The 111,833-nt window shown below is 60.2% G+C and carries 110 protein-coding genes, 1 tRNA gene and 2 pseudogenes (2 of these 113 cut by a window edge); 64 read left to right on the top strand and 49 right to left on the bottom strand.

Annotated features, from left to right (window positions below; genetic code table 11):
- On the bottom strand, positions 1-431 hold the 5' end (the start) of the coding sequence (locus JQR87_RS14745) for a YgfZ/GcvT domain-containing protein (protein ID WP_407295807.1). 517 nt of this gene lie to the left of the window's left edge; 431 of the gene's 948 nt are visible here — the first part of the coding sequence; it begins with the start codon at positions 429-431; its stop codon lies off the left edge, out of view.
- A gap of 153 nt (positions 432-584) precedes the next feature.
- On the opposite strand from JQR87_RS14745, the gene JQR87_RS14740 reads away from it, so the two are divergent.
- Together JQR87_RS14740 and JQR87_RS14735 are read left to right on the top strand one after the other, a co-directional pair.
- Complete coding sequence (locus JQR87_RS14740) at positions 585-839, top strand: succinate dehydrogenase assembly factor 2 (protein WP_407295810.1); 255 nt, start codon at positions 585-587, stop codon at positions 837-839.
- A complete protein-coding gene (locus JQR87_RS14735) occupies positions 823-1,278 on the top strand; it encodes a protein YgfX (protein ID WP_407295813.1) in 456 nt (151 codons plus the stop codon). The genes JQR87_RS14740 and JQR87_RS14735 overlap by 17 nt, the downstream gene beginning before the upstream one ends.
- On the opposite strand, the gene nadB is transcribed toward JQR87_RS14735, so the two are convergent.
- Positions 1,235-2,860 (bottom strand): L-aspartate oxidase, encoded by a 1,626-nt coding sequence (nadB, locus tag JQR87_RS14730; RefSeq protein WP_407295816.1) that lies wholly within the window; start codon positions 2,858-2,860, stop codon positions 1,235-1,237. The genes JQR87_RS14735 and nadB overlap by 44 nt on opposite strands.
- A 353-nt stretch (positions 2,861-3,213) precedes the next feature.
- On the opposite strand from nadB, the gene rpoE reads away from it, so the two are divergent.
- The 11 genes from rpoE to pdxJ all read left to right on the top strand — a co-directional run bounded on the left by rpoE (position 3,214) and on the right by pdxJ (position 12,487).
- The gene (rpoE, locus tag JQR87_RS14725) at positions 3,214-3,795 is read left to right on the top strand and encodes an RNA polymerase sigma factor RpoE (protein ID WP_222909169.1); all 582 of its coding nucleotides are present in this window, start codon (positions 3,214-3,216) and stop codon (positions 3,793-3,795) included.
- Positions 3,796-3,826: 31 nt separating this feature from the next.
- Complete coding sequence (locus JQR87_RS14720) at positions 3,827-4,426, top strand: sigma-E factor negative regulatory protein (RefSeq protein WP_407295820.1); 600 nt, start codon at positions 3,827-3,829, stop codon at positions 4,424-4,426.
- Positions 4,427-4,434: 8 nt separating this feature from the next.
- The gene (locus JQR87_RS14715; RefSeq protein ID WP_407295823.1) at positions 4,435-5,379 is read left to right on the top strand and encodes a MucB/RseB C-terminal domain-containing protein; all 945 of its coding nucleotides are present in this window, start codon (positions 4,435-4,437) and stop codon (positions 5,377-5,379) included.
- Positions 5,376-5,843 (top strand): SoxR reducing system RseC family protein, encoded by a 468-nt coding sequence (locus JQR87_RS14710; protein WP_407295826.1) that lies wholly within the window; start codon positions 5,376-5,378, stop codon positions 5,841-5,843. The genes JQR87_RS14715 and JQR87_RS14710 overlap by 4 nt, the downstream gene beginning before the upstream one ends.
- Positions 5,844-6,250: 407 nt before the next feature.
- Complete coding sequence (gene lepA, locus JQR87_RS14705; RefSeq protein WP_407295829.1) at positions 6,251-8,050, top strand: translation elongation factor 4; 1,800 nt, start codon at positions 6,251-6,253, stop codon at positions 8,048-8,050.
- A 1-nt stretch (position 8,051) separates the two neighbouring features.
- A complete protein-coding gene (gene lepB, locus JQR87_RS14700) occupies positions 8,052-8,906 on the top strand; it encodes a signal peptidase I (protein ID WP_407295832.1) in 855 nt (284 codons plus the stop codon).
- Between the two features lie 89 nt (positions 8,907-8,995).
- Positions 8,996-9,373, top strand: a complete 378-nt coding sequence (locus JQR87_RS14695) for a DUF4845 domain-containing protein (RefSeq protein WP_407295834.1) — start codon at positions 8,996-8,998, stop codon at positions 9,371-9,373.
- Positions 9,370-10,059, top strand: coding sequence for a ribonuclease III (rnc, locus tag JQR87_RS14690; protein WP_407295837.1), 690 nt, complete (start codon positions 9,370-9,372; stop codon positions 10,057-10,059). Before JQR87_RS14695 ends, rnc begins: the two co-directional genes overlap by 4 nt.
- Positions 10,052-10,963: a GTPase Era gene (gene era / locus JQR87_RS14685; protein ID WP_407295839.1), complete on the top strand. Its 912-nt coding sequence runs from the start codon at positions 10,052-10,054 to the stop codon at positions 10,961-10,963. The genes rnc and era overlap by 8 nt, the downstream gene beginning before the upstream one ends.
- A 92-nt stretch (positions 10,964-11,055) precedes the next feature.
- Positions 11,056-11,748, top strand: coding sequence for a DNA repair protein RecO (recO, locus tag JQR87_RS14680; protein ID WP_407295840.1), 693 nt, complete (start codon positions 11,056-11,058; stop codon positions 11,746-11,748).
- Positions 11,741-12,487 (top strand): pyridoxine 5'-phosphate synthase, encoded by a 747-nt coding sequence (gene pdxJ / locus JQR87_RS14675; RefSeq protein ID WP_407295843.1) that lies wholly within the window; start codon positions 11,741-11,743, stop codon positions 12,485-12,487. The genes recO and pdxJ overlap by 8 nt, the downstream gene beginning before the upstream one ends.
- Before the next feature lie 40 nt (positions 12,488-12,527).
- On the opposite strand, the gene JQR87_RS14670 is transcribed toward pdxJ, so the two are convergent.
- The 5 genes from JQR87_RS14670 to lon all read right to left on the bottom strand — a co-directional run bounded on the left by JQR87_RS14670 (position 12,528) and on the right by lon (position 17,487).
- A complete protein-coding gene (locus JQR87_RS14670) occupies positions 12,528-12,728 on the bottom strand; it encodes a DUF2905 domain-containing protein (RefSeq protein ID WP_407295845.1) in 201 nt (66 codons plus the stop codon).
- A 45-nt stretch (positions 12,729-12,773) separates the two neighbouring features.
- On the bottom strand, positions 12,774-13,736 hold the full coding sequence (gene cmoB / locus JQR87_RS14665; protein ID WP_407295847.1) for a tRNA 5-methoxyuridine(34)/uridine 5-oxyacetic acid(34) synthase CmoB: 963 nt from the start codon (positions 13,734-13,736) through the stop codon (positions 12,774-12,776).
- Positions 13,733-14,476 carry a carboxy-S-adenosyl-L-methionine synthase CmoA gene (cmoA, locus tag JQR87_RS14660; RefSeq protein WP_407295849.1) on the bottom strand — a complete coding sequence of 248 codons (744 nt, stop codon included), beginning with the start codon at positions 14,474-14,476 and terminating at the stop codon, positions 13,733-13,735. The genes cmoB and cmoA overlap by 4 nt, the downstream gene beginning before the upstream one ends.
- 94 nt (positions 14,477-14,570) lie before the next feature.
- Positions 14,571-14,963, bottom strand: coding sequence for a protease inhibitor I42 family protein (locus tag JQR87_RS14655; protein WP_407295851.1), 393 nt, complete (start codon positions 14,961-14,963; stop codon positions 14,571-14,573).
- A gap of 142 nt (positions 14,964-15,105) precedes the next feature.
- Complete coding sequence (gene lon / locus JQR87_RS14650) at positions 15,106-17,487, bottom strand: endopeptidase La (protein ID WP_407295853.1); 2,382 nt, start codon at positions 17,485-17,487, stop codon at positions 15,106-15,108.
- Positions 17,488-17,628: 141 nt separating this feature from the next.
- Between lon and JQR87_RS14645 the strand changes: the two genes are divergently transcribed.
- From JQR87_RS14645 to putP (JQR87_RS14635), 3 genes are all read left to right on the top strand, one after another.
- A complete protein-coding gene (locus JQR87_RS14645; RefSeq protein ID WP_407295855.1) occupies positions 17,629-18,384 on the top strand; it encodes a helix-turn-helix transcriptional regulator in 756 nt (251 codons plus the stop codon).
- 263 nt (positions 18,385-18,647) lie between these two features.
- The gene (putA, locus tag JQR87_RS14640; protein WP_407295857.1) at positions 18,648-21,809 is read left to right on the top strand and encodes a bifunctional proline dehydrogenase/L-glutamate gamma-semialdehyde dehydrogenase PutA; all 3,162 of its coding nucleotides are present in this window, start codon (positions 18,648-18,650) and stop codon (positions 21,807-21,809) included.
- Positions 21,810-22,067: 258 nt separating this feature from the next.
- Entirely contained in the window at positions 22,068-23,552 is a 1,485-nt protein-coding gene (putP, locus tag JQR87_RS14635) for a sodium/proline symporter PutP (protein ID WP_407295859.1), read from the top strand.
- Between the two features lie 105 nt (positions 23,553-23,657).
- Here the strand turns inward: putP (JQR87_RS14635) and JQR87_RS14630 are convergent, their stop codons facing one another.
- Positions 23,658-23,882: a DUF3203 family protein gene (locus tag JQR87_RS14630; RefSeq protein ID WP_407295861.1), complete on the bottom strand. Its 225-nt coding sequence runs from the start codon at positions 23,880-23,882 to the stop codon at positions 23,658-23,660.
- 240 nt (positions 23,883-24,122) lie between these two features.
- On the opposite strand from JQR87_RS14630, the gene JQR87_RS14625 reads away from it, so the two are divergent.
- The 6 genes from JQR87_RS14625 to JQR87_RS14600 all read left to right on the top strand — a co-directional run bounded on the left by JQR87_RS14625 (position 24,123) and on the right by JQR87_RS14600 (position 31,845).
- A complete protein-coding gene (locus JQR87_RS14625; protein ID WP_407295862.1) occupies positions 24,123-24,794 on the top strand; it encodes a methylamine utilization protein in 672 nt (223 codons plus the stop codon).
- Positions 24,778-27,135, top strand: a complete 2,358-nt coding sequence (locus JQR87_RS14620) for a putative bifunctional diguanylate cyclase/phosphodiesterase (protein ID WP_407295865.1) — start codon at positions 24,778-24,780, stop codon at positions 27,133-27,135. Before JQR87_RS14625 ends, JQR87_RS14620 begins: the two co-directional genes overlap by 17 nt.
- On the top strand, positions 27,132-27,989 hold the full coding sequence (locus JQR87_RS14615) for a DUF3034 family protein (RefSeq protein ID WP_407295866.1): 858 nt from the start codon (positions 27,132-27,134) through the stop codon (positions 27,987-27,989). Before JQR87_RS14620 ends, JQR87_RS14615 begins: the two co-directional genes overlap by 4 nt.
- Positions 27,989-28,408, top strand: coding sequence for a group I truncated hemoglobin (locus JQR87_RS14610; RefSeq protein WP_407295869.1), 420 nt, complete (start codon positions 27,989-27,991; stop codon positions 28,406-28,408). Before JQR87_RS14615 ends, JQR87_RS14610 begins: the two co-directional genes overlap by 1 nt.
- Positions 28,409-28,638: 230 nt before the next feature.
- Positions 28,639-30,123 carry a sodium/proline symporter PutP gene (gene putP, locus JQR87_RS14605; protein WP_407295870.1) on the top strand — a complete coding sequence of 495 codons (1,485 nt, stop codon included), beginning with the start codon at positions 28,639-28,641 and terminating at the stop codon, positions 30,121-30,123.
- Positions 30,124-30,438: 315 nt separating this feature from the next.
- On the top strand, positions 30,439-31,845 hold the full coding sequence (locus JQR87_RS14600) for an alpha/beta hydrolase family protein (protein ID WP_407295871.1): 1,407 nt from the start codon (positions 30,439-30,441) through the stop codon (positions 31,843-31,845).
- A gap of 63 nt (positions 31,846-31,908) precedes the next feature.
- Here JQR87_RS14600 and JQR87_RS14595 read toward each other — a convergent pair whose 3' ends face one another.
- Complete coding sequence (locus JQR87_RS14595; RefSeq protein ID WP_407295872.1) at positions 31,909-32,376, bottom strand: nuclear transport factor 2 family protein; 468 nt, start codon at positions 32,374-32,376, stop codon at positions 31,909-31,911.
- A 208-nt stretch (positions 32,377-32,584) separates the two neighbouring features.
- Here JQR87_RS14595 and JQR87_RS14590 point away from each other — a divergent pair, with 208 nt between their 5' ends.
- The 5 genes from JQR87_RS14590 to JQR87_RS14570 all read left to right on the top strand — a co-directional run bounded on the left by JQR87_RS14590 (position 32,585) and on the right by JQR87_RS14570 (position 36,521).
- A complete protein-coding gene (locus tag JQR87_RS14590; protein ID WP_407295874.1) occupies positions 32,585-33,016 on the top strand; it encodes a LexA family protein in 432 nt (143 codons plus the stop codon).
- Positions 33,003-34,283 carry a Y-family DNA polymerase gene (locus JQR87_RS14585; RefSeq protein WP_407295876.1) on the top strand — a complete coding sequence of 427 codons (1,281 nt, stop codon included), beginning with the start codon at positions 33,003-33,005 and terminating at the stop codon, positions 34,281-34,283. Before JQR87_RS14590 ends, JQR87_RS14585 begins: the two co-directional genes overlap by 14 nt.
- Before the next feature lie 203 nt (positions 34,284-34,486).
- A complete protein-coding gene (locus tag JQR87_RS14580; protein ID WP_407295878.1) occupies positions 34,487-35,425 on the top strand; it encodes an ABC transporter substrate-binding protein in 939 nt (312 codons plus the stop codon).
- Between the two features lie 186 nt (positions 35,426-35,611).
- Positions 35,612-36,151 carry a YcxB family protein gene (locus tag JQR87_RS14575; RefSeq protein ID WP_434157919.1) on the top strand — a complete coding sequence of 180 codons (540 nt, stop codon included), beginning with the start codon at positions 35,612-35,614 and terminating at the stop codon, positions 36,149-36,151.
- 181 nt (positions 36,152-36,332) lie between these two features.
- A complete protein-coding gene (locus tag JQR87_RS14570; RefSeq protein WP_407295881.1) occupies positions 36,333-36,521 on the top strand; it encodes a hypothetical protein in 189 nt (62 codons plus the stop codon).
- 590 nt (positions 36,522-37,111) lie between these two features.
- Here JQR87_RS14570 and JQR87_RS14565 read toward each other — a convergent pair.
- The 4 genes from JQR87_RS14565 to JQR87_RS14550 form a co-directional block, all read right to left on the bottom strand.
- Positions 37,112-38,152: a hypothetical protein gene (locus JQR87_RS14565; RefSeq protein WP_407295883.1), complete on the bottom strand. Its 1,041-nt coding sequence runs from the start codon at positions 38,150-38,152 to the stop codon at positions 37,112-37,114.
- A 173-nt stretch (positions 38,153-38,325) separates the two neighbouring features.
- A complete protein-coding gene (locus tag JQR87_RS14560) occupies positions 38,326-39,039 on the bottom strand; it encodes a hypothetical protein (protein WP_407295885.1) in 714 nt (237 codons plus the stop codon).
- Positions 39,040-39,136: 97 nt separating this feature from the next.
- Positions 39,137-40,177, bottom strand: a complete 1,041-nt coding sequence (locus JQR87_RS14555) for a hypothetical protein (protein WP_407295887.1) — start codon at positions 40,175-40,177, stop codon at positions 39,137-39,139.
- 75 nt (positions 40,178-40,252) lie between these two features.
- Entirely contained in the window at positions 40,253-40,558 is a 306-nt protein-coding gene (locus JQR87_RS14550) for a helix-turn-helix domain-containing protein (protein WP_407295888.1), read from the bottom strand.
- Positions 40,559-40,650: 92 nt separating this feature from the next.
- On the opposite strand from JQR87_RS14550, the gene JQR87_RS14545 reads away from it, so the two are divergent.
- The 12 genes from JQR87_RS14545 (at position 40,651) to JQR87_RS14490 (ending at position 48,291) form a co-directional block, all read left to right on the top strand.
- The gene (locus JQR87_RS14545; protein ID WP_102847489.1) at positions 40,651-40,866 is read left to right on the top strand and encodes a DNA-binding protein; all 216 of its coding nucleotides are present in this window, start codon (positions 40,651-40,653) and stop codon (positions 40,864-40,866) included.
- A 39-nt stretch (positions 40,867-40,905) separates the two neighbouring features.
- Positions 40,906-41,241 (top strand): lysogeny maintenance protein PflM, encoded by a 336-nt coding sequence (pflM, locus tag JQR87_RS14540; protein WP_407295889.1) that lies wholly within the window; start codon positions 40,906-40,908, stop codon positions 41,239-41,241.
- 3 nt (positions 41,242-41,244) lie between these two features.
- On the top strand, positions 41,245-41,631 hold the full coding sequence (locus JQR87_RS14535; protein WP_407295891.1) for a hypothetical protein: 387 nt from the start codon (positions 41,245-41,247) through the stop codon (positions 41,629-41,631).
- A gap of 250 nt (positions 41,632-41,881) precedes the next feature.
- On the top strand, positions 41,882-42,244 hold the full coding sequence (locus JQR87_RS14530) for a hypothetical protein (protein WP_407295892.1): 363 nt from the start codon (positions 41,882-41,884) through the stop codon (positions 42,242-42,244).
- Between the two features lie 15 nt (positions 42,245-42,259).
- The gene (locus tag JQR87_RS14525) at positions 42,260-42,439 is read left to right on the top strand and encodes a hypothetical protein (RefSeq protein WP_046162625.1); all 180 of its coding nucleotides are present in this window, start codon (positions 42,260-42,262) and stop codon (positions 42,437-42,439) included.
- Positions 42,436-42,651 carry a hypothetical protein gene (locus JQR87_RS14520; protein ID WP_046162624.1) on the top strand — a complete coding sequence of 72 codons (216 nt, stop codon included), beginning with the start codon at positions 42,436-42,438 and terminating at the stop codon, positions 42,649-42,651. The genes JQR87_RS14525 and JQR87_RS14520 overlap by 4 nt, the downstream gene beginning before the upstream one ends.
- A 10-nt stretch (positions 42,652-42,661) precedes the next feature.
- Positions 42,662-42,871 (top strand): major capsid protein, encoded by a 210-nt coding sequence (locus JQR87_RS14515; protein WP_046162623.1) that lies wholly within the window; start codon positions 42,662-42,664, stop codon positions 42,869-42,871.
- Between the two features lie 573 nt (positions 42,872-43,444).
- The gene (locus JQR87_RS14510; RefSeq protein ID WP_407295893.1) at positions 43,445-44,359 is read left to right on the top strand and encodes a virulence factor TspB C-terminal domain-related protein; all 915 of its coding nucleotides are present in this window, start codon (positions 43,445-43,447) and stop codon (positions 44,357-44,359) included.
- Complete coding sequence (locus tag JQR87_RS14505) at positions 44,359-44,685, top strand: DUF2523 domain-containing protein (RefSeq protein ID WP_407295894.1); 327 nt, start codon at positions 44,359-44,361, stop codon at positions 44,683-44,685. The genes JQR87_RS14510 and JQR87_RS14505 overlap by 1 nt, the downstream gene beginning before the upstream one ends.
- 11 nt (positions 44,686-44,696) lie before the next feature.
- The gene (locus tag JQR87_RS14500; protein WP_407295896.1) at positions 44,697-45,875 is read left to right on the top strand and encodes a zonular occludens toxin domain-containing protein; all 1,179 of its coding nucleotides are present in this window, start codon (positions 44,697-44,699) and stop codon (positions 45,873-45,875) included.
- 131 nt (positions 45,876-46,006) lie between these two features.
- Positions 46,007-47,284, top strand: a complete 1,278-nt coding sequence (locus tag JQR87_RS14495) for a hypothetical protein (protein WP_407295897.1) — start codon at positions 46,007-46,009, stop codon at positions 47,282-47,284.
- Positions 47,284-48,291, top strand: a complete 1,008-nt coding sequence (locus JQR87_RS14490) for a phage integrase (protein ID WP_407295898.1) — start codon at positions 47,284-47,286, stop codon at positions 48,289-48,291. Before JQR87_RS14495 ends, JQR87_RS14490 begins: the two co-directional genes overlap by 1 nt.
- A 582-nt stretch (positions 48,292-48,873) precedes the next feature.
- Here the strand turns inward: JQR87_RS14490 and JQR87_RS14485 are convergent.
- The 4 genes from JQR87_RS14485 to metG form a co-directional block, all read right to left on the bottom strand.
- Positions 48,874-48,947 (bottom strand) — tRNA-Gly (locus JQR87_RS14485).
- Positions 48,948-49,018: 71 nt separating this feature from the next.
- Complete coding sequence (locus JQR87_RS14480; protein ID WP_407295899.1) at positions 49,019-49,711, bottom strand: pseudouridine synthase; 693 nt, start codon at positions 49,709-49,711, stop codon at positions 49,019-49,021.
- Positions 49,711-49,920, bottom strand: coding sequence for a cysteine-rich CWC family protein (locus tag JQR87_RS14475; RefSeq protein WP_407295900.1), 210 nt, complete (start codon positions 49,918-49,920; stop codon positions 49,711-49,713). Before JQR87_RS14475 ends, JQR87_RS14480 begins: the two co-directional genes overlap by 1 nt.
- A gap of 100 nt (positions 49,921-50,020) precedes the next feature.
- On the bottom strand, positions 50,021-52,063 hold the full coding sequence (metG, locus tag JQR87_RS14470) for a methionine--tRNA ligase (protein WP_407295902.1): 2,043 nt from the start codon (positions 52,061-52,063) through the stop codon (positions 50,021-50,023).
- A gap of 192 nt (positions 52,064-52,255) precedes the next feature.
- Between metG and apbC the strand changes: the two genes are divergently transcribed.
- On the top strand, positions 52,256-53,350 hold the full coding sequence (gene apbC / locus JQR87_RS14465) for an iron-sulfur cluster carrier protein ApbC (RefSeq protein WP_407295904.1): 1,095 nt from the start codon (positions 52,256-52,258) through the stop codon (positions 53,348-53,350).
- A gap of 263 nt (positions 53,351-53,613) precedes the next feature.
- Here apbC and JQR87_RS14460 read toward each other — a convergent pair whose 3' ends face one another.
- Positions 53,614-53,823 (bottom strand): cold-shock protein, encoded by a 210-nt coding sequence (locus tag JQR87_RS14460; protein WP_003282211.1) that lies wholly within the window; start codon positions 53,821-53,823, stop codon positions 53,614-53,616.
- Between the two features lie 318 nt (positions 53,824-54,141).
- Here JQR87_RS14460 and dcd point away from each other — a divergent pair, with 318 nt between their 5' ends.
- Complete coding sequence (gene dcd / locus JQR87_RS14455; RefSeq protein WP_102835792.1) at positions 54,142-54,708, top strand: dCTP deaminase; 567 nt, start codon at positions 54,142-54,144, stop codon at positions 54,706-54,708.
- Positions 54,709-54,848: 140 nt separating this feature from the next.
- Here dcd and JQR87_RS14450 read toward each other — a convergent pair whose 3' ends face one another.
- Entirely contained in the window at positions 54,849-55,430 is a 582-nt protein-coding gene (locus JQR87_RS14450; RefSeq protein ID WP_407295907.1) for a superoxide dismutase, read from the bottom strand.
- A gap of 361 nt (positions 55,431-55,791) precedes the next feature.
- Positions 55,792-56,394 (bottom strand): LysE/ArgO family amino acid transporter, encoded by a 603-nt coding sequence (locus tag JQR87_RS14445; protein ID WP_407295909.1) that lies wholly within the window; start codon positions 56,392-56,394, stop codon positions 55,792-55,794.
- A 95-nt stretch (positions 56,395-56,489) separates the two neighbouring features.
- Here JQR87_RS14445 and JQR87_RS14440 point away from each other — a divergent pair, with 95 nt between their 5' ends.
- The gene (locus JQR87_RS14440) at positions 56,490-57,377 is read left to right on the top strand and encodes a LysR family transcriptional regulator ArgP (RefSeq protein ID WP_407295911.1); all 888 of its coding nucleotides are present in this window, start codon (positions 56,490-56,492) and stop codon (positions 57,375-57,377) included.
- A 5-nt stretch (positions 57,378-57,382) separates the two neighbouring features.
- Here JQR87_RS14440 and JQR87_RS14435 read toward each other — a convergent pair whose 3' ends face one another.
- Positions 57,383-57,649: a hypothetical protein gene (locus tag JQR87_RS14435; protein ID WP_407295913.1), complete on the bottom strand. Its 267-nt coding sequence runs from the start codon at positions 57,647-57,649 to the stop codon at positions 57,383-57,385.
- Positions 57,650-58,005: 356 nt separating this feature from the next.
- Here JQR87_RS14435 and JQR87_RS14430 point away from each other — a divergent pair, with 356 nt between their 5' ends.
- Together JQR87_RS14430 and JQR87_RS14425 are read left to right on the top strand one after the other, a co-directional pair.
- Positions 58,006-58,908, top strand: a complete 903-nt coding sequence (locus tag JQR87_RS14430) for an ATPase (RefSeq protein ID WP_407295915.1) — start codon at positions 58,006-58,008, stop codon at positions 58,906-58,908.
- Between the two features lie 461 nt (positions 58,909-59,369).
- Positions 59,370-60,560 carry a GGDEF domain-containing protein gene (locus tag JQR87_RS14425; protein WP_407295917.1) on the top strand — a complete coding sequence of 397 codons (1,191 nt, stop codon included), beginning with the start codon at positions 59,370-59,372 and terminating at the stop codon, positions 60,558-60,560.
- 6 nt (positions 60,561-60,566) lie between these two features.
- Here the strand turns inward: JQR87_RS14425 and pncB are convergent, their stop codons facing one another.
- Both pncB and JQR87_RS14415 read right to left on the bottom strand, forming a co-directional pair.
- Positions 60,567-61,766, bottom strand: coding sequence for a nicotinate phosphoribosyltransferase (gene pncB, locus JQR87_RS14420; RefSeq protein WP_407295918.1), 1,200 nt, complete (start codon positions 61,764-61,766; stop codon positions 60,567-60,569).
- 395 nt (positions 61,767-62,161) lie between these two features.
- Positions 62,162-62,338: a general stress protein gene (locus tag JQR87_RS14415; RefSeq protein ID WP_019342274.1), complete on the bottom strand. Its 177-nt coding sequence runs from the start codon at positions 62,336-62,338 to the stop codon at positions 62,162-62,164.
- Positions 62,339-62,754: 416 nt separating this feature from the next.
- On the opposite strand from JQR87_RS14415, the gene JQR87_RS14410 reads away from it, so the two are divergent.
- Positions 62,755-62,979, top strand: coding sequence for a DUF2188 domain-containing protein (locus tag JQR87_RS14410; protein WP_407295920.1), 225 nt, complete (start codon positions 62,755-62,757; stop codon positions 62,977-62,979).
- Here the strand turns inward: JQR87_RS14410 and JQR87_RS14405 are convergent.
- From JQR87_RS14405 to gcl, 6 genes are all read right to left on the bottom strand, one after another.
- Positions 62,976-63,860, bottom strand: a complete 885-nt coding sequence (locus JQR87_RS14405) for an urea transporter (RefSeq protein WP_407295922.1) — start codon at positions 63,858-63,860, stop codon at positions 62,976-62,978. The genes JQR87_RS14410 and JQR87_RS14405 overlap by 4 nt on opposite strands.
- 100 nt (positions 63,861-63,960) lie before the next feature.
- The gene (gene pyk, locus JQR87_RS14400) at positions 63,961-65,376 is read right to left on the bottom strand and encodes a pyruvate kinase (RefSeq protein WP_407295923.1); all 1,416 of its coding nucleotides are present in this window, start codon (positions 65,374-65,376) and stop codon (positions 63,961-63,963) included.
- Between the two features lie 45 nt (positions 65,377-65,421).
- On the bottom strand, positions 65,422-66,693 hold the full coding sequence (locus tag JQR87_RS14395; protein WP_407295924.1) for a glycerate kinase type-2 family protein: 1,272 nt from the start codon (positions 66,691-66,693) through the stop codon (positions 65,422-65,424).
- A 338-nt stretch (positions 66,694-67,031) separates the two neighbouring features.
- A complete protein-coding gene (locus JQR87_RS14390; protein WP_407295925.1) occupies positions 67,032-67,922 on the bottom strand; it encodes a 2-hydroxy-3-oxopropionate reductase in 891 nt (296 codons plus the stop codon).
- A gap of 70 nt (positions 67,923-67,992) precedes the next feature.
- Entirely contained in the window at positions 67,993-68,775 is a 783-nt protein-coding gene (gene hyi / locus JQR87_RS14385; protein ID WP_407295926.1) for a hydroxypyruvate isomerase, read from the bottom strand.
- 174 nt (positions 68,776-68,949) lie between these two features.
- Complete coding sequence (gene gcl, locus JQR87_RS14380; RefSeq protein WP_407295927.1) at positions 68,950-70,731, bottom strand: glyoxylate carboligase; 1,782 nt, start codon at positions 70,729-70,731, stop codon at positions 68,950-68,952.
- Positions 70,732-70,845: 114 nt separating this feature from the next.
- Between gcl and JQR87_RS14375 the strand changes: the two genes are divergently transcribed.
- From JQR87_RS14375 to JQR87_RS14360, 4 genes are all read left to right on the top strand, one after another.
- Entirely contained in the window at positions 70,846-71,754 is a 909-nt protein-coding gene (locus JQR87_RS14375; protein ID WP_407295928.1) for a LysR family transcriptional regulator, read from the top strand.
- A gap of 104 nt (positions 71,755-71,858) precedes the next feature.
- Positions 71,859-72,704: an exodeoxyribonuclease III gene (xth, locus tag JQR87_RS14370; protein WP_407295930.1), complete on the top strand. Its 846-nt coding sequence runs from the start codon at positions 71,859-71,861 to the stop codon at positions 72,702-72,704.
- Positions 72,705-72,765: 61 nt separating this feature from the next.
- Positions 72,766-73,152 (top strand): DUF2946 domain-containing protein, encoded by a 387-nt coding sequence (locus JQR87_RS14365; protein WP_407295931.1) that lies wholly within the window; start codon positions 72,766-72,768, stop codon positions 73,150-73,152.
- 114 nt (positions 73,153-73,266) lie between these two features.
- Positions 73,267-74,670, top strand: a complete 1,404-nt coding sequence (locus tag JQR87_RS14360) for a PepSY-associated TM helix domain-containing protein (protein ID WP_407295933.1) — start codon at positions 73,267-73,269, stop codon at positions 74,668-74,670.
- 96 nt (positions 74,671-74,766) lie between these two features.
- Here the strand turns inward: JQR87_RS14360 and JQR87_RS14355 are convergent, their stop codons facing one another.
- Genes JQR87_RS14355 through JQR87_RS14345 form a run of 3 tightly spaced genes read right to left on the bottom strand, consistent with a single transcriptional unit; the run spans position 74,767 to position 78,895 of the window.
- Positions 74,767-76,152, bottom strand: a complete 1,386-nt coding sequence (locus JQR87_RS14355) for an efflux transporter outer membrane subunit (protein WP_407295934.1) — start codon at positions 76,150-76,152, stop codon at positions 74,767-74,769.
- A complete protein-coding gene (locus JQR87_RS14350) occupies positions 76,149-77,321 on the bottom strand; it encodes an HlyD family secretion protein (protein ID WP_407295935.1) in 1,173 nt (390 codons plus the stop codon). Before JQR87_RS14350 ends, JQR87_RS14355 begins: the two co-directional genes overlap by 4 nt.
- Positions 77,318-78,895 (bottom strand): MFS transporter, encoded by a 1,578-nt coding sequence (locus tag JQR87_RS14345; protein ID WP_407295937.1) that lies wholly within the window; start codon positions 78,893-78,895, stop codon positions 77,318-77,320. Before JQR87_RS14345 ends, JQR87_RS14350 begins: the two co-directional genes overlap by 4 nt.
- Before the next feature lie 445 nt (positions 78,896-79,340).
- On the opposite strand from JQR87_RS14345, the gene JQR87_RS14340 reads away from it, so the two are divergent.
- The 3 genes and pseudogenes from JQR87_RS14340 (at position 79,341) to JQR87_RS14330 (ending at position 81,355) form a co-directional block, all read left to right on the top strand.
- Positions 79,341-80,594, top strand: coding sequence for a sensor domain-containing phosphodiesterase (locus tag JQR87_RS14340; protein ID WP_407295938.1), 1,254 nt, complete (start codon positions 79,341-79,343; stop codon positions 80,592-80,594).
- 55 nt (positions 80,595-80,649) lie between these two features.
- Positions 80,650-80,790 (top strand): annotated as a pseudogene (locus JQR87_RS14335) (ATP-binding protein); the annotation flags it as partial.
- Positions 80,791-80,902: 112 nt separating this feature from the next.
- Positions 80,903-81,355, top strand: coding sequence for a PA2169 family four-helix-bundle protein (locus JQR87_RS14330; RefSeq protein ID WP_407295939.1), 453 nt, complete (start codon positions 80,903-80,905; stop codon positions 81,353-81,355).
- Positions 81,356-81,438: 83 nt separating this feature from the next.
- Here JQR87_RS14330 and JQR87_RS14325 read toward each other — a convergent pair whose 3' ends face one another.
- The gene (locus tag JQR87_RS14325; protein ID WP_407295940.1) at positions 81,439-83,748 is read right to left on the bottom strand and encodes a putative bifunctional diguanylate cyclase/phosphodiesterase; all 2,310 of its coding nucleotides are present in this window, start codon (positions 83,746-83,748) and stop codon (positions 81,439-81,441) included.
- 203 nt (positions 83,749-83,951) lie between these two features.
- On the opposite strand from JQR87_RS14325, the gene JQR87_RS14320 reads away from it, so the two are divergent.
- Positions 83,952-84,872, top strand: a complete 921-nt coding sequence (locus JQR87_RS14320; RefSeq protein ID WP_407295941.1) for an AraC family transcriptional regulator — start codon at positions 83,952-83,954, stop codon at positions 84,870-84,872.
- Positions 84,873-84,874: 2 nt separating this feature from the next.
- Here JQR87_RS14320 and JQR87_RS14315 read toward each other — a convergent pair whose 3' ends face one another.
- Complete coding sequence (locus JQR87_RS14315) at positions 84,875-86,404, bottom strand: sialate O-acetylesterase (protein WP_407295942.1); 1,530 nt, start codon at positions 86,402-86,404, stop codon at positions 84,875-84,877.
- Positions 86,405-86,646: 242 nt separating this feature from the next.
- Between JQR87_RS14315 and JQR87_RS14310 the strand changes: the two genes are divergently transcribed.
- Both JQR87_RS14310 and JQR87_RS14305 read left to right on the top strand, forming a co-directional pair.
- Positions 86,647-87,963: an ABC1 kinase family protein gene (locus JQR87_RS14310; RefSeq protein ID WP_407295944.1), complete on the top strand. Its 1,317-nt coding sequence runs from the start codon at positions 86,647-86,649 to the stop codon at positions 87,961-87,963.
- A gap of 43 nt (positions 87,964-88,006) precedes the next feature.
- Positions 88,007-88,602, top strand: a pseudogene (locus tag JQR87_RS14305) (SDR family NAD(P)-dependent oxidoreductase).
- Positions 88,603-88,861: 259 nt separating this feature from the next.
- Here JQR87_RS14305 and JQR87_RS14300 read toward each other — a convergent pair.
- The 3 genes from JQR87_RS14300 to JQR87_RS14290 are packed head-to-tail and all read right to left on the bottom strand — an operon-like array spanning position 88,862 to position 92,822.
- The gene (locus tag JQR87_RS14300) at positions 88,862-91,084 is read right to left on the bottom strand and encodes a xanthine dehydrogenase family protein molybdopterin-binding subunit (protein ID WP_407295946.1); all 2,223 of its coding nucleotides are present in this window, start codon (positions 91,082-91,084) and stop codon (positions 88,862-88,864) included.
- A gap of 28 nt (positions 91,085-91,112) precedes the next feature.
- Positions 91,113-92,096, bottom strand: coding sequence for an FAD binding domain-containing protein (locus tag JQR87_RS14295; protein WP_407295948.1), 984 nt, complete (start codon positions 92,094-92,096; stop codon positions 91,113-91,115).
- 9 nt (positions 92,097-92,105) lie between these two features.
- Positions 92,106-92,822: a (2Fe-2S)-binding protein gene (locus tag JQR87_RS14290; RefSeq protein ID WP_407295950.1), complete on the bottom strand. Its 717-nt coding sequence runs from the start codon at positions 92,820-92,822 to the stop codon at positions 92,106-92,108.
- A 331-nt stretch (positions 92,823-93,153) separates the two neighbouring features.
- Between JQR87_RS14290 and JQR87_RS14285 the strand changes: the two genes are divergently transcribed.
- On the top strand, positions 93,154-95,097 hold the full coding sequence (locus JQR87_RS14285) for a DNA topoisomerase III (protein ID WP_407295952.1): 1,944 nt from the start codon (positions 93,154-93,156) through the stop codon (positions 95,095-95,097).
- Between the two features lie 7 nt (positions 95,098-95,104).
- On the opposite strand, the gene JQR87_RS14280 is transcribed toward JQR87_RS14285, so the two are convergent.
- Positions 95,105-95,419, bottom strand: coding sequence for a hypothetical protein (locus tag JQR87_RS14280; protein WP_407295953.1), 315 nt, complete (start codon positions 95,417-95,419; stop codon positions 95,105-95,107).
- Positions 95,416-96,111: an AzlC family ABC transporter permease gene (locus tag JQR87_RS14275; protein WP_407295955.1), complete on the bottom strand. Its 696-nt coding sequence runs from the start codon at positions 96,109-96,111 to the stop codon at positions 95,416-95,418. The genes JQR87_RS14280 and JQR87_RS14275 overlap by 4 nt, the downstream gene beginning before the upstream one ends.
- Positions 96,112-96,279: 168 nt before the next feature.
- Here JQR87_RS14275 and JQR87_RS14270 point away from each other — a divergent pair, with 168 nt between their 5' ends.
- Both JQR87_RS14270 and JQR87_RS14265 read left to right on the top strand, forming a co-directional pair.
- Complete coding sequence (locus tag JQR87_RS14270; RefSeq protein WP_407295957.1) at positions 96,280-97,224, top strand: class I SAM-dependent methyltransferase; 945 nt, start codon at positions 96,280-96,282, stop codon at positions 97,222-97,224.
- A gap of 184 nt (positions 97,225-97,408) precedes the next feature.
- The gene (locus JQR87_RS14265; RefSeq protein ID WP_407295959.1) at positions 97,409-99,724 is read left to right on the top strand and encodes a PAS domain-containing hybrid sensor histidine kinase/response regulator; all 2,316 of its coding nucleotides are present in this window, start codon (positions 97,409-97,411) and stop codon (positions 99,722-99,724) included.
- A gap of 72 nt (positions 99,725-99,796) precedes the next feature.
- On the opposite strand, the gene JQR87_RS14260 is transcribed toward JQR87_RS14265, so the two are convergent.
- The 5 genes from JQR87_RS14260 to JQR87_RS14240 form a co-directional block, all read right to left on the bottom strand.
- Positions 99,797-101,071 carry a hypothetical protein gene (locus JQR87_RS14260; RefSeq protein WP_407295961.1) on the bottom strand — a complete coding sequence of 425 codons (1,275 nt, stop codon included), beginning with the start codon at positions 101,069-101,071 and terminating at the stop codon, positions 99,797-99,799.
- Between the two features lie 609 nt (positions 101,072-101,680).
- A complete protein-coding gene (locus JQR87_RS14255) occupies positions 101,681-102,517 on the bottom strand; it encodes a CsgG/HfaB family protein (RefSeq protein WP_407295962.1) in 837 nt (278 codons plus the stop codon).
- A 17-nt stretch (positions 102,518-102,534) separates the two neighbouring features.
- Positions 102,535-102,948, bottom strand: a complete 414-nt coding sequence (locus JQR87_RS14250) for a curli assembly protein CsgF (protein ID WP_407295964.1) — start codon at positions 102,946-102,948, stop codon at positions 102,535-102,537.
- Entirely contained in the window at positions 102,945-103,328 is a 384-nt protein-coding gene (gene csgE / locus JQR87_RS14245) for a curli production assembly/transport protein CsgE (protein WP_407295967.1), read from the bottom strand. The genes JQR87_RS14250 and csgE overlap by 4 nt, the downstream gene beginning before the upstream one ends.
- Entirely contained in the window at positions 103,325-103,975 is a 651-nt protein-coding gene (locus JQR87_RS14240) for a helix-turn-helix transcriptional regulator (protein ID WP_407295968.1), read from the bottom strand. The genes csgE and JQR87_RS14240 overlap by 4 nt, the downstream gene beginning before the upstream one ends.
- 236 nt (positions 103,976-104,211) lie before the next feature.
- Here JQR87_RS14240 and JQR87_RS14235 point away from each other — a divergent pair, with 236 nt between their 5' ends.
- From JQR87_RS14235 to JQR87_RS14220, 4 genes are all read left to right on the top strand, one after another.
- A complete protein-coding gene (locus JQR87_RS14235) occupies positions 104,212-104,844 on the top strand; it encodes a LysE family translocator (RefSeq protein ID WP_407295970.1) in 633 nt (210 codons plus the stop codon).
- A gap of 86 nt (positions 104,845-104,930) precedes the next feature.
- Positions 104,931-105,395: a VOC family protein gene (locus JQR87_RS14230; protein ID WP_407295971.1), complete on the top strand. Its 465-nt coding sequence runs from the start codon at positions 104,931-104,933 to the stop codon at positions 105,393-105,395.
- On the top strand, positions 105,395-106,219 hold the full coding sequence (locus tag JQR87_RS14225) for an aldo/keto reductase (protein ID WP_407295973.1): 825 nt from the start codon (positions 105,395-105,397) through the stop codon (positions 106,217-106,219). The genes JQR87_RS14230 and JQR87_RS14225 overlap by 1 nt, the downstream gene beginning before the upstream one ends.
- Before the next feature lie 85 nt (positions 106,220-106,304).
- The gene (locus tag JQR87_RS14220) at positions 106,305-107,279 is read left to right on the top strand and encodes an SDR family oxidoreductase (RefSeq protein WP_407295975.1); all 975 of its coding nucleotides are present in this window, start codon (positions 106,305-106,307) and stop codon (positions 107,277-107,279) included.
- 23 nt (positions 107,280-107,302) lie between these two features.
- On the opposite strand, the gene JQR87_RS14215 is transcribed toward JQR87_RS14220, so the two are convergent.
- A complete protein-coding gene (locus JQR87_RS14215; protein ID WP_407295976.1) occupies positions 107,303-108,178 on the bottom strand; it encodes a DUF6279 family lipoprotein in 876 nt (291 codons plus the stop codon).
- A gap of 201 nt (positions 108,179-108,379) precedes the next feature.
- Between JQR87_RS14215 and JQR87_RS14210 the strand changes: the two genes are divergently transcribed.
- A complete protein-coding gene (locus tag JQR87_RS14210) occupies positions 108,380-108,571 on the top strand; it encodes a hypothetical protein (RefSeq protein ID WP_407295978.1) in 192 nt (63 codons plus the stop codon).
- A gap of 6 nt (positions 108,572-108,577) precedes the next feature.
- Here JQR87_RS14210 and JQR87_RS14205 read toward each other — a convergent pair whose 3' ends face one another.
- From JQR87_RS14205 to JQR87_RS14190, 4 genes are all read right to left on the bottom strand, one after another.
- Entirely contained in the window at positions 108,578-109,117 is a 540-nt protein-coding gene (locus JQR87_RS14205) for a hypothetical protein (protein WP_407295980.1), read from the bottom strand.
- A gap of 67 nt (positions 109,118-109,184) precedes the next feature.
- Positions 109,185-109,955, bottom strand: a complete 771-nt coding sequence (locus tag JQR87_RS14200; protein ID WP_407295982.1) for a substrate-binding periplasmic protein — start codon at positions 109,953-109,955, stop codon at positions 109,185-109,187.
- A 151-nt stretch (positions 109,956-110,106) separates the two neighbouring features.
- Complete coding sequence (locus JQR87_RS14195) at positions 110,107-110,829, bottom strand: RNA pseudouridine synthase (protein ID WP_407295984.1); 723 nt, start codon at positions 110,827-110,829, stop codon at positions 110,107-110,109.
- Positions 110,830-110,918: 89 nt separating this feature from the next.
- Positions 110,919-111,098, bottom strand: coding sequence for a hypothetical protein (locus JQR87_RS14190; protein ID WP_407295986.1), 180 nt, complete (start codon positions 111,096-111,098; stop codon positions 110,919-110,921).
- A 334-nt stretch (positions 111,099-111,432) separates the two neighbouring features.
- On the opposite strand from JQR87_RS14190, the gene JQR87_RS14185 reads away from it, so the two are divergent.
- Positions 111,433-111,833, top strand: partial view of a glucose/quinate/shikimate family membrane-bound PQQ-dependent dehydrogenase gene (locus JQR87_RS14185; RefSeq protein WP_407295987.1) — the beginning only. The gene runs 1,942 nt beyond the window's last position; the window shows 401 of its 2,343 coding nt (coding positions 1-401); the start codon lies at positions 111,433-111,435; its stop codon lies beyond the right edge, outside the window.

Genomic DNA, 111,833 nt, shown 5'->3' with positions numbered 1-111,833 from the left:
GCGCGACCGTCATGCAGGCGGACCGCAATCAGCCCATGCGCAGAAATGACAGCATCAGGCGTTTGAGGGAGGTCCAGACCAAGGCTTACAAGGGCGCCATCGCCTCCGTTGAGGCCGAAACGCACCCATTCGGTGGTCTCGTCATGCAGTTTGGATTTTGAAAACGCTGCATATTTCGAAAGGTCAGCCAGTTGCGATTGGACCAGGTCGCGGTCCATTGCCAGCAAATAGCCGTCGCTCTCCAGCAGGATGCGAAAGCTGGACTGCATCCGCCCCTTCGGGGTGCAGCGAGCGCCGAGGCTCGAGTGCTGGCCATCGATGTAGTTGAGGTTGCAGGTCAATTGGCCCTGCAGAAATTTGCTAGCATCCGCGCCGCGTACGGCCAGGACGCCTTCGTGCGACAAAACGCAAAAGAAAGCAGTGTCAGTCATGACGGGTCGCCGTGGGAAATCCGGACCGGCATCATAACAGGCCCTCAGCGAAATACAGTGTGCGCCAGCTGCCACTCCGCGGTCCCGCTAATGTATGTGCCGTCACTGCACGCCAATCGCTATAATGCCGGGCTTCAACTCAGGAGCACTTGCATGGTCGAACAATCCGAACTCAATCGTCTGTTCTGGCAAAGCCGGCGCGGCATGCTCGAACTCGACGTTCTGCTGGTGCCTTTTGTCAAAGAAGTTTACCCGCAGCTGGATGAAGAAAATCAGCGGCGCTACCGCAAGCTTTTGAGCTGCGAGGATCAAGACATGTTTGGCTGGTTCATGGAGCGAGCAGAGCCTGACGACGAAGACCTGCGCTACATGGTTCGTATGATTCTCGACCGTGTCCAGCCCAAGTAATCAGTCCTTCGATTGTGGTTGGGGAGCGTCTCGCCCTCTGCTGGTGGCCTATCTGGCTGTGATGCTGTTAGCCATCAGTACGCTGCTGATCCTGCCTGTACCGTTCTGGCTTCGTATGCTGGGGCTTGTCCTGTGCTTGCTGCATGCATGCTGGTCGTTACCTCGGCATATCCTGCTTTCAAGTGAAGCTGCCTGGCTTGGGCTGCGCCATGACGAGCATGGGTGGGCACTATGGAATCGTTGCGCGGGCTGGCAGCCCGTACAGTTGTTACCTGACAGCATCGCGTTGCCGCTGATGGTGATCGTGCGCTTCAAGGTCCCGGGCGACCGGTTCTCCCGCGGGGTCTGCGTTCCGCGCGGGGTGATGTCACCCGAGCAACATCGACGGTTGAGGCTCAGGTTGAAGTACAGTCGTCGTAGGTGGGCGGCGCCAGGATAGTGTCAATCGCATCAGGCAGTTGCTCTGGGTAATCCAGCGTGAAATGCAAACCACGGCTTTCCCTTCGCTGCATTGCCGAACGGATCATCAGTTCAGCCACAAGTGCCAGGTTGCGTAACTCGATGAGATCGCGACTGACCTTGTAGTTGCTGTAGAACTCGTCGATCTCCTGGAGTAGCAGGCGAACCCGGTGTTGCGCCCGCATGAGTCGCTTCGTCGTGCGGACGATGCCTACGTAGTCCCACATGAAGCGCCGCAGCTCATCCCAGTTGTGCGCGATAATCACGTCTTCATCAGAGTCTGTAACCTGAGACGCATCCCAGCTAGGAAGTGTTGCGGGCATATTGACCGAGGGTAGCTCGCGGAGCATGTCCTGAGCGGCAGCCCGGGCGTAGACGAAGCACTCGAGAAGAGAGTTGCTCGCCATGCGATTGGCGCCGTGCAGTCCGGTAAAGCTGGTCTCACCGATCGCGTAGAGGCCCGGTATATCGGTTCTGCCTGCCTGGTCGACCAGTACACCGCCGCACGTGTAGTGCGCCGCTGGGACTACAGGTATTGGCTCACGGGTGATGTCAATGCCGAACTCGAGGCAGCGTTCGTAAACGGTGGGAAAGTGCGCTTTGATGAACGTTTCGGGCTTGTCACTGATATCCAGATAGACACAGTCAACACCCAGCCGCTTCATCTCATGATCGATCGCGCGAGCCACGATGTCGCGTGGAGCCAATTCCGCACGGGGATCGAACCGGGGCATGAAGCGCTCGCCGTTCGGCAGCTTCAATACGGCTCCCTCGCCACGCAAGGCTTCAGTGATAAGAAAACTCTTGGCTTTGGGGTGGTAAAGGCAGGTTGGGTGAAACTGGTTGAATTCGAGATTCCCTACCCTGCAGCCTGCGCGCCATGCCATTGCAATACCGTCACCGCATGCGCTGTCAGGGTTGCTGGTATAAAGGTAGACTTTCGCGGCGCCGCCGGTAGCGACTACCGTGAACTTCGCGTGGAACGTGTCCACCTCTCCGTTAGCTCGATCCAGGACATAGGCGCCAAGGCAGCGGTTTCCACTCAGCCCCAGCTTGCGCTCGGTGATCAAATCTACGGCGACGCGCTGATGAAGCAGGTCGATATTTTCCCTGTCGTGAGCGCGGGAAAGCAGTGTATTGAAGATCGCAGCGCCAGTAGCGTCTGCAGCATGAATGATGCGCCTGTGGCTGTGCCCGCCTTCGCGGTTCAGATGATATTCAAAGCCATCATCGTCGCGCTCATTGTCTTCTCGAGTGAAGGGCACGCCTTGTTCAATCAGCCACTGGATGGCCTCTCGGCTGTGTTCGACTGTAAAGCGTACCGCGTCCTCATTGCAGAGCCCGCCGCCGGCAACGAGCGTATCTGCAACATGAGATTCTACGGTATCGCCCGTGTCCAACACGGCTGCAACTCCACCTTGAGCCCAATATGTGGAGCCATTCGCCAGATCGCCCTTGCTGAGCACGGCGATGCGTAGTGTCGGAGGCAGGTTGAGAGCCAGCGTCAATCCCGCGGCGCCGCTGCCAATGACGAGAACGTCGTATTGATGATGTTGGCTCATTTTGAGACTCGTGTTGAGGCGGGTCCTAGTATATAGGGCGCATCCCCATGCAAAATAGCTGCTCGTATCGATCTGGTGAATGGTTTGGAACTTTTCTTGCACGACTCTCTCTATACACAGTTGTGGATGCAGGCCGGCTGGCCATCGTTCGGTGGGCGGCGGGATTTTGCTGTGGGAACCAGAGGAGCGTCATTGAAGCGATTCGTTTCTAGGCGTTGCTCGGCAACGCCGTCAGGTGTGTTGCAGGAACGCTTGCTTGAAGGGGGAGAACTTTTGTGTAAAGCCCGGGTCTATTCTGGCAGGTCAGCTCGTAGGCGAGCGCAGCACTCCTACTGGGTCACGGAGGAGTGTTTATGCTAACCCAGGAGCAAGACCAGCAACTGGTTGAGCGAGTGCAGCGGGGAGATAAGCGGGCTTTCGATTTGTTGGTATTAAAGTACCAACACAAGATTCTTGGGTTGATCGTGCGCTTCGTACATGACTCTCACGAAGCCCAGGATGTTGCACAGGAAGCCTTTATCAAAGCCTATCGTGCCCTCGCAAATTTCCGCGGGGACAGTGCTTTTTATACATGGCTGTACCGTATCGCCATCAACACGGCAAAGAATCATCTGGTGGCCCGAGGGAGAAGGCCGCCTGACAGCGATGTAAGTTCCGAAGATGCTGAGTTCTATGAGGGGGATCACGCTCTCAAGGATATCGAGTCACCGGAGCGGTCGCTTCTCAGGGATGAAATTGAGGACACAGTTCATAGAACGATCCAACAACTTCCAGAAGATTTACGTACGGCTCTAACACTGCGTGAATTTGATGGTCTTAGTTATGAAGACATTGCAAACGTCATGCAGTGTCCGGTGGGTACGGTCCGCTCACGGATATTCCGGGCGCGGGAAGCCATCGATAAAGCATTGCAACCCTTGTTGCATGAATCCTGAGACAGCGGCGACAGCCAAGAGAGGAACCGCCATGAGTCGTGAAGCCCTGCATGAATCGCTGTCCGCGGTGATGGATAACGAAGCGGACGAGTTGGAATTACGTCGAGTGCTCGCCGCAGACGGCGACACCGCAATGCGATCAACCTGGTCGCGTTATCAGATCGCTCGTGCCGCGATGCACAGGGAGTTGATCGAGCCTCGTATGGATATCGCTGCGGCGGTCTCGGCCGCTTTGGCCGACGAGCCTGCTCTGGCACCGGCCAAGCCGCAACGCTTCGCTTGGAAGAATGTGGGCCGTCTTGCCGTAGCAGCTTCGGTTACCGTTGCTGTGCTGGCGGGTGTACGTCTGTACAATCAGAGCGAGGTTGCCGGCCCGCAGATTGCTCAGCAAGCCGCTCAGCCGACCATCGCAGTGCCTCAGGCCAATCAAGGTCCTGCAGTGCTGGCAGGCTACAGCGAAGGTGCTGTTGCGCCTGATGCGCAGGTGGTAGGTGCTGAGGCGTCGGCGGATAGCTGGCACGAGAAGCGGTTGCCGGCTTATGTTCGCCAGCATGCCCAGCAGGCGGCTTTTGGTAGTGGTTCGGAAAGCGCATTGCCGTATGCTCGGGCTGCCAGCATGGAAGATCGTTAAGGAGCAACATGCGTGTAATACCGCTGATTGTGGTGCTCGGAGGCTGGCTATCAACGCCGGCCTTCGCTGCTAGTGCTGAAGACTGGATGCAGCGTCTCGCTGATGCAGAACAGCAGCAGAGTTATCAGGGAACCTTTGTCTATGAGCGCAACGGGAGCTTTTCCAGTCATGCTGTCTGGCAGCTGGTAGAAGATCAGCAGTTGCGCGAGCGTTTGCTGCAGCTTGACGGCCCGGCTGCCGAAGTCTCGCTGGTAAACGGAAAGATCCAATGTGCCAGCGAAAATATGGCATCCCAAGTGAGGGACGCGACGCCTTGGCACCAGCACCGTTTAGATCCTGAAGCGCTTGCTGAGTGGTACAACTTCCAGGTGATTGGTGAGTCTCGAGTGGCGGGGCGACCCACGATCGCGCTCGCGATAAGGCCGAAAGACCAACACCGTTATGGCTTCGAGTTGCACCTCGACCAGGATACGGCGGTTCCGCTCAAGTCGCTCCTGCTCGATGAGAGCGGGCAGTTACTTGAGCGCTTTCAGTTTACAAACTTCGAACCTGGCTCTACCGAAGCGGCCGATGTCAAGGCGGGAGCGGACTGTAAGGCGGTCACGTTAGCCGATGAGCAAAAGTCGACTGCGGCAGCGTGGCGTTCTGATTGGCTTCCTGATGGTTTCAGGTTGCTGGATTCTAGCGTACGCCCCAGTCCTGCGTCTGACGCCTCCGTCACCTGGCTCTCGTATGGGGACGGAATGGCGCGCGTTTCGGTGTTTGTCGAGCCTTTGGGTGGCGCTGTTGTCGAGGATGCGCGCAGCCAGATGGGGCCGACTGTGGCTGTATCGAAGCGGATCTCCACGGCTGACGGCGACGTCATGGTCACTGTCATCGGCGAGGTACCGTTAGGCACGGCGGAGCGAATCGCGTTGTCCATGCGTGCGGATGCCGAACAGGCGGCGCGATGATCGAAGAGGTCGGCAGGGTAGTTGCGTTGGCGCCCGGCGCTGTTTGGGTGGAGACGAAGCGCAGCAGTACCTGTTCAAGCTGTTCAGTTAAGAATGGCTGCGGCCAGGGTGTCATGGACAGGCTTGGCATTCGCGAGCGTCGAAACTTGACGCTTGCGTTATGCGACCTTCGCCTTAGCGTCGGGGATGGCGTCGTCATCGGTGTGCAAGAGCGCACGCTGCTTCGTGGTGCTGCCCTTGTCTATCTGTTTCCGCTGATCGCATTGCTTCTGTCGGCCGCTGTTGCTTCGGCACTTTCAGCTGTCGAAGCTAACGTCATGCTGGCAGGTATTTGCGGTTTCGCCATCTCCTGGCTGGTCGTGTACAAGCGCAGCCAATACACAGCGTCAGATCCAGAGCTTCAGCCGGTGGTTCTGCGAGCTACGATGACAGTCACGGCTGCTGATCAAGCGGTCTGTTTGTAATTAGAGCCTGGACCTGGCTTCAGGGCGGCGGCTTTGCGTTTGGTCCTGCTTATTTTTGCTCAATCCAGCGCTGTTGCCGATGCGGAGCAATCGGTTCAAATGCTGCCTCGTCGCTTCGAACTGGCAGCAGCTCCCCGAGCTCAGCCGTTTCGATTTTCGAGCTGTTCCGAAGCGGTTGTGTCTTATCACCTCGATCAAGATCGCCTGGAAGGTAAAACTTCGGTAGGCAACCCCATACCAAGATCATTGTTCAGTACCGTGTATCGCTTTCATTCTCTGCTCGTCGGCTTCTTGGCACCAGGAAATTAGGTTCCAGGGTCCAGCGTGGCACTGGATAGACCTATCAGGTACACTTTGCGGCTATTTTCGGCGGGCAATCAGCCCGCGACGTATTAGAGTGTTGAGCTGTGAGCGACCTGAGTCATATCCGCAACTTTTCTATCATTGCGCACATCGATCATGGGAAGTCGACGCTGGCTGACCGTTTCATTCAGATGTGTGGCGGCTTGACCGAGCGTGAAATGAACGCCCAGGTACTTGATTCGATGGACCTCGAACGCGAGCGAGGTATCACGATCAAGGCGCACAGCGTCACGCTTTACTACAAGGCGAAGGACGGCATCACTTACCAGCTGAACTTCATCGATACGCCAGGGCACGTGGACTTTACCTATGAGGTAAGTCGCTCCTTGGCTGCCTGTGAGGGCGCACTGCTGGTGGTCGATGCGGGGCAGGGGGTCGAGGCGCAGTCGGTAGCCAACTGCTATACCGCCATCGAGCAGGGCCTGGAAGTAATGCCCGTGCTGAACAAGATGGATTTACCGCAGGCTGATCCGGATAAGGTCAAGGGCGAAATCGAGCACATTATCGGTATCGATGCGACTGATGCAGTGGCATGTAGCGCCAAGAGCGGCATGGGCGTAGACGATGTGCTAGAGCGACTGGTCGCGGTCATTCCGCCGCCGACGGGTGAAATTGATGCACCCCTGCAGGCGTTGATCATCGACTCCTGGTTCGACAACTATCTAGGTGTTGTCTCGCTGGTCCGCGTCCGTCATGGCCGCATCAAGAAGGGCGACAAGGTACTGGTGAAGTCCACGGGTAAAGTGCACCAGGTTGACAGCGTCGGCGTGTTCAACCCGAAACACACCACTACGGCTGACCTCAAAGCGGGTGAGGTGGGCTTCATCATCGCTGGCATCAAGGACATCCATGGTGCTCCGGTTGGTGACACCCTGACGCTTTCCAATACGCCTGACGTTGAAATGCTGCCTGGTTTCAAACGGGTCAAGCCGCAGGTCTATGCGGGACTGTTTCCCGTTAGCTCGGACGATTTCGAAGATTTTCGTGAGGCGCTGCAGAAGCTGACCCTCAACGATGCGGCGCTGCAGTACGAGCCCGAGAGCTCGGACGCGCTAGGCTTCGGCTTCCGTATCGGCTTCCTCGGTATGCTGCATATGGAGATCATCCAGGAGCGACTCGAGCGCGAGTACGACCTGGATCTGATCACTACGGCCCCGACCGTGGTCTATGAGCTGTTGTTGAAGAACGGCGACACCATCTATGTAGATAGCCCATCCAAACTGCCAGATCTTTCCTCGATCGAGGACATGCGCGAGCCCATCGTGCGCGCGAACATTCTTGTCCCTCAGGAGCATCTGGGCAGTGTCATCACGCTGTGTGTCGAGAAGCGTGGCGTCCAGCGCGATCTGCAGTTTCTCGGAACGCAGGTTCAAGTTCGCTATGACCTACCGATGAGCGAAGTGGTGCTCGACTTCTTCGATCGTCTCAAGTCGGTCAGCCGGGGTTACGCCTCGCTGGATTACAGCTTCGAGTGTTTCCAGTCGGCCAATCTGACTCGGCTCGATATTCTGATCAACGGTGACAAGGTCGATGCGTTGGCGCTGATTGTGCATCGCGACAATGCGCACTACAAAGGGCGCATTCTCGTCGAGAAGATGAAGGATCTGATTCCTCGGCAGATGTTCGACGTTGCCATCCAGGCCGCATTGGGAGGCCAGATCGTCGCCCGCAGTACGGTCAAGGCGCTGCGCAAGAACGTTCTCGCGAAATGCTATGGCGGTGACGTGAGCCGAAAACGCAAGCTTCTCGAGAAACAAAAGGCCGGTAAAAAACGGATGAAACAGGTCGGCAACGTTGAGATTCCGCAAGAAGCCTTCCTCGCCGTGCTCAAGGTAGATAGCTGACATGTCGATCAATTTCCCGCTGTTGCTGGTCATTGCCGTTGCGGTATGTGGATTCTTGGCTCTGCTCGACCTGCTGGTATTCGCGCCTCGTCGCCGGGCTGCCATAGCCAACTATGAAGGCCAGGCTGGGGAGCCTGATCAATCGACGCTGGACGCCTTGAGCAAAGAGCCAATCTTGATCGAGTACGGGAAATCCTTCTTTCCTGTTCTTGCAATCGTACTGGTGCTGCGCTCGTTTCTGGTCGAGCCCTTTCAGATTCCATCCGGTTCGATGATTCCCACGCTCGAGGTGGGGGATTTCATTCTGGTCAACAAGTTCGCCTACGGCATTCGGTTACCTGTCGTCGACACGAAGATCATTGATGTCAGTGATCCGAAACGTGGGGATGTGATGGTATTCAGATACCCCAGCGATCCCAACATCAACTACATCAAGCGTGTCATAGGTCTGCCCGGCGACGTGATTCGCTACAGCAGCGATAAGCGGCTGACTATCAATGGCGAGTTGGTACCCGAAATCCTCATTGGTGAGGAACCGGGAAGTCTGGGCAGTGCCAAGCTTTACCAGGAGAAGCTTGGCGAAGTGGAGCATCTTATTCGTAAGGAAATGGCACGTTATCGGATCGAGCCCAGCCGGGAGTGGCGGGTTCCGGAAGGCCATTACTTCATGATGGGCGACAACCGTGACAACTCAAACGACAGCCGTTACTGGCACGATGCCGCAATTCCTGCGGAACTGGCCGGCATGGTCCCGGACCGCAACATCGTCGGCAAGGCATTCGCGGTATGGATGAGCTGGCCCGATCCGAAGCTCAGCAGCCTTCCGCACTTTTCGCGCGTAGGATTGATTCACTGAGTCTGTGAATCAGGGCCCGGTTCCTGCGAGCCGGCCCGTTATATTTGCACAGCCCCGATCCGCGGGTAACGTACGACACAGAGGTCGACATGAGTTTCGCTCGTTCGCAAAAAGGGCTGTCCATGCTTAGCTGGATCATGGCGCTAGCGCTGGTGGCTTTTTTTGCCAGTACCGCATTCAGGATGCTGCCGCACTACTTCGACTATATGTCGATGGACAAGATCATCTCCGGGGTTGAAAGTGACAAGGCGCTAGACATTCGCACCGTGCGCGATTTCTACAGCCACGTGCGTAAAGGCATGGACGTCAATGGTATCCGCGACCTGAACCTCGAAGAGGCGATGAAAGTCGTGATTGAAAATAATGAGTTCAAGGTCCACTTGGACTACGAAAAACGCGAGCCCCTGATCCGCAATCTCGATCTGGTGGCGAACTTCGATAAAGAATATCGCCTAAGGATGCCGTGAGCACTTCGTTAGCCCGTCTCGAGCGCAGGCTCGGATATCAATTCAAAGACCAGGAGCTCATGCTCCTGGCTCTGACACATCGCAGCTATGCCGGACGCAATAATGAGCGTCTGGAGTTTCTTGGCGACGCGATTCTCAACTTCATCGCTGGCGAGGCGCTGTTCAACCACTTTCCTCAGGCCAAGGAGGGGCAACTCTCTCGCCTCCGGGCGCGTCTGGTGAAAGGTGAAACGCTGGCCGTTCTTGCCCGCGGGTTTGAGCTTGGTGATTACCTGCGGCTTGGTTCCGGCGAATTGAAAAGCGGTGGTTTCCGCCGCGAATCAATCCTTGCTGATACGCTGGAGGCCTTGATCGGCGCGATCTATCTGGACGCGGGCATAGAGGCGGCGCGTGATCGCGTACTTGCCTGGCTTGCCAACGAGCTGGAAGGGCTGACGCTCGTTGATACCAACAAAGATCCGAAGACGCGGTTGCAGGAGTTTCTGCAGTCGCGAGCGTGCGAACTGCCGAAGTACGAAGTGGTTGCGATCCAAGGTGAGCCGCATTGCCGCACCTTTTTCGTCGAGTGCCAGGTATCGTTGCTCAATGAGAAAACTCAAGGGCAGGGTGCTAGCCGGCGGATCGCCGAACAGGTTGCCGCTGCCTCGGCATTGATTGCGCTGGGCGTGGAGAACGGTAATGAATGACGAACAGATTGAAGGCGAAGACCTTACCCGTTGCGGCTATGTGGCCATCGTGGGAAGGCCCAACGTAGGCAAGTCGACCCTTCTCAACCACGTTCTGGGGCAGAAGCTCGCAATCACCTCTCGCAAGCCGCAGACCACTCGACACAATATGCTCGGGATCAAGACCGAGGGCGCCGTTCAAGCGGTGTATGTCGATACACCCGGTCTGCACAAGAATGGCGAAACGGCGCTGAATCGGTACATGAACCGTACCGCTTCTTCAGCGTTGAAGGATGTCGACGTAGTTGTCTTTGTAGTTGATCGTACCCGCTGGACGGATGAAGATCAGCTGGTTCTTGAACGCGTCCAGTACGTCGAAGGGCCGGTTATCGTTGCGGTGAACAAGACTGATCGCGTCGACGAAAAAAGCGAATTGCTGCCACATTTCGAATGGCTGGCTCAGCAGCTACCGAAAGCGGAGATCGTGCCGATTTCCGCTCAGCACGGACAGAATCTGGACGTGTTCGAGAAGTTGGTGGCCTCGCACTTGCCCGAAGGCGAGCATTTCTTTCCCGAGGACCAGATCACGGACCGCAGCAGCCGTTTCCTGGCCGCGGAGCTGGTACGCGAAAAGATCATGCGTCAGCTAGGCGCTGAGGTGCCGTATCAAATCACCGTCGAGATCGAAGATTTCAAGCAGCAAGGCCACGTGCTGCATATCCATGCGCTGATTCTCGTCGAGCGCGACGGCCAGAAGAAGATCATCATTGGAGACAAGGGCGAGCGCATCAAGCGTATCGGCCAGGAGGCACGCAAGGACATGGAAGTGCTGTTCGACTCCAAAGTCATGCTCAACCTCTGGGTAAAGGTGAAGAGCGGCTGGTCCGACGACGAGCGCGCACTTCACTCGCTCGGCTACAGCTGACGCTGACTAAGCCCGCAACCCGGCCCGACTGCTGCAGGCTATAGCGCTCGGGCAACCCACCCCGTTCCGTCTCTGTACGCGACCTCTATCCAATGACTGCTCAGACCGCCTTCGTGCTGCATAGCCGGCCCTATCGTGAAAGCAGTGCATTGGTGGATTTTTTTACTCCAGAAGGGCGGTTGCGCGCAGTGTTGCGTGGCGCGCGCGGCAAGGCCGGCACCTTGGCGCGTCCGTTCGTGCCCCTCGAGGTCGAGTTTCGCGGCCGCGGAGATCTGAAAAACGTGGGCCGGCTGGAGAGCGCTGGCCTGGCGTACTGGCTCGATGGCAACGCATTGTTCAGCGGCATGTACCTGAACGAGTTGCTGATTCGGTTGTTGCCCGCTGAAGACGCCCACCCTGCCATGTTCGATCACTACGCAGCGACCCTGACGGCGCTAGCAGCGAAGCGTCCGCTTGAGCCAATTCTTCGCTCATTCGAGTGGCGCCTGCTGTCCGAGCTTGGATACGGCTTTTCCCTGGAAACCGACATTGCCGGGCAGCCTGTCGTGAGTGCCGGGCTCTACCGGCTATTGCCTGAAACCGGCCTGGAGCAGGTCGGTCAATTTCAGCCTGGCCTGTTCAATGGGGCGGAACTCCTGGCAATGGCTGAGGCCGATTGGAATGTGCCGGGGGCGCTTGCCGCCGCAAAGAGACTCATGCGTCAGGCGTTGGCGCCGCATCTGGGTGGCCGACCGCTGGTTAGCCGTGAACTGTTCATGAATATCAAGGAGGTCCCGCGTGACTGAAGCCAATCGAATTCTTCTCGGCGTCAATGTCGATCATGTCGCGACTTTGCGGCAGGCACGAGGCACTCGCTATCCAGATCCGGTTAAGGCCGCGCTGGATGCAGAAGAGGCGGGGGCTGATGGTATTACGGTTCACCTACGTGAAGATCGTCGGCACATTCAAGAGCGCGACGTGCTGATCATGAAGGATGTGCTGCAGACCCGGATGAACTTCGAAATGGGCGTGACCGAGGCAATGCTGTCGTTTGCCGAGCAGCTACGCCCGGAGCATGTGTGCCTCGTCCCGGAAACGCGCCAGGAACTGACCACCGAAGGTGGTCTGGATGTGGCCGGACAGGAAGCTCGCATACGCGAAGCGGTCAGCCGGCTGGCTGCCTGCGGCGCTGAGGTGTCGCTGTTCATTGATGCCGATCCGCGTCAGATCGAAGCGGCCGCTCGTGTGGGGGCGCCGGCGATCGAACTGCACACCGGCCGCTACGCCGATGCCCATGGCTTGGCGGAGCGCACCCTCGAGCTTGCCCGAATTCGCGAAGGCGTCGAGTCCGGCTTGAGCCATGGCTTGATCGTCAATGCTGGCCACGGTCTGCACTACCACAATGCCGAAGCGATTGCCGCGATTCGTGGGGTCAACGAACTGAACATCGGCCACGCGATAGTTGCCCATGCGCTGTTCGTTGGGTTCAAGCAGGCAGTCAAGGAAATGAAGCACCTGATTCTTTCCGCGTCGGCCCGCGGTTAACGTTAAGCGGCCCGGCTGGCGTGTCGGGCCGCTCTGGGCTCTAACGGCGGAAGAACAGGTTCAGCAGGATGGTAACCACCACGCTGACGATGACCATTGAGGTGACAGGGATGAATGTTTGGCTGCGTCCGGACTCGATGCGGATATCGCCGGGGAGCTTGCCGAACCAGCTCAGTAATCCCGGTGTAAAGTGCAAGACGAGGCCTAGCGCAACCATCGCAGCCCTGCGCCAATCAGCCATTTCGCCATAAACCCTCCAATAGCCGTAGCCCCGGCAGCGCACGCGCTAGGGTTTGCGTGCGATAAGCACGGCGCGCATCGGTGCGGGCAACCCCTCGATGGTCTTGCTGTGATCCTGCGGATCAAGGAACTCGGGTAGTGACTGATAGCGCATCCAGTCCGTGCTGCGCTGCTCCTCGACGCTGGTGACGCTGACGTCCACGCAGCGCACATCGACAAAGCCTGCGCGGCGCAGCCAGCATTCCAGGGCCGCTACCGATGGCAGGAACCAGACATTGCGCATCTGCGCATAGCGGTCTTCAGGAACCAGGGCCGTGTGCTTGTCACCTTCAACCACCAGCGTTTCGAGGACCAGCTCACCGCCCTTGATCAGGCAATCCTTCAGATCCATCAGATGGTCGATAGGCGAGCGTCGATGGTAGAGCACGCCCATGGAAAACACGGTTTCGAAACCTTCGAGCTTGGCGGGAAGCTCCTCCAATGCCATAGGCAAATGCCAGACCGGCAGGGCGTCGAGATAACGCTTCATGGCGTGGAATTGGCAGAAGAACAGCCAGTTGGGATCTATTCCGACAACCGAGCCGGCGCCCGCCCCGAGCATGCGCCACATGTAGTAGCCGTTACCGCAACCGACATCGAGGATGCGCTTTCCGGTCAGATCCAGGTGCGGTGACACACGATCCCATTTCCAGTCCGACCGCCACTCAGTGTCGACATGCACGCCGAATACGTCGAAAGGCCCCTTGCGCCAGGGCGACAGGCCGAACAGCGCATCGTGAGTAACGGCCCGTGTGGCTTCGTCGCAATCGGCTTCCAGCCGGAACGCGTCACGCAGTTCGACGCGCGTGGGCTGAATCTCCGGCAATGCATCCACGGCACGTCGCCAGCGCGGCAGGTCGCCGTGGCCGATGGCGAGTTTGGCATCGAGTTGCGTTTGCAGACCGTTGGCCCAGGCAGCCAGCGGAGTGCCGGCCAGGCGCCAGGCGAGGGGAGTCAGGTCAAGGTTCATGGCAGGGCTATCAGGGAAGCGAAATTCAGGCACTGGAACCAGGGCACTACCTTGGAGAAGCCTGCATCCAGCAAGCGCTGACGGTGGGTTTCCAGGCTGTCGGGCTTCATCACGTTCTCGATGGCGCTGCGTTTCTGCGCGATTTCCAGTTCGCTGTAGCCGTTGGCGCGCTTGAACGCGATATGCAGGTCGGTGAGCAGGTCGTGTTCCTGCTCGTCCTCGAAGCGCAGCTTTTCCGAAAGGATCAACGCGCCGCCTGGCATCAGTGCATTGCGAATGGCGCCGAGCAGCGCGGGCCGCTGTTCCGGAGGGATGAACTGCAGAGTGAAATTGAGCGCGACCAACGAAGCAGGTTGTAACTTGAGCGCAAGCACGTCAGCTTCGATGACCTCGACCGGGAGTAGCTCCTGAAACATCGAGTCCTGCCCATGCAGATACTCGCGGCAGCGCTCAACCATCGCTGCGGAGTTATCGACGGCGATCACTTGGCAGTTATCAGTCTTGACGTGTCGACGCAGCGCCTGTGTCACCGCACCCAGCGAACAACCGAGGTCATACAGGCAGCTATTGGGCTGAGCGAACTGTGCAGCCAGCACACCGATGTTCTCGACGATGGTGGGGTAGCCCGGCACCGAGCGCTTGATCATGTCAGGGAACACCCGTACCACGTCTTCGTTGAAAACGAAGTCCTGGGGCTGGGCGAGGGGCTGGGCAAACAAGCGATCAGGTTCGTGGCTCACGGCGGTGTCTGGGGCTGAAAAAACAGGGGCGGCATTGTAGCCGAAAGCCGTGCCAATCGCCGTGGCGAAGTGGACGGTCGGTGCGCGTTGTTGGCTATTGGACTTCGATGCGGCAGTCGAACAGTCCGGCTGGCTCGGCGTCGGTTTCCCAGGGGCGTTGATAGGTGAGGTAGAGGCGCCCATTGCCGGCCTCGGCTGCCTCGAAGCGCCAGGTCGACAAACCATCACCGCCGATGAGATCGGTCTTGGGGGAGCTGAACACTTCCGGCCCGAGGCTTTTCAGTTGTTCGTTCGAAATCTCGCGCAGCGTCCAGCGATAGCCCGTGGTGGGGTTGCTCGGCAGGCTCACTATCAGCATCTGGCCGGACTGCAGGCTCAGCGGGCAGGCCGCATCATCGTTCAATGCAACGCTGCTCGGCGGAGCGCTGGCGCAGCCAGCAAGCAGGAGCACGGGGACGGATGGGATCAGTAGACGGGCTAGAAGCATGGGGCGACCGACTCAGCAAGGGAAGGAAAACGCTCGGGCGTCGTGGAACCATAAAGCGCGAACTCGTGCCCGTAAAGCCATTCAGCCAGGAGAGGGTGGCGGGAGCGGGGCCGTGATTAATGTTTCACGGCCCCTCTGTAGGTCAGAACAAGACCTTGACCACGTCGCTGAAGCGCTTGGCAAAGTGCATCGTCAGGCCTTCTTTGAGGTAGTCCGGCAGCTCTTCGAAATCGCCACGGTTCAGTTCGGGAATGATCAGTTCATAGAGTTTGAGACGTCGGGCGGCGATGACCTTTTCCCGCAGCCCGCCGATGGGCAGCACCAGCCCGGTCAGGGTCAGCTCGCCCGTCATGGCGACGCCTTTCTTCGGCGCCTGGTTGCGCGCCAGTGAAAGCAGCGCGCTGGCCATGCTGATGCCAGCGCTGGGGCCGTCCTTCGGCGTAGCGCCTTCGGGCACGTGCATGTGTACGAAAGCCTGATCGAAAAACTTTGGATCGCCTTTGAATTCCTTCAGGTGCGAGTTCACGTAACTGAAGGCGATTTCGGCTGATTCCTTCATCACATCACCGAGCTTGCCGGTGAGCTTGAAGCCCCGGTTCAACGTATGGATGCGAGTCGCCTCGATGGGCAGTGTCGCGCCACCCATGCTGTTCCAGGCGAGGCCGGTGACGACGCCGACGCCAGTAAGTAACTGTTCCGGATGCCAATAGGCCATGCCGAGGTAGCTCTCGATGTCCTTCGGGCTGATCTTGATCTTGCTCTCGGGTTCGTCCAGCAACTTGACGACCGCTTTGCGCACCAGCTTGCCAAGCTGTTTGTCGAGCTGCCGAACCCCGGCCTCGCGCGCATAGCCTTCGATCAGGTTACGCAACGCGCTATCGCTGACGGACAGGCGGTTCTTCGGCACCCCTGCACGCTCCAGCTGCCGCGGCCAGAGGTGACGTTTGGCGATCGCGAGCTTTTCTTCAGTGATGTAGCCGGACAACCGGATGATTTCCATGCGGTCCAGCAACGGGCCCGGGATCGAATACAGGCTGTTGGCCGTGCAGACGAACAGGACCTTGGACAGATCCACGCGCAGGTCGAGATAGTGATCGAGAAAGCCGACGTTCTGCTCGGGATCGAGTGTCTCCAGCAACGCTGAGGCCGGGTCGCCCTGGTGGCTGCTACCGAGCTTGTCGACCTCGTCGAGCATGATGACCGGGTTCATCACCTGGACTTCTTTCAGCGCCTGCACCAGCTTGCCCGGCAAGGCGCCAATATAGGTGCGCCGGTGGCCCTTGATCTCCGCTTCATCACGCATGCCGCCGACGCTGAAACGGTAGAAAGGGCGACCGAGGGACTCTGCGATGGACTTGCCGATACTGGTCTTGCCCACACCGGGCGGGCCCACGAGCAATACGATGGAGCCGGCGATCTCGCCTCGGAAGGCACCGACAGCCAGGAACTCGATGATCCGGGTCTTGATGTCGTCGAGCCCCGCGTGGTGGGCATTGAGCACCTTGCGTGCATGCTCGAGGTCCAGCTTGTCCTCGCTGTACAGGCCCCAGGGCATGGAGGAGGCCCAGTCGAGATAATTGCGGGTGACTGCGTATTCTGGCGAACCGGTTTCCAGCACCGATAGCTTCTGCAGTTCATCGTCGATGCGTTTTTGTGCGCCAGGCGGCACGACTTTTCCTTCCAGGCGCGAACGGAACTCGTCGGCGTCGGCGCTGCGGTCATCCTTGGTGATGCCTAGCTCCTGCTGGATGATCTTCAGCTGTTCCTTGAGGAAGAACTCGCGCTGTCGTTCGCCGATCTTGCGGTTCACTTCGCCGGTCAGCTCCTTCTGCAGTTTGGCGACCTCGACCTCCTTGCGCAGCAGCGGCAGGACCTTTTCCATGCGCTTGAGCACCGGCACGGTATCGAGCACTTCCTGCAGCTCCAACCCTGGCGCAGTGGTCAGTGCAGCGGCGAAATCAGTCAGCGGCGACGGTGCGTTGGGGCTGAAGCGGTTGAGGTAGTTCTTCAATTCCTCGCTATACAGCGGGTTGAGCGGCAGGAGCTCTTTGATCGCATTGATCAGGGCCATGCCGTAGGCCTTCACCTCGTCGCGCGGGTCCTCGTCGCTTTGCGGGTAGTCAACCTCCACCAGATAAGGCGGTTTACGGCGCAGCCAGCCCCTTATCCGCACGCGTGCAAGGCCCTGAGCGACGAACTGCAGCTTGCCGCCTTCCTTCGAGGCGTGATGCACGCGGACCATGGTGCCGTGCTCGGGCAGGCTGTCCGGGTCGAAGCTGGCGGCGTCCTGGGCAGGCGCGTCCATGTAGAACAGGGCCAGGCGCTGATGGGGCGTCTTGGACACCAGTTCCAGCGTTTCGGCCCAGGGCTCTTCATTGACGATGACCGGTAGCACCTGGGCGGGGAAGAACGGCCGGTTGTGGATCGGCACGATGTAGAGCTTGTCGGGCAGGTCCTGGTCCGGTAACACCAGTCCAGTGGATGATTGGTCTTGATCGTGTTCTTGATGGATGTCGTCGTTCATGCGGCACCTGTGGCGAGTACGTGCTCTTTAGATGGGTATCCGGCAAATGATTTCAATCCAAAGCAGCGCGTGACCTCTGGTGCCGGCTGTAAAATAGCCGTTGCCTCCGGTAGAGTGCGGTAACAGGTCAGGTACACCATCATGCTCAATGCACGTCTGCTTCGCCTCGATGATCAGGCTCACGAACACGCTCACGACTACCACCAGTTGGTCATGTCGCTGTCGGGCAGTGCCGAGTTTGAAGTCGACGGGGCGGGGGGAGAGGTGTGCCGCATGCGTGCGTGCCTTGTACCGGGCTACGCCGAGCATGAGTTTGCCGGCAAGGGCGAGAACCGCATGCTCATCATCGACCTGGACGAAAAGGACCTGAGCGCCGACGATCCTTGTCTACTGGCGCAATTGTTCGAAACCCCGCGTTATCCCGCGCTCGATGCCGACTTTCACAACCTTTTAAACTATGCCGGTGCCGAGCTGGCCCGCTATGGCAGTGATCCGATGCTGGCTCGTGCACTGGGTGGCGTGCTGCTGCGCGCGTTGCACCTCAGGGTGTTCGGGGAAGGCACACGGCCACCCACTGGCCCACTGGATATCGCCCGGCTGGATGCTCACATCCAAAGCAACCTGGCGCGCCGGATTACCGTGGCCGAGTTGGCGCAGGTCGTCTGTTTGAGCCCCAGCCATTTCCACGCGCAGTTCAAGGACAGCGTAGGGCTGACGCCCCATCAGTATCTGCTCAGGAGCCGCCTCGACCGTGCTGCGCGGCTGTTACGTGAGAGCCCGCTGCCTTTGGTCCGGATTGCCGAGGAGTGCGGTTTTTCCAGCCAGAGTGCATTGACCACCGCAACACGCCGCTACCTGGGGCTCACACCCAAAAACCTGCGACGCGGCGACGGTTGAGCATCGAAACGCACCGACTCGGTGCGCTTTCCGTTTTTCTAAGCTGACTTTTCGCACCGCTGTAGTGAACTTCTATGACCGTTTCTTTACGGTCGCGTAAACCCGTAGGTTTTTATAAAAGTTCAGTAGCTATCTGCAACACCGCGAAATGTTCCCGCCGTAGATTCCACTACCCGTTTGGCGGCCACCGCAGCGCCATCATTGGTGTTGGGATCCGCTGGGCCTGATTCAACACAACAACACTCCACGAGAGGAGCGGCGCGATGTTCAAAGCCGGTCAAGTCTTGCAGGGCGATTTCGCCAACCTGAAAGCCGCCGAATTCTTCCCCGCCGTCAGCGCCAATTACAGCGTTGATGAGGCAGCCTACCTGAACGAGCTGTTGCAACTGGCCGATCCTGGCGAGGCGGGCATTGAAGCCATTCGCCGCGAAGCCCGAAGCCTCATCGAAGCCGTGCGCGGCCGTGATAACGCCGTCGATACCCTTGATGCGTTGCTGCGTCAGTACAGCCTCGATACCCATGAGGGTCTGATGCTGATGTGTCTGGCCGAAGCGCTGCTGCGCGTGCCGGATTCAGCCACTGCCGACGCACTGATCCGTGACAAGCTCAACGCCGCAGAGTGGGAACGCCATCTGGGCCAGAGCGACAACGTGCTGGTCAACTTCGCCGCCTGGGGCCTGGTGATGACCGGCAAGGTGGTGGATCCGGAAAATGCCGACGGGCGCCCCAAGAATGTCATCGGCCGGCTGATCAAGCGCTCCGGCGAGCCGGTCATCCGTGCGGCGATGAACCAGGCGATGAAGCTGATGGGCAAGCAGTTCGTGCTTGGCCGCACCATCTCCGAGGCCTTGAAGAACGGCCGTCCCGAGCGCGAAAAGGGTTACACCTATTCCTTCGACATGCTCGGCGAAGCGGCGCTGACCGACGAGGATGCGCGCAAGTACATGGCCGACTACCGCCAAGCCGTGGAAACCGTAGGCGCCGAGCCGCAGGTCGGGCCAGGCCCGCGTCCGTCCGTATCCATCAAGCTGTCCGCGCTGCATCCGCGTTATGAAGTGGCCCAGCGTGAGCGGGTGCTCACTGAGCTGTTCGAGAGCGTTCGCGAGCTGGCTGTCCTGGCGCGCAAGCTCGATGTCGGCATCACCATCGACGCCGAAGAGGCCGATCGCCTCGAGCTATCGCTGGAACTCTACGAGAAGCTGATGCGCGACCCGGCCATTACGGGCTGGGGCGAGTTCGGTCTCGTCATCCAGGCCTACTCCAGGCGCTGCCTGCCGGTGCTGGTCTGGCTGACGTTGCTGGGCAAGGAATTGAATGCGCGGATTCCGCTGCGTCTGGTCAAGGGCGCCTATTGGGACAGCGAGATCAAGCAATGCCAGGTTCAGGGGCTCGACGGTTACCCGGTCTACACCCGCAAGGAAGGTACCGATACGTCCTATCTCGCCTGCGCGCGTTACCTGCTGTCCGAGCATACCCGTGGCGTGATTTACCCGCAGTTTGCCAGCCACAACGCTCACACCGTCAGCTGCATCCTGTCGATGGTCGGCGAGCTGAAGGTGCCACGTGAATTCGAGTTCCAGCGCCTGCACGGCATGGGCGATGCGCTGTACGACACGGTGATCGAGAAGTACCGCAAGAACGTGCGCATCTACGCACCGGTCGGTGCCCACAAGGACCTTCTGCCCTACCTGGTACGGCGCCTGCTGGAAAACGGCGCCAACTCGTCCTTCGTCCACCAGCTGGTCGACCTGCGCGTGCCGGTCGAGACCCTGATCGACCACCCGGTAACCCAGCTGCGCCAATTCAAGACCCTCGGCAACCATCGCATCCCGCTTCCGCCGGCGCTGTACGGCAACCGGACCAACTCGCAAGGCATCAACATGAACATCCAGACCCAGTGGAACGAATTGTCCAGCGCCTACCAGACTTTCCTCGACCGCCAGTGGCAAGCCGCTCCGGTGATCGATGGACAGAAGCTCACCGGGGCGCCGCACAAGGTTTATTGCCCGTACCAGCTTAGCCAGGAAGTTGGCACCGCCCAGTTCGCCAGTGCCGAGCAGGCCAAGCAGGCCATCGATGGTCTGGCTGCGTTCTGGCCGCGCTGGAACGCGACGCTCATCGAGCAGCGCGCGCAAATCCTTGAACGCCTCGGCGACCTGCTGGAAGCCAACCGCGCCGAGCTGATGGCCATGTGCACCCTGGAAGCCGGCAAGACGCTGCAGGACGGCATCGACGAAGTTCGCGAAGCGGTGGATTTCTGCCGTTACTACGCGCTCCAGGCTCGCTTGAAGCTTGGCCGTGAAAAGCTCAAAGGCCCGACCGGCGAACGTAATGAGCTGTTTCATGAAGGCCGCGGTGTGTTTGTTTGCATTAGCCCCTGGAACTTCCCCCTGGCGATCTACCTCGGTCAGATTACTGCGGCGCTGGTCGCCGGCAACACGGTGCTGGCCAAGCCGGCCGAGCAAACCAGTCTGATCGCCGCCCGTGCATTGGAGCTGATGTTCGAAGCCGGCCTGCCAAAGGAGGCGATTGCTTTCCTGCCAGGCGACGGCGCCACCCTTGGCGGCGTGTTCTGCCGCGATCCGCGTGTGGTGGGCGTGTGCTTTACCGGCTCGACCGATACCGCGCGCATCATCAACCGCCAGCTGGCCGAGAAGGAGGGCGCTATCGCCACCCTGATCGCCGAGACGGGTGGCCAGAACGCCATGATCGTTGACTCCACTGCACTGCCTGAACAGGTGGTCAAGGATGCAATCGGCTCGGCGTTCACCAGCGCAGGCCAGCGCTGCTCGGCTCTGCGCGTGCTCTACGTGCAGCGCGACATTGCCGATCGTGTGATTGAGCTGATCAAGGGTGCCATGGCGGAGCTCAGAGTCGGTCCGACCCACCTGCGTGAAAACGATCTGGGCCCGGTGATCGACGCCGAAGCCCGTGACGGCCTGCTGGCCCACATCCAGCAGCTCAAAGCTGAAGGCAAGCTGATCGCCGAGGCCAACTTGCCGGGCAGCCTTAACGGCCATTTCGTCGCGCCGGTGGCGTTCGAGATCGGCGGTATCCATGAGCTGAAGAAGGAGCAGTTCGGCCCTGTGCTGCACGTCGTGCGTTTCGACGCGGCGGACCTGGAAAAGGTCGTTGCAGACATCAATGCCACCGGCTATGGCCTGACCCTCGGCGTACACAGCCGCAACGAGGAAACTGCCGAGCGTATCGAAGCGCTGGCGCGGGTTGGCAACCTTTACGTCAACCGCAACCAGGTGGGCGCTGTAGTAGGCGTGCAGCCGTTCGGCGGCTGCGGCCTGTCCGGTACCGGCCCGAAGGCCGGTGGCCCCAGCTACCTGCTGCGCTTCGTCAACGAGCGCACCACCTCGACCAACACCACGGCTGTCGGTGGTAACGCGTCCTTGCTGTCGCTGGGTGACGACTGATCGCCGACTCGGCAGCAAACGGCTGGCGGCTCGGTTCAGAGACCGTCAGCTCATGAGGGTCTGTTGACGTTTCGTACGCGGCTCGCGACGAAGCGTCAACAGACCCTAGAACAACCAGAACAGTTGGCGGATCGCTCTTCCGCCTCTGATGGGCTCAGGTGAGCCCGTCCCGGTGATGGCGCGAACCGCCATCGCCCTCTGCCAGGTGGGATCGGGAATACCCTCGCGCCCATCAACAACAACTAACGAGGGAACAAAATGAGCATCAATACACCCACTCTGATTACGTTCTTGATCTACATCGGCGCGATGCTGTTGATTGGCTTCGTCGCTTACCGTGCCACCAAGAACTTCGATGACTACATCCTGGGGGGACGTAGCCTGGGGAGTTTCGTCACAGCCTTGTCGGCTGGCGCTTCAGACATGAGCGGCTGGCTACTGATGGGGTTGCCGGGGGCGATTTTCGTCGCCGGTCTTTCCGAAAGCTGGATCGCCATCGGCCTCATCGCTGGCGCCTGGCTGAACTGGCTGTTCGTGGCCGGGCGGCTACGCGTGCACACCGAGCGCAACAAGAACGCACTGACCCTGCCGGATTACTTCTCGCACCGTTTCGAAGATGAAAGCCGTATGCTGCGAATCTTCTCGGCGCTGGTCGTGCTGGTGTTCTTCACCATCTACTGTGCGTCCGGGGTGGTTGCCGGTGCGCGTCTGTTCGAAAGCAGTTTTGGCGTGCCCTACGACATCGCGCTGTGGATCGGTGCGGCAGCCACCATCCTCTACGTGTTCATCGGCGGCTTTCTCGCGGTCAGCTGGACCGACACCGTGCAAGCTACGCTGATGATCTTCGCGCTGCTGATCACGCCTGTTTTCGTGATCCTCGCACTGGGCGACATGGGCGCCGCGATGGACACCATCGCTACCCAGAACCCGGCCGCCTTCGACATGTTCAACGGACTGTCCTTTGTCGCAATCGTCTCGTTGCTGGCCTGGGGCCTGGGCTACTTCGGTCAGCCGCACATCCTGGTGCGCTTCATGGCGGCTGATTCGGTCAAGTCCATTCCCAACGCCCGTCGTATCGGCATGGCCTGGATGATTCTGACACTGGCAGGCGCAGTCGCTGTGGGGTTCTTCGGCATCGCCTACTTTGCAGGCCATCCGGAACTGGCCGGTCCCGTTTCCGAGAACGGTGAGCGCGTTTTCATGGAGCTGGTGAAGATTCTGTTCAATCCGTGGGTCGCTGGCATCATCCTTTCCGGTGTGCTCGCGGCAGTCATGAGTACCCTCAGTGCTCAGCTGCTGGTCAGCTCCAGCGCCCTGACGCAAGATTTCTACAAAGCCATGCTGCGCAAGAATGCCTCGCAGAAAGAACTGGTCTGGGTGGGCCGTGCAATGGTGCTGCTGATCGCCTTCATCGCCATGGGCATCGCTTCGAACCCGGATAGCAAGGTGCTGGGGCTGGTGTCCTACGCCTGGGCCGGTTTCGGCGCTGCGTTCGGTCCGGTGGTACTGATCTCGCTACTGTGGAAGCACATGACCCGCAACGGTGCGCTGGCTGGCATGGTCGTCGGTGCCGTCACTGTGGTGGTGTGGAAGGAGTTCATCGGCATGGGGCTGTACGAAATCATCCCAGGCTTCATCCTGGCCAGCATCGCCATCGTGGTGTTCAGCAAGATCGGACAGGGCGCTTCTCTCAGCATGATCAAGCGCTTCGAGGACGCTGAAAACGAGTACAACAGCCGCTGATTCGCTGGCTGCCGTAACCGAAAACCCCGCTGTCGGCGCTCCGGCAGCGGGGTTTTTGTCTATTGAGGAGCCGACCACCGGTCGGCTCCTGCTCATGCCTCGCTGTTAATCGTCGACAACTAGGTTCTCGCGATCGTCTTTGGCGCCCGCTGCGATCAGGTGCTCAGCCATGTCCTCGGTGACATGGGTGCTGTGACCGTCGATATGGGCCATCGACATGCGCGCCGCCGGATCAGTGCTGACCCGAACATCCATGATTGCGCTGCGATAAGTGGCGCCTTCGAGCGTGGTGGAGCAAGTGCCGGTAGCGGTATCGATGCTGACTGACATGTCGAATCTCCTTGGGCTGCGATGTGGCCGCGAATAAAGAGGCGGACGTAATCAGTGAGACAGCCGGCGCATGGATCCGTTTGCCCATGGCGACGATAGGCTGGGTATCCCGCAGTTGAATCTGGCTGGAGCTGAAAATTTTGCTGATCAGGTGATGGCAATGGGCTAGCCTGACAAGGCTAGAGGGTTGCCAGGGATGGCTGTAGTCCAACGGTAAGCCGCGATGGCGGAGTCAGCGTTATGTTCAAGGGTGTATTGCGGTTCAGTTGTTTTCTGCTGTTTTGCGCGCTCGCTGCACCATTGCAGGCCCAGCCTTTCACCGTGCGTGTAGAGGATGGGCAGGGACAGCCCGTGGTGGGCGCCGTGCTCAGCCTGGCGGGCCAGGCACGCAATAAGCCAAGCACCGTCGCCGTCATGGATCAGGTCAGTAAGCAGTTCGCACCGGCTGTGCTTGCTGTGGCGACCGGCACGGCGGTGAGCTTTCCCAATCGCGACGATATTCGCCATCAGGTTTATTCCTTCTCCTCGGCCAAACGGTTCGAGCTGCGCCTGTACGAGGGTACGCCGAGCGAACCTGTAACGTTCGATCAGCCTGGAGTGGTGGTATTGGGCTGCAACATCCATGACTGGATGCTGGGCTATGTCTACATCACCGATGACCCTTGGTTCGGCGTCAGTGACGCGCAAGGTCGAATCGAGCTGGATGCTCCCGCTGGACAGTACCCTTCGACGCTCTGGCATCCCGCTCTCGTAGACATGCAGCCGATGGACGCGGGCACGCTGCAGTTGGGCGCAGAACCGGTCGAGTTGAACTTACCGGTTGCGATTACGGGTGCGCTGCAACCTTCGCCTCCTCCGCCAACGCCATTTGCAGATGCCTTCAGGAAGGCCACCCGTGACGCGCAGCCTTAGTTTTCACGCGCGCCTGTCGTGCATCCTCGCCGCCTTTCTGCTGGTGGTGATCGCCTCGTTGTACTTCTCTGTGCGCCTGGTCACCGAAGCGGCAGTGAGCGATCAGGCAGTAGACCGACTGGAATCCGGTTTGCGCGTATTCGAGCGATTGCTGGACATGCGTGGTCGTCAGCTGCGCGATGGCGTTCAGGTGCTGGCTGCTGACTTCGGTTTCAAGGACGCCGTGGCGAGCGGGGACACCCTTACCTTGCAATCGGCCATGGCCAATCAGGCGGCACGCATCAATGCCAGTGAGGCGATGTTGCTGGACCTGAACGGCAAGGTGCTCGCATCGAGCCTGTCCAACGCCAGACCGGGCGACACCTTTCGTTACGCCGACAAGCTGCAGGAAGCGCGTCAGCAGGGACTGACGATGCTGGTGGTTTCGCTGGATCGGCAGGCGCACCTGATGGTTGAGGCCGAGGTTCGAGCGCCGCTGCCCATTGCCCGTGTGGTGATGGGGTTCGCCATGGACCGCGCCCTGGCAGATGAGCTCAAGCAGTTGACAGGCCTGGAGGTGTCCTTTCTGGCCAGGGAAGGGGACAGCAGGGGCGAGCTGTTCACCACGCTCGACCCAGCGACACGCGATGATTTGATCGATGGCTGGAGTCGGCATGACCATGTGGACGGAATCGAGGTGCTGTCCCTTGGCGGTGAGCGTTATCTCAATGAGGACATCGTACTGTCGCAGGGGGCGAGCTTCAGCGTTATTGCGCTCGTTCACAGCTCACTGGACAAGGCCCTGTCTGGCTTCCATCAGGTTGATTCGCGAGTTTTGTTGATAGCTGTCGTTGGCCTGATTGCTTCGCTGGTCGGAGCGCTATTGGTGGCGCGTAGCCTGTCCGAGCCGGTCAATGCGCTGGCTCGGGCGGCCGAGCGGGTGGGGCGTGGTGATTACCAGACGCCGATCGAACTGGATCGCGGCGATGAGCTTGGCAGCTTGGCTACGGCCTTGAACCAGATGCAGCGTGGCATTGCCGAGCGTGAACAGCTGATCGCCCACAATATGCTTCACGATGACGTAACGGGCCTGCCCAATCGTTCGCTGGCGGCCGAGCTGCTGGCTAACGCCATTGAGGCCGGACGCACCACAGCGGTGCTTCACATTGGTATCGACAACCTCGCAGGCGTGCAGGACAGCGGCGGCTCCGAAGGGGTTGATCAGGCACTGCGTGAGCTGGCTCAGCGACTACAGGCCAGCCTGCAGCCTGGGGATCATCTGGCCCGGATACTGACCGATGAATTCCTGCTGATCGTAAGTGATACCTCGGCCGACAACGCGTTCAGCGCGGCGGTCGCGGTCCAACAAGCCCTGGCCTTGCCGGTGCGTGTGGCTGAACTCGAGATGCGTATCGAAGCGCACATCGGTGTGGCCGGTTATCCGGACGATGCCTGCAGCGTGGATGAGCTGCTGCGTCGTGCCCGGATTGCCATGCAGGACGCCGCGCAAATGCCGGACGGTCTGCAGCTCTACCAGCACGGCCGTGACGATGCCCATCAACGGCAGATCACCCTGATCCGTGACCTGCGCCGCGCCGCTCAGGTCGGTGGCTTGCACCTCCATTTCCAACCGAAAGTCGACCTCGAACACGGCCGTGTCTACCAGGCCGAGGCGCTGCTGCGCTGGAACCATCCGTTGTACGGCATGCTGTCGCCCGCTGAATTCATCCCCTTGGCCGAGCGCACGGGCAGTATCCAATTGCTGACCACTTGGGTGATCGAGGCGGTGCTGCGTCAGCTGCACATCTGGAATGGCCGTGGCTTGTACATGGAGGTGTCGTTGAATATTTCGGCCGAAGACCTGACCAGCCTGACCCTGGAACAGCGAGTGGGTGAGCTGCTGCAGCGCTACGTGATTCCCGGCGGCCAGCTGGTGTTCGAGATCACCGAAAGCGCCATGATGCGCGACCCCGAGCGTGCCCTGACGATGCTGCATCGGTTGCGCACACTGGGTATTCGGTTGTCTGTGGACGATTTCGGAACCGGCTACTCGTCGCTCGCTCAGCTACGGCGCATGCCGGTACAGGAGCTGAAAATCGACCAGTCGTTCATCCGCGAACTCGATGACACTTGCGGCGATGCGGTGATTGTCCGTTCGACCATCGACATGAGCCATGCGCTGGGGCTCAAGGTTGTGGCCGAAGGCGTCGAGCATGGCGAAACGCGCGACCTGCTGCGGGCCTGGGGCTGCGACACCCTGCAAGGTTATTTCTTCAGTCGTCCCCTTCCGGCTGACGCGTTCGAAGCCTGGCTCAAGCAACAACCCCACCTGGCCGCGCGACCGATCAAGGAACACTCATGAAATTATTACGAGCCCTGATGCTGGCCGCGTGCTGCACCCCGATGCTGGCCAGTGCGGAAGCGGGGCGATTGCTGGCCACCGGAGGCGTGACCAGCATCGAAGGGGCCGCAGGCGGCGGCATCATGCCGTGGGCCGTGCTGGCCGGTTATGGCGAACGAGGTGAGTGGGGCGGCGATGTCTTCGCGACTCGCGTCGAGACCGGCGACTATCGACTGGACGTTGCGGGTGTGGCGTTTGCCTTCGATAACCGCCTTGAGCTGTCATTTGCTCGGCAGCGCTTCGACCTCGGCACGCTGGCTCGGGACCTGTCGCTGCCGGAGAACAGCCTCAGCCAGGATGTCTTCGGGGCCAAACTCCGCCTATTCGGCGATCTGATCTATGACCGTCTGCCTCAAGTGTCTTTGGGCATGCAGCACAAACGCCAGAAGGATTTCCTTATCCCGTCGCTGGTTGGCGCGCAGCGCGATGAAGACACCGAAGGCTACTTGACCGCCAGCCGCCTGATCCTGGGCGGTGCATTTGGCTACAACCTCTTGCTCAATGGCGGCGTTCGCTACAGCCGCGCCAACGAGCTGGGCCTGCTCGGGTTCGGTGGTGATCGTCGCGACAGCCGCAGTCTGCTCAAGGAAGGCTCGGCCGCTGTACTGTTCAACCCAAACTGGGCGCTCGGCATCGAGTACCGGGAAAAGCCGGACAATCTCTCTTTCGCCGGTGAAAGCGACTGGGCCGATCTGTTTCTCGGTTACTTTCCCAACAAGCGCCTTGCAGTCGTGCTGGCGTATGCACGGCTCGGCGAAATCGCCACCCTCGATAACCAGGACGGCCTCTATCTGTCCGTTCAGGGGAGTTTCTGATGCGCCGACTCGTTGTGCTGTTCTGCTTGTTGTTGGGGGCCTGTGCGGCGCCAGCGCCTGAAGATGACAGCCTGTACCGGCAGCTCGGTGGCAAGCCTGGCGTCACCCGGATCGTCGAAGGCATGTTGTTGCGCGTTGCGGGGGACCCTCGCATCGTTGAACACTTTGAAAATATCGATATCCAGCGCCTGCGCGACAAGCTGATCGAGCAGTTCTGCGTCGAGGCAGGCGGCCCCTGTGTCTATACAGGCGACAGCATGGAAGAAAGCCATAAAGGCCTGGCGTTAACCCCTGGCGATTTCAACGCACTGGTGGAAAACCTGCAGGCGGCGATGACTGCCGAGGGCGTATCGATCCCCGCGCAGAATCGCTTGCTGGCGCGCCTGGCGCCGATGCGTCGTCAGGTCATCGATCAGTAGATAAGCCCTGTCGTGCAACCAGCACATCACCGGTTCGTCGTCTTTCGTTGTGCGGGCGCTGCGCACTTTCTGTCAGCTAGAACTGTCCGGTCACGAGCGTTGAACGCAGCGAGACGCTATGCTTTCGCGCTTAACCCGACCATCCGTTGCCAGCGCTGCGTCACAAGCGTTCGCGCTTCGTCAGTGGAGGCGGGGGCCAAGTCCCCGCAGCACAAGGAAAACAACGCCAAATGAATGTGAGCACTCCCACACTGATCACTTTCGTGATCTACATCGTGGCGATGATCCTCATCGGATTCATCGCCTACCGCGCCACCAAGAATTTCGACGATTACATCCTCGGCGGCCGAAGCCTCGGTAGCTTCGTGACCGCGCTTTCGGCAGGCGCTTCGGACATGAGCGGCTGGCTGCTGCTGGGCTTGCCCGGCGCAATCTTCGTTGCCGGCCTTTCGGAAAGCTGGATCGCCATCGGCCTGATCGCCGGTGCCTGGCTGAATTGGCTTTTCGTCGCCGGGCGACTGCGCGTGCACACCGAGCACAACCACAACGCCTTGACCCTGCCAGACTATTTCTCCCATCGTTTCGAAGACACCAGCCGCTTGTTGCGCATCTTCTCGGCGCTGGTGATCCTGGTGTTCTTCACCATCTACTGCGCCTCAGGCGTTGTAGCCGGTGCGCGCCTGTTCGAATCAACCTTCGGCATGGATTACGGCACGGCGCTATGGGTCGGCGCTGCGGCAACCATCCTTTACGTGTTCATAGGCGGTTTCCTCGCGGTGAGCTGGACGGACACCGTACAGGCCACACTGATGATCTTCGCGCTGCTGGTCACGCCGGTATTCGTCATCCTCTCGCTGGGCGACATAGGTACCGCGATGGACACCATCGCCGCGCAGGATCCGTCGAACTTCGACATGTTCAAGGGCCTGTCTTTCATCGCGATTATTTCGCTGCTTGGCTGGGGGCTCGGCTACTTCGGTCAGCCGCACATCCTGGTGCGCTTCATGGCTGCCGATTCGGTGAAGACCATCCCGAACGCCCGCCGCATCGGCATGACTTGGATGATCCTGACCCTTGCTGGCGCTGTTAGTGTGGGCTTCCTCGGCATCGCCTACTTCGCGGACAACCCGGCGCTGGCTGGCGCGGTTACCGAGAACGGTGAGCGCGTGTTCATGGAATTGGTCAAGCTGATGTTCAACCCCTGGGTGGCCGGCGTGATCCTTTCCGGCGTACTGGCTGCGGTCATGAGTACGCTCAGTGCCCAACTGCTGGTGAGTTCCAGCGCACTCACCCAGGACTTCTACAAGGCGTTCCTGCGCAAGGGCGCATCGCAGACCGAACTGGTCTGGGTCGGCCGTGCCATGGTGCTGCTGATCGCCTTGATTGCTATAGGCATCGCGTCGAACCCGGACAGCAAGGTACTGGGCCTCGTGTCTTACGCCTGGGCGGGCTTCGGTGCTGCCTTCGGACCGGTCGTGTTGATTTCGCTGACCTGGAAGCGCATGACCCGCAACGGCGCACTGGCCGGCATGTTGGTCGGCGCCATCACCGTGGTGGTGTGGAAGGAGTTCATCGGCCTTGGACTGTACGAAATCATTCCGGGCTTCATCTTTGCCAGTATCGCCATCTACGTGGTCAGCCTGATGGGCAAAGAACCGGCTGCTTCCATTCAGCAGCGCTTCGAAGCGGCCGATACGGAATACCGCGCAGGCTGAGTCGCGCCACGCCAGGACTGTTGCCTATAGCCGATGGTTCTGGCGGACCGCTGATGCTCTTCGACTGTTTTTCACGCTGCCTCTTCCTCTAGTGCAGCGTGTCTCGCTGGGCGCGCTGCGCCCCCTCCATAAGCGCGACGTCAGTTGCGACATTTCCGAGACCACATAGCCGCTCATCCCCCGAGCGGCTTGCCGGTTTGACAGGTCCAAGCTTTCTGCCACGGTTAGTCTGGAGTGCGCAACCGCTTGCGCTTGGCAAGCCCGGCAATGCTCGTATCGCTAGAACAAAAACAATAAACAACTGAGGAACCTCCCATGCTCCCAAGCAAGTTGGCTTCAGCCTGCACGCGTGCCATCGCCGGCCTTATGCTGGTTGGCACCATCGGGATCGCTGCCGATGCCCAGGCGCGGTCGAAACTGATCAAACTGCCTGTGTCGGGCAGCGAATCGCGTCCACAGGATTTGCGTACCTTCGTCCCTGTCATATCGACACTGGCCCCATTCCCGGGATTACCGAGCGAGCAATGGACCGGCATTTACGAGGGCGCGTCCTACCAGATCGAAGTGCCGGAGAACTGGAACGGCATGCTGGTGATGTACGCCCATGGCTATCGCGGTACCGGGCCTGAACTCACTGTCGGGCCGCCACCGATTCGTCCCTGGCTGCTGCAACAGGGGTACGCCTGGGCGGCCTCCAGCTACAGCAAGAACTACTACGATGTGCGGGCCGGCATCGAGGACACCAACGCGCTGGCGCTGGCCTTCAGCGAGCTGACCGGCAAAGCCCAGCCGAGCAAGACCTACATCACCGGACACTCCATGGGCGGCCACATCGCGGCGGCCGCGGTTGAGGCGGAAACCTACGCCACCGCCAACAATCCGGTGCGCTACAGCGGCTCGGTGCCGATGTGCGGTGTCACCGGCGACGTCTATCAATTCGACTATCTGATGAACTTCACGCTGGCTGCTCAGCATCTGGCCGGGCAGGGGCCGACCACCTTCCCAGCGACGGACTTCCAGGCCAAGCTGCCGCAGATCATTGGTGCGCTGTGGGACAGCTACCCGACCAACCCGTCGCCGCAGGGCGAGAAGCTGGAGGGCATCATTCGAGACCTCAGCGGTGGCGAACGCCCAATCTTTGCCGAAGGCTTCCGCACCAGCCTGCAGAGCGTCGTGCTGAGTACCGGAGGCCAAGACGGTTCGGTCAACGGCATTTTGGCTGACTCGCTCAGCGGCAACCTCTCTACCCGCTATCAGTTCGACACGAACAGAGCGATGTCCCGAGAAGAGCGCGCGTTCAATGACTCGATCATCCGTGTGGTCGGTCATCGTCCAGCCAACAGCATCCGGCCTGACGGCCTGCGCTGGATTCCGGTGGTGAATGGCCAGTTCAACGTCCCGGTGGTCAGCATTCACACCCTGGGCGACCTCTACGTGCCGTTCAAGCATCAGCAGATCTACCGCCGCAACGCCGAAGCCAATGGCAACGGGGATTTGCTGGTGCAACGCGCCATACGCGCACCGAGCCATTGCGACTTCACCTATCAGGAGCAGGTCGAAGCCATGGCGGCGATGCTGCAATGGGAACAGCAGGGCATCAAGCCAGCAGGCGATGAAGTCCTCAGTCCACGCGTCGTAGCCAATCCGGCGTATGGCTGTGAGTTCACCCGTAACGACGGCACGCAGAATCGGGCGTCGCTGCCGGCTTGTCCAAGTAATTGATTTGCTAGAGCGGAAACAGAAGCCCTGCTCAGGCAGGGCTTTTTTCTGACTCGGATAAGCGGGTCAGGCTTTCCCTTTCGATGAGCCACCGTGCAGACTCGCGTTGCCCCAGCTGCGGAGCGTGTTCTGCTTGATGCTCGCTATCTTCCAGCCTTCCTCCATAGCCTCGAAGCCGAACTCATAGCTTCCGCACGAATGGAAGAAGTCCTCGTCGGAGCCGGCAGGGTCAAAGCGAAGAATCAGATAATTGCATCGCGCACTCACAGCGTGCTCATCCACGCCGCCGGTGATCAGCAGATTGGAAAAACTGTGGTGCTTGGCCAGCCGGTCAACCGCGTTCTGCCTGCGGTCTACGAACGCCTGGCCGCTCAGGGTGGTGGGCTGCTCCCGGCCCGAGGATGAATAGTCCACCGCGATCTGACGTGCAAGGCACTCGACCATCGCTGGCCAGTCCCGGTTATCGAAGGAAAGAAAGAACCGGCAGAGCAGGTCGTTTATCTGCATGAAGACGGTCGGGTCTACTGTTCTCATGATGCGCTCTCACGACGTGGGCTAGGGGTGATGGAGTAAACCACAGCACGGCGTTACGGACTGAAAAAGCCCCGGAGCCAGCGAAGGGCGAAGGGCGAAGGGGTAGGCGGCGGCGAACCGCCATTCATTGCTGCCCGTGCGTCTGGCTCGATTGACCGGAAGGGGGGCTCATCATACTGTATGCATATACAGTTATGAGGTCTGTACCATGCCCGTTCATTTCCTGGGGCCCGCCGCTCCGTCCGCCATTGCCTTGCCGCTTTTCAGCTTTTGCATACCCGCCGGCTTCCCCAGCCCCGCGCAGGATCACATGGAAGGCACGCTCTCGCTTGATGACCTGATGAACATCCGCGCACCGCACACCTACCTGGCGCGGGCGGACGGCGACAGCATGATTCAGGTGGGCATCTTCGACCGGGACATCCTCATCATCGACCGTGGGCGCGAAGCGGAAAGAGGGGAAATCGTCATCGCCGCGCTCAACAACGAGCCGCTGGTGAAGATCTTCGATCGACAGGGCGATCAGATCATCCTGCGCTCGGCCAATCCCAAGTTCCCGCCGCGCTATCTGCTCGAAAGCGAAGAGCTGTACGTGTGGGGCGTCGTGCCATTCAGTGTGCGGACCCATGGCAAATATTGAGCGCACCCTGGCCCTTATCGACTGCAACTCGTTTTACGCCGCCTGCGAGCGCGTGTTCCGGCCAGACCTGCGCACCACGCCCATCGTCGTGCTTTCCAATAACGATGGCTGCGTGATTGCCCGCTCGGCCGAGGCCAAGGCCCTGGGCATCAAGATGGGTGCGCCGTACTTCAAGGTCCGCCGTGATCTGGAACGCTGGGGCGTGGTGGTGTTCTCCAGCAACTACGCGCTCTACGGGGACATGAGCGAGCGCGTAATGACTGTGATCGAGCAACGTGCGCCGGCTGTCGAGGTGTATTCCATCGACGAAGCCTTCGCCGATCTCTCCGGCGTGCCTGATGCGGAATCGCTCGGGCGCCGCATCCGCGCCGACGTGTTGCGCCTGACCGGCATACCGGTCGGCGTGGGTATCGCCAACACCAAGACACTGGCCAAACTGGCCAACCATTCGGCCAAGCGCTGGATGAAGCAAACCGGCGGCGTAGTCGACCTGCGCGACCCCGAGCGGCGCGACAAGGTGCTGCGCATCACAAGCGTGAGCGATGTATGGGGCATCGGCCGGCGCATGACCGAACACCTCGCCAGCATGGGCATTCGCAGCGCCTGGGACCTGGCCAGTGCCGACGCCTGGACCCTGCGCAAACAATTCAGCGTCGTGGTCGAGAAAACCGCCCGCGAGCTGCGCGGCACGCCCTGCCTGGAGCTGGAGGACGTAGCGCCGCTCAAGCAGGAGATTTGCTGCTCACGCATGTTTGGTGACCGCCTGCGCGAACTCGCACCCATCCGCGAAGCCGTCGCCACCTACGCCGCGCGCGCCTGCGAAAAACTCCGCGGCCAACACTCCCTGTGCAAACGCGTACGCGTCAGCATCCGCACCGGCATGTTCAACCCCGACGAACCCAGGTTCGCCAAAGGCGTCGTCTGCGAACTGCCATACCCCACCGACGACACCCGCTACATCACCCGCGCCGCCATCGCCGGGTTGGAACTGATCTACCGTGAAGGCTTCGCCTTCAGCAAAGCCGAAGTGCTACTGATGGACCTCTGCCAGCGCGGCGAATACACCGACGACCTCTTCACCGAAACCCAACCGGCCGCGTCAGAGCGCGTCATGGGCGTGCTCGATGCCGTCAATGCCAAATGGGGCCGCAATACACTTAGACCGGGCCGCATCCCCACCGCGCCTGATTGGGGCATGCGGCGCGAATTGATGAGCCAGAGCTATACGACGCGGTTGGATCAGTTGTGGGAGGTGGGGTGCCGGTAGGGGCTTGGCAACCAGCCGAATCTGCTCATTACCGGCAGCCGGGAACGTAGGCTCGATGAGGCCAGAGAATGGCGCGAAGGTAGAGCACAGCAACCGCAAGCCCGCCAGCCACCGTCTTCGCATTCTTTACATCTGCGCGTCCCGCTTGCCTTCGCTCTGATGATATGGTTTCTCACTTGCATATAGACAGAGGACGCCCGTACGTGAAGAAGCTCGCCCTATCCGCCTCGATGCTGCTCGCCCTGACGGCCTGCAGCAGCCAACCCGATGCGCCTACGCCACCGGCCAACGTTGTCGGCATGACCGTCGACCAGCCAGACGGCACGCAGGTCGTCGTCCCTCGCAATCCGCGCAGTGTGGTGAGTTTCGACTTCGGCACGGTCGATACCCTGGTGGCTCTGGGCTTGGGCGATCGCGTAGTGGGCACGGCCTCCGGTGTGCCGACCTACCTGAAGAACAGCTTGCCCGCCCGAGTCGACACGGGAGGCATGAAGGAGCCTGACGAGGCCGCCATACGCAAGTTGGACCCAGACGTGATCATGGTCACCGCGCGCCAGGGCGAGCAAGGCCAGGCCCTGAGCAAGATTGCTCCAACATTGGACATGGGGCTCAACGGTCAGGATTACCTGCGTGGGTTCGAACGCAACGTCCTGACCCTCGGCTCCATGTTCGACAAGCTGCCCGAGGCCAAGCAGCAGTTACGGGTTACGGCTGCCAAGATCGGACAGGCGCACATGCGCGTCGCCAACTCAGGCAAGCGCACGCTGGTGCTGACCCACAACGACGGCAATTTCTCCCCCACCGAACAGCCGGTGATCTACTCCGTCCTGCAGGCGCCACGCACGCTCGCCGCGCCCGCGCCCGCGCCCGCCGAGCCCGGCGCACCGCGCCAACGCCCGCAGCCCATGGACGCGAATGCGGTGCTCGCGGCTGACCCGGAGGTGATCTTCATCATCGATCGCAGCGCGGCAATCGGTGCAGAGCCCCTGACCACCGAAGCCCTGCGTGCCTCGCCATTGAGCGCCACCAGCGCCGGGCGCAACGGCCGCATCGTCTACCTCGACCCTGCGTTGTGGTACCTCTCCGGCGGTGGCCTGCTCAGCCTCAGCCTGCAGCTCGACGAGGCTGTGGCGGCTTACTAGAAAATGTGGGATGGGCAGCTGCCGCCGCGGCAGCTGTCCTAGCCGGCGCGTTGCCGGTAAAGCTCCATAAGCGTTAGGGCAGGAAGCTGGCTGAGAATCAGGTCATTATTCCTAGGCGTCCTAGCAGGAAATAAATCTGTCCCCTTTTCCTTCTCTAATCACGTTGGCTGCAGCTAGCATACCGACATGAACACGCCCGCATATGCAAGGATTAGCATGAAAGTAACGACAGATATTCGAAAGGGCGATCTAATTCGGCTTAACGTGTCGGCTCTTCCAAGAATGAGGTCCACCTATATAACCTTTATTATTCTTGCGTGCCTCACCTTTGGGGTTTTAGCGTGGACTAAAGGTCTACCTGAAGACTCTCATGAACTATGGATTCATTTGGCAAGCTCTTTTATCGGTGGGTTGACGGGTCTGCTCTTCGGCTTCGTTTTCAATGTTATCGCTGTATTGTTCTTGTCGAGTGCTAAGAATGGAGTTTTAGGCGAGCATACCTATACGTTAACACCAGAAGGCATTCATGAAAGTACGACGAATAATGAAGGATTAACTAGGTGGGGCGGGGTGATAAGCGTGCGGTCGATGGGCTCTTGTCTACTGGTCCAAATAGGGGCTTGCTTGTATCACATCATGCCAAGACGAAGCTTCGAATCATCACAGGCTTTTGATAAGTTCGCAGCACAGGCAAAAGCGTATTGGCAGCAATCACAACCCGAATAGGCGGGTAGGATCGGTTGCTCTGCCAGTTCGGAGGGTTTCAAGTGACTTTCCTTTCCGGCTGGGTGATTTATAGCGTATGGGCTGAAATAGCTTTCTCAGGAATCAACTTCGCTAGCTGTGTTGTGGATGGTATTTTTAGTGCGGTGGTGTTTTGGTATGTCGCAGTAAGCGGTCAATCTAAATGAATGTTTCCCGAAAGACGGATGCGGCGATAGCATTATCCGTTGCCCTCATGCCTGCAGTTGCTCAGCTTTTATTTGGCGATCCGCTTTATGTCGGGATTTGGTATTACTTCGTGGTGCCGACAGCGGCTATTGCCATCGGCGTCATGGCACAAGCAAAACCACTGTTTTGCTGGGCACATCCTTAGGCGTTTCTGTAACGCTTCTGGTATATGCCGCAATCAATATATCGCTAGCCAGGCCTCAGGGGTTGCTTGCGCTCGGTCATCTATTTCGTTGCCGGGTGCGGCTATAGGTACGCTAATCGGTGCATTCTTATCGCGCCGTCTGAGCAATCAAATTTCGGGCATGGCGCTTGGTTTCGCTGGAACGCTGGTCGGCTTCTTCCTCAATCAGCATAGTTCTATGCAATACGGTCATATGGTGCGGAGCGCTGTCGCTGCCGATTGGTTAAAGTAGTGCCCAAACGGGGAAAAGGGGACAGATTAATTTTCCACCAAGCCAGCCCCCCAGCCGAAACAAGCCAACCCCTAAACCAAAAAGCCCTGCAATCGCAGGGCTTTTCTGATCTGGAGCGGGCGAAGGGAATCGAACCCTTTTGCTTGATGTGTCGTTCCGTCTCAAAGCGTGTCGTTACGGGGTTTCCGGCTAACGCGCCTGCTCGTTTCGGCACAATTCGTCACAGTGATTTCGACACTTTTTCGACTCATTCACGTTGCCGAAATGCGCTGCTTAAGACAGCCAGCGCATCGGTACGGCCTCAGCCCTTGCGGGGGCTTTATTGTTGCAGGACGTTGGCTACGTTGCCGTTACCGTTCTGGACGATGCTTGCGGAGTGACTGTTGAGTGATTGAGCTTGCGTCAGGAAAGCCTGGTTGCTGTTGCCCGTTTGGCTGATTAGCGCTTCATGAGCGTGGAAGTTCTGCGAGGCTTCTATATGGTTGTACGAGCCGACCTGAGCAATGTCCAAGCTGTGGTTATCTCCGACTTGTGACGTTACCACCGTGTTGTACTCACCCTCCGAGTACCCGGTGAAGCTGCTGTTCTGCCCAGCGAGATAAGAGTCAAGCTCGTTCCCTGTACCCCGCTGTTCGTAGTCCAGCGTGCTATTGCCGCTGAGGGCTTCGATTTGCGCGATGTTTGCGACACCAACCTGCCGCAGGATGACCTCGGCTGCGGGATAGCGCCCTGCGTACTGGTAGATATCCGCCTGATTGGCGGTACCAACCTGTTCGATGGCTGCGAAATCATTACCCCAGCCACTTCCAACATGTTCGAGACGCACTCGATTCGCTGTGCCATCTTGCTGAATTTCGGCTGTGCTGAAGCCAGACTGGTTTACCTCAACAATGTTGTCCTGTCCGACCGATATCACGCTGAGGTTGTTTCCAACCCACGTTTGCGTAGCGTCTAGCTGGTTACCTGTTCCTTCCTGGTGGATAGTCGCGGTAACGGACAGCTCGCCTCGAAGCTCATGCTGCTCGAGCGTGGCGCTATTGGATGTTCCCGCCTGGTAAATCTCAGCGCTAGCCATGCCAGGACTGCTTCCGTTCACCTGATAGATTTCGGCCAAATTCAGCGCGCCTACTTGCTCGATGCTCGCCCGGCCACCCTCGCTGCTGGTTCCGGTCTGGTCGGTGAGCGCTCTATTCTCAGTGCCGTTCTGCAGAATGTAGGAACGCTGCATGACGCCGCTCTGCGTCTGTTCTGCGCTGTTATTTGTGCCGATCTGTTCGACTTCAGCCACGTGTTCATTGGCTAAGACGCTGCCGCTTACTGCCACTAAAAGCGCTGCAGCTATAGGAGTGATTTTTAACATTGGAATCTCCTGTTCGCATTGGATGAGCTCCGTACATCACAGGCGAAGCAAAGGAGAGTGTTGTCGGTCCGTTTAGGCTACGAAATAGACCGAAAGAGCCAAACGGAAAGTGCTCAGGATTAATCCTAGCCGCCATCCCATCATGATCGAGTCAGCTCTAGGCTGTTGCCTCTTCATAGCATGAAGTTATTAGCTGCTGCGCATGCCGGTTGGTATCGGCTACACATCTGCTTGAAAGCAACCTTCGCGCCTTTACGGCAGTCTCGGTAGATCAGCGAGCCGCGCTTGTAGTTTTGGCAGACGCTGCTGAAGTCAATCTCGTCGTTCACGGTTATCCAGTGAAACTGTCCGCCCACTCGCTGTTTGTTATGGCCGTTCTCCCAGCTCCAGTTGCTTAGGTGGGTCTCGCGGGAAACGGAGCGCTTCTGCGTGCTGCTGGACGAATTGGAAGCGTAGTAGCGGGCCGGTGGTGGCTGCATCGTGTTGGCGACTGGCCGGGGGGTGTAGTTTTCGTCGCTGAAAGAGGTTTGCTTGCGTTCTATCGTGCGCGCCGATGCCGCTTCGAACCACTCGATCTCAGCCTGGGTCAGTGGGCGTTGCCCTTTTGCTTCAGGCGCCGCTGATGACTCCAGTGTGCCGTATAGCGCTAGTGGGGGTTCACTGGCGGATTTGGCGGGTTCAGTCGGCTCTTGGTTGAACCAGGTTTTGCCTGTGACATTAGTGCCAGACTTGATCTGGTTGATATCCTTAGCCATTGGCTCTGCGAACAGAGCTGCCAATCCCAGCAAGATCACCGATCCAATACCCAAGATAGCTACGAAACGCCATGGGCTGTCTTTCTTTTTGCTGCGTAGATATTCGGGCGCGTCGTCCCCCTCTGATCTCATGTCGCCTCCTTGCGCTTAAATGGGGATAAAAAAGGAATATTCCTTATATACATCTTAGCTTCCAAGCCCTTTATTAACGGATGATGGCTGCTAGCGGTTACTTTCCTTTAAGTTCTTTAGCCAATCGGAAAAGTTGGTCTATGCCGTCAAAGGTGCTGGGTACATTGGTATCGTCTGGTGTTATGCCAGAAAATATTATAGATTCAAATTTTAGCAAAGGATCAATGTCTTTTGTTTTTCTTGACTTTGCGAAGTCGGCATAATTTTCTATGAAGGCACATAGTGATAGTCTTAGCTCTATTTGTAGAAGCTGGGCTTTGGTTGAGTAGTAGCTCTTTAGTGCAATTCTGAAGAAATAAAGCAGAGCTACTTCTAGGCCGATTAGAGATATTATCTTCCACGCATCTGTAGTGTTAAGAGTATTGAGTGCAGTGCTTGTGTTCGTCAATGTCTTTACTGTGAATTGAAATAGGAGTGGAGATAATACTAGTGTTCCTAGCGAAATTAACGCGAGAAAATTTGCTCTAAGCTCTTTCTGTTTGTTTTTGTGCATTTCGTGAAAAGCTTTGGATAAGCGAACAAAGTTAAATTTTCCTTGTTGTTCTTTCAGTTCGGTGACGTACGAGTCTATTGTTGTTTTGTATGTTTTTAGTTGTTCTTCCCAGTTTTTAACGTGATTTTTTATATCTTCCTCTTTTTGTGAAACCTCAGCTAGATAGTCTGTCGCTATGTATTTAGGAATCGAGGCCCAAATAAGGTCGGACGTTTCCTTGTCTTCCGTTGTTTCGAAATCTTTCAAATAGTCAAAAAAATCAAGAAGCTGTTTTTCCGGTGCCTTGGGTACATAAGGTGTTCGAAGCGTGGTTTCTCTGGCTATTCTGGCCAGATAACGTGTTAGCTCTTGCAGTGAACTATCGTCAGTTCTTCGGTTGGAAATAATGCTAATCAGCTGATCGCCGATCCATTCAGCGTTTAATCTTGCTCTTCTATCATAAGAGCTAGGCTCTTCTGCGATTTTCTTCAACATAGGCAAGCATATAGAAACTCGCTGATCCGGCGCTTCTTGCTTCGAAGAAAGCAGCTCTAATGTTGAATAATAGGACTCAATATAATTTATATTTTCTGAGAAAATTCCCATTCTAATATTCCTCCATGAAAGGTTATCTAATTTTTAACCGGGCATACCAGCGCTTAGTCACTTCCGTTGTGATCGCTATCCCGCGTTTTGATTGGACAAGTTTGAATGGGCTGTCTCATATTCAGGACTTGTTTGTCCGCATTCAGGTTGGACGTTGCCGCTAACTATCCAAAGTGCAAATTGTGGATACAGCTTCACCACAGCCTCAATTTCCTCAGCTTTGATTTCTCGGGCCTTAGCGGGATTTTTCAAGTTGCTCCACGTATAGCGGCTGATTCCGGTCAGCTGCTCAAGTTGCGGCAGCTTTAGCCCGCTGTGCTTGAGAACGGTTATAACTCTTTCTTTTATCATTCCATAATGATCTAAAATAGCTCTATCCAATTTGACTCTATCTTAATATGATTCGTTTCGACTCTAGTCAAAACGGATAGCGTCAATCCGTATGTATTGCCACGAATAGTGACGGAACGAGCATGGAACTGGAAGAGCTAGAACCTTCAAAGCTGATCGGCCCACAGCAGGACGTGGAAACCGTCGAATCCTGGGCGGAACGCAACGGCCTGACGTGCTCCATGGCCCGCGCCTGGGTCTACCGGGGCGTACTCCCTACCGTAAAGCTCGGCAAGCGCCGAATGATTAACAGTGCGCTGCTGCGTAGCTGGCTGCTGGAGCAGGAGTGGACGGCATGATCCGCGCCGTCAATGGAAAGCCAGGGGAGGGGATGACCTATGAACCTGTCCAACTATCTGCGCCTGCCGCACCCCAGGGACTGCGCCTGCTCTGTCTGCTGGTCCCGACGCGAAATGGCGAAACCCGCTCGCTGCCGGTCCACACCCTGCGCCCAATGCCGCCCCGCGTCTGTGCTGCCGATTCGCACAACAAGGATGGGCAAGATCGCTGGTGTCTGGATGGTCCTTACCTCGGAATGGGCGGTGATACCGGCCTCTACCTGCGAGAAACACACGCCACCACCCCGACCGCCGAAGTATTGGAGCGTTGTGCTCGACACCGGCAAACCCACGCCTTACGTGCCGATCCGCGAGCCGTTCGAGCTGGAGGCCTGAGCCGTGGCTAATCAGGAACAACACGCTGACTTCTTCTGGCGCGTCTATCTGCCCATCGCGTTGCTCGCGGTGGTGATCTTCGGCTTCCCCTGGTTAGCGATGAAGATATGCCAGCACCGCGACGGAGCCAAGCCCGATAGCGTTCCCGCAAAAACAACCAACACCGAGGCCGGACAGGTCCAGGGCCGCGCTCCCGGCTTGTCCGAACACGCTTCACCGTTCGGAAAAACGGAAGCACGGGCGGAGCGCACCCTTGACCCTGCACGAACAGGAAAGCCTCCGCTCGTGAGTGTGGGGCAGCTTCTCCGCCCCGCGCTCCCGAGCCCTCGGCGGCAAGAGTGGGATGACAAGGGCAAAGCCCTTGGTGTTAAACAAAGGTTCAGCGATTAACTATGACTATTTGTGCACAACTATAAAATGTCAATTCGTTGCAATTCAGCTCATTAAGAAACGCAGCATTGTATTTACCTATATATGAAAAAAGCCTGCATTAGGCGCGTATAAATAGGGTTATTGATTCACAGTAAGCCAAGTAATAACCGGCAGGGCGAACTTGATTAAGGGTTCTTCTGCGCGAGATCGCTCGGCCTGCAGAAAGCAAAGCAGCGCAATAAAGCGCAACTAGAGAGAGGAAACACAGATGGCACGTTCGACTATGGAAGTTGCATTTCTCGGCACTCAACGCTTCGACGGTGAAGCCGGCCAGAAATACATCAAGGTCTTCTACGGCGACGAACCAGACGGCAAGACCGAACACGGCCTTTCCATCATCGGCATGGCAGCAGCGGACGAAGTTGCCGATGAAATCTTCGCAGCGGGTGCCCACTTCGAGCCGCTGCAACTGGTGCGCATCCACTTCGAGATTGCCCGTGGCGGCCAGAACAAGGGCAAGAACCTAGCCCTGCAACTGGAAGCCGTGAAACCACGCAACACCACCGAACCTAGCCGCGCCGCTGCTCAGCCTAACCCGGCCAAGCCAGCCGACCCGGCCAAAGCCAACTAAGGGGAGGGGCGGACCATGCTGATGGGTGACCGCGTTATCTGCGACTGCTGCGGCAACGACATGGGCAAGCTCATGAGCCTGCCTGCACCGCAAAGCGATCTGCTACCCGATCTGCGGTTGCCGCCCCATTTCGCCGTCTGCCCCGACTGCGAACCCCTCGAACAAGCCGCCGACCTCCTCGAGGCCGGTGCATGAATTTTCTCGCCTGTGACGGTGACTGGCTGCAAGGCGCTGACGGTACGCCCGTCTGCTCCGGTTCGCTGGTTGCCCTCACGGTCGAGGAAATGCAGAGCCTCTACGGCGCTGCACTGTCCTGGGAACAGGTCTCCGAACTACAGGCAGAAGCCATCGTGCTTTTCGCCACCGTGTTCGGTTTTCTGGTCCTCAAAAAAGTCCTGAAACAGTGAGGTATCACCCATGCAACTGAACAAGCACTTCATCAAGAAAATCGGCGTTGGCGCTGCTGCCGCGCTCTCCACCCTGGCTGGCACCGTCTACGCAGCCGTTCCCCCGGAAGCAACCGGCGCACTGGATGAGGCTGGCACCGATGTCGGCACCATCGGCTGGGCCGTCTTCGCCGTGATCATCGCCGCCATGGCGTTCAAGTACATGCGCCGCGCCCTGTAAGCCGGGGTTGCGCACCGCACGTGCCGAAGCAAACAAACCCCGCTCCGGCGGGGTTTTCACTTCCGAGGGAACGCCAATGAGTTACCAGCTGTACGTCCTGATCCTGACCACCCTGGCGTTCTATCTCGTGTTTTTTGGGCGGGTGTAGGGATGAAAGGGATTCTTCGTGTTGCCTTGGTGCTTGTTTGCAGCTGGGGGCATGCGGCCTGGGCTGAAGATTATTATTGGCATTATAACTCTCAGAATTATCCGTCTGCGGATGCTGCGTGTCAGGCGCACCTTGACGTAATGAAGCAGCAGAGCAGTGCGTATGTTGACTATAGGGTTGAGCTAACTAGCCCTTCTAGTGGTAGGTGTGTGCTTCTTAACAAGTCTGGTGTATCACTTGGTTCGGCCATTATTGGTAGGCAAGGCGACGGCTGTACTGACGGAACTTACGACAGCGCCATAGGTGGCTGCGTCCCTAACCCCGAACCTGACCCTTGCGAGTCCACTATTGGTTCGATCATCAATCATGAACACAAGTTACGCGACTCTGTTCATGGCTCAGATCGTTCGGAGCCTCCCGCTGATGTGTGCGCTAACTCCTGTACTTACACCTTTCAATACATCGTTAACAATATCTATGTGTATTCCAGCGGTACGCCTTCCGGTGTGTTCGGTTCCTATCAATATCGGGGCAACGGTTTTGAGTGCTCTGGCGATACCTACACCGCCCCTGGCAACCCGGGCGGCACGACAAATCCTGACGACACTCCGCCCCCTGATCCCGATAACAACTGCCCCTCCGGCTACGTCTGGAACGGCACCTTTTGTTCAAAGGAGCCGCCGAAACCTTGCGATCCCGAAGTCGAGGTCGGCGGCTGCGATGATACGCCCAACAATCCCGAACCCGGCGAGGGTGACGGCGATGAGGACGGTGGTGGTGATGGGGATGACGACGGAGACGGTGATGGTGATGGCTCCGGCGGAGACGGGGATGGTGGAAGCGGTGACAGCTCCGGGGGCGATGACGACGGGTCGGGTAGTGACGGCAACGGCGACGGTGATAGCGACAAGGACGACGAGGAAAAGCCGGACTCAAGCGTAGGCGGCGAAGCCTGCGATGCCACCATTGCCTGTGAAGGCGATGCGGTTCAATGCGCCATCCTCCGTCAGCAAAAAGCGCTGCGCTGCAATGCCGAGGAAATGACCGACTTCGAAAAGCATGAGTCGGCTATCGAAGCCGCCGTCCAGGGCGATAAGTTCCAGCTCGAAGAAGGCGGCGGGGCCATCGAGTTGCCGTCCTTCATCAACCAAGGCACCCGCTTTCTACCTTCCACCTGCCCAGCGGCTGAAAGCCTCAGCCTGCGCATGGCCGGCGGACGCACCTTTGAAATCAGCTATGAGCCGCTATGCCGCGCCGCCAGTGACCTGAGCGGCTTGTTCGTTGCGGTCGCTACCGTCCTGGCAGCCCTGTATGTGGGCCGCTCCGTAGGAGGTCAGTAATGCAGTTCCTTTTTATCGTGCAACTGCTGGTCATCATCCTCGGCCCGCTGGTGAAGATGGTGCTGCGCATCCTCGGCTTCGGCTTCGTCACCTATGTCGGCTTCAACCTGATTATCGGCCAAGCGCAAAGCTACCTGTTCGGGTTGATGGGCGATGTGGGGCCGGTGATTCAGGGCGTGCTGGGGCTGGCCAAGTTCGATGTGGTGGTGAATCTGTACTTCGCCGCCATCTCCACGCGCTTCATGCTGGCTGGCATCGACAAGGCGACCGACAAGCGCCGCAATCAGGTCTGGCGCAGCCCCAAGGATACCGGGTTTGAGGCGTAGGGAGGCTCACCATGCTGGTTATCAGAACGGGTAAGCCCGGCCACGGCAAGACCCTGAACACCATTCGTGAAGTCGACCAGACCGCCCACGCTCAAGGGCGCGTCATCTACTACCACAACATCAATGGCCTCAAGCCCGAACAGCTGCAAGCGCAGTGGTTCGAGTTTGATGGGCCGGAGAAGTGGTTCGAGCTGCCGGCTGACTCGATCATCGTGGTCGATGAGGCCCAAGGCTGGTTTGGTGCACGCGATCCACGCGCACGACCACCGGAACATATCACCCGCTTTGAGACCATGCGTCACCAGGGCCACGAAGTGCATCTGGTCACGCAAGATCCGCGCTATCTGGATGTGCACCTGCGCCGCCTGTGCAACAGCCATATTCACTATTGGCGGGTGTTCAAGTCGGCTCAGCTGCTGCGCTTCGAATCCGAAGTCGTCATCGAAAAGGTCGAGATTAAAAGCAGCTTCAAGGATGCCGACAAGAAGTCGCTGCGCCTGGATAAGCGCTACTTCGGCGCCTACACCAGCACCAACGCCAAGCACCACTTCCAGACCAAGGTGCCGACTAAGTTCCTCCTGGCGCTGTGTGTGGTGATCGGCGCGGCCATCCTCGTATACCGGGCCTATGAGCGCTACAACGCCGAAAAAGCCGCGCGGGCTGCCAGCAGTGGTGCGCCGTCCGGCAGCATGGTCGATCAGGTCCGCGATACGGTGGGGGCGTTCATTCGGCCTGCGGGCGCGGATGTTCAACAAGGGGCGCCGCAGACCCTCGAACAATACCTCGGCAGGCGAGTTCCGCGCGTGCAGGACCTGCCAGCCTCCGCACCGATCTACGACGGGCTGACCAGTCCGCAAACCTTTCCCAAGCCGGTGTGCATTTCAACGACAGACAGCCGGCTGCTCGCACGCAACCGCGCTCGGATGGAAATCGCGGTGAACGAGGGAACGGTAACGGGGTGTCGCTGCAACACCCAGCAGGGCACGCGTCTGGAAGTGTCGTTTCAGTTCTGCATGACGGTGGTCCAGAACGGCTACTTCGACGACACCAAGCCAGACCGGGGCTCGCCGCAGGATCCGCGAAGCCAGCAACCGCAATCCTTGCCCACGCACACCTATGAGCCGGTCCAGCAACAGGCCAGCAGCAACTTCACGCGTGTTCCATACGAAAAGGGGCGTTTCCTATGGTGAAGACCGTCAGCGCGTCCTTGGCACGCACGGCGAGGCACGAGCCGGCGTGCTGCGCGCGCTGACGTCCCTGTAACACGTCAGATAAACCAGTTTAAACAGTGTCGATTCGTTGCTATTTGGAGCACTAGAAAATGAGCGTTAAGGACCAGATCAGAGTTAATCGTCAATTTGAAGAAACGCCTGACGGGCGTCTTTTCTTCGATCATATGACTGCCAAGCTCACCGACCTCACAGGCGTTCGCCTTCTTCGCTGCGGTGTCGACACTGTTCGTCAGTTGTATCGCGGGCTGATTCGACCGGAAATCATGGCGCTATTCGAGAAACCAGGTGCCTTTGTCGAGTTCGCTGGGCAGATCTGGCATTCCGGTCGAGTAGGGCGTGACTCAGGCTACCAGTACAAGCTGCAAAACGCTGATCTCGGATTCATCCTGCTCATCAAGAACTTCAACGCCAAGCTCGATAGCATCGGCCCACATCTGAAAATCGAAGTGTCGCCCCATGCCATCGACTCGCTGTCGCCTGAGCGTCTGCAAGAGCGCATGGATTATTACGCTGCCGCAGTGCTGACTCATCGGGAGCGAAACCAGTGTGCCGTTCACCTCGCGCTGGATCTGCAAGGCTGGAAGCCTCCCGTGGATCTGGTTGCACGCTTGCACTGTCGCGCCCGGACACACCGCGATATCTCGGGCATCAATGAAATCAACTGGGCAACCAAGTCGAGCGTTTACGGGCGTGGGGAAACGTCCATGTTCGGCTCTGCAGGTGGCGTTCAGCTCTGCATCTACAACAAGACCGAACAGGCCCGTGCTACCGATAAGCTCGACTTCTGGGAAAGCGTCTGGCGTCGCCGGGACTCGTTCGATCTGGCCGACCCGGACAACTACGACCCGAAAGCGGACGTTTGGCGTGTCGAGCTTCGCTATCACCATTCGGTCATTCAGCAATTCGCCAGCGGATCGATCAGCGCTAAGACTGGTGAGGCCATCGAAACGGATTCGTTTGCGGCGTTCTCCGCCCACTTGGACGGCCTGTGGCGCTACGGTCTGTGCCAGTTCAAGTTGCTGCATCGCCCCGGACAGTACGAGCCGATCTGGACGCTCATGCGTGATGACGTGCGGGTGGATGTGGCGGCCGATTCTCTGGTCGATGAAACGGAATACAAGCGCTACTACAAGACCAGCCGGGGATTTAGCGGCAAGAACGTCGAGCTGTTCCTGGGAAACTTCGTAAGCCTGCTGGCAAGGGAGCGAGTGGGCGCTAAAACCGCATTTGATCGACTGAAGGAATGGGAATGCTGGCCGGTGATTCGGGATCACTACGCGTCCAAGGATATGACGGAACGTGATCTGTACAAGCACATCAAGAACCTACTCCAAGAGCGGCATGTGCGGTGGGGTAGGGCGGTCTGATGTCGATCGAACAACTGCCTGACGGTCGCTGGAAAGTCGATGTTGAACCGGTGAAGGGGCGTCGTTTTCGCAAAACGTTGAAGACGAAAGCGGAGGCCCAGCGATTTGAGGCGACTTGTCGAACCCAGTGCGTTCAGTCGAACAACTGGGCGCCTAAACCCAAGGACAGGCGCAAGCTGTCTGAGCTGGTTGGGCTGTGGTTCGATTTGCATGGCATCTCGCTTACCGATGGGCTGCGTCGTGCTGCCATTCTTCGGGCGTCGTGCAAAGCATTGGGAGACCCTGTCGCCAGTACCGTCGACGGTGCCAAGATCGCCGCAGTGCGTGCCCGCTGGATGGCAAAGGGGGTGACGGGCAAGACGGCTAACAATCGGCTTGGCTACCTAAAAGCGGTCTACAACGAGCTGCACAAGCTCGACGTAATCGACTATCCGTGCCCGTTTTCACGTATCAAGCCCGTCCGGTTACAGGAGCGCCCCTTGGCCTACCTGACCAAGCCGCAGATAACCGAACTGCTCGATGCCCTCAAAGCACGCTCGACGTCTCCGCATCCTGCCCTTGTTGCGCGGATATGTTTGGCGACCGGTGCTCGATGGGGTGAGGCCCAGGCGTTGCGACCAGATCGGATTAGAGGCAATGCCCTGGTGTTCGCCAATACCAAGTCGAAGCGGGTGAGAATGGTTCCAGTGACGGCTGAACTGGTGGCGATGATCCATCAACACTGGAAGCAGCATGGTCTGTTCACCAACTGCATCGGTGTATTTCGCCAAGTGCTTCTCTCGACCACGATCAATCCGCCTCGGGGCCAAGCGAGCCATATCCTGCGTCACACCTTTGCGGCTCACTTCATCATGGGTGGCGGGCATATCGTGACGCTGAAAGAGATCCTGGGGCATGCCTCTTTGAACATGACGATGCGTTACGCGCACCTCGCGCCTGAGCATTTGCACGATGCCGTCAGGCTTAGCCCATTGGCCGACCTGCCAGCAAGGAGCACAATTGTCTGATTGAGGTTTCGTTGAAGGGAATCGGGCTTGAATCGTTTGAGAGTTGTATGGAGTGAGCTTTTAATCATCACAGCCGTTGGCGCTATTCCGTCAGCTCTGGCGTACCGTAATGGAGGTGTTGAGGCTCTGGTGTTGTTCATAAAAGCGGCTGTTCCGAGCGAAACACTGTTCTTCTATAGCTTGGCGCTCTTCGGTTTTTTTGCTCTGGTTGCATACTTAGAGCGGCACCTTTGGATGCGAACCGATAAGCAGCGCCAACGATGGGCCTTCGCTAGATCAACGTTTAAGGAAGCTGGCACTAGCCTGCTCGGCCTTTGGCGCTTACTCGGGGGGATGCTTATCGGAACTCCAATCGTCTGGTTATGGGTCGAGCCTGAGACTTGGAAGCTAGCGAAGGTCAGCGGTTTCTGGATGATGGGCATGGCGATTGTTGCGGAGTGCTGCGTCATATCAGTTTGGGCTCGACAGATGGATAGGCTCTCGCTCCGTCGAACTGACAGCTAGATTTCGACACTTCTTCGACGCCGCCAAAAACCAGAAACGAAAAAGCCCTGGATAAACAGGGCCTTATCGTTCGGTATCTGGAGCGGGCGAAGGGAATCGAACCCTCGTCATGAGCTTGGGAAGCTCAGGTAATGCCATTATACGACGCCCGCGTAGGCAGCCTTTGTACCAGAAGGGCAGGGGGAGGAGAAGCGGGTGCGGCGTTTAGGTTGATGAATGTTTTTCAGACCTGCGCAATTTCTGTGGGCGTCAGGCTGCGGTATTGGCCGGGGGCGAGGGTGGGGTCGAGCAGCAGCGGGCCCATGCGTTCGCGGTGCAGACCGGTGACCTTGTTGTTGAAGTGGCCGAACATGCGTTTGACCTGATGATAGCGACCCTCATGCAGGGTCAGGCGTGCCTGGTGCGAACCGAGCAGTTCGAGTTCGGCGGGCAGGGTGGTGAGGTTCTCGAAGCGAAAGTAGAGGCCTTGGGCGAAGCGGTCGACGCAGATGGGGTCGATCGGGTCTTCGGTTTCCACCAGATAGGTTTTGCCCAGCAGGCTTTCCGGTTGGGTAAGGCGGCGGGACCAGAGGCCGTCGTTGGTGATGATCATCAGCCCGGTAGTGTTGAAGTCCAGCCGCCCTGCGATGTGCAGATCGTCCTTAGCCGGCTCATGGAGCAAATCCAGCACCGTGGGGTGTTGCGGGTCGGCGGTGGCGCTGACGCAGCCGGCCGGTTTGTTGAGCATAAAGAAGCGGGCGGGTTTACCTGCTTGCAGGACCTCGCCATCCAGCTCGATACGGTCGAAAACGCGAACGTCGTGGGTGCCGTCGCGGACCGTCTCGCCATTTACCGCCGCACGACCGGAAGCTAGAAGCAGGCGCGCCTGGCGATGGCTGCAGTGGGGCAGGCTGGCGAGGAAGCGGTCGAGGCGCATTACGGGGTTACTGGCAACTCGCCGCGGGCGCAGCGTGGGCAGATGCAGGCTTTGTTCAGTGCATCATCCGGGATCTGATCGCGGGCTTCGGCTGCTATCTCAACGGTGAAGCACCAGCAGGGCCGTGTCGCGGTGGCTGGGTTGGCCAAGCCGCATTGGTTTGGCTCGCCACAAACGGGACATTTATTGATGTCAGGCGAATCAGTCATAACCGCCTCCGGGCAGTGGCAGTACTTGATGTGGTGAGTGGTTGGTTGGCTCGACAAAAAGGAAAGCCCGGCATTGCGCCGGGCTTTTCGTACTGCGTGATTACTTGACGCGTTGACCGGGCTTGGCGCCGCTGTCTGGGCTGAGCAGGTAGATCTCTTCGCCGCCAGGGCCGGCAGCCAGCACCATGCCTTCGGATACGCCGAACTTCATTTTGCGCGCGGCGAGGTTGGCGACATACAGGGTCAGACGGCCTTCGAGCTTGCTTGGGTCCGGGTAGGCGCTCTTGATGCCGGAGAACACGTTGCGCTTGGCGTCGCCGATGTCTAGGGTCAGGCGCAGGAGCTTGTCGGCGCCTTCCACGAACTCGCATTTCTCAATCAGCGCGATGCGCAGGTCCACCGCGGCAAAGGCGTCGAAAGCGATTTCGGCAGCGATGGGCTCTTTCGTCAGCTCTCCGTTGCCGGACGGCTGGGCGGTGGTTTCGGTAGAGGCGAGGTCTTCCTTGGAGGATTCAATCATGGCGTCGATTTTGGCAGGCTCGATACGGGTCAATAGCGGGGTGAAGGCGTTCAGCTGATGGTTGGTCAGCAGGGTTTGCAGGTCGGCCCAGCCCAGCGGCTCGACGTTCAGGAAGCGCTCGGCGTCAGCGGCCAGGTTCGGCAGCACGGGCTTGAGGAAGATTACCAGCTGGCGGAACAGGTTGATGCCGGTGGCGCAGATGGCCTGGACTTCATCCTGCATGCCTTCCTGCTTGTTCAGTGCCCAGGGGGCCTTGTCGGCAATCCAGGCATTGGCGCGGTCGGCCAGGGCCATGATCTCGCGCATGGCGCGGGCGAAATCGCGGCTTTCATAGGCGTCAGCAATGGACGGTGCGGCGGTCTGGAAGGCATCGGTCAGCTCCGGCGCGGCGTTGCGGTCGACCATCAGGCCGCCATTACCCTTGTGAATGAACCCGGCGCAACGGCTGGCGATGTTGACGACCTTGCCGACGAGGTCGGAATTGACCTTTTGCACGAAGTCTTCGAGGTTCAGGTCCAGGTCGTCCACGCCGCGGCCCAGCTTGGCCGCGTAGTAATAGCGCAGGTATTCGGGGTTCAGGTGATCGAGGTAGGTGCGCGCCTTGATAAAGGTGCCGCGCGACTTGGACATCTTCTGCCCGTTTACCGTCAGGTAGCCGTGCACCGCGACGGCGGTGGGCTTGCGGTAGCCGGCGCCTTCGAGCATGGCGGGCCAGAACAGGGTGTGGAAGTTGATGATGTCCTTGCCGATGAAGTGGTACAGCTCGGCGCTGGAATCCTTGTTCCAGAAGGCATCGAAGTCCAGTTCCGGGCGGCGGGCGCAGAGATTCTTGAAGCTGGCCATGTAGCCGATGGGCGCGTCCAGCCAGACGTAGAAGTATTTGCCGGGCTCGCCTGGGATCTCGAAGCCGAAGTAGGGCGCATCGCGGGAGATGTCCCACTCATGCAGGCCGCCGTCGAGCCATTCGGCGATCTTGTTGGCGACGGAGTCCTGCAGGCTGCCGCTGCGGGTCCATTCCTTGAGCATCGCCTCGAAGTCGGGCAGCTTGAAGAAGAAGTGCTTGGAGTCGCGCAGCACCGGCGTGGCACCGGAGATGGCCGAGCGTGGATTCTTCAGCTCGGTGGGCTCGTAAGTGGCGCCGCACTTCTCGCAGTTGTCGCCGTATTGGTCATCCGCGGCGCACTTGGGGCAGGTGCCTTTGATGAAGCGGTCAGCCAGGAACATGCCCTTCTCAGGGTCGAAATACTGGGTGACCGAGCGAGTGGCAATGTGGCCAGCGTCGCGCAGCTTGGTGTAGATCAGGCTCGACAGCTCGCGGTTTTCTTCCGAGTGGGTCGAGTGGAAGTTATCGAAATCCACCAGGAAGTCGGCAAAGTCGGCGCTGTGTTCGGCCTGTACATTGGCGATCAACTGCTCGGGCGTGATGCCTTCCTTTTCGGCGCGCAGCATGATGGCCGAGCCGTGCGCGTCGTCGGCGCAGACGTAGATGCACTGGTTGCCGCGCAGCTTCTGGAACCGCACCCACATATCCGTCTGGATGTACTCGAGCATATGGCCAAGGTGAATCGAACCGTTGGCGTAGGGCAGGGCACTGGTAACGAGGATCTGGCGAGCGTCGGACATGGGAAATCTGCAGTCGGGATTGCGAAGTGAGCTGGTCACTATAAAGGTGCGAAGGTTTTTTTTCATCCGCACTGGCGCGGGCAGCGCGGGTCGAATAGCGAGTGCCGCGCCACATTGACGCGCTTGATGAGCCCATGTGGCGGCACGGGGTAAGATGCCCGTCTGTTTTACTAGGTTTTCTTGGGAGTAGTCATGACCGTCACACGCGAAGCTGTCGAAGCCGTACTGCGTCAGTACACCGACCCTAACCTGAACCAGGACCCGGTGGCTGCCGGTTGCGTGCGTTCCATCGACGTTCAAGGGGAGCGCGTCAGCGTGCAGCTTGAGCTTGGCTATGCGGCCGGGCTGTTTCGCAGCGGGTGGGCGCAGATGCTGGCGATGGCGATCGAACAGCTCGACGGCGTGACACGTGCCGACGTTCAGGTCGATTGCGTGATCGAATCGCACAAGGCGCAGGACCAGCTGCCGTCTCTCTCCAACGTGAAAAACATCATCGCAGTCGCGTCCGGCAAGGGGGGCGTGGGAAAATCGACCACTGCGGCCAACCTGGCGCTGGCACTGGCGCGCGAAGGCGCGCGGGTGGGCGTGCTGGACGCGGATATCTACGGGCCGAGCCAGGGCATCATGTTCGGTATTCCCGAAGGCACACGCCCGGAAATTCGTGACGGCAAGGCGTTCATCCCGCTGGAAGCGCACGGCGTGCAGATCATGTCGATGGCATTTCTGGCCGACGACAAGACACCAATGGTCTGGCGTGGCCCGATGGTTTCCGGCGCTTTGCTCCAGTTGATTACCCAGACCGCCTGGAATGATCTGGACTATCTCGTTGTGGACATGCCGCCGGGCACGGGCGATATCCAGCTGACCCTGGCGCAGAAGGTGCCGGTGGTCGGTGCTGTCATCGTGACCACGCCGCAGGATCTCGCGCTGCTGGATGCCAAAAAGGGCGTGGAGATGTTCCGCAAGGTGAACATTCCCGTGCTGGGCGTGGTGGAAAACATGGCCATCCATATCTGCTCGAACTGCGGCCATGCCGAGCATCTGTTCGGCGAAGGGGGTGGCGAGAAGCTGGCGGGGCAATACAACGTCGAGCTGCTGGCCTCTCTGCCGCTGTCGATGGCCATTCGCAGTCAGGCCGATGCGGGCAAGCCCACCACCATCGCCGACCCGGAAAGCCAGATCGCCATGATCTACCAGCAGATGGCGCGCAGTGTAGGCGCGCGAATTTCCCAGAGTGGCAAGATCATTGCGCAATCGATGCCGAACATCGTCGTGACTGACGACTGATCGAGCGAGTGGCGGCGCTTGGGTGCAGCCTGCTAGAAGTTGGGCTGGGCGAATAGATTTCGTCCTGCCTATCTGTAGGAGCGAGCTTGCTCGCGAAGCGGTCAAGAGCATTCGCGAGCAAGCTCGCTCCTACAAAGGCGGATCTATCGGCTGGGGGCAGGCTCAAGGCCCAACCTCTCGCCCCTCCCTGCTGAAGCTGCACCAAATCGCAGGCACAAAAAAGCCCCGCCGAAGCGGGGCTTTTTCAGCAGTGAAGCTTCAGGTTAGATAACCTGAACTTCCTCAGCTTGCATGCCCTTCTGGCCGCGAGTAGCGACGAAGGAAACCTGCTGGCCTTCTTTCAGGCTCTTGAAACCGTCGCCCTGGATGGCGCGGAAGTGTACGAAAAGGTCGTCACCGGATTGTGGAGTGATGAAGCCGAAGCCTTTCTCATCGTTGAACCACTTAACGGTACCGGTTTGGCGATTGGACATTTGAATGTCTCCTTGAACAAGGTAGAGATGATTTGAACGGGCAAATACCCCGAACGGTGACTGTGTGCAAGGAGTTAGGAGTCGTAGCAATGATCGGATCGAAATCTAAACATGTAGCGATTCACGGTGACACATGCAGCAGCAGCCAATGAAAGATACTCCATTTCTGACGCAATGCGAGCATTATTTTCAGTTTCCAGCTAAAGCGTCAGAGATGCGGCGCATCATCCCGCTTCGTGGCCTTTGAACCCGCTCCGTGGGGTCGGTAAGATGCACACCCTCATATATATGCCCACCAGCCCAATCAGGACGCCCGCCATGAGCATCAAATCGGATAAGTGGATTCGCCGGATGGCCCAGGAGCACGGCATGATCGAGCCCTACGTGGAACGCCAGGTGCGGACCGAGGGCAGCGAGCGCCTGATTTCCTACGGCGTATCCAGTTACGGCTACGACGTGCGCTGCGCCGACGAATTCAAGATCTTCACCAATATCAATTCGGCGGTTGTCGACCCGAAGAATTTCGATGAGAAGAGTTTCGTCGACGTTAAAAGCGATGTGTGCATCATCCCGCCGAACTCTTTCGCACTGGCGCGCACGGTCGAATATTTCCGCATTCCGCGCAACGTGCTGACCATCTGCCTCGGCAAGAGCACTTATGCCCGCTGCGGCATCATCGTCAATGTCACGCCACTCGAGCCAGAGTGGGAAGGCCATGTGACGCTGGAGTTTTCCAACACCACCACCTTGCCAGCCAAGATCTACGCGAACGAAGGCGTCGCGCAGATGCTGTTCCTGGAGTCGGATGAAGAGTGCGAGACCTCCTACCGTGATCGCGGTGGCAAGTATCAGGGCCAGCGTGGCGTGACGTTGCCCAAGGCCTGATCGGTTTCGCGAACGGTTTCAGCTCTTTCGGGCGGTGCGATTGCCGCCTGCATGTCTTGCGCTCGAAAAAAAATGCCCGCACGAGTGCGGGCATTTTCATTGTTTGATAGGACGGCAGTCCGTCCCATCAAACAGACGGCTTAGCCAGCGAAATTCTTCGCGACGAAGTCCCAGTTAACGACGTTCCAGAATGCTTCGACAAACTTCGGACGCGCATTGCGGTAGTCGATGTAATAGGCGTGTTCCCATACGTCGCAGGTCAGCAGCGGGCGGTCGCCAGCGGTCATCGGGTTGCCGGCACCGATGGTGCTGGCCAGGCCGACGCTGCCGTCGGACTTCTTCACCAGCCAGGCCCAGCCGGAGCCGAAGGTGCCGATAGCGGTCTTGGTGAACTCTTCCTTGAACTTGTCGAAGGAACCGAACGCGGCGTTGATGGCCTCAGCCAGCGCACCAGTCGGCTCGCCACCGGCGTTCGGGGCCATGCAGTTCCAGAAGAACGTGTGGTTCCAGACCTGAGCGGCGTTGTTGAAAATGCCACCGGACGAGGTCTTGATGATGGTTTCCAGATCCTTGCCTTCGAACTCGGTGCCCGGGATCAGGTTGTTCAGGTTGGTCACGTAGGCCTGGTGATGCTTGCCGTGGTGATACTCGAAAGTCTCGGCAGAAATGTGCGGCTCGAGGGCATTCTTTTCAAACGGAAGCGGCGGCAATTCGAAAGCCATGATGTATCTCCTGCTCAGGTGTCGAGGATTGATGCGGCCAGCTTGAAGGAAGCAGTAATCGCTGATGAACAGCGCGCTGCGGAACGGAGAAAACTGCTCAGATGTCGTCCGTTTCGCCTGTCTTCTCCTTCGCTCGCTGCATGCGTGCGCAATCTCTTGGCCGTTCACGGGCGGCCGTGGTGCAAGCTGAAGCGTTCTGCTCCATGCCTGCGAATCAAGGATCATAGCACCCGCCCTTTGGCAAAACCACGCGGCAACTGTGTGGGAAAGCCGGTGCCAGACCGCCTTTATGAATGGCGGTTCAGATACCTGCGGGTGTGTCGAGCCCTCTGCGTGGACCGCAGTCAGGGCCTCTCGTTCCTCAGGCTGTGACGATCAACTGCAACGCAACGGCGAACATCATGGTTGCCACGCCAAGATCGATCAGCCGCCAGGTGAGAGGGCGAGCGAGCCAGGGCGCCAGCCAGGCGCCACCAAGCGCCAGTATCAGGAACCAGATCGTCGATGCGCTGGCAGCGCCCAGGGTATAGGCGCCGGGCTCGGGTTGCTGAGCGCCGAGTGAACCGATCAGCAGGACGGTGTCGAGGTACACGTGAGGATTGAGCAATGTGACCGCCAAGGCTGTGAGCAATACGCTGCGCAGAGAGCGCGAACGGGTTTGCTCATCCTCGCGCAAGCCTTGCGGCCGTGCTGCGCGACGCAGGGCGATGACGCCATAAAACAGCAGAAAGCCCACGCCACCCCAGCGAGTAATTTGCAACAGCAGCGGATTTTCCGCCAGGACTGCAGCCAGGCCAAAAACCCCAATGCTGACCAGCATTATGTCGCAGACGATGCACAGCGCCGCGACCGGCAAGTGATGCTCGCGGCGAAGACTCTGTGCCAGCACGAACGCATTCTGCGCGCCGATGGCGATGATCAGACCGGCCGTTACCAGCAAGCCGTTGAAATAGCTTTGCCACATGTCGCTCTGCCTGTTTTCGTGAGAAGTGCGCGCAGTGTCAGGTGTGACCTGCTATAAGAAAAACGAAATATGGTAATGCGTCATAAGGAAATCTGATGTTCGATTACAAGCTGCTCGCCGCCTTGGCTGCAGTGGTTGAGCAGGCTGGGTTTGATCGCGCTGCGCAGGCGCTGGGGTTATCGCAATCGGCTGTGTCGCAGCGCATCAAACTGCTCGAGGCGCGACTGGGACAGCCAGTGCTGTTGCGCGCCTCACCGCCACAGCCCACTGACGTGGGCAGGCGCTTGCTCAGTCATGTGCAGCAAGTGCGTCTGCTTGAGAGCGATCTGCAGGGACAGGTGCCCGAGCTGGATGAGCACCGCTTCCCGGAGCGACTGCGTATTGCCTTGAACTCCGACAGCCTGGCGACGTGGTGGCCCGGCGCGGTGGGGCCATTCTGCACGCAGCACGGCGTTGTATTCGATCATGTGCTGGAGGATCAGGATGTCGGCTTGAAGCGGATGCGTGCAGGGGAGGTGGCTGCGTGCGTCTGTGCCGTGGAGCGGCCACTGGCTGGAGCGCGCAGCGAATTTCTTGGGCGCATGCGCTACCGAGCGCTGGCCAGTCCCGCTTACGTTGCGCGCTATATCAAGCCAGGCGCGTCGGTAGAGGCCCTGCTAAACGCACCCGCCATTGTCTTCGGTCCCGATGACCAGCTGCAGCATCGCTATCTGGCATCGCTCGGTCTGAAGGGGGCGTTCAGTCATCATCTCTGTCCGTCATCCGAAGGGTTTTTGCGTTTGCTATTGAGCGATCTCGGTTGGGGGCTGGTGCCGGAGTTGCAGGTGCGTGCGGAGCTGGCCAGCGGGGTGCTGGTCGACGTGTATGAAGGGGAGCCGATCGATGTACCGTTGTACTGGCACCACTGGCGCAACGGCGGTGAGCTGCTTGCTGAACTCACGCGCCAGCTGTCGCGCTCGGCCAAGCAGTGGTTGGTTGACTGAATGATTCAACCCAGGACGCGCTGCCCACGGTAAATGCGGACGGAGGTCCCGCTCAGCGCAGTGTCAGAGCTGATCGCCTGGATTGGCACATCGCTATAGATCGCCAGCTGCTTGCCGAGCTCTCGCGTCATGTCGTCACCGGAGCAGAGGCAGGCTGTCAGCATTGTTTGGATTGCATCCGGCTGGCTGAGACGGATGTCGAGCTGTTGTTCTTCGCGCAGTCGGCGCCGCAGCTGCTGCATGCAGTCCAGCACAGCCTTGTTGAATTCCATAGTGAAGTCTCCTCCTAACGATCAGGCGTTACTGCTCCTTGGCCAACATCCCTGTCGGCAAGCCTTATCCAGTGGCATCAGCTGTAAAGCAACAGCCGTACCATTTCTTGCCTTGTTCCTGATGTGTCGAGGAGAAAACAGGCCGAGGAGGCGGGGCAGCAGGGTTTCCCGCGCAGCTTCGCATGGCGCAGCGACATCGGGGCCAGAGGTGTTACTGGCTCGTATGCACGGTCTTGATTCGATCCGGTCCGAAATGCCTGCTCAAGGTGCGTTTGTGCGGATCGATGCCACTGAAGTGAGGTTGCTGAGTCGTTATACTGCGCGCTGTCTCTCGCTCCGCGCCATAAAGGTATCCCATGCGCAATGATGCTCACGACGAACTGGACAACATACCCAGCCTGACCGCTGGCCGCGATCGCGATCCTTACCCGACGCCAGAGCTCGAGCCGGCCGGCAAGTCCGAACGCAGCGTGCGTGATGACGGTCGCTCGCGTCAGAAACGGCGTACGGCCAGTACCGCGCCCTTGTGGGTGCTGATCGTTGCGCTGTTCGCTCTGCTGATCGCGATGGGCTGGTGGGGCATGCAGCAGGTGGCCAGGCTCGAAGCCCAGCTGGTCGCAACTCAGGAAAGCTTTGCTCGCATCAGCGAAGACGCCTCCGGTCGGTTGCAGGACATCTCCGGCAAAATCGTGGCGACCGAGTCCAGCGTAACCACCGAGGGCGAGGCCCTGAAGTTGCGCATCAAGCAACTGGAAAAGCAGGCGCTTGACTTAGCCGAGCAACAGCGGGCGATAACCACCCAGCAGCAAAGCCTGACCGGCAGACAAGGCAATCAGGATAAGCGCCTCGATGAGCAGAACACCCGCATCGAGACCCTCACCACTGACGTGAATGGGCATCAGGCCGCTACCGTAACGCTGGCCGAGACCGTGAAACGAGTCGCCGGAGAGCAGTCTGCACTGCAGTCATCTATGGCGGAGGTGAAAAGTTCGGTCGCCGAGCTGGGCAAGCTATCCGGACGCATCGATGGGCTGAGCAAGGACATCGCAGCACTGAAGCAGAAGGGCGACCCCAGCCAGGCGATCAGTCGGCTGGAGCAAGACGTGCTGATCCTGCGCAGCGAGCTGGACAACCGACCGGCAGCTACGCCGGGAGTTGTTACATCCGAATTCGACGCATTCCGTGCCCAGATGACCCGTAGCATCAACGCGCTGCAAGGTCAGATCGCAAACCTTCAGCAGCAGATCGACCAACGCTAGACGGACCCAGACGAAATGCCGCTGCGGCGTCAGCCCAGCGGCCGGTATGACCGGCAGAGCGGCGATTGATAGATCGAGCGCCAGAGGTCGACCTATCCTCTGGTTGCGGTTATCAGGGTCCTGGGAATCATGTTGGTCAGCACGAGCTTATGCACGACCGTGGGTCAGGCGCTTGCCTGGTTAGATAACGCAGAGCACATAAGAAATATCCCGTTACAAATTAGCTAGCCGTTGCGCTTATGTGATGTGTGCTGCTGGCCGCTAACGATTAGTCATGTAAAGTCGAGCGGAGGATAAGGGTATCAGTACCTTGGCTTTTGCATGTCGCCATGCAAGCGCGTCGCGCAAGGGCTACCAAGGACTTGCTTAAATACGAAGCGTCTATGGCTAAAAGCTTGTATTCGGCGCGGCTGACACGGGGATGTGGATAGCTTCTCCAATGCTCCAGTTGAGTAACTAAAATGTCGTCCCTGATCGACCTGTTGCTGAGCCGCCTGGCTACGTTGTTGCCCATCGAACTCAAATCCAGTGAGTTCATAAAACTGGTCATTCCGCATCGGCATTCGATGTTGATCAGCCAGCGTCGCGCCACCTTGATTGTCAATCGCGTCAGACTCTTCGCCTTTCTGTTCGCCGTGCTGACCCCGCTTTGGGGAATCATCGACCTGCTGGTCTTCACCTACCCGCTGTGGCTCGGTCTGGCAACCTTTCGCCTGTTGGCGTGCGCAGCCTTTGCCAGCTTGCTGCTGTTCTATCGGCCCAGCGGCAACCTGTTCGACGCCTATAGAGCGGTTGCGCTGCTGTTCGCCATACCGACGGCTTTCTACGTCGCTTCACATACGTTGCTGGGCGGCTATCAACTCACCCAGATGTCCGCTGTGGTTGCGACGGGCTATGCGTTTCTTCCTTTCGTGCTGATGGCCGGCCTGGCCATATTCCCGCTGACCTTGTTGGAGAACCTGACGATGGCATCCGTGCTCCTCCTGGCGCACGGGTTGGCGGGTTACCTATCATGGACGACGCTTAACTGGCCTTCCTATGCGGGTGGGTTCTGGCTGCTGATTCTGATTGCTGGGGTCACTACGCTGGCGAGTCTCAGTCAGTTGGCCTTCATGATTGCGCTGGTTCGCCAGGCGATCCGTGACCCTCTGACTGGCGTCTTCTGTCGCGGCAGTGGGCAGGAAATCCTGAAGCTGCAGTGGGACACAGCGAGACGTCACGACACAGGGCTGGCCGTAGCCTTCATCGACCTCGATCACTTCAAGCAGATCAACGACGCCTACGGTCATGAAGCGGGTGATCGGGTGCTGTGCGAATGCACCAAGCACATGTTGGCCAGCCTGCGCAGCACCGACACGCTGATGCGCTGGGGCGGCGAGGAATTCGTCGTGATCATGCCTGACACCGACCAGCAACAGGCGCGTCTGGCGCTCAGTCGCATGGTCAGGGACGGGCTGGGAACACGACCTGACGGCAACCCGGTCACCGCCAGTATCGGGCTGGCTGAGCGTTGCATTGACTTCGCAGAGAGCGCTAACGAGCTGCTGGATCTGGCTGACAAGCGGATGTATCTGGCTAAGTCGTCCGGGCGCAATCGCTTGTGTTTCGAGACCTATGGCGAGACGTCTGCACGACCTCCTACCGCAGCTTGAGCAGCCTCAACGGTTCACCCCGAAGACGTGTTTGAGATAGCTGACGAAGGCCTCGTCCCGGCACATGGTTTTGCCGGGTGAGTCGGAAATCTTCGCGACCGGCTGACCGTTGCAGCTGGTCATCTTGATCACCATGTTGGTGGGCTCGACACCGGGTATGTCACAGGTCAGTTGGGTACCGATGCCATAGCTGGTGTTGCTGCGTCCGGCCAGGGCGCGATAAATGCCAAGCGCTTTCGGAAAGTCCAGTCCGTCGGAAAAGACCAGCTGTCGGCTCATCGGGTCTATGCCCAGCCGCCGATAGTGCGCAATCGCTTTCTCGGCCCACTCGACCGGGTCGCCCGAGTCGTGGCGCAGCCCGTCGAAGAGCTTCGCCAGATAGAGATCGAAATCGGCTGTGAAGGCATCCATGGTGATGCAATCAGTGATGGCGATGCCCAGAGCGCCGCGATATTCACGGGCCCAGCAGTCCAGTGCAGCGCTTTGACTGTCGATCAGCCTGGGGCCGAGCTGCTGGTGCGCCATGATCCACTCATGAGCCATCGTGCCCATGGGTTTCAGGTTCAGGGTGCGGGCCAGGTGAACGTTGCTGGTGCCAACGAAGTTACCAGGAAAGGCTTCCTTCAGTCGTTTGACCACCGCAGCCTGCACGCCAAAAGAGAAGCGCCGGCGCGTGCCAAAGTCGGCAAGATTGAAACCGGAAAGCTCGTGGGGGGTGGCTTCGTCGCGCAGCCACTGCAGTTTTTCCTCCAGACGATCGGTGGCCTGCGCAAGCGTCACCTGCGGATAGCGCGCCCGGTTGCGTACCTCGCTGATGATCGCCAACAGCGGTACTTCGAACAGGATGATGTGCAGCCAGGGACCGCGCAGATAGACCACCAGCTCGCCATCTTCAAGCTCTACCCGCACGTAGCGAGGATCGAAGCGAAAGAGCCCGAGAAAGCGGATGAAGTCCGGCTGCATGTAAGGAATGCGCTCAAGGAATGCTAGCTCGGCGGGCTCGAATCGCAGTTCTGCCAGGGCTTGGATCTGTTCCCTGATGGCGTCCAGATAAGGCGTGAGGTCTTCTTCCGAGCGGCTGCGAAAGGCCCATTCCACCTCTGCGTTGGGGTAGTGGTGCAGCACCGCCTGCATCATCGTCAGCTTGTAATAGTCAGTATCCAGCAGGCTCTGGATGATTCGTTCGGAAAATGCGCTGACGCTCATGGAGGCTCCGTGGACTGAGGCGGGATCAGGCTCCGCCGATACCTTCTACTACCTTACCGGTACCGCCGCAGTTTGGGCATTCCCCTGAGTCAACACGACCGCTGCCGTTACAGGCAGGGCAGACATTTTCACCGGTTCCTGGTGTGCCAGGTGGTGCCTGGTCCCCAGGGTTGGTGATACTGGCTTGCTTGTTCATATCATTCATAAGCGTTGTCCAGTGCAAGTAAGGTGAGCGACCAAAGTTATCGAACGGTTGCGCTCGATAGATTGAGATCTATAAGTAATGCCAGGCGCCGACATATTGTCGCCGTCGTTTTAGCTTTTATTAACGCGGTGCCCGTTAAAACAAAAAGGGCAAAGGTTTTATCCTTTGCCCTTTTCGAAACGGCTTGAAGTTAGCTGTTGCTGTTGCGACCACCGCCGTGGCTGTTCTGTCCGCCTTTACGGCCAGCCTCGGAAGCCTTTTCGCGGTCGTTTGCAAAGTTGCCACCGCTGTTATGGCCGCCTTTTTTGCCAGCTTCAGATGCTTTTTCGCGATCGTTTGCGAAGTTGCCTGGGTTTTTATTTGCCATGTCTTTCTCTCCTCAATGGATAAGACTTCTGCGGGGCTGAACAACTTCATCAGCCTTCATAATTTCAGAGCCGAGTACCGCGGCAGGAGTTTCCAGCGGTTAACAAGCGGCGGACGAATGGTTATCAAGAACAATGGGTAATGGCGCGCTGCGATCAAACCGAACGGTGAGCCGAGCCGTTTGATCTGCAGTCGACGTTACAGCGTGAGCAGAGAAAGCGCCTAGCGGCCAGCGTCAGCTGGCCTTGGGGCAGTAGACGTACATAACCGACTTGCAAAGCTGTCGGCCCTGGCACGCTGATTGTCATCATAGTCCCAGTAACCCGGCCTGCACGAGGTCGTGACCAAGCGCCGACCGAACCGTCTTTGCGCACTGCGTTCTATACCTATAACAATCGACGAAGCGACGGAGGCGATATGGAGAACTACCACATCACGCATGACCAGGATCGTTGGGTGCTGCGCGAAGAAGGTGACAAGCGCGCGTTGCTTGAAGCGGCCACCAAGGAAGACATCATCAACGAGACCCGCGACTACATGAAGTTGCGCACCGCCTCGGTGAAGATCCACACCCTCGACGGTAAAATCGAAGAGGAGCGGACCTATCCGCGAGATCAGGATCCGCGGGAGACCAAGGGCTAGGTCCGCTGCAGTTCGAGCCGGCGTTGATACTGACGCGTGCCCACCCCTACCGCCCAGCATGCCAGGATGAACGGCATGGTGAGCGGTGGCACCCCAGCGTGTTCGAAGGCGAGCCTGGCGATGATGGCCAGAGCGATGCCCAATGCGGGTGCCACCGCCGAACGGTGCACCTGGCTCAGCGCCAAGGCGGCCAGGGCCGGGTTGTAGCCTGCGAGCCCGGCCAGTGCTTGGGTTTCGGCCGCACCGGCCGTCAGCGCCGTATAGATGCCGATCGCCGATCCACAGAGCGTCCATAGCGCGGCGCGACGATCCGCCAGCAACAGGGCGGCCAACAGGCAGAGCCCTGCGATCGGGTCGGCGAGAAACATGACCTGACCCACCCCACGCAGCATGCCACCTATTGCGCCCCATCCATCCAGGCGGTGCTCGGGCACGCGTGCCTCGATTACCGAATCAAGCACCCCGCACAGCCCCAGGGCCAACCAGCCAAGCAGCACGAATGCCAGGGTGAAGCCTGGCAAGCTGCCGCGCTCGCGCATCCTCCGAAGGAGGTGCTGCTGCAGCACAGACGACAGCGCGCTTGTCAGCAGGATCAGCAGGCAAGCGACTGGAGAGAGCCCGAGCAGCAGCGTTATCAGCAACCCCAGCAACGCCGCGTTGTAGCCGTACAACCCCGTTTCGATATCGGCGTGCGAGTAGCGGCGCAACCATGCGGTTAGGGTGCCGCCCAACAGGCCGAGCAGTGCCCCAGCCAGCAGGGTGCGGTCATGGATGCCGATGGCGATAAGGATCAGCAGGCCGCAACCCTGATGGCGTTGCAGAAAGATCTGGCTGATTCCATTGAACGACGAGCGCAACAGGTATGCGAAAGATAACCGCATGTATACAGCCGTATGGATGTTGTCTGGACGTGGTTACAAGCGAAGGCCGAGCGTCTGCACCGGGGGAAGCCTCCGGTGCGGGGCCGCTTGAATTGGCAGGTTAGTTGAGCGTCTCGATACGCAACGAGTTGGTCGTGCCAGACTGCCCCAGGGGCACGCCAGCGGTGATCAGCACGGTGTCGCCAGTGCCCGCCATGCCTTGCGCGCGGGCTCGCTCCAGGGCGTTGAGGCACACCTGTTCCATGTCGTACATGCGTGCGTCGATTGCCGAATAAACGCCCCAGGCCACGGTCAGCTTGCGCGCTGTTGTGAGGTTTGGTGTGAGGCTCAGTATCGGTGCGCTTGGCCGCTCGCGAGAGGCGCGCAGGCTGGAGCGTCCGGATTCGGTGTAGTTGACCAGCACCGCGATGGGCAGGATGCCGCTGATCCGTCGGATGGCACAGCTGATGGCATCCGGTAGCGTCGCTTCGGCGTTGGGCCGATTGACGTCGAGCTGGGCCTGGAAGTCCGGTCCGCTTTCGACCTGACGGATGATCTTGCTCATCATGCCCACAGCTTCCAGTGGGTACTCGCCCGATGCCGTTTCCGCCGAGAGCATCACCGCATCGGCACCTTCAGCCACGGCATTGGCCACGTCAGTCACCTCGGCTCGGGTCGGGGCAGGGGAGAAGCGCATCGATTCGAGCATCTGTGTCGCCACTACCACCGGCCGGCCCAGGTGTCGGCACGTGCGTACGATGTTGCGCTGGATACGTGGCACGTTTTCAGCCGGCAGTTCTACGCCTAAATCGCCGCGCGCCACCATGATCGCATCGCAGAGCCTGGCGATTTCCCGCAGGTGCTGCACGGCCGAGGGTTTCTCGATCTTGGCCATGAGGAACGCACGATTGCCGATCAGCTCGCGCGCTTCGTGAATGTCCTGCGGACGCTGGACGAAAGACAGCGCCACCCAGTCAACACCCAGTTCCAGACCAAAGGCCAGATCGCGGCGATCCTTTTCGGTCAGCGGGCTTAGCTCCAGTACGGCCTCAGGTACGTTGACACCTTTGCGGTCGGACAGCTCGCCACCGGCCACCACCCGCGTATCGATGGCATCGGCGTGCTTGGCGATTACGGTCAGGCGAAGGCGGCCGTCGTCCACCAGCAGGCTCATGCCGGGCTGCAACGCGTCGATGATCTCAGGATGGGGCAGGTTCACCCGGCTGCTGTCGCCCGGTGTCGGATCAAGATCCAGACGCAGGGTCTCGCCCCGGGTGACGGTTACCTTGCCTTCGGCGAAGCGACCGACCCGCAGCTTCGGGCCTTGAAGATCCATGAGGATGCCGATCGGCTGGTTCAACTGGCGCTCTACCTCACGAATCCAGGCGAAGCGTTGGGCGTGATCGGCGTGCTCCCCATGGCTGAAGTTGAGGCGGAACAGATTCACCCCGGCCTCTACCAGCTCGCGCACATCATCGATGGTGCGCGTGGCCGGTCCCAGGGTGGCGAGGATCTTGACCTTCTTGTCCGGTGTCATGGCAGGGGCTCTATGGGCAGTTGGGGTTGTAGGTATCGCCGCCTTCTAGCGAGGCGACGGCAAGATCAGGATGGCGCGGAAGTCGTTGACGTTGGTCCGCGTTGGGCCGGTCATCAGCAGCGCATCGAGTGCCTGGAAGTAACCATAGCCGTTGTTGTTCGCCAGCTCGTCGGCCGCACTGAGGCCCAGGGCTTCGGCGCGGGCGTAGCTGTCCGGGGTCATCAGCGCGCCGGCGTTGTCTTCTGAACCGTCAATGCCATCGGTATCACCTGCCAATGCGTATACCCCAGGCAGGCCCTTGAGGTTTTCCGTCAGGCTCAGCAGAAACTCGGCGTTGCGACCACCTCGGCCATTGCCACGAACCGATACGGTGGTTTCGCCGCCGGAAAGAATCACGCAGGGCGGTGTGAGGGGCTGGCCGTGCAGGACGATTTGGCGAGCGATGCCGCCATGAACCTTGGCGACCTCTCTCGACTCGCCCTCCAGGTCCCCGAGGATCAGCGGTGTGATACCGGCGGCGCGGGCTTTATCGGCCGCCGCATCGAGCGATTGCTGAGGCTTGGCGATCAGCTGGAAATGGCTACGTGACAGGCACGGGTCGTCTGCTTTGACGGTTTCCGAGCGGGGATCTTCCAGCCAGGCACGGACGTTCTCTGGGATCTCGATGTTATAGCGCGCCAGGATCGCCAATGCCTGGACTGAGGTGGTGGGGTCCGCCACGGTCGGGCCGGAGGCAATCACCGTCGCTTCATCGCCCGGTACATCGGAGATCGCGTAGGTGTAGACGCTGGCAGGCCAGCAAGCTTTGGCCAGGCGGCCACCCTTGATCGCCGAAAGGTGCTTGCGCACACAGTTCATCTCGCCGATATGGGCACCGGAGCGCAGCAGTGCTTTGTTGATTGCCTGCTTGTCGGCAAGGCTGATGCCCTCGGCCGGCAATGCCAGCAGCGACGAGCCGCCACCAGAGAGCAGGAAAATTACCCGGTCGCTTTCTTCGAGGTTGCTGACCATGTCCAGCACGCGGCGGGCGACGCGTTCGCCGGCATCGTCAGGCACCGGATGTGCGGCTTCCACTACCTCGATCTTGCGACAGTTGGCGCCGTGCCCGTAGCGCGTCACCACCAGGCCGGAGAGGTCACCTTCCCATGCCGCTTCGATGGCTTCGGCCATGGCTGCTGCTGCTTTGCCCGCACCAATCACGATGGCACGACCGCTGCGGTCGGCCGGCAAATGGTCTGCCAGCACTTGGCGTGGATGGGCAGCACCAATGGCGGCGGTGAACAGGTCGCGCAGGAAGGCTTGCGGGTCGAGGTTCATGTACAACTCCATCTATGAGGTCAGGTGCCCGATTCCAGACCTTAGAGCTCTGTTATGCAAGTAGAAAAGCCCTGAGGTTTGGAATCGACCCACCCGGCAGTCGGGCCGTGACTCCTCGTGCCGAGCAGGTCGAAAGGGGTGCTGCCCGAGGGCAGCGGTCGGATCGCAGATGCGTAGGGATGGGGTGTGGGGGACGCTATGATTCCTAGCCCTTACAACTCCAATCCGACCCTTTGAGCATCACCGCGCCAAGCATGGCGGTTCCCACCACCTGGTCTGTCTGTCCCTGAAGGTGGGCGCTTGGTTCGACGCAGCGTGCTCGAAGGTTGAAGGTCTGGTTAGTCCTTGCGGATCGAGAAATTGGCCATGTGTTCCAGACCTTTGATCAGTGCCGAGTGGTCCCAACCGCTACCACCGATCGCCGCACAAGTGCTGAACACCTGCTGGGCGTTGGCGGTGTTGGGAAGGTTCAGGCCCAGCTCGCGGGCGCCGGCCAGGGCGAGATTCAGGTCCTTCTGGTGCAGGCTGATGCGGAAGCCTGGATCGAAGGTGCCTTTGATCATGCGCTCGCCGTGCACTTCCAGAATCTTCGATCCGGCGAAACCGCCCATCAACGCCTCGCGGACACGGGCCGGATCGGCACCGTTCTTCGCCGCGAACAGCAGGGCTTCACCGACCGCCTGAATGTTCAGTGCCACGATGATCTGGTTGGCGACCTTGGCGGTTTGCCCGTCACCGTTACCACCGACGAGGGTGATGTTCTTACCCATGGCCTGAAACAGCGGCAGGGCGCGGGCAAAGCTGTCTTCGCTGCCGCCGACCATGATCGACAGCGTCGCGGCCTTGGCGCCGACTTCGCCGCCGGAGACGGGGGCGTCGAGGTAGCGGGCACCCGTGGCGTTGATCTTCTCGGCGAAGGCCTTTGTAGCGCTGGGGGAGATCGAGCTCATGTCGATCACCAGTTTATTCGGGCCGACGCCCTCGGCGATGCCGTTCTCGCGGAACAGCACGTCTTCGACCTGCGGGGTGTCCGGCACCATGATGATGATGAATTCGGCTTCCTGAGCGACCTCCTTCGGGTTCGCCAGGGCGACGGCGCCTGCCTCGATCAGCGCGGCCGGGGCCGGGTCGTGGTGTTCGGACAGGAAGATGCTGTGCCCGGCTTTCTGGAGGTTCTGAGCCATGGGCAGGCCCATGATGCCGGTGCCGATGAATCCGATCTTAGCCATGTGTGTTCTCCTCGATTCTGTGGGGCAGGCCGCTGCTCGGCCTGCGTTGCGGCGTGACCGCAGGTAGCGGTCAGATGGCGTTGTGGCTCTTCAGCCAGCCGAGGCCTGCTTCGGTGGTAGTTGCCGGCTTGTATTCGCAGCCAACCCAGCCGCCGTAGCCGATGCGGTCCAGGTGCTCGAACAGGAAGCGATAGTTGATCTCGCCGGTGCCCGGCTCGTTGCGTCCGGGGTTGTCCGCCAGCTGGATATGGTTGATCGCCGTCAGGTTGTTCTCTACGGTACGCGCCAGGTCTCCCTCCATGATCTGCATGTGGTAGATGTCGTATTGAAGGAACAGGTTGGGGCTGCTGACCTTGTCGCGAATCTCCAGCGCCTGCGAGGTGTTGTTGAGGAAGAAGCGCGGAATGTCGCGGGTGTTGATCATTTCCATGACCAGGCGGATGCCCTCGGCTTCGAGCTTTTGCGCGGCGTAGCGCAGGTTTTCGATGAAGGTCATCTCCAGTTTGCCGAGGTCGGCGCCCTTCGGTGCGATGCCGGCCAGGCAGTTGATCTGGGTATTGCCCAATACCTTGGCGTAGGCGATGGCCTTGTCCACGCCAGCCCGAAATTCTTCGGTTCGCTCCGGGTCGCAGGCAATGCCACGATCGCCGTTGGCCCAGTCGCCAGCCGGCAGGTTGAACAGCACCTGGGTCAGCTTGTTGGCATCCAGGCGCGCCTTGATCTCTTCGGCCGGATAGTCGTAGGGAAACAGGTACTCGACACCGCCGAAGCCTGCATCGGCAGCGGCTGCGAAGCGGTCAAGAAAGTCCATTTCGGTAAATAGCATGGACAGGTTGGCGGCAAAGCGGGGCATGGGTATCTCCTTGTCTGTACGGACAGTTGGTGGATGTGCTGCGCGACATTCACCCTACGGGTTACTGCGGTGGTGCATTTGGTGGATATGCTTTGCGATATCCACCCTACGGGTCCGAGGTGTGCTCGCCCGTAGGCTGGAAGACCGCGAAGCGTCTTCCACGCGTTGGGTAAGTCAATCCAACAACGCGACCGCCGTCGGTGCGTCTTCCCGGCCCTCGGCCAGCGGCTCGAATTCGTTGATGGCGTCGATCTCGGTGCCCATGGCGATGTTGGTTACCCGCTCGAGAATCACCTCAATGACGACCGGCACCTGGTGCTCGGCCATCCAGGCCTGTGCCTGTTCGATGGCGGGGCGCAGGTCTTCCTGGCGGAACACGCGGATCGCCTTGCAGCCCAGGCCCTCGACCACCGCGACGTGGTCGACGCCGTAGCCTTCCATGCCGCTGTGGTCGGCATTGATGTTCTCGAAGCCGAGCTGAACGCAGTAGTCCATCTCGAAACCGCGCTGCGCCTGGCGGATCAGACCCAGGTAGGCGTTGTTCACCAGGATGTGGATGTAAGGCAGCTTGAACTGCGCGCCTACCGCCAGTTCCTCGATCATGAACTGGAAGTCGTAGTCGCCCGAGAGCGCCACCACCTTGCGGGTCGGGTCCGCCGCAGCCACGCCCAGCGCTGCCGGAATGGTCCAGCCGAGCGGGCCGGCTTGGCCGCAATTGATCCAGTGGCGCGGCTTGTAGACATGCAGGAACTGCGCGGCAGCGATCTGCGACAGGCCAATGGTGCTGACGTAGCAGGCGTCGCGACCGAAGGCGTTGTTCATGCACTGGTATACGCGCTGCGGCTTCATGGGCACCGAGTCGAAGTGCGTCTTGCGCAACAGGGTGCGCTTGCGCTCCTGGCAGTCGGCGGCCCACGGCGTGCGATCTGGCAGCTTGCCCGCCGCCTTGCGTTCCTTGGCGACCTGGACGAACAGCTCTAGCGCAGCGCCGGCATCGGAGGTGATGCCAAAGTCCGGCGAGAACACACGGCCGATCTGAGTCGGCTCGATATCCACGTGCACGAAGGTGCGGTCCTTGGTGTAGACGTCGACCGAGCCGGTGTGGCGATTGGCCCAGCGGTTACCGATGCCGAGCACAAAATCCGAGGCGAGCATGTTGGCGTTGCCGTAGCGGTGGCTGGTCTGCAAGCCGCACATGCCGGCCATGAGCGGGTGGTCGTCAGGAATCGAGCCCCAGCCCATCAGCGTCGGGATCACCGGTACGCCAACGGTCTCGGCGAACTCAACCAGCAAGGCTTCGGCGCCGGCGTTGTAGATACCGCCGCCTGCGACGATCAGCGGCCGTTCGGCGGCGCAGAGCATGTCGATGGCTTTCTCGATCTGCTTGCGGGTGGCCGCCGGCTTGTACACGGAAAGCGGCTCGTAGGTTTCGACGTCGAACTCGATCTCGGCCATCTGCACGTCGAACGGCAGGTCGATCAGCACCGGGCCGGGGCGACCGGAGCGCATGACATGGAAGGCCTGCTGGAACACGCGCGGCACCAGTGCCGGCTCACGCACGGTCACGGCCCACTTGGTGACCGGCTTGGCGATGGACTCAATGTCCACGGCCTGGAAGTCTTCCTTGTAAAGACGTGCACGCGGCGCCTGGCCGGTGATGCAGAGAATCGGTATCGAGTCGGCCCAGGCGGAATAGAGGCCGGTGATCATGTCGGTGCCGGCCGGACCCGAGGTGCCGATGCATACGCCGATATTGCCCGCCTTGGTGCGGGTGTAACCCTCGGCCATGTGCGAGGCGCCCTCGACGTGGCGGGCGAGGATGTGACGGATGCTGCCGTCGGCCCGCAGGGCGGAATACAGCGGGTTGATCGCGGCGCCGGGGATGCCGAAGGCGGTATCTATGCCTTCCTTACGCAACACCGCGACGGCGGCATCGATTGCTCTCATTCGGGCCATCTGTCGTTCCTCTTCGGTAACTCGATAGTTTTTATACGTGGCCTAAGCATGAAGGGCTGGCCAGAGTGAGGGAATTGGCCGAAACTTCAGTTCTGTCGATATCAGGAGTATCGAATGGATCGCTACACGACCCTGCACAGCTTCGTACTGGTCGCCGAGAGCGGCAGCTTCGCCGCCGCTGCGCTGAAGGAGGGCGTGACGCCGGTGGTCATGGGCCGCCGACTCGATGCGCTGGAGCGGCACCTGGGCGTCAAACTGATGCACCGTTCGACGCGCGGGTTGGCGCTGACCGATCTCGGTGAGCAATACCTGGAGCGCGCCCGCGCCTTGCTCAAGGATTTCGACGAAGCCGATGCGAGCATCAGCCACCACGGCACCTCGGTGCGCGGACACCTGGTGATCTCGGCGCCCGCTGCGTTCGGTCGTCGGCATATCGGTCCGCACGCGCCAGCGTTCCAGGCGCGTTACCCGGACCTGCAGCTTTCATTCAACTTCACTGACAGCGTGGTCGATCTGGTGCGCCACGGTTACGACATGGGCATCCGGATCGGTGAGGTGACCGACCCCAACTATGTCGCCATCAAGCTGTTCCCCAACCGTCGCGTGGTTTGCGGCGCGCCGGATTATTTCGAGCGCCAGGGCGTGCCGCGAACGTTGGAAGACCTGGCGCGGCACAACTGCCTGGCGTTCAACCTGCAGGGCGGGCAGCAGCGCGGTTGGACCTTTCTGCGTGACGGCAAACAGGTGGCGGTACGGGTGGCGGGCAATCTGGACTGCAACGATGGCGAGCTTTTGTTCGACTGGGTCAAGCAAGGGCTGGGGATTGGTTGGCGCTCGACCTGGGAGATACAGGCCGAGCTCAAGCGCGGCGAGTTGGTGACGGTGCTCGATGAATTTGCCCTGTCAGCCTATGACATCCAGGCGGTCTACCCCCAGCAGCGTTATCTGCCGGCCAAGGTCCGCTTCTTCATCGACTATCTCAAGCAGGTCTACAACGCGCCGGGCTATTGGGAAGTGCGCTGAGCCGAACCACGCCGGTCTGCTTCTGGTCGTAGGGTGGATGTCGCGAAGCACATCCACGCGCTGCGGCTGTCAACCAATCGCAGGCTATCGTCAAGAGGTGCCCAGTGGATCAACTGAAAATCGCCACCTTCAACATCAATGGCATCCGTGCCCGTCGGACCAACCTGCTGCAATGGCTCGAGCGCGAACAGCCCGACGTGGTCTGCCTGCAGGAGCTGAAGGCGCAGGATGCCGATTTCCCCATCGACGACATCCGCGCGGCCGGTTACGGCGCCATCTGGCAGGGGCAGAAGTCCTGGAATGGGGTGGCAATCCTGTCCAAGGGCGACGACCCACTGGAGATCCGCCGTGGCTTGCCGGGCGATCCGGACGATACGCATAGCCGGTATCTGGAAGCCGCCGCGCATGGCGTTATCGTGGCCTGCCTCTATTTGCCCAACGGCAACCCCCAGCCGGGGCCGAAGTTCGACTACAAGCTGAGCTGGTTCGAACGCTTCATCGAACACGCCGCCGGGCTGTTCGCCAACGGCCATCCGGTGGTGCTGGCGGGCGACTACAACGTGGTGCCAACCGACGAGGACATCTACAATCCCCGCTCCTGGACCAAGGATGCGCTGCTGCAACCCGAAAGCCGGGCGTGCTTCCAGCGGCTGTTGGATCAGGGTTGGACCGATGCACTACGCGCCAGGTATCCGGACGAGCGCATCTACACCTTTTGGGATTATTTTCGCCAGCACTGGCAGAAGAATTCCGGTCTGCGTATCGACCATCTGTTGCTGAGTGCTGACCTGGCGCCACGACTGGTCGATGCTGGGGTGGATCGCTGGGTGCGCGATCAGGAGCACGCCAGCGACCATGCGCCGACCTGGATAACCCTTCGTGGTGAAGCGGAGCAGGATGGCGCTGACAAGCCGGTCAAGCGCAGCAAGGCCAAAAGCACCGCCAAGTAACATCATCGGCGCCGGACCACAGGTTTGGCGCTTGTCCGTTTCCACAGGAGCCGCTAGCTACATGCACCGCCGTCGTCGTGCTCCCGTCTGGATAGCCCTCTTCGCCGTCCTGTTGCATCTGTGCTCGATGCCGCTGATGGCCGCGCACATGCGGGCTATGGCCGTTGCGGGTGGGTATGGTGCAATGGCCGAAACGGGCCAGCACCCTGTGGACCACGCTCACCATGATCATTCCAGCGAGTCTGCACCGGCTCAGAGCCATCACCAGGGCATGCCTTGCTGCTGCGCCGCGGGATCGGCCTCGCTGGCGGCGATTCCATCCGGCACGCCGGTTTTGCTTCAGCCTCGGCGGGTATCGCTCGGTAACCTGCCCTGGACCACCGCACCACCGCTATCGCCCCGAAATCGCTGGCCCAGCCTCAATCCTCGCGCCTCTCCGCTCGCCTGATCGACTCACGCCCAGTCAGTCACGTGGCCTTGCGTTGCCGTCATGCAACGCAAGGCAGTGCCCTGTCCCTGGCCGTCTTCTAGGCCGGTGACGTTATTGATCGAGTAAGCGAGCATGTCCCATATTGCCGTTGATGCCCGCCCTGAGGCATCACCCCTGGCTTCCCGCACGCAGCAGCCGCTGCTGGCGCTTTTGATTCGTCTGCACCTGTACGTTGGGCTGTTGGTAGGCCCGTTCATCTTCGTTGCTGCCTTGAGCGGTTTGGTCTATGCGCTGACACCGCAGCTCGAGGACCGGCTGTACGCCGAGCAGCTCTACACCAATAGCACCGGTACGCCGCAGCCGCTGGCAAGGCAGATCGAGGTGGCCCAAGCCTATATTGGCGAAGCGGCCACGCTGTCGGCGGTGCGCCCGGCACCGCAAACGGGCACCACCACGCGAGTGATGTTCAAGGCGCCCGGCCTTGGCGCATCGGAGAGCCGAGCCGTGTTCGTCGACCCGGTGACCAGCGAAATCCGGGGTGAACTGCTCGTCTACGGCACCAGTGGCGTGCTGCCGTTGCGCACCTGGCTTGACCAGTTTCACCGAAGCCTGCTGCTGGGCGAGCCGGGGCGGCTCTACAGCGAGTTGGCCGCATCCTGGCTATGGGTGGCCGCGTTGGGCGGGTTTGCCCTGTGGTTCATCCGCCGGCGCCGTACCCCAGGGGCCGCGCGCTCGAGAGGCTTGAGGCACTGGCACACCACGCTGGGGCTGTGCCTGCTGATCGGGCTGCTGTTCTTCTCCGCAACGGGCCTGACCTGGTCGCGCTGGGCGGGCGGCAACATCGGTGTCGCGCGGGCAGCGCTGGGCATGTCGACACCCAGCGTGTCCACCGCGCTGGAGCGCGAAGCGGTTGCACCTGCAGGTGAGCATGCGCATCACATCGGAATGGCGATGCCGGCTGCCGGTACCGTTGAACCTGAGATGTTCGATGCACTGCTGCGCACCGCGCGAGAGGGTGGGATAGAGGCCGGCAAGGTCGAGATCGTGCCGGCTGCAGGGCCGGGTCGTGCCTGGACAGTGTCGGAAATCGACCGCAGCTGGCCCACCCAGGTCGATGCCGTGGCCGTCGATCCGCACACGCTGAGCATCACTGATCGCACCGATTTCTCGACGTTCCCGATTGCCGCCAAACTGACGCGCTGGGGTATCGACGCGCACATGGGGTCACTGTTCGGCCTGGCCAATCAGCTGCTGCTGGCCATCACCGCGCTGGGGCTGGCGGCGATGGTGGTCATCGGGTATCTGATGTGGTGGCGGCGTCGCGGTCAGCGTCGCGCCGGCCGGCAGGGCATCGTTGCAGTGCTGCTTGAGCTGTCACCCCGGGCCCGCTGGGCTGTCGCGGCCGCCGCGTTGACGTTCGGCTATTGCCTGCCGGTGCTGGGCGGCAGCCTTTTGCTTTTTCTTCTGATGGAGCTGCTGCTTACGGCACCCTGGCGCACCTGGCCCGGAGTGGGCCGGCAGGCGGAGGATGCGTGACCGGCGCGCCTTGATGCCACGCTGAGGCTATACAGCGAACGTCGCTCATAACCCCCGTGACGTGGGGCTCGGTCTCTGAGCCTTGGTGAGCCCCGCTCAGGACTCGCCTTGCCAGCCCCCGCCCAGCACTTGATACAGGGTTATCAGGGCGTTGAGCCGGCTTTCGCGCAGCTGCACGGCGGCCAGTTCGGTATTGAACAGGTTGCGCTGGGCATCGAGGATTTCCAGGTAGGAGGAATAGCCGGCGCGGTAGCGGTCTTCAGCATAAACCAGTGACCGCTCGAGAACAGCGCGGCGCGCTGCAACGTGCTCGAGTTGCTCGCGCAGGTTGGCCACCGCCGAAAGGCTGTTCTCCACCTCGCTGAAGGCTTCCAGTGCCGCGGCGCGGTAGGCGAATGCGGCCTGGTTGCGCTGGGCGACGGCGATGTTCACCCCGGCCTCCAACCGTCCGGCATCGAAGATCGGGGCGAGCACGCTGGCACCGATGTCCCATACCCGCACCGGGTCGTAGTCCAGCGAATTGACGAACAACTGGCCGAGGCTGGCCGTGAGCTGGACCTGAGGCAGAAACCGGTCACGTTGAGCCTGCAGGTTGAGCTTGCTCGCAGCCAGGAGCAGTTCGGCCTGCTGGATGTCCGGGCGACGACGCAGCAGCGTCGAGGGCAGCACGCCGGGAACCGGAGGCGGTTCGATGGCCAGCAGCCCGTCGCCACGCTCAATATCGCCGGGCAACCGACCGGTCAGCAGGCGCAGCGTATTTTCCTGCTCACGGATGGCCTGTTGCAGCTGCGGCAGCAGCTCGGTAGCCGCTTCGTATTCTGATTGCGCCTGAGTCAGCTCCAGCTGCGAGGTGTAGCCGAGGCTGGCGCGATCTTTAGCCACGCGAAGCGCCTGCAGGCGGGATTCGACCGTTTCCTGCGTGATGTACAGCTGCCGGTCCAGCGACAGCAACGACACGTAGGCGCGGGCAGTAGTGCTGGCCACAGCCAGGCGCACGGCGTCGCGCTCTGCCTCGGTCGCTTGGTACTGCAGTTCCGCTGCTTCGCGCAGACGCCCCAGGCGGCCCCAGATATCCACCTCATAGGACACCTGCAGCGAGGGCTGCACGGCAGTGGTATGGGCAATGCCAAGCACGCCCAACTCGCGGGTGCGCTGCGCGCCCAGAGCGGCGTCCAACGAGGGAAGCAAGGCGGCGCGGGACAGCCGAATCTGTTCGCGCGCTTGCTCCACGCGCGAAGCCGCGCTCAGCACATCGGTATTGTTAGCCAGTGCGGCCTCGACCAGCGCTGCCAGTTGTGGATCGCCGAAGGCTTTCCACCAGGTCGAGGAAATCGCGATGACAGCGGCTGGGTCGCGCCATTGCGAGGGCGGTGTAAAGGCTGCTTCTGGCGGCAGCGGCTGGCGTGACGGCATGCAGCCTGCGATCGACATCAGCAAGATGGCAGCCAGCAGCCGGGGCAGCGGACGGGACGGGCCTGTCATCGTGCACCTTCCTCCACCGGGCGGTCTTCGGCAGGTGCGGCCGTGTTGACATGCGTAACGACCGATAGGCCCGGCCTCAATCGCTCGGCCAGTGGCTGGTCCGGGTCGATGGAAATGCGCACGGGCACCCGCTGGACCACCTTGGTGAAGTTACCGGTGGCGTTGTCTGCACGCAGCACGCTGAACTCCGAACCGGTGGCGGGCGCCAGCCGCTGCACGTGTCCGCTAAGGCGCGCACCGTCCAGGGCATCAACTTCGATCTGCACGGGCTGGCCCGGGCGCATGGCAAAGGTCTGGGTTTCCTTGTAGTTGGCGATCACCCAGAGCTGCTCCGGCACCAGATAGAGCAGCTGCGAGCCGGCCGTCACGTATTGACCCTGACGCACCGTGACCTCACTGACCTGGCCGTCGCGCGGTGCGTTGATGACCGTGTTGTCCAGGTCGATCCGCGCCCGTTGCAGTGCTGACTCTGCAATTTCGACCTGCGCTTGCAAGCCCCCTCGGGAGACTTCGCTGGCTTTGAGACTCTGTTCGGCGATCACAATGGCCGCCTGGGCCTGCTGCACCTGGGCCGAGTCGGCGCGTGCGGTGGCGCGGATCTGGTCGCGCTCCCGGATGGAGACCGAACCGCGCTCAGCCAGCTCGTTGACGCGTTTTTCATCCGCCAATGCGCGCTGCAGTTCGGCTTCGGCAGAAACCAGCTCGGCGCGCCGTGATGCCAGCGTGGCCCGGTTCGACGCCAGGGTCTGCTCCAGATTTTCCAGATCGAATCGACGCGCGGCGAGTTCGGCTTTGCGTTGTTCGACCAGCTGGCGGTACTGGCGGTCGTCAATTCGTACCAGCGGCTGACCCTTGGCGACCTGCTCGAAATCCTGTACCAGCACCTCGGTAACGTAGCCGTTGACCTGCGGCGCGAGCACGGTGATCTGCCCGCGGACATAGGCGTTCTCGGTGACCGCTATCGGTCCGCCGAATGGCCAGAGCTGCCATGCGTAAAGAATTGCGAATACACCCACCAGCGCAACCAGGGTCATCAGGATGACCGAGCGGCGGCTCGGCTTGATGGTCTTTGGCGGATCGTTCGGGGTCGGGCCGGCGTCCGTTGCTTCGGCAGCGGGTTGCACTGGCTCGGCTGGTGGAAGGTTGGCGGGTTGCCTTGTTTCATTCATGAAGACGAAGCGTTCCTGTTCTGTCGCGCCATGCGCAGGGTGTGGAAAAGCGTCCAGCCGAACACGCCTACCGAAAGCATGCCGATCAGCCGGAATACATCGTTGAAGGCCAGCACATTCGCTTCGCGCGTGATGACCTGACTCAGTTGCGCCGCGCTCATGGCCTGGCGCAGCTGAGCGTCATTCTGGCGCGGGGTCAGCGCCTGGTTTTGGGCACGCAGTCGCCCGGCTATGCGTGAATCGCCCGGCACGACTTGCTCGGTCAGGTGAGCGGAGTGGTATTTCTCACGCATCACCTGATAGGTGCCGAACAGTGCGGGCGCGGCCAGGCCGCCAAGACTTTGGGTCATGGTGAACAGGACGATGAAGGTCACCAGATAGTTCGGCCCGTTGCGCATCGCCCGGCCGATACCAGTGATCAGCAACGGCCCGAGGAACATACCGCTGGCGAATGCGAGCATGCCCTGGCTTAGGAACATGTCGTGCGGCCGGGTCAGGTTGGTGGCATCGATGTCGAGAAAGCTGGCGATCATGATCAGGCCGAGCGACAGCAGGATCTGTGGGAAGGCCATGGACGGGCTGAAGGTCAACGCGCTCCCGGCGATACCCATGGTCAGCCCCAGCAAAATTACCGCGTACAACGGCCGAAGCTGTTCGGTGCCCATCCCGAGTGTCTGCAGCAGGCCGACCGCTCCGTAAGTCTGCTCGGACAGCAGCAACCGCAGCGCCAGCGCACCAAAGGCGAAGCGGAGCATTTCGGCTGTGCCGAGCCAGCGGGTGTGTAGCAGGGGGTTGCGTCGGTGATGCTCGATCATGAACGCGGCACTGATCAGCAGAAGCGCCGCGATCAGGGCGTAGCCCAGCCAGGGCTGTTCCGTCCACCAGAGGATTCTGCCTTGCGCCAGCACCGCGGCGATCAGCGCCAGAGCGGGGGCGAGCAGGGCAAAGGTCAGGAAATCCAGCGGCTCGAAGACCTTGGTGCGTTCGCCCACCGGCAACTTGAGCACCACCACCGCTGCCAGTGAGCAAAGCGCCAGCCCGCTTTCGAATACGTAGAGGCGATGCCATTCGCCCATGTCCAGCAGCGCCGGCGACATCAGCCAGGCCAGCGGCGTGCCCAGTTGCGAAACCCCAAAACCAAAGATCACGCCTTTCGGCAGTCCTGCCTTGCCGAATGCTTGAAGCATATAGAGCAAGCCCAGGGAGGACGTGGTCGCGGCCGCCAGCCCACTGGCCGCCCGCACGAATACCGCCATCTCCAGGCCGGTGACGAATACATGAGCGATGGTCAATAGCGCATAGAGGGTCAGGCCGATCTCGGCGAAACGGCGCAGACCGTACTGCTGGCGAACCTTGATCAACAGCAGGTTGGCCGAGACGTTGACCATGAAGTAGGACGCCGGAAGCCATGCTGCTTGGGAAGGCGTAAGGCCCAGGTCGCCCTGAATGCTCGGCAGGTTCGCAATGAACAATGCATTGCCCAATCCACCGGTTATCCCAACCAGCACAGCGATACAGGCATAGGCGATGCGCAGCCGCATCGGGTGCACAAGGATCGCCGGCGAGCCTGGCATGGTCGGACGTTCGTGCGGTTCCCAGCGAGGAACAGGGGCAAGGTATTGCGGCATCGTTAGCAAGGCTCGAAGGCTGAGGCAACAAGGCGACGCGCTGCGACAAAGTCGGCGGTGGTTAACGTCGGACAGTCTTCATCACGAAATGATTGGTCACATTCTAGCGTCAGGCTAAAAGCAGGGAGCGACTGATGTGATCGGCAGTATCTTCGGGCAGCAATCCTGACGGTCGCCTGCGCAGGTCAGAAGGCGAAACGCATGTGAATTGTTTTTTACGGTCACCGAGGCCCGACCGGTCGTCCGGAAAACCGGCCTCAGAGCCGAAACAAACGACACTTACTATCAGGTCCTGACCATACGATCAGGCGCGCCGCTGGCCGCTAGGCGAAGACAGGGACCATCAACCACAAGCCGTCAAAGCGAAACGGCTGTTTCACCGGAGGTGTGAATGCTTCAGAACGTTCGGTTGGGCCCCGAGGCTTTCGAGCGGGGCGGTGACCCTGCCGCCATGCTGCGGGAGCTGGAAACCGTGGGCCATTCGGTTGGCGACATGCTCTGCGAAGCGCTGCGCTCGGTCCGCTCGCACCTGGGAATGGACGTTGCCTTCGTTGCCGAAATGGTCCAAGGCCTGCGCGTGTTTCGCCATGTCGATGGGCGCAGCGACCCCATGCCGATCTGCGTTGGCGGCGCTGATCCGCTGTCTGACAGTTATTGCCAGCGGGTCATTGACGGCCGCCTCCCGCAGCTGATTCCCGACACCAGCAAGCTGCCCGAAGCGGTAGCGCTGCCGATCACAGCCATCCTTTCCATCGGCTCCTATATCAGCGTGCCGATCCGTTTCAGCGATGGTCGTCTGTACGGCACGTTCTGTTGCTTCAGTTCAAAGCCTGACGGCACCTTGAACGAGCGTGATCTGGACACCCTTCGGTTGTTCGCTGACTTCGCCGGCCGGCTGCTGGAAACGCAAGCCAAGGAGCAGCAGGAGCAGCAGGATCGGCTGGCGCGGATCAATGAAATCATCAACGATCACGCCTACAACGTGGTCTATCAGCCGATCGTCAACGTGCTGCAGAACAGCGTGGTCGGCTACGAAGCGCTGGCGCGGTTCTCCGGTGAACCGCAACGTAGCCCGGACCTGTGGTTCGGCGAGGCCGAGCAGGTCGGCCTGCAATGCGAGCTGGAAATGGCGCTGGTCCAGGAAGCCCTGAAAGGCCTGGGTGGTATTCGCCAGGATCGTTACCTGTCACTTAACGTCTCGCCAGAAACCATCCTGGCCGGCGCAGTTGAAACGCTGCTGGATGGCCATCCGCTGGATCGCCTGATGCTCGAAGTGACCGAGCATGCCTCGGTCCGTGATTACGATCTGATTGCCGAAGCGCTAGAGCCGATGCGGGCAAAAGGTCTGCTGCTGGCGGTGGATGACGCGGGGGCCGGCTACGCGAGTTTTCGCCATATCCTCAAGCTCAAGCCGGACGTGATCAAACTGGACGGCAGTCTGATCCGCAACATCGATACCAGCCGCGACTGCCGGGCGCTCGCCTCGGCGCTGATTCGTTTCGGCCAGGACACCGGTTGCAAGATCGTCGCCGAATGCGTCGAGACCGAGGCCGAGCTGGCAATACTGCGAGAGCTCCAGGTCAGCAAGGCGCAGGGATATCTACTTGGTAGTCCCATGCCGCTTGATAACAGCCAGATGCTCTGACGAGGCCGCAGCTTCCAGCTAATCCACTCCGTTGCCTTAGTGGCCTCTGTAGGTCGAGAAGTCCCGTGTGCAACCGGGCGATTCCGGCGGGTTGGGGCTGGTGATAGTGCGCTCGATCATTCAGTTGCATGGCGGTGAGGTGCGAGTGAAGAAGGACGCGTCTGACACCCGCTTCAGTCTATGTTTCCCTCGCTGATCCTGCGCTCTAACTGGACAGATAGGCTGAACCTTTATTGAAACGGCAGAGTCGACTCAACAGGTTGGCCGTGTTTGTTCCGGCCGTTCATAAGCCCCCAGGAGGACTTTTCATGGATACCAAAGACACGATCTCTGTACTCAACGACCTTATCGAAACCAGCAAGGACGGTGAGAAAGGGTTCCGCGAATGCGCCGAGGATCTGAAGAATCCGCAGCTGAAAACTACCATGACTCAGCGTGCTCAGGATTGCGCCACGGCTGCCGCCGAATTGCAGCAATTGGTACGCACCCTGGGTGGCGATCCGGAAACCTCCACCAGCACGGCCGGTGACATGCACCGTCGCTGGGTCGACCTCAAGACCAAGGTCACTGGCAAGGATGATCAGTCCATTCTCAACGAGTGTGAGCGTGGCGAAGACGTTGCCCTCAAGAGCTACCGCAAGGCGCTCGAAAAAGACCTTCCGATGGACGTGCGTTCAGTCGTGGAGCGTCAGATGCAGGGCGTGCAGCGTAACCATGACCAGGTCAAGGCACTGCGCGACGCCGAACGCGCCCGTAGCTGATCGATCGATGTAGCGAAAAACGCCGGCCATAGTGCCGGCGTTTTTGATGGCGGGTCGAAAAGACCGGCCATACCGATGGGCGTTCAGTTCAGCACCGGTTCCGCTGCGCTTGTGAAGGGTTCGTATTGGTAGAGCTGTTCGGCGGACATGGGCCGGCTGAAGTGATAGCCCTGCGCGATGTCGCAACCGGCCAGTTTCAGGTAAACGAGCTGATCGCGTGTCTCTACGCCTTCGGCTACCACCGTCAGGCCGAGGCGCTTTGCCAAGGTGATGGTCGACGAAACGATAGGGTTGTCGTCGTAGCTGTTGGACAGCGGGGCGATCAAGGCCCGGTCTATCTTCAACGTGCTCAGCGGTATGGAATGCAGGTGGGCAAAGCCCGCGTAGCCTTTTCCAAAATCGTCGAGACTGATGTTCATTCCGGCCACGCGCAGCCGTTCAAGGTGCTCGACGGCCATCCCTTCGTCATCCAGCACGACCGTTTCGGTGATCTCCAGCTCGAATTGCCAGGCTTCGATACCCCGCTGCGCCAGCTCGCTTAGCAAGCGTTCGCTGAAATCGGCTTGGCGCAGCTGTATTGCAGAAACGTTAACCGCCAGCCGCGAAGAGCGCCCTTGCGCCCGCCAGTGCTTGAGCTCTTCGAGCGCGAGACGTATCACCTCCCAGCCGAGCGCGACAATGAACCCGCTGCGCTCTGCCAGCGAAATGAAGCGGTCAGGATAGAGCAGGCCGAACTGAGGATGCTCCCAACGCACCAACGCCTCGTAGCCGGTGACCTGCATCGAATCCAACTGGATCTGCGGCTGGTAGTGCAGCACGAATTGATGCTCACTGAGCGCGGCGACCAGTGATTGTTCCAGAGAGAACTCGTTGATATCCGTCAGGTTCAGTGAGGGATCGAAGAACCGATACTGGCCTCGGCCGCACTGCTTGGCCGAATACATCGCTGCATCTGCACAGCGGATCAAACCGTCGACTTCCTGAGCGTCACGGGGACAGATGCTCACGCCAATGCTCGGGCTGGTGTTGACCTCATGCTCATCGAGCGCATAGACGGCGGTGAGCTTGTTCACCAAGTCGCGCACCCAGGCATCGATCTGCTCTTCACTTCGGTCACCGGCGAGCAACACGACGAATTCATCGCCGCCGAAGCGTGCCGCTTGATCACCGGGTTCCAGCGCGCGGCTTATTCGTCCCGCCACGGCCTGCAGAAGCAGATCTCCGACTTTATGTCCCAACGAGTCGTTGATCGACTTGAATCGGTCCATGTCGATGAAAAGTATCGCCATCAACCGACGCTGGCTGCGCTGTCGGGCCAGGGTCTCGGCGCAGATGTCCATGAACTGTCGACGGTTGTGCAGGCCGCTCAAGTGGTCGGTGGCGGCTGCGTGGCTGCTGCGCCGATACTCGTCCTCCAGCCGGCTGATCAGCTCCTGTTTGACCCGATTCGCCTGCTCCAATGCGCAAAACGCCTCGTGGCGTTTGCCCATTGCTCGAAACATCCACGTCATCCCGGCAAGGATGATCAATGTCATGCCCAGGTTCATCCACAACTGACGTCTGAACGACTGTTGCTGTGCATCAAGAATTTCGTCGACCTGCTGGCTGACGACCACGCTGAAACCACTGTCGCGAACGCGGCTGTACAGACTCTGATATTCGTTGCCAGCGTTGTACTGCGTGGTCTTGCCTGCATCCCGCGCAGTGGGCAGCCCCGGTGTGAGGCGTTTGCCCGCGACGATCCCGCCGTTACTCAGGTCGAGCCGCTCATCGTCTGCGCTGTCCAACAAACGCACCAGCCCCGTTTCGCCAAGGTCGCTGTTACGGAGCAGAGCAGTGAGATATAGCGCGTCCATTCGAATAAAGAGGATGGACTGCAGTTCCTGCGAGTCAGGTTCTGTCAGCGGCAACAGGAACGGCAGGAACCCGCTCGCTGATGTTACCGGCTGCTTTCCAATACGTCGTGGCAGGTAGGGTTTGTTGCCGTATCGCACAGTATGGGCCCGGAATTCCGCGAGCCATTGTTCCGGCAATGGCTGGGTGTCAGCCATGTAAGTAGAGGTCAAGAGCTGCCCGTTCAGGTCGTAAAGACTCATGCGCTCCAGCATGGGGTCGTCAGCCAGCAGGCGGGCAATGACGTTGCCGTCGTGCCTGAAGGCCTCCAGAAAAGCGAGCCTACCGATTACCTGAGCTCGCTCGGCAAGTTGTCTCAGGTTTTCCGCAACGATACCGGCCAAACCGAGATGCTCGGCTGCCTTGGCCTGCAATGCCTCCCTTCGAGCCGTTTGCTCGTGATCCCAGCAAAGTCCCCAAAGGAAAGCCAGTGTGGCTGTGCAAAGCGAAAGCAGCAGGACCTGAGGAAATCGGGGCGATGACGAGAACCGTCTAATCACTGCATGACACTCACTCGATGGTGTGATAGCAAAATATCATCATGATATGTCGCGGCAATGACAGATTTTTGGAAGAACCTGGCCACAATGCTTGATGCTTCGGCGCGGACACTTCGGAAGATTCAATAAAAACAGGGCAACTGATGGGGCTCAGACATGGCGAATGAACTGCTAAGCTGATCATCCGTTACCGGAGGCTGCTCATGAATTCTTTCATTTCCCCATCGAGTGACGAGACCCGTGCGCAGCGTGTCGAGCTGGCGGGGCTGGTAGAGCGATTGGTCAGCGGCGATGGCATGCACCCGACCGCCATCGAGCCGTTGCATCTGATTCGCTGTGAGAATCCCAGCGATATGACGTATGGGGTGCACAAGCCAGCGCTGTGCATCATCGTCCAAGGGGGTAAGGAAGTGCGCCTGGCGGACGAGCTTTACCGCTATGACCCGCTGCATTATCTCGTAGTATCGGTTGCGCTGCCGGTGTCGGGCTGCGTGATCCGCGCTTCCAGCGATGAGCCTTATATCTGCATCCGACTGGACATCGATCCGTCGTTAATCACGGCGTTAATCACCGAAGCCAACCCGGTACAAACTGTTGAAGATTCGTCCGGACGAGGGCTTTACCTGGATCGCATCGACGCGCCCCTGCTGGATGCCACCCTGCGATTGGTTCGTCTGTTGGACAACCCGAAAGACATCCCGGTGCTGGCGCCGTTGGCAATGCGTGAGATCTTCTACCGATTGCTCTGTCGACCGCAGGGGCATCACCTGCAGGCGGTGGCGCTGCAAGGGAGTCAGTCGCACCGGGTCAACGATGCGATCGAATGGCTCAACCGAAACTACGTCGAGCCGCTGCGCATCGAGGAGTTGGCGCGACGGGTTAATCTCAGCAGCTCGAGTCTGCATCACCGCTTCAAGGCGCTGACCGCCATGAGTCCACTGCAGTACCAGAAACAGCTTCGCCTGCAAGAAGCCCGTCGGTTGCTGCTGGCCGAAGGGCTGGAGGTTTCGGCGGCCGGTTACCGGGTCGGCTATGAAAGCCCTTCGCAATTCAGCCGCGAATACAGTCGGCTGTTTGGCGCCTCGCCGGTCAAGGACCTGGCTCGCCTGCGCAGTATTGCCTGATTTCAGCGCGCCGAGTCATGCCTGACGGTGGGCTTGATCTCGAAGGCGATGCTCCAGTTGTAGAGCGGATATGGGCTGCCCACCAGCGCCTCGATGTTCGCTTCGTCAGGCATGCCTTCGTCGGGTAGATATTCGTAGTTGGCGTCCGCCACGGTCGGGTCACTGTCATGCAGTTCGCCCGCGCCGCCTGTTGCGTGACTGGCGTAGCGGATCGTTGGGATGCCCACCAGATCGCGACCCACCACCAGGCGCAATACGGTATCGGCGGCGGCTTCGATGTTCTCCACCGGCACCTTGCCCTCGTCATCCGTGATGACGAAGCCATAGTTCTCGATCATCTGCGCCTTGTGTCCGATATAGGGCTCGCTGAAAGCAAGCGGGGGGTGGGGCACGTGAAAATCGATCAGGATTTCACGGCCCTCGACCGTGGCGTGTAAGGGTGACAGGGGTTGCCATCCGCGTTGCTCCACCACCACCTGATGAAACACCTTGCCCAACATCTGCCCGAACCAGCGGTAGCCATTGGCAGACAGATGGGTGCCTTTGTCGACGTAGGGATAGACGGGACCGGCCAGGTACCAGTTGGGTTCTTCCTTTGCCAGCTCCCATTGTGCGAGGCCGATGTCCAGGCTGCCATTGACGACCGATGTCTTGGCGTCGGTCTGGTAGCTGATGAAGGCGGGCATCCGTTTCTGCCCGATGGCCTTGGCGGTGTCCTCGTTCAGGTCATTGCGCAACTGACGCAACATCTTTTTGTAGGTGGCCTTGTCGTTGATGCCACCTTGGACCTCTGCGTAGTCGTATTCTCCTTGCAGCCAGAACAGTGCGCTGAGGTTGTAACTGGCGTTATCGGCCAGGGCGACCTGCCGGGCCTGATCGACCGCTTGAACGACTCGTTTGTATTCGTTGGTGCCGTCGACCTTCGATAGCTGCGCTATGGATCGGCCCGAGGTGGCGGCATTGCTGGCGACGAGCAGATGCTCTGGGTCGGCCTCGATGTCCTTGCTGTCGAGATAGAGCCGCCGCGCCATGTTCAGCGCGCCGACTTCGACCGACTCGCCTTCTTCCTGCGCCTGTTTTTCAAGCCTTGAGACGGCCTCGGTATCGAGCAGAACCTTTGGATCACGCTTGAGCTGTACCACCGCTCGGAGCGGCTTGAACGCGGCGCCGCCGACCGGGACGAAGCGGTCGCCGCTAAAAGTGGCCGAGCGCGTCGCGTCGCCCAGCATGAGGTTGTCGTAGCCGGGCTGCTTCGACAGTGCGGGCCAGCCCTCGGCAGCCGATGCCAGTGACTGGCCGAAGGTAATGACGTGGTTGTACTTCGCGTCGAGCGCCGGCGGCTGGCTCTTGGGCTGCTCGATCGCCTCTTTGCTCCAGCGCTTGTTCTGCGCATCGCGCGCAGCGATGGCCTGCTCATCGGCGTGGGTCAACAGCGTGACGCCTGATAACAGCAGGCCGGTGAAGGCCGCGAAGGCAACCGGGCTGATACCGGGCAGCAAGGCTTGGCGGGACGGGTCGGAAGCAGGAGGCATCTATCGGTTCCTTGTGATTGAAGCGCAAACGATCTGCGATGCAAGGGGCGGCGCGCGGACGCGGGTATCGCAAGCGTCCGGCAGGCGTTTCGACGGCCAGGGGTGCGCTTAGTTCTAACCGGTTGCGCGCCGAACACGCTCACACGTACGCAAACCGTTGCGCAACAGGCTGCAACCATTCGACCTTGGAACGCGCACCGGCCTGCTCCATGATCAGCTTTTGCCTGCCGCGAGTAGCTTGCATGTCTCGTTTCTCTCGCCCATCAGCTTCGGCGCTCGGCCGCTTTCTCAATCTCGGCGGCACCGGCGCGCGCATTGCCGGTAAGCTGTTGGTGCAGCGCATCACCCCCGGCAGGGCCCGTATCGACTGGGCGCCGGTCGGTGCGCTGCTGGGTGACACGCTGGGGCAGATGAAGGGCCCGGTGCTGAAGCTCGGCCAGCAGGCTTCGCAATGGCAGGATGTCTTGCCCGCGCCGATCAGTGCAGCGTTGGCGCGTCTGCAGAATCAGGTGCCCTCGCTGCCGTTCGCATCGCTGGAGGCCCACCTGCAGCGGCTGTATGACGGGCAGCTCCATGAGGTATTCGAGTTCATCGAGCGGCAGCCCTCCGCCGCGGCCTCGCTGGGTCAGGTGCACCGCGCGCGCGACCGGCAGGGTCAAACCCTGATCATGAAGGTCCAGTACCCCGGCATCCGTGCCATCTGTGATGCGGACCTGCGCCAGTTGCGCAGGCTGATGCCGTTGGGACGGCTGTTCGGTACGCCGTCAGCGCGACTCGAATCCGTCTACCGAGAACTGGAACGCTCAATCGACCAGGAGCTCGACTACGAGGCGGAACGGAACAATCTTGAGCGATTCCGTCAGCACTTCGCTGGTTGGCCGGGTGTGCATATTCCATTTGCCGCAACGGAGCTGTGCCGTCCGGGCGTGCTGGTAATGGAAGACGTGCAAGGGCGTTCGATGAACGATGTGGAGCTTGCACCCGCCGAGGTCCGCCAACGTCTAGCGGAGTCGCTCTGCGAATGGCTCGCCGAGCAGGCGTTCGGCTTGGGGCTGCTGCACGCTGACCCGCATCCTGGCAACCTCGCCTGGACGGAGGAGGGCGCACTGGTGGTCTATGACTTCGGTAGCGTCGTGCCGCTGAGACCTCAATTGCTGGCGGCCTATGTGCAGGTTTTCGATGCGCTGCGTGGTCCGTCCAGCGAGGCGCTGGAACCTGCCTTCCAAGCACTTGGAGGGCGGCAGCCTGGCAGTGCGCCGCCGCTCGGTTTGTATAAACGTATTCATCAGCTGCTGCACCCGCTGCTGCAGCCCGACGCTCAATGGGATTTCCGTGGGGTATCGCTGCATCAGCAGCTCGTCGAACTGTTTCCACTGTTGATGTCGGCCCTCGGCAGTCTGCAGCCAGCGTCCGGTACGCTGCTGGTCAATCGCACACTTGAAGGCCATTACTGGAACCTCTACCGACTCGGCGCCTGTCTGCCGGTGGCTGATAGGCTGGCGGGCCACATCGAGCGGTGGCGCGTCGCCCAAGCTCCGAGTGACGGTAACCCAATATGACCCGATCACTCGACCAGACCGGTCGCGACCAGAGGTTATGACGATGCAGATGGAATCGTCTCCTGAAAACTATCATGCGTTGGTGATAGGTGCCTCCGGTGGAATCGGCGCCGCGCTGGTCGAAGCGTTGCGCGCAGATTCGCGCTGCGCCTCGGTGACCGAGTTGGCGCGCTCGACAGTGCCGCCGCTGGACCTCGCCGACGCCGTCAGTATCGAGCAGGCCGCGACGGAGCTAGGCGGGCAGGGCCCCTTCCACCTCATCATCAATGCTGCCGGCGTGCTGCACAGCGGCGCGTTCATGCCGGAAAAGCGCCTCGCGGACCTCGACGCCCAACAGTTGCTCGAAACCTTTCAGGTCAACACCTTTGGCCCTGCGCTGCTGCTGCGGCACTTCTGTCCGCTGCTCGACCGCCAACGCGGGGTACTGGCGATGCTCTCGGCCAAGGTCGGTAGCATCGGCGACAACCGCCTCGGTGGCTGGTACAGCTATCGCGCCTCGAAGGCGGCGCTGAACATGCTGATCAAAACCGCCGCTATCGAGGTCAAGCGCAGCCAGCCGATGCCGCTCATGACTTGCTGCGGGTGATCGACAGTCTGGCGCCGGACGCGAGCGGAGGTTTCTATGCCTACAGTGGGTAGCGACTGCCGTGGTAGGGGGTGGCTGGGACCGGACAGCCTGCAGCAGCGTCTGCTTCGCTGGATCTCCTTTGGCGGATGACGATCATCAGCCCGCACCGGTTCAACCAACCTGTAGGGAGGCCGGGGCGCCGGGCTGACCTGCAGTTGCGATCTGAAGATGCAAAAAAGGCTCTGGCACAGTCGTCAGAGCCTTCCCCGCATGCCATTGGGCGTTCGGATTCGGTGTGTTCGTTTTCCACCTCACCCGAGCCCGTGCCTGCTACGCCGAAGCGGGAACGTCCATCAGCTTGTCCATGGTGATCGGCAACTCCCGGATGCGCTTGCCTGTGGCGTGATAAACCGCGTTGGCAATGGCGGCCGGTACGCCGGTGATGCCGATCTCGCCGATGCCGCGCGCACCGAACTCGTTGAACTTGAAGTCCGGATGGTCGAGCAGAATGACGTCCATCTCGGGCTGGTCGGCATGGACAGGCACCACATATTCGGCGTAGTTGTTGTTCACCGGGCGCGCATCACGGTGGTCGTATTCGGTCTGTTCGAAGCGCGCCATTCCGATGCCCATGACGATGGCCCCCTCGACCTGATTACGAGAGGTCAGCTCGTTGATGGCGCGTCCGACGTCGATAGCGCTGACCACACGCGTGACCCGCAGATTGGAAATGCCTGGATCCCAGCGCACCTCGACGAAATGCGCGCCAAATGAGCGAAAGGCATACGTGTCGGTAGGCGCGCCCTCGGTATGCGCTTCGCCATCGGCACTGGCAAGCTGACGCGCCTTGAGTACCTCAGCGAAATCCACCGACTTGCCCTCAGCGTTCTTCAGCTGGCCGTTTTCGTAGGTGAGATCCTCCGGCTTGGCGTCCGGAAAAACGCCGGCTTCCATCGTCGCGTAGTCCTTTAACGCGTCGATGGCCTTACGCCCGGCCGCGGCGATTGCCGGCAGGGTGGTCGCCGTGGCCCACGAACCGCCGGAGATGGGGCCCGAAGGATAGGACGAATCACCTAGCTCCACTTCGATCTTCTCCAGTGGCACGCCGGTCACGTCACTGACTGCCTGAGCGACGATGGTGTAGGTGCCGGTGCCGATGTCCTGAGTGGCACAAGAAGCGAAAGCAGAGCCATCAGCACGCAGCGAAACGCTCGCATCGCAGGGGCGGCGGATCGCCTCCCAGTTGCAGCTTGCCATGCCCCAACCAATGATCTCGTTGCCTTCGCGCATCGAGCCTATTTGAGGGTTGCGCTTGGCCCAGCCGAAGCGCTCGGCCGCCCGATCATAAGCCTCGCGGATGTGGTTGCTCGACCAGGGCAGCCCTTTGCTCTCGTCCGTATCGGCATAGTTGCGACGGCGAAATTCGAGGGGGTCCATGCCGAGCTTTTCGGCCATTTCGTCCATGGCCGACTCCAGCGCGAACATGCCCGGTGCTGCCCCGGGCGCGCGCATCGAGGTAGGCGTTCCGCGATTGGTGCGGGCTGCCGCATGGGTAACGCTGAGGTTTTCACAGCTGTACAAGCCTTGCGTCATCTTCCCGCAGGACTCGACGTAGGTGTTTACCTGGTCGACTGTCGAGGTGGTGTAGGTCGTTTCATGGCGCAGCGAAACCAACCGACCGTCATCGTCGGTACCCAATCGCATACGCTGGCGTGTCTCGGGACGATGGCCTGTTGTGGTGAACATTTCCTGCCGCGGTACCACGAGCTGCACGGGGCGGCCGATTTCACGCGCTGCCGCCGCTGCGGCGATGGCGTTCGGCCAGGGCCAGAGCTTGCTGCCGAATCCCGAGCCGAGAAACGGCGTCAGCACCTCGACGCGATCCGGCGAAAGACCGAACACCTTGGCGTAGACGTTGCGCGCGTTGATCACACCCTGGGTCGTGTCGTACATGGTCAGCTTGCCGTCATTCCATACCGCCACCGTGGCGTGCATCTCCATGGGGTTATGGGTCTCGACCGGCGTGTAATAGGTGGCATCGATGGTATGGGCGGCATTGTTGTACGCCTGCTCAGGATTGCCCCGGGAGTGGTTGGATTTGCCTTGCATCTTGGTGCCGTTGCGCTCGACAGCCTGGTCGAGGTTGGCAATGGCCGGACTCTTCTCGTAATCGACCTTGACCTTGTAAGCCGCGGCGCGGGCATTGTCGAAGGTGTCGGCCACCACCAGGGCAACGAACTGGCCGGCGTAGTAGACGTGATTGTCTTCAAAGGGCAGGCGCACCTCATCAACCTTGTTTTCCTGCGCCATGCTGCTGGGCGTGTGGTACAGCTTCGGGAAGTGATTGTGATGGAAGATATCGATCACACCCGGCGACTGTTTCGCCACGCTGGTATCGATGTTGGTGATTTCGCCGCGGGCGATGGTGCTGAACACGCCGTACGCATGCGCCATGCCGGGCAGGTTGTGGTCGGAGGAATACTTGGCGCGGCCGGTCAGCTTCTGCGGACCGTCGATGCGGGGCTTGGCAGCACCGATGATTTTTTCGCTCATGGTTGCAGTCCTGTCTTGGCTGGCTTCATCAGGCGGTGAGGTTGGTCAGTGTCCGCACGATGGCTTGCTGCCCCAGCGGAATCTTGAATGCGTTGTGCTCGTAGCCCTTGGCCCCTTGCATGGCGATGCGTGCAGCCTTCTCGAAGGTGGCGATGGTCGCTGGCTGACCCTTGAGGGCCTGCTCAGCTTCCAGCGCGCGCCACGGTTTGGTCGCGACGCCGCCGAGTGCCAGGCGTGCGTCGCGGATGATGTTGCCGTCCATCGCGACGATGGCCCCGCTCGAAGCCAGCGCGAACTGGTACGAGGAACGATCACGCAGCTTGAGATAAGCGGACTTTGCTCCCTGCAACGGCGCATCCAGCGTGACATGGGTGATCAGCTCATCATCCTTGAGCGCGAACTCTTCCCACGGCTTGTCGCCGGGTAACAGGTGAAAATCGAGAAAGTCGATTTCGCGTGGCCCATCCGGGCCGACCACGTTGATCTTGGCTCCGATGGCGGCCATGGCCACGCACATGTCGGAGGGATGACTGGCGATGCATTTGTCGCTGGTCCCCAACACGGCATGCACCGAGCGGTTGTAGCCGCCGATTGCCGAGCAGCCGGAGCCAGGTTCGCGCTTGTTGCACGCCGAGTTGCCGTCGCGGAAGTAGGGGCAGCGCACCCGTTGCATGAGATTGCCACCGGTTGTCGCCTTGTTGCGCAGTTGAGTAGAGGCCCCGGATAGCAGCGCTTCGGATAGGACCCGGTACTGCTTCTCCACACGCGGATGGCGAGCCAGTGCTGCGTTGGAAACCATCGCGCCAATCCTGAGCCGCCCGTCTTCCAGTTCCTCGACCTGGTTGAGCTGCAGACGATTGACATCGACCATCAGCTCGGGACGCATGATGTCGAGCTTGACCATATCCAACAGATTGGTGCCGCCCGCAAGAAACGAGGCGTCTTTGGCCTCGGAATAAGTAGCGACTGCCTGCTCGACGCTATCGGCGCGGCTGTATTCGAAATGGCGCATGTCGGTCTCCTAGGCGGGCTTCATCTGCTTGCGTGCTGACTGGATGGCGCTGAGGATGTTCTTGTAGGCACCGCAGCGGCAGATATTGCCGCTCATGGCCTCACGGACTGACACATCGTCCTTGCCAACGCTGGGGTCGTTGAGGATCGCCACGGCTGTCATCATTTGCCCCGAGGTGCAGTAACCGCATTGATAGGCGTCGTGCTCGAGGAATGCCTGCTGAATCGGATGCATTTGGCCGTTGCGTTCCAGCCCTTCGACGGTGGTGATTTCGTCCCCGTCATGGGCAATGGCCAGGCTCAGGCAGGAATTGATCGCCTGGCCGTTGACATGGATGGTGCATGCCCCACATTGGCCGTGGTCGCAGCCTTTCTTGGTACCGGTCAGGTCCAGCTGGTGACGCAATACGTCCAGAAGCACCATGTTGGCCGCGACATCGAGCGTGTGGGGCTGGCCATTCACCTTGAGTGTGATTCGCTGATGACCGGCTGCCGGGCCCGCCTCGCCGTCAGGCCGTTGTGAACTCGGCTCTTCTTTATCGTCGCTGACGTAACCAACCCGTGCCCAGGCAGGTGCAGCGGCGGCTGCCAGGCCCGTGGCGCCGAATGCCTTGAGAAAGGCGCGGCGCGATCTGGACGCCTCGTCCGGGTCGTGGATACCCACTTCGCCGCGCGTGTCGTTTTCCCGGCCACTGTGCCTGGGTGAGTTGCGATCATCGTCTGCCATGTTCGGCCTCATCGCTGGGCTGCCTTGCGGCAGCAGTTCTGGCTTGATTGCGTCACGGTGATCCCGGCTGACGAGAAGGGTGGTCGAACCGGGATATGCGCTATCTCGTTATAGGGTTTGCCGGGCCAGGAGCGTTGCAACCGTTGGGCACGGCCCTCTTTCGGCCGGATCTGGTGCGGTACGTTCCTGTAACGCGACGTGTGGCACCTGTCGCGGCAAGGACCGTCGCCGTATCTCTTCGGATTTGCTGTATATCCATACAGATAAAGCTTGCCTCGCTGGCCGCCGCTGCGCATGCTGTGCGGCATTGCAATGACCCAGTGATGACTTGATGCGACTGTTTCTCTGCGAAAAACCTTCCCAGGCCAAAGACATTGCCCAGGTGCTTGGCGCCACCCGGCGGGGGGATGGTTGCTGGCTGGGAGCAGGCGTCACGGTGACCTGGTGCATCGGCCACCTGCTGGAAACCGCCCCGCCTGACAGCTACGACGCTCGCTACAAACGCTGGGTACTGGCCGATCTGCCCATCGTGCCCGAGCGTTGGAAAATGCAGGTCAAGCCAAAGACTGCAAGCCAATTCAAGGCGGTCAAGCGGCTGCTGGGGGAGGCGAGCGAGCTGGTCATTGCTACCGATGCCGACCGCGAAGGCGAAATGATTGCGCGAGAGCTGGTCGAGCATTGCCGTTACCGCGGGCCGATTCAACGGCTATGGCTGTCGGCGTTGGACGACGCCTCGATCCGCAAGGCGCTCGGCGAACTGCGCGCGGGCGCGGATACCTTCAATCTGTATCAGTCTGCGCTGGGCCGTTCGCGAGCGGACTGGCTGATCGGCATGAACATGAGCCGATTGTTCACCTTGCTCGGACGCCAGTCTGGCTATCAGGGCATCTTGCCGGTGGGCCGCGTGCAGACGCCGACGTTACGGTTGGTGGTCGATCGGGATCGCAGCATTGCCGACTTCGTGCCGCTGCCGTTCTGGGCCATCGAGGTGCAGTTGTCTGGTAATGGCGTACCCTTCAACGCGCAGTGGCGGGCGGCGGAAGACCGCTGCGATGATCAGGGCCGCTGTCTCGACCAGGGACTCGCGCAGCGGGCCGCAGAAGTCATGCGTCAGAGGGGAGAGGCGAGGGTTGAGACACTCAAGACCGAGCGCATGCGAGAAGCGGCGCCGCTGCCGTTCGATCTCGGCACGCTGCAGGAGGTCTGCTCGAAAAAGCTCGGCCTCGGCGCCCAGGAGACGCTCGATATCGCCCAATCGCTTTACGAAACCTACAAACTGATCACCTACCCCCGCAGTGATTGTGGCTACCTGCCGTTGAGCCAGCACAGCGAGGCACCTGCGATCCTGGCGGCGCTGACCGGGGCTGATCCGGCACTGACCGCACTCAACCCGCACCTTGATCCACGGCGCAAGTCGCGCGCCTGGAACGACGCCAAGGTAGGTGCGCACCACGGCATCATTCCCACCTCGGCGGCGCGTTCGCTGGAGCGGCTGACGGGAAAACCGCGTGCGGTCTATACGCTGATCCGGGCTCGTTACCTGGCGCAGTTTCTGCCCAGCCACGAGTACGACCGTACACAGGCGGATTTCGATTGTGCCGGCGAGGCGCTGCGAGCGGTCGGCAAGCAAATCGTCGAGCCTGGCTGGAAGCGCGCTTTGCCAGAAGCGCTTGCGACCAACCGCGTGCGGTCGGCTGATGCCGCGCAAAGCCTGCCGGCGTTGCATCAGGGGCAGGACTGTCCGATCGATGATGTTGCGCTCAAGGACCTCTGGACCCAGCCGCCCAAGCCGTTCACCGAGGGCGATCTGATCAAGGCGATGAAGAACGTAGCCAAGCTGGTAGACGATCCCAAACTGAAACAGAAGCTCAAGGACACCACCGGCATAGGCACCGAAGCGACCCGCGCGGGAATCATTCAAGGCCTGCTTGATCGTGGTTATCTGATCAAGCAGGGCAAGGCGCTGGCGGCAACACCAGCGGCGTTCAGTCTGATCGACGCGGTACCGCGCGCCGTCGCCGACCCTGGCACCACGGCAATCTGGGAGCAGGCGCTGGACATGGTGCAAAGCGGCGAGATGAGCCTGGACACGTTCGTCAGCAAACAGTCGGCGTGGATGAGCAAGCAGATAGAGCGGTGCAAGGGCGTTCGCCTGACCATCACTGGCCCGGCCATGCCAGGCGGTCGAGGCGCACCCTGGAAAAAGCGCAAGGGTGCGGGCCGCAAGGCGTCAGCGCGGAAGGGGCGGGCGGCCAGGTCACCGAGCCCGGCGTGAGGCGCGACTAGCTCGCAATCAAAGACTGCAGCACGTAGTAACTGCCACTGCCCAGCAGCGCCGTCGCGATCAGGCCCAGTCGTGTCGCAACGGCGATGCCCGCCACCAACGCCAGTGCAGCCGTGGCAGCCAACGGCGCTTTTGTGGCCTCGCTGTACAAGATGTACACGGCGAAGTTGATGAACACCGCAGTCGGCAGTACCCGCTCGAGCAAGCGTCGGGTTGTGTCGGTCAGATTGAGGGTGACGAACACCGGCAGGATGCGTACCAGGCAGCTCGTGGCGAACAGCGCAGCGATTGCCAGCAGGACAGCAGTTGTCATGCGCGCGCCCTCGAAAGCACGAAGGTGGCGAGCAGCACGCTGGGAATCCAGAAATACAGCGGGCCGAGCAATTGAATCAGCAGTACGGCGATCAGCGCACAGAGCGCGACCGCCAGAAGCAGCCGCGTTCTGCCTGCATCGAGGACGGGCAGCCGAGCATGCAGCTGGCTGATCGAGAGATACATCAACACCACGCTCGCCGGGAAGCCCAGGTTCAGGTCGGGGTCGAGCCAGGCTGACGGAATCAGGCGTCCAATGGACGCGCCCGCGACCCCGGCGACCACCCAGGTCAAGAACAGGCTGCCGCGAATCATCGCCAGTTGAGCCCAGGAATCCTGTTCGCGCTCGGTGGCATAAGCCTCGTCGCCGAGCATGTGCGCCAGCAGCGCGCGCGGGCCCCAGCTCTGGGGCAGGCGCGCCGCCGAGACGTAGGCAATCGGCAGATAGCGGCTGTTGATGGAGGCGGTGAGCAGTAGCATGGTGATGAATCCGGCGCCGGAGTCAGCGAGCGGCAATACGGCAAACTGCCCACTTCCGGTAAAACCCAGCAGGCCGATCAGTGCGACTTCGAGCGGGCTCCAGTCCGAGCGGGCAGCCAGCACGCCAAACAACAGGCTGACCGGGACGATGGCCAGCGCAGGGGGCACCACCCGGCGCAGGGCGTTCAAGGGACCGAGTACGGCGGCTTCCATCTATCGCTGTCCTTGATAGCTTGATGGGTGCGTTCATCGCACCGAGCGAAGCAGTCTAAACCGAGTCTTTGCTTGCCGTCCGCTACGCGGTCTCGGTCGACGCCTTTGTTCCGGCAGCCCTTGCGGATCGCGTTTAGAATGCGCGCGCCTTTTTCGAGACGACTGATCATGCAGCCTGATGCCCTCGCCACGCTCCAGCAACACCTCAGCCAAGCCCTCGCCGACGTGCCCGATGAGACCCGCCGGATCTTTCACGGACGCGGACGCTGCTGGGCGGGACTTGAGCATGTCACGGCGGACTGGTTACAGGGGATAGTGCTGGTCTCGCTGTTCCGCGAACCGGCCGCATCGGAATTGGCGGCGCTGGTCGAGATGCTGTCCGGGTTGACGAGGGGGCCGGCCTGGAAGGCGAGCGGGGCCCATACGCTGTTGCTGCAACACCGTTACCTGCCTGATAGCCGGATGCAGCAGGTGCATGGCGAGCCGATCGAGGAGTGGCTGGTCACTGAGAACGGGCTGCGCTACAAGCTAGACTTGGGCATCAAGCAGAATAACGGTCTGTTTCTCGATATGCGCTACGGCAGGCGCTGGGTTCAGGAGCAGGCCGCAGGCAAGCGCGTGCTCAATCTGTTTGCCTACACCTGCGGCTTTTCCGTTGCAGCCGTTGCTGGAGGCGCTGAGCATGTGGTCAACCTCGATATGGCTCGCGCCGCGCTGAGCCGCGGTCGTGACAATCATCGACTCAACGAACATGACTTGAGCCGGGTCAGCTTTCTCGGCCATGAGCTGTTCAAATCCTGGGGCAAGGTGAAAAAGGCCGGTCCCTACGATCTGGTGATCATCGACCCGCCGTCTTTTCAGAAGGGCAGCTTTGCGTTGAGCCGCGATTACCAGAAAATCCTCAGACGCCTGCCCGAGTTGCTTACCGGGAGCGGCACGGTGCTGGCCTGCATCAACGACCCGGACACCGGTCCCGATTTTCTTGTTCAAAGCATGGCGGCCGAGGCGCCGGAACTCGTATTTCACCAGCGGCTGGAAAACCCGCCGGAGTTTCCTGATATCAGCCTCGACAGCGGGCTCAAAGCTCTGGTTTTCGCCCGTCGCCCGTTCTAGACGCGTCCCTTCGCTCTAGGAGCCCGCAGGAATTAAACAGGGTATTGCCGGTCATAGCCGCCGCCTCGAATTTGCTGGCATAGTGCATGTCGAAGCGAAGCTCGTGAGTCCGAATGGCCCGCCCTGGGCCGCTTTGCAGCGAGGCGAGCCACGACTCGACACCTCAGGAGTTCACGTAAACCTCATGCAACAGGTACAGGCGATTTTTGAAGCCGCCAGCGATTGCGCGATGCTCACGACGGATGTCAACGGCGTCGTAACCGCTTGGAGCGTTGGCGCCGAGCAGCTTCTCGGCTGGACCTCCGAGCAAATGCTTGCCCAATCATTCAGCAAGCTGTTCAGCGAACAGGACGGTTCGGTTGATCTGGCACCGCTGCTGCAGCGCGCCTTGGCTAGCGGAGCCACTCGGCACGAGCGATGGTACTGGCGCGCCGATGGTTCCCGTCTGCGTTGCAGGGGCACGCTGACGCCGATGTACTGTGAAGGCCGCCACGTCGGCTTTCTTAAAATATTCCGCGACCGCACGGCTGAGGATCGGGCCGCACGTGAGCTGGCGGACAGCGATCAGCGTTATCGCACGCTGTTCAATTCGATCGATGCAGGCTTCTGCATTTTTGAGATGAAGTTCGATGACGAAGGCAAGCCCGTCGACTATCGCTTCATCGAAACCAATCCGGCCTTCGAGCGCCTCACCGGCCTTGTTGATGCGGTCGGCAAGTGGATGCGTGATCTGGCACCTGAGCACGAACAACATTGGTTCGATATATACGGTGAGGTTGCAACCAGTCGTCATCCGGTTCGCTTCGAGAATCACGCGCAAGCCTTGCATCGCTGGTACGAGGTACAAGCGATGCCAATCGGCGACCCCTCTGAGCTGCGTGTGGCTGCCCTGTTCAATGACGTCTCGGCGCGGCGCTCGGCGGAAACTGCGCTTCAGGCGCTGACCCACTCGCTGCGCGAGGATGTCGCCGCACGAACCCGAGATCGAAACGAGCTTTGGGATCTGTCGAGCGACATCATGTTGCGATGCCGTCTCGACGGCACAATCGTTGCGGTCAATCCCGCGTGGGAGCAGCTCCTTGGCTGGAGCGAATCGCGTTTACTGGGCGTCTCTATTCTCGACTTCATCCATCCCGACGACATCCGAAACACCGAGAAAGCTGTCGAGCGCCTGAGCATTGGCGAGCCGGTGATGAACTTCGAAAATCGCTATCGCCGAACGGACGGCAGCTATCGGTGGATCAGTTGGTCTGCTCGGTCGGCCGATCAGGTGATCAATGCGGTGGGGCGCGATATTACGTCCGAGAAGCAACAGGCCGAGGCCCTTGCCCGCGCCGAAGCGCAGCTTCGTCAAAGCCAGAAAATGGAAGCGGTTGGCCAATTGACCGGCGGGCTGGCGCACGATTTCAACAACCTTCTGACCGGTATAAGCGGGAGCCTGGAGTTGCTCGAGAAGCGTATCGGGCAGGGTCGCTTCGAGTCGCTGGAGTCTTATCTGACGGTCGCCCAGAGTTCGACCCGTCGCGCTGCAGCGCTGACCCATCGCTTGCTGGCTTTCTCGCGACGCCAAACCCTGGATCCCCTGGCGACCAACGTCGGTGAGCTGATTACCGACCTGCATGAATTGCTCAGCCGCACAGTCGGGCCAGCGGTGAATCTCGAAACGTCTTTAGCGCCTGCCCTCTGGTCTACCCTGGTGGACCGCAATCAGTTGGAAAACGCCTTGCTCAATTTGAGCATCAACGCTCGCGACGCCATGCCTCAAGGCGGCACCTTGACCATCGGCACCTGCAATATGCACGTAACGGGGGATGAGGCCCTGATGCTGGATGTGGCGGCCGGTGCCTATGTCGTGATCTGCGTGTCGGACACCGGCGTTGGCATGCCGAAGGACGTGGTGGCGCAAGCATTTGATCCTTTCTTCACCACCAAGCCGTTGGGGATGGGCACGGGGCTGGGGTTGTCGATGGTGTATGGCTTTACGCGCCAATCAGGCGGGCAGGTCAGTATCCATTCCGAACCGGGACGGGGGACGCGCATCAGCCTCTACCTTCCCCGTGTTGAAATGGCTGCCACACCCGCTCGGCCCGAGGCAGGGCAACTATCGGTGCCCATGGCCAGCCAAGTGGCTGGGGAGACGGTTCTGGTGGTCGACGATGAGCCCGCTGTGCGGATGCTGGTCGTGGAGATTCTGGAGGATCTCGGCTACCGGGCCCTGCAAGCGGCCGACGGGCACGAGGCCGTCAAGGTGCTGCAAAGCGGCGAGCCCGTCTCGCTATTGATCACGGATGTCGGCTTGCCGGGAGGCATGAACGGCAGGCAGTTGGCTGACGCGGCACGCCAGCGCAATCCGCATCTGCACGTCTTGTTCATCACAGGCTATGCGGAAACGGTCGTCATGGGTAAAGGCCAGCTGGAGCCAGGGATGCGCATCGTCACCAAACCGTTCTCCATCGAGACGCTGGCGGCGCGAATCGCGGAGCTGCGCGGCGACGTCTAGTTATCGTCCAAACCTTGCGCTGCAAAAATGAAACTGCCGGCGCGAGGCCGGCAGCCAAGGCCTGACGCAGGATCAGTGTTGGGTGACGGTTGCCAGGTTGTTGTAGCCCGCCTGGCTGATCAGCGCGCTGTTGTCAAAGCCGCTCTGTGTGACCATTGCGTTATGGCTGGTGCCGTTCTGCGTGATATCAGCCATGTGGCTGTCGCCATACTGAGCCAGGGTCGTCTCGTTTTCGACACCGTCCTGCTCGACGTCGGCCAGGTTGAGGTCACCGTCCTGAACAATGTCGACTTCGTTGTTTACGCCAGTGCTCGACCCGCTGATGCGGTTATGGTCACCGTTTTGTTCGGCTGAGAGGATGTTGCCGATGTCCGACTGGGTGAAGTGCAGCGTGTTGTATTTACCCTCCTGATCGACTTTCGCCTGGTGATAGTCGCCGTTCTGTTCGACCTTGGCGACCTGACCCAGTCCGTCCTGGTCAATAGCGACGGCACTTTCGCGGCCCATCTGGTTAGCGATAGCAGTGTTGCCGTTACCACTCTGTTCCAGGCTGGCGTTGTTCAGGTTGCCCTGCTGCTTCACCGCGGCATCCTGATTCCTGCCGCTTTGACGGATGTTCAGGGTGTTGTATCTGCCGCCGGAGTCCGTGCGGGCCTCCTGATTGCTACCGGTTTGGCCCACGTACGCCTTGTTGGCAACGCCAACTTGCTCGACTTTGGCGAACGAATTGGTGCTCAGAAACTGAACAGTACGGGCAGTGTTCTCGTTACCCAACTGATAGATGCGGCTCGTGTCACCGGCGCTGAGCGTCTGGCTGGCACCCGCATCGTTACCGTTGCCATCTTGATACAGCTTGGTGCTGCTGCCTGTGGCGCCTGCCTGGTAGCTGTTGGCCAGGTTGTCGTTGCCTTCTTGCACCGTTACGGCTTCAACGCCAGAGGCACCGGTCTGCTCTGTATCAGCGACGTTGTGATCGCCGCGCTGACGTTGTTCAGCGCTGCTGTTCCACGTGCCGGTCTGGCTGACACTGGCGCTGTTGTCATGTCCATGTTGCGATTGGACCGAGTCGCTATACGCCGCTTTGGTCTGTTCGACGTTGGCCTTGTTGTGACTTCCGGCTTGGGTTTGCAGCGCAGACGAGGCGTAAGAGGTTGTTTGCTTGATTTCCGCACCATTGCCCCAGCCGCCCTGGACCTGCTTGGCGCTGTTGGCGCTGCCGTGGCTCTGAGCTACCGCGGCAACATGGTTGTTGCCATTCTGGAATTGCTCGGACGTATGGTCGGCAGCGAAAGCATGGGCGGCAGCGACGGTAAGGATTGCGGCTACAAGGGGTTTGATCGTGAACATTGTGGTCTCTCCATTGATTGGTTAAGCGGTACTTCCTGGTGGTGCTCTCGTTCAGCAGTACTGGCGGACCAGTACGCTCAGACCCAAGCCATTCGGCGAAACGCTACTGCGGTGCGTGGTGCGGTCTGTTTGATCAGCGCATTGCTTTCAGCGCCGTGTTGGTCAGGTCGGGCCTCGTTGCAGGCCCCCGACTGAACAATCAATCCCTGGGTGTGGTTGCCTTGGGGCTCGGCAAGCACATCGAGCGCTCAGCCGCACTGGAAGATGAAGTCGTCCAGTGAGTTGCCGGTCTGTTTGATCTTTGCGGTCAGGCGGACCCCAGCCTGCGGGGGTGAGCGCCGGATTTCCGGTCGTTACGCAGACCTGAATTGATCTCGATGCGACTGCATGGAGTCGACTGAAGGCGAGCTCATCAGGCGCTTGATTCAGGGAACTGGCTGCCGGCAGGGGAGGGCAGCCCAGCGCTGCGGTTATCCGCGGCAGCAGCGCTTTGCAAGCAATCCGTTGCGCGTCGATCATCAGTCATCCCTTGGTGAAAATCGCGGTAAGTCATCCTGACCCAAGCCGCGATTTACCGAATCCGCCGAATGACTGAAACCGTTCCGTTTGCTAGAGCTTGGCCGGCTCGGAGAGGTATTTCGCCAATTGAGCATCCACAGCGGGACCGCTGGCTGCGGTCTGCCAGAGCCGCCGATCGACGCCCTGCGCGATCAGGTGGGCAACCGCCGCTTCGATAGCCGAGAGCACGCACAGCTGTGCCGGTTCATTGGTGGTGTAACCGGCTTCGGCCTCGAGCAGTTCCTTAAACTCGATGAACTTGTAGACGTTCGCGCTGCGCCCGATGGAGTAGATGGTCTTGGTGGTCATCACGTTCGACAGCACCTGCCCGCTACGTACATCAACGGCCCGCAGATTCACGGTGACCTGATCGACTCGATACTCCTGGGATACACCGATGCCCAGATAGCGGGCGCCGAGTCCACCACTGCGCACGTTGGTCTCGTACGCGACGATGGCACCTTCCATGATGATATTGGCGGCCAGTAGCGACGGCAGTTCGGATTGGATGTTTGGCGCCACGTCTGGTTTGGCTTGCGAAGCACGAATGATCTTGCGCTCGGTCAGCACGTTCTGCAGGCCTTCGCGCTCGAGGACGATGAACCAGCCGCTGGCCTGCATGGCATCGACCAGCATGCTCGCTGCGCCTTGGGTCACCGCCGTCGAAAAGGAGGACGCCGGGCTGGGCTTGTACTGCCCGGTCTGGTCACGGAAGCCGTAGACCGCCGCAACGAGCGGGCCTCGGGGACGGGGCAGTTCAAGCAAGTCCTGGTAGGTAGAGGTGCGCGGCGTAAGTGTTGGGGTTTGCTGGTCTGCCGGCATCGGCTCGCGCACGCCGCACCCTTGTAAGGCCGCCATCATCCCGATGGCTACGAATAGGCGTCTCATGCCTTTGCTCTCCCTGCTCAGTTCGGTCCGAGGATGATTTCGGAGACATCACCGGTCAAACGATCAGTGATCAGTACGATCGTGTTGCCGATGTCGTCTTTGCTTATGTCAACAATGAAGTCATCGGTCTTGATCGATCCGGTCTTGCCATCTCTAACGTCGCCCAGCAGGTCTGAAAGCAGCCGGGATTCCAGTTGGCTTGAGAAACGGTCCAGGGCCGATGTGCCCGCTCTCAAAGAACGGTCGACGGCATCTGGGTCCTTGGTGTCGTTCTGCGCCTGGGCGCTTCCCAGTAGCCAGGCACCATTGAGCGGGCTGCCGCCGAACGACGGATTGACGGGTGTGTAGACAAGCTCGGTGGCGTTAACGCCGACGCTGAGCAGGAGGCCGGCCAGGAGCATGCCGGTAGCGTTTTGTTGTAGCCGGTTCATAACTCATCCTTCGCAAGGTCAATGGTGTCTTCAAACAGTGCTTTGACTTTCCTACGGTTTATCTCTTGCAGAACGAAATCCGCCGCTTCATAGGCGGTTTGCTCCATGTCGCTGACGTTCGGTTGCAGAAAGCGGCGATACAGTGGCTGGTTGTCTTGTTCGACCCATACCAGGATGCCCCAGCGTGCCGAGGGGCGCTCCTTGATCGCCAAGTTGAAATCCAGAGCACTGGTGTCGTTCATCCGCTCGCAGAATTTGCGGTAGAACTCCTGTCCGGAACGCGAAACGGTCCCGTTGGTGATAAACCCCTTGAGTTCGGCTTCGTCGGCATAGACCTGCAAGCTGGCCAGCAGCATCAGGCACAGGCATGCCAACCTCATGGGCCGACCTCACCGATGTGTCCCAGCACCAGCGAAGCGCCCTGCGCGCGGTTAGAGGCGCCCAGCTTGCCGAGAGCGTTATGGATATGGCTCTTGATCGTATGGGTACTCAGATGCAGCAACTCGGCGATTTCAGAATTTGAAAGGCCTTTACCGGCCAGCGCCAGGATCTGCTTTTCCCGAGCCGACAGGTCGTCGATGGCGCGCGACGCGTGGGTCAGCTGGCGGTACCGGCATAACAGCTTTTCCATCAGCGCACGTGGCAGCCAGTCGCCGCCTTCGGTGATCACGCTGACGCCACGGCTGAAGTTCGTGCGGCTGGTGTTTGGATAGAACACGCCTTTGATCCAGGGGTTCTGTTCCAGCAAGCGACGCGCCTGTTCGGCTGGCGCGTTGACCAGTGCTGTCGGGGTATCCCGCAATTGCCTGAGCAGGCGCAGGCATTCGTCGACCCCAAAACTGCTGACATCGAGCAGGACCAGGTCTGCATCGCTGATTCCCGGGCGAATGTTGTTGCTGCGAACCAGGCGAACCTGCGAGCAACCTTGTAAATGTTGATGGAGCAAGGCGCCCAATTCTTCGCTGTGGGACAGCAGAGCCAGGCGAGTGGAGGAGGCGACGAGCACTGCAGCGGCTTCATCGAACATACGCATATCCTTTGCAGAAGTGACGATTTACCAGTGCCGGTGATCCTCGCCGGGACTGGCGCTTTGACATTGTTTGAAAAACGATAGTTCAGCGAGGTGACAAAAAAAAGTCGTAGTTGAGAAGTGGTGCCTGTTTTCCGACGAACCGCACGTGCTGACTGGATAGGTGCCAATTGGCTACCGACGCGAGGCTGAACTACAGTCATTGGCTTTTTTGTTTTTTCAGGAGGCTACAGATGTCGGATCCAACGTTCTGGTTGGTGTTCTTTTCGGCTGCGTTAGCGCTCAATCTGTCGCCAGGGCCCGATCTGTTATTCGTACTGTCACGCACCTTGGCAGGCGGTCGGCGAGTCGGGGTGGCCTCGGTCTGTGGGGTGTGCAGCGGGGCGTTGGTACACGTCGGAGCCGCTGCACTCGGCATCTCGGCCATTATGGCGACATCCGCGCTGGCCTTTGCGGTGGTCAAGTACTTAGGCGCCGCCTACCTCCTGTACCTGGGCATCCAGGCGCTGCGCTCCGCTGGAACCGGCACGTCACTCGAGGGGGATGCTCCGCGGGTCACGGCTTGGCAGGCTTATCGTCAAGGTATCCTGGTCGACGTACTGAACCCGAAAGTGGCCATCTTTTTCATGGCATTTCTGCCACAGTTCGTACGCCCCGACGAAGGCTCCGTGCCATTGCAACTACTGGTGCTGGGCGTGTTGGTTGTGCTGGTGGCGCTCATTGTTGAATGCGCATTGGTTCTGCTGGCGGCTCGGGCGAGTTCAACGCTGCGCAACCGTCCACGTTTGGGCCAGTGGCTCGACCGCGTGCTCGGCTCGGTGTTGATCGGGCTGGCTATCCGTCTCGGTTTGGCTGAACGCACATGAGCCTGGGAACGTCAGCTCCGGTATCGGTCTGAGTGTTATGCGGTGTGCTTTTAAAGGTGCAATCGCGGTAACCGAAAGGAGCTCCCATGTCCCTGTACAGCAAGAACACTACTTCGAACCTGATTCCCTGCGTGCGCTATCGCGATGTGCCCGCGGCGCTGGAATGGCTCTGCCGGGCGTTCGATTTCGAGCAGCAGCGCGTGATCGAGGACGTGCAGGTCGGGATTATTCATGCCCAGCTCAGTTTCGGTAGCGGCATGCTGATGCTCGGCCCGGTGACCGATTCGGACTATGGCCGTCAGGTCAGACAGCCGGAAGAGGTCGGCGGCTACTCCACGCAAAGCACCTACGTTATCGTCAACAGCGCCGATGCGCTCTATGCCAAGGCCAAGGCAGCGGGCGCGGAGATCGTCGTCGAGTTGAAAGACGAGGACTACGGTGGCCGAGGCTTCAGTTGCCGTGACCTCGAAGGGCACCTGTGGAGTTTTGGCACCTACGATCCATGGTCCGAGCCGGTTGCAGAGCAGAATGCGCCGAGAGGAGGCTGTTGATGCGTAACCTGACATTAGCGGACGGCACTGCTGTACCTGTCATAGGTCAGGGCACCTGGCATATGGGTGAGAACCCGGCGGAGCGCAGCAGCGAGGTGGCTGCGTTGAGGCTTGGCATCGAGTTGGGCATGACCCTGATCGATACCGCAGAGATGTACGCGGAAGGCGGAGCCGAGGAGGTGGTCGGCGAGGCGATTCGCAACCGCCGGGATAAGGTGTTTCTGGTCAGCAAGGTCTATCCGCACAACGCCAGCCGCAAGGGTGTCCCGGAGGCCTGCGAGCGTAGTCTGCGTCGGCTTGGCACCGAGTGCATCGATCTGTACCTGCTGCATTGGCGCGGCCACTATCCGCTTGCTGAAACGGTAGAGGCGTTCGAGCGGCTGAAAGATCAGGGCAAGATCCGTCGCTGGGGTGTGTCGAACCTGGATCTGGACGACATACGCGAGCTGGATGCGCCGGCCTGCGCCGTCAATCAGGTGCTGTACAACCCTCAGGAGCGTGGCATCGAGTTCGATTTGCTGCCCTGGTGTCAGGCGCAGGGCATGCCGGTCATGGCGTACTGTCCGCTAGGGCAGGGCGGGGATCTGTTGCGCCACCAGGCGGTCCTCGACGTTGCCCGGCGACATAGCGCCGAGCCTGCTCAGATCGCGCTTGCGTGGGCGCTGCGTCAGCCTGGTGTACTGGTTATTCCAAAATCATCGAATACCGCCCATGTGCGGACAAACGCAGGCGCGGTTGAGCTGGCCTTGAGCGCCGACGACCTGGCGCTGCTGGACAACGCTTTTCCGCCACCATCCCGACCCCGACCTCTGCAGATGGTCTGAAACTCCGGCTCTGGGGCGCGGCGGGGGAATGTTTATCCCGCCGCAGCTGTCAGCTTAGGACTGACAGCAACCCGGAGAAGCGAAGATGAGCGAGTCCAGACTCGGCGGTGTGGTGGTGGTCATCACCGGCGCCTCCAGCGGCATCGGCCGCGCAACAGCACAGGCGTTTGCGCGCGAACAGGCCCGAGTGGTCCTGGCGGCGCGTGACGAGGAGGCGCTGCATGAAGCCGCTAACGAATGCAGGGCGCTGGGTGCCGAGGCGCTGGTAGTGCCGACCGACATGACGCTTAGCGATTCGGTTGAACAGCTCGCCAGCGCCGCCGCTGAGTTCGGTGGCGGCCGTATCGATATCTGGATCAATAACGCCGGGGTCGGTGCTGTCGGAGCATTCGACGAGACGCCGCTGGACGCGCATGAGCAGGTGGTGCAGACGGATCTGATCGGCTACATGCGTGGCGCGCATGTTGTCCTGCCGTATTTCAAGCAACAGAACGGTGGCGTGCTGATCAATACGCAGTCGGTTGGCAGCTGGGTGCCGCAGCCTTACGCGGTGGCTTATTCGGCAAGCAAGTTCGGCTTGCGTGGCTTTTCCCACGCGCTGCGTGGCGAGTTGGCGCGGTGGCCAGGCATCCATGTCTGCGACGTCTATCCTTCCATGGTGGATACCCCTGGTTTCCGGGACGGCGGCAATTTTGCCGGTCGCTCGCTACAGCCGCCGCCACCCTTGTGCGATCCGCGTCAGGTCGCCGATGCGATGGTCAGTCTCGCCTTGCATCCGCGGCACACGACATCGGTTGGGCTGACGGCGACGCTGCTTCGATTCGCCCACTTCATTACGCCGGGCTTCGACCGGCTGTCCGGCCTGCTTACGGGCGCGGCATTGAGGCGAGCCGACCGTGTTGCGCCATCGTCGGGCAACCTGTTTCACCCGGCGCTGGGCGAACGTCGAATCGATGGCGGCTGGCGCAGTGACGCCAAGCGCCAGCGCAATCTGCTGCTGGCCGGTGGCATTGCAGCTGCGGGCGTAGCCGGGCTGCTGCTGGCGAGCCGGCGCCGCTAAGGGTTCATGTCGGCGGCCGCAGATCAGCGCGTCGCCGGCAGACATTCCAGCGAGCCGAGATCACGTCTCATGTCCTGCAGGCGCTCGTCGATACGACGGCGCTGGCTCGCGTCTGCCATGGCGTACAGGTCCACGATCAAATCGATCGTGGCTTGCTCGATAGCGGGAAAGGCGGCGCGATAGGGCGCGGTCCAGTAGACCTCACGATCCTGCAGGAGCCGGGCAATGTGCTCGTCGAAGTCTGCTTGATGTCGATTACGGACCGCGTCGACCAGAGAGCGCTGCCATTGCGCCCGGTTTTCCAGCCAAAGCCGATTCTGCTCGCCGAGTGCCTGGGCCCATTCGACGATGCGTTGGCGTTGAGCCGCGCTGACGTTGCCAAGCCAATCCTCGACGCGCTCTTGCATCCGCTCCGCGCGCTCACGTATCTGCTGGTCCACAGGGGGTTCCAGGTATTTCTTCTCGCGCTTCTGGCGGTCTTTCTCGAATTGTTCGTCCAGTTCGCGTACCTGTCTGTCGTCAAGGTCGCGCAGCAGCTGGACGGTCGTTGGGGTGATTTCCAGTGCGATCGCTTGTATCGCTTCTTGGGCGATCTGGTAATGCGCGCGTAATGCCGCCTCATCCAGCGAGCCCTGGCGAACCTGGGTCTGCAAGCGTTCGATCAGCTCAAGGTAGCCGGGCAGCTGAGTGCGGCAATGCCAACTGATGTGCTCCTGCAGCTGCGCTCGAAAGCGCGTCTGCTGGTCACGGTTCATGTCCAGATAATCGTTGAGCGACCAGGGGATCAGCAGATCCAGGTTTCGGTAAGCCATATTCATGCGGCTGCAGCCGGACAGCATCACAGCGCATGCCAGCAAGATCAGAATGGTTTTACGTCCAAGCGCCTGTCTGATCTGCATCGGAGCCCTCGTCTGTTTGTCTTCAGATGTCTGAACGGGTTTCGGTTGCGCTGTTCAGTAGAGCCGTCAGCGCCTCGTCAGTTCGGGCCGAAACAGCAACGGCTTGTTTCTGCGAGAAAAATGGCAGCGCTTGTGGTCCCAACCTAAGGGAGCGTCGCCAGTGCGATGCTCGATAGCCGATAGCAACGAGCGGAGGTGGACATGCAACGCAGGATCAAGCATCTGACCGGAGACGAAGTACCTCAGGGCTGGCGTCCGACCTGGGTCACCTGTTGGGTGGTCGAGATCGATGGCCAGACGATCGCCGGGCCTTACGCCACCGAAGCGGAGGCTCAGGCAGTGCTGGATGGCGACCAGGCTCCCAAGGTCTCGCAGACCCCTACGCCGCACTGATGAGGCTCAGAGGCATCGATTAGCGCAGGGGTCCTCTCTCTCTGGGAGTGGCGGGGGCGGCTCGACGAGCTGGGAAACCAGCTCTACAGCCTTGTCGAAGGAGGGGTAGCCGCTCTGGGCGACATCCAGCATGGAGTAGGCCTGACGATACTCTTCGGCCTTGGCAGCGTTGCGCTCGTCCAGCAGGTAGGGTTCCTGATAGATCTTGTACAGCAGTGCCACAGCGTGCGGGTGTCCCTTGGCTCTGGCTTGCTCGAGCAGCTCCAACACCTGTTGGGGCTGTGGACCCTGACGGATGAGCAATAGCGCTTTGTAAAATTCGGTCTCGCCACGCTGGTCCAAGGGCGCGCTGCGTTCGAGCAGGGCGTCGGCCAGTTCGTAGCCGTTTTCGTCGCCGATGGAGATGAGAATCTTTGCCTGCAACAGGTCGTTTTGATAGAGCAGCCGCTCCTCGCGGCAACTGCCGTCACTGCCATATTGGTCACATGGCTGAGAGGCGCAACCGCCCAGGACAACGAGCAGTCCGATCACCAATGCATTCTTCATTGCTGCCTTGTTCTCTTGATTGTTTAGTGTGTCAGCCGTGTTCTGACCCGCGTGTTTCGTTTTTTGTTCAGCCGGGGTATTGGTCGGTGGCGATGGGCTGGAGTCCATACTCGAACAAGAGGATCTGCCACTCAGGGTTTTCGGGCAGGGCCGCCAGGAATCGGTCAAGGTAGCGAGTGACGGCTTCGCCAAGCGTATCGGCCATGAACAGATGCCGGGCGAACTGATACAACGGCTTTTGCGAAACATACAAATCGCTCAGTGTCTTTTCTTTGGCGTAATAGAGCAGGGTGGATCGCGGTATGAGGAAGGTGGTGATGCGGCCTGTAAGCAGCCTCTCGATATTCTGAAGGTCGTTGTGGACGTCCTGACGTCTGATCGCGCCACTGGCGATGCCCTCCTCAAGCCCTTCATACCGGTGGCCAAGCACACCGCCCAGGACCAGACCGTGTAGCGATTCGGGAGATTTGTACTCAAAGGGCGCGACGGGTAGCGAGACGAAGTCCTGTTGATCCATGAGCAGTGGCTCGGACCATTTACCGCTGGCTGTCTGTGCGGCAGTGAAGAAACTTGGCGTGGCCCAGAGCAGTACGCCGGGTCGCTTTCGGGCGAGCCGCAAGTCCACGCGCTTGCGCGGCAGTTCAACCAGTTCGAAGTGAAAGCGGTTTCTGTTGCTGGGGTCGTTGTTGAGCAAATCGACAAAGGCATGCGATAGGCCCTCGCCGTCTTTGATGATGAAAGGCGGCAACAGGTGATACGTCCAGACCTCGACTCGCTGCTGAGCCCCGCAGATCGGGGACAGCAGGGCAAGGATCAGCAGCAGAGCGCATCTGTGCATTGTCAACCTTGGCGATTGAGCGTTGGAACGCCGGGCTCAGGGCCTGATAGCAGGGCTCGCCAGTGGCGTTGAATCCGTTGTCATTGCCATCAGCATAGTCGATCAATCGCGAGGCGCCAGCAGGCAGGCGCCCGCTCGGGGCGTTTGCTGGCTAGAAGCGCTCATGCTCGCCCAGAAAGCGCCACTCGCCTACCGGCAGCTTGGCCATCGACAAGCGTCCGATGCGGATTCGCTTGCAGGCGACTACCTTCAAGCCGATAGCTTCGCAAAGGTGCTGGATGTCGCCGGCCTGGGGCGCCTTGAGCACAATGCGCAGGCGGGTTTCGTTCTGCCAGCTGGCTTTGGCCTTTGGCAGGATCTTGCCGCGATGGCCGATTCCTTTAGCGAGCGATTCAACGCCGCCCGGTTCGGGCTCGCCAACCACTTCAACGATATATTCCTGTTCCAGCGTGTCGCGAGGGTCGGCCAGTTTGCGAATTACCTCACGCTGTTGGCTGAAAACGACCAGACCGCTCGCGTCCGGCTCCAGCGCCACGAGCGCGGTCTGGCGGCTGAAATGCCGCTCACGGGGGGTCAAGCGCGCGTCGTCGCCGGACCAGTGCGGCGAGCTGGCAAGCTGCCGTTGGGCGGCGCTGGGCTCATCGGCAAGGGGGATGCCGGCAGGTTTGTGCCACAGCAGAGTGACTGGCGGCAATTCGGTCGCCGTAGCACCGGGCAGCAATTCGATGCGCTGATTGCCGACCTTGAAAAAAGGGGCCTCGATGATCTGGCCATCGACGCTGACCCAGCCGCCCGCGATATAAAGCTCGGCCTCGCGTCGTGAACAGCCGAATTGCTCGGCAACGCGTTTTGACAAGCGAATCGGGTCGGTCATTTGATTCTCGGGTGTAGCGGGAGGGGAACCTTGCGAGCTGCTGCGGTAGGGCTTGGCGGAAGCTCGCGTGTTCGGTTTGCTGCAGGCTGTTACTTCCTGCTGATGGTGATCTGGCGCGATGGGCCCTGGGTCTGGCCGCTGACCCCGTTAGGGATCTTCTGAACTTCGCCACCGGCTTTCAGAAACGCTGCCATCTGGCTGGCAAGTGATTCGCTGGTTTCGCTGGCGGGTTCTGGTTTGCGCTTGGCAGTGGTGGTCTTGGTGGCCATCGTCATCTGGTTCCTTTGGTCAGTCGAACCGGACATTATACAGATCTGGCTAATTTTTGTTCGATTTTACGCTGCGGTGATTTGCCCTGGGTCGTATGCAGCCTGGCTTCATGCTGCGGTTGGGTCAGGCTCGTACAGTCCGGGCTGGGTTCAGATCCGTTTATCGCCAGTTTTTCAAATTGGCGGGGAGCATTCTCGTCGACCTCCGGTCCACTGATGTATCGGCCGACCCAAGCGGTCGCCGGTTCTAGGTTGGGTCATGGGCAGGGGATGTTCGTAGCAGGCCGTTCTGTTTCGCATCTCCAGCGCCTTACAACAAGAAAAGGAGCGGAGTGTGGCGGTCATCATCAGCGCAGCCTTGTGCATCATTCTCGGTCTGGTCCTGGCCGTGGGTGGGTGGAGAGTCATCGACCTTGGCGGGACCTGGTATTTCGCGGTTCTCGCGGTCGGCTTTCTACTCACCGGTGGCTTGCTCTGGGTCCGTCGCCGCGCGGCCCTCTGGGTTTATGCGCTGGTCATGCTCGGCGCGCTGGGCTGGGCTATTTACGAGGTTGGCTTCGACTGGTGGCAGCTGGCCCCTCGGGCAAGCATCATCGGCCCGCTTGGGGTGTGGTTCCTGACGCCCTGGATCGCCCAGCGACTGGGCTGGCAGCATTTCGGTGCGCGCGCCTGGGGCGGTAGCGCAATACCGCTGATGATTGCCGTAGCCCTCTGGGGCGCCACCGCCGTGCATGC

This window comes from Stutzerimonas stutzeri, assembly GCF_051028275.1.
Lineage (GTDB): Bacteria > Pseudomonadota > Gammaproteobacteria > Pseudomonadales > Pseudomonadaceae > Stutzerimonas > Stutzerimonas stutzeri_AS.
Note: the sequence above shows the minus strand (reverse complement) of the source record. Positions and strands in the feature narration are given on the sequence as shown.

Bases quoted from the DNA above. Each gene is read 5' to 3' on its own strand.
- JQR87_RS14740 (WP_407295810.1), top strand. From the start codon at position 585: ATGGTCGAACAATCCGAACTCAATCGTCTGTTCTGGCAAAGCCGGCGC.
- nadB (WP_407295816.1), bottom strand. From the start codon at position 2,860: ATGAGCCAACATCATCAATACGACGTTCTCGTCATTGGCAGCGGCGCC.
- rpoE (WP_222909169.1), top strand. From the start codon at position 3,214: ATGCTAACCCAGGAGCAAGACCAGCAACTGGTTGAGCGAGTGCAGCGG.
- JQR87_RS14720 (WP_407295820.1), top strand. From the start codon at position 3,827: ATGAGTCGTGAAGCCCTGCATGAATCGCTGTCCGCGGTGATGGATAAC.
- JQR87_RS14715 (WP_407295823.1), top strand. From the start codon at position 4,435: ATGCGTGTAATACCGCTGATTGTGGTGCTCGGAGGCTGGCTATCAACG.
- JQR87_RS14710 (WP_407295826.1), top strand. From the start codon at position 5,376: ATGATCGAAGAGGTCGGCAGGGTAGTTGCGTTGGCGCCCGGCGCTGTT.
- lepB (WP_407295832.1), top strand. From the start codon at position 8,052: ATGTCGATCAATTTCCCGCTGTTGCTGGTCATTGCCGTTGCGGTATGT.
- JQR87_RS14695 (WP_407295834.1), top strand. From the start codon at position 8,996: ATGAGTTTCGCTCGTTCGCAAAAAGGGCTGTCCATGCTTAGCTGGATC.
- era (WP_407295839.1), top strand. From the start codon at position 10,052: ATGAATGACGAACAGATTGAAGGCGAAGACCTTACCCGTTGCGGCTAT.
- recO (WP_407295840.1), top strand. From the start codon at position 11,056: ATGACTGCTCAGACCGCCTTCGTGCTGCATAGCCGGCCCTATCGTGAA.
- JQR87_RS14670 (WP_407295845.1), bottom strand. From the start codon at position 12,728: ATGGCTGATTGGCGCAGGGCTGCGATGGTTGCGCTAGGCCTCGTCTTG.
- cmoB (WP_407295847.1), bottom strand. From the start codon at position 13,736: ATGAACCTTGACCTGACTCCCCTCGCCTGGCGCCTGGCCGGCACTCCG.
- JQR87_RS14655 (WP_407295851.1), bottom strand. From the start codon at position 14,963: ATGCTTCTAGCCCGTCTACTGATCCCATCCGTCCCCGTGCTCCTGCTT.
- lon (WP_407295853.1), bottom strand. From the start codon at position 17,487: ATGAACGACGACATCCATCAAGAACACGATCAAGACCAATCATCCACT.
- JQR87_RS14645 (WP_407295855.1), top strand. From the start codon at position 17,629: ATGCTCAATGCACGTCTGCTTCGCCTCGATGATCAGGCTCACGAACAC.
- putA (WP_407295857.1), top strand. From the start codon at position 18,648: ATGTTCAAAGCCGGTCAAGTCTTGCAGGGCGATTTCGCCAACCTGAAA.
- putP (WP_407295859.1), top strand. From the start codon at position 22,068: ATGAGCATCAATACACCCACTCTGATTACGTTCTTGATCTACATCGGC.
- JQR87_RS14630 (WP_407295861.1), bottom strand. From the start codon at position 23,882: ATGTCAGTCAGCATCGATACCGCTACCGGCACTTGCTCCACCACGCTC.
- JQR87_RS14625 (WP_407295862.1), top strand. From the start codon at position 24,123: ATGTTCAAGGGTGTATTGCGGTTCAGTTGTTTTCTGCTGTTTTGCGCG.
- JQR87_RS14615 (WP_407295866.1), top strand. From the start codon at position 27,132: ATGAAATTATTACGAGCCCTGATGCTGGCCGCGTGCTGCACCCCGATG.
- JQR87_RS14610 (WP_407295869.1), top strand. From the start codon at position 27,989: ATGCGCCGACTCGTTGTGCTGTTCTGCTTGTTGTTGGGGGCCTGTGCG.
- putP (WP_407295870.1), top strand. From the start codon at position 28,639: ATGAATGTGAGCACTCCCACACTGATCACTTTCGTGATCTACATCGTG.
- JQR87_RS14600 (WP_407295871.1), top strand. From the start codon at position 30,439: ATGCTCCCAAGCAAGTTGGCTTCAGCCTGCACGCGTGCCATCGCCGGC.
- JQR87_RS14595 (WP_407295872.1), bottom strand. From the start codon at position 32,376: ATGAGAACAGTAGACCCGACCGTCTTCATGCAGATAAACGACCTGCTC.
- JQR87_RS14590 (WP_407295874.1), top strand. From the start codon at position 32,585: ATGCCCGTTCATTTCCTGGGGCCCGCCGCTCCGTCCGCCATTGCCTTG.
- JQR87_RS14585 (WP_407295876.1), top strand. From the start codon at position 33,003: ATGGCAAATATTGAGCGCACCCTGGCCCTTATCGACTGCAACTCGTTT.
- JQR87_RS14575 (WP_434157919.1), top strand. From the start codon at position 35,612: ATGAACACGCCCGCATATGCAAGGATTAGCATGAAAGTAACGACAGAT.
- JQR87_RS14570 (WP_407295881.1), top strand. From the start codon at position 36,333: ATGAATGTTTCCCGAAAGACGGATGCGGCGATAGCATTATCCGTTGCC.
- JQR87_RS14565 (WP_407295883.1), bottom strand. From the start codon at position 38,152: ATGTTAAAAATCACTCCTATAGCTGCAGCGCTTTTAGTGGCAGTAAGC.
- JQR87_RS14560 (WP_407295885.1), bottom strand. From the start codon at position 39,039: ATGAGATCAGAGGGGGACGACGCGCCCGAATATCTACGCAGCAAAAAG.
- JQR87_RS14555 (WP_407295887.1), bottom strand. From the start codon at position 40,177: ATGGGAATTTTCTCAGAAAATATAAATTATATTGAGTCCTATTATTCA.
- JQR87_RS14545 (WP_102847489.1), top strand. From the start codon at position 40,651: ATGGAACTGGAAGAGCTAGAACCTTCAAAGCTGATCGGCCCACAGCAG.
- pflM (WP_407295889.1), top strand. From the start codon at position 40,906: ATGAACCTGTCCAACTATCTGCGCCTGCCGCACCCCAGGGACTGCGCC.
- JQR87_RS14530 (WP_407295892.1), top strand. From the start codon at position 41,882: ATGGCACGTTCGACTATGGAAGTTGCATTTCTCGGCACTCAACGCTTC.
- JQR87_RS14525 (WP_046162625.1), top strand. From the start codon at position 42,260: ATGCTGATGGGTGACCGCGTTATCTGCGACTGCTGCGGCAACGACATG.
- JQR87_RS14520 (WP_046162624.1), top strand. From the start codon at position 42,436: ATGAATTTTCTCGCCTGTGACGGTGACTGGCTGCAAGGCGCTGACGGT.
- JQR87_RS14515 (WP_046162623.1), top strand. From the start codon at position 42,662: ATGCAACTGAACAAGCACTTCATCAAGAAAATCGGCGTTGGCGCTGCT.
- JQR87_RS14505 (WP_407295894.1), top strand. From the start codon at position 44,359: ATGCAGTTCCTTTTTATCGTGCAACTGCTGGTCATCATCCTCGGCCCG.
- JQR87_RS14500 (WP_407295896.1), top strand. From the start codon at position 44,697: ATGCTGGTTATCAGAACGGGTAAGCCCGGCCACGGCAAGACCCTGAAC.
- JQR87_RS14495 (WP_407295897.1), top strand. From the start codon at position 46,007: ATGAGCGTTAAGGACCAGATCAGAGTTAATCGTCAATTTGAAGAAACG.
- JQR87_RS14490 (WP_407295898.1), top strand. From the start codon at position 47,284: ATGTCGATCGAACAACTGCCTGACGGTCGCTGGAAAGTCGATGTTGAA.
- JQR87_RS14480 (WP_407295899.1), bottom strand. From the start codon at position 49,711: ATGCGCCTCGACCGCTTCCTCGCCAGCCTGCCCCACTGCAGCCATCGC.
- JQR87_RS14475 (WP_407295900.1), bottom strand. From the start codon at position 49,920: ATGACTGATTCGCCTGACATCAATAAATGTCCCGTTTGTGGCGAGCCA.
- metG (WP_407295902.1), bottom strand. From the start codon at position 52,063: ATGTCCGACGCTCGCCAGATCCTCGTTACCAGTGCCCTGCCCTACGCC.
- apbC (WP_407295904.1), top strand. From the start codon at position 52,256: ATGACCGTCACACGCGAAGCTGTCGAAGCCGTACTGCGTCAGTACACC.
- JQR87_RS14460 (WP_003282211.1), bottom strand. From the start codon at position 53,823: ATGTCCAATCGCCAAACCGGTACCGTTAAGTGGTTCAACGATGAGAAA.
- dcd (WP_102835792.1), top strand. From the start codon at position 54,142: ATGAGCATCAAATCGGATAAGTGGATTCGCCGGATGGCCCAGGAGCAC.
- JQR87_RS14450 (WP_407295907.1), bottom strand. From the start codon at position 55,430: ATGGCTTTCGAATTGCCGCCGCTTCCGTTTGAAAAGAATGCCCTCGAG.
- JQR87_RS14445 (WP_407295909.1), bottom strand. From the start codon at position 56,394: ATGTGGCAAAGCTATTTCAACGGCTTGCTGGTAACGGCCGGTCTGATC.
- JQR87_RS14440 (WP_407295911.1), top strand. From the start codon at position 56,490: ATGTTCGATTACAAGCTGCTCGCCGCCTTGGCTGCAGTGGTTGAGCAG.
- JQR87_RS14435 (WP_407295913.1), bottom strand. From the start codon at position 57,649: ATGGAATTCAACAAGGCTGTGCTGGACTGCATGCAGCAGCTGCGGCGC.
- JQR87_RS14430 (WP_407295915.1), top strand. From the start codon at position 58,006: ATGCGCAATGATGCTCACGACGAACTGGACAACATACCCAGCCTGACC.
- JQR87_RS14425 (WP_407295917.1), top strand. From the start codon at position 59,370: ATGTCGTCCCTGATCGACCTGTTGCTGAGCCGCCTGGCTACGTTGTTG.
- pncB (WP_407295918.1), bottom strand. From the start codon at position 61,766: ATGAGCGTCAGCGCATTTTCCGAACGAATCATCCAGAGCCTGCTGGAT.
- JQR87_RS14415 (WP_019342274.1), bottom strand. From the start codon at position 62,338: ATGGCAAATAAAAACCCAGGCAACTTCGCAAACGATCGCGAAAAAGCA.
- JQR87_RS14410 (WP_407295920.1), top strand. From the start codon at position 62,755: ATGGAGAACTACCACATCACGCATGACCAGGATCGTTGGGTGCTGCGC.
- JQR87_RS14405 (WP_407295922.1), bottom strand. From the start codon at position 63,860: ATGCGGTTATCTTTCGCATACCTGTTGCGCTCGTCGTTCAATGGAATC.
- pyk (WP_407295923.1), bottom strand. From the start codon at position 65,376: ATGACACCGGACAAGAAGGTCAAGATCCTCGCCACCCTGGGACCGGCC.
- JQR87_RS14395 (WP_407295924.1), bottom strand. From the start codon at position 66,693: ATGAACCTCGACCCGCAAGCCTTCCTGCGCGACCTGTTCACCGCCGCC.
- JQR87_RS14390 (WP_407295925.1), bottom strand. From the start codon at position 67,922: ATGGCTAAGATCGGATTCATCGGCACCGGCATCATGGGCCTGCCCATG.
- hyi (WP_407295926.1), bottom strand. From the start codon at position 68,775: ATGCCCCGCTTTGCCGCCAACCTGTCCATGCTATTTACCGAAATGGAC.
- gcl (WP_407295927.1), bottom strand. From the start codon at position 70,731: ATGGCCCGAATGAGAGCAATCGATGCCGCCGTCGCGGTGTTGCGTAAG.
- JQR87_RS14375 (WP_407295928.1), top strand. From the start codon at position 70,846: ATGGATCGCTACACGACCCTGCACAGCTTCGTACTGGTCGCCGAGAGC.
- JQR87_RS14365 (WP_407295931.1), top strand. From the start codon at position 72,766: ATGCACCGCCGTCGTCGTGCTCCCGTCTGGATAGCCCTCTTCGCCGTC.
- JQR87_RS14360 (WP_407295933.1), top strand. From the start codon at position 73,267: ATGTCCCATATTGCCGTTGATGCCCGCCCTGAGGCATCACCCCTGGCT.
- JQR87_RS14355 (WP_407295934.1), bottom strand. From the start codon at position 76,152: ATGACAGGCCCGTCCCGTCCGCTGCCCCGGCTGCTGGCTGCCATCTTG.
- JQR87_RS14350 (WP_407295935.1), bottom strand. From the start codon at position 77,321: ATGAATGAAACAAGGCAACCCGCCAACCTTCCACCAGCCGAGCCAGTG.
- JQR87_RS14345 (WP_407295937.1), bottom strand. From the start codon at position 78,895: ATGCCAGGCTCGCCGGCGATCCTTGTGCACCCGATGCGGCTGCGCATC.
- JQR87_RS14340 (WP_407295938.1), top strand. From the start codon at position 79,341: ATGCTTCAGAACGTTCGGTTGGGCCCCGAGGCTTTCGAGCGGGGCGGT.
- JQR87_RS14330 (WP_407295939.1), top strand. From the start codon at position 80,903: ATGGATACCAAAGACACGATCTCTGTACTCAACGACCTTATCGAAACC.
- JQR87_RS14320 (WP_407295941.1), top strand. From the start codon at position 83,952: ATGAATTCTTTCATTTCCCCATCGAGTGACGAGACCCGTGCGCAGCGT.
- JQR87_RS14315 (WP_407295942.1), bottom strand. From the start codon at position 86,404: ATGCCTCCTGCTTCCGACCCGTCCCGCCAAGCCTTGCTGCCCGGTATC.
- JQR87_RS14310 (WP_407295944.1), top strand. From the start codon at position 86,647: ATGTCTCGTTTCTCTCGCCCATCAGCTTCGGCGCTCGGCCGCTTTCTC.
- JQR87_RS14300 (WP_407295946.1), bottom strand. From the start codon at position 91,084: ATGAGCGAAAAAATCATCGGTGCTGCCAAGCCCCGCATCGACGGTCCG.
- JQR87_RS14295 (WP_407295948.1), bottom strand. From the start codon at position 92,096: ATGCGCCATTTCGAATACAGCCGCGCCGATAGCGTCGAGCAGGCAGTC.
- JQR87_RS14290 (WP_407295950.1), bottom strand. From the start codon at position 92,822: ATGGCAGACGATGATCGCAACTCACCCAGGCACAGTGGCCGGGAAAAC.
- JQR87_RS14285 (WP_407295952.1), top strand. From the start codon at position 93,154: ATGCGACTGTTTCTCTGCGAAAAACCTTCCCAGGCCAAAGACATTGCC.
- JQR87_RS14280 (WP_407295953.1), bottom strand. From the start codon at position 95,419: ATGACAACTGCTGTCCTGCTGGCAATCGCTGCGCTGTTCGCCACGAGC.
- JQR87_RS14275 (WP_407295955.1), bottom strand. From the start codon at position 96,111: ATGGAAGCCGCCGTACTCGGTCCCTTGAACGCCCTGCGCCGGGTGGTG.
- JQR87_RS14270 (WP_407295957.1), top strand. From the start codon at position 96,280: ATGCAGCCTGATGCCCTCGCCACGCTCCAGCAACACCTCAGCCAAGCC.
- JQR87_RS14265 (WP_407295959.1), top strand. From the start codon at position 97,409: ATGCAACAGGTACAGGCGATTTTTGAAGCCGCCAGCGATTGCGCGATG.
- JQR87_RS14260 (WP_407295961.1), bottom strand. From the start codon at position 101,071: ATGTTCACGATCAAACCCCTTGTAGCCGCAATCCTTACCGTCGCTGCC.
- JQR87_RS14255 (WP_407295962.1), bottom strand. From the start codon at position 102,517: ATGAGACGCCTATTCGTAGCCATCGGGATGATGGCGGCCTTACAAGGG.
- JQR87_RS14250 (WP_407295964.1), bottom strand. From the start codon at position 102,948: ATGAACCGGCTACAACAAAACGCTACCGGCATGCTCCTGGCCGGCCTC.
- csgE (WP_407295967.1), bottom strand. From the start codon at position 103,328: ATGAGGTTGGCATGCCTGTGCCTGATGCTGCTGGCCAGCTTGCAGGTC.
- JQR87_RS14240 (WP_407295968.1), bottom strand. From the start codon at position 103,975: ATGTTCGATGAAGCCGCTGCAGTGCTCGTCGCCTCCTCCACTCGCCTG.
- JQR87_RS14235 (WP_407295970.1), top strand. From the start codon at position 104,212: ATGTCGGATCCAACGTTCTGGTTGGTGTTCTTTTCGGCTGCGTTAGCG.
- JQR87_RS14230 (WP_407295971.1), top strand. From the start codon at position 104,931: ATGTCCCTGTACAGCAAGAACACTACTTCGAACCTGATTCCCTGCGTG.
- JQR87_RS14225 (WP_407295973.1), top strand. From the start codon at position 105,395: ATGCGTAACCTGACATTAGCGGACGGCACTGCTGTACCTGTCATAGGT.
- JQR87_RS14220 (WP_407295975.1), top strand. From the start codon at position 106,305: ATGAGCGAGTCCAGACTCGGCGGTGTGGTGGTGGTCATCACCGGCGCC.
- JQR87_RS14215 (WP_407295976.1), bottom strand. From the start codon at position 108,178: ATGCAGATCAGACAGGCGCTTGGACGTAAAACCATTCTGATCTTGCTG.
- JQR87_RS14210 (WP_407295978.1), top strand. From the start codon at position 108,380: ATGCAACGCAGGATCAAGCATCTGACCGGAGACGAAGTACCTCAGGGC.
- JQR87_RS14205 (WP_407295980.1), bottom strand. From the start codon at position 109,117: ATGAAGAATGCATTGGTGATCGGACTGCTCGTTGTCCTGGGCGGTTGC.
- JQR87_RS14200 (WP_407295982.1), bottom strand. From the start codon at position 109,955: ATGCACAGATGCGCTCTGCTGCTGATCCTTGCCCTGCTGTCCCCGATC.
- JQR87_RS14195 (WP_407295984.1), bottom strand. From the start codon at position 110,829: ATGACCGACCCGATTCGCTTGTCAAAACGCGTTGCCGAGCAATTCGGC.
- JQR87_RS14190 (WP_407295986.1), bottom strand. From the start codon at position 111,098: ATGGCCACCAAGACCACCACTGCCAAGCGCAAACCAGAACCCGCCAGC.